The sequence below is a fragment of the Streptomyces sp. NPDC037288 genome, assembly GCF_055603265.1.
The window spans coordinates 1-92865 of sequence record NZ_JBVJVY010000034.1 but is presented as its reverse complement, the minus strand read 5'-3'; the positions used below and the strand labels follow the sequence as shown (position 1 = coordinate 92865).

Genomic DNA, 92865 nt, shown 5'->3' with positions numbered 1-92865 from the left:
CCCCCCCCCCCCCCCCCCCCCCCCCCCCCCCCCCCCCCCCCCCCCCCCCCCCCCCCCCCCCCCCCCCCCCCCCCCCCCCCCCCCCCCCCCCCCCAACCCCCCCCCCCCCCCCCCCCCCCCCCCCCCCCCCCCCCCCCCCCCCCCCCCCCCCCCCCCCCCCCCCCCCCCCCCCCCCCCCCCCGCGCGTTGACGCCACACCAGGACACCCCGCCCCCACGGCATCCGCACCTTCCCCACCCGCGAGCTCCCCGCCTGCGCACATCCCCGACCCCGCCGTTCCCCCGCACTGTGACGTGTGGCACCATGCTGGCCACCCCACCGGCACAGCCCTCACAGGAGACACTCCTAGTGCAGCAATCCGCCGTTCCGGAGCTCGCCCACACCCACACCCGGCCCATCCACTGGGTCGCCACCGCCACAGCCGTCGCCGGCGTCGTGGCCCTCTCCTCCGTCGTACAGCCCGGATCGGCCACGGCCGCCCAGTCCGCCAGCGGCACACACACCCGATCCGCCCCCGCCGCCGTCGCACCACCCAGCGCCACGGGCGTGGACTTCCCGCTGCAGTGCGGCCCCGTCAAGGCCGTAGTCGCCAAGAAGGCCACCGGAGACCTCGACGGCGACGGCAAACCGGAAACCGTCGCCGTCGTGCACTGCGACTCCGCGATGGGCACCCCACCCGACGGCGTCTACGTCCTCACCCGCTCCACCGACGACGGCACACCACGCATCGTCGCCACCCTCGTCGACCCCAGGGACCGGCTCACCGTCACCGACTTCTCCGTGCGCACACGGACAGTCGGCGCCACTCTCCTCGGTTACTCCTCCGACGCCGTCCCCAACTGCTGCCCCGACCTGAGGACCCCGGTCAAATGGCACTGGAACGGCAGCGCGTTCGTCCGCTCCACCCCCGCCGACGCCGACAGCGTCTGACGCCGGGCCCGACCCGGACTCACTCCGCGTCGGGCCCGTACACCTCGACCTTGTCCAGAACCCGGCGCACATGGATGCACTCGCCGGGACACTCCCTCGCCGAATCCACCACGTCCACCAGCAGTGGCAGCGGCACCGGCACCGTCGCCCCCGCGGCCTGCAGCAGCTCCTGGTCCGCGCCCTTCACATAGGCCAGCCCGTCGATGTCCAGCTCGAACACCTCAGGGGCGTACTGGGCGCAGATCCCGTCACCGGTACACAGATCCTGATCGATCCAGACCTCCAGCGCCTCCCCGCCCGGGGCCTCCTGCTGCACGGTCACCTCTCCTGCCGTCGATTCGCCGGCGGAACCGGCACCGCACGGGCCAGCCGGGTCCGCACCAGCGGCTGTTGAACACCCCCGACCCTACCTCCGCCCGCATTCCACCCACGCTCCACCGCCACGGGTTTCCCTCACCACCCCCTCGGGTACCAGCGCCCGACCAGAACAACGGCGTCCCCGCCCCGGCACCCGCCAATTCCAGCCGGGCCGACCGTGACACCGCCCGACCAAACCGTCGCTCTGCGTAACGATCGTACGAGCGCCCCGAGTGCTGCCCGCGAACAGGCCCACCAGCCCGACCGGACAACTCCAGCCAGTCCTGAAGGGTTTTGACCACGCAATGCCCGGAACAAGCTGCTTCCTCATCACGTTGAGTGGGTATCCCCTCCGTGCGAGGGAGAGCGCACCGGGTGACCGACGACACACCTTGACAGTCTTGGTGATCTAGGGGTTTCAATCGACACCCACCCAGGTAGGGTCTGGAAGCGTCCAGCTCCCCTTGGAGGAGGTGAGGACCGTGGCAGCCCACGACGACGACATGAACCGCGGCATCCGCCCGGGACGAGGGTCCGACGACCCGGCCGGGCAGATCGCCTACCTTGAGCAGGAGATCGCCGTCCTGCGACGCAAGCTCGCCGACTCTCCGCGACACACGAGGATTCTCGAAGAGCGGATCGTCGAGCTGCAGACCAACCTGGCCGGCGTGTCCGCCCAGAACGAACGGCTGGCCAACACCCTCCGCGAGGCCCGCGACCAGATCGTGGCCCTCAAGGAAGAGGTCGACCGGCTCGCCCAGCCGCCCGCCGGCTTCGGTGTCTTCCTGCAGGCCAACGAGGACGGCACCGCAGACATCTTCACCGGCGGCCGCAAGCTCCGCGTGAACGTCAGCCCGAGCGTCGATCTCGACGATCTCAGGCGCGGCCAGGAAGTCATGCTCAACGAGGCGCTCAACGTGGTCGAGGCCATGGAGTACGAGCGCGTCGGCGACATCGTCACCCTCAAGGAAATCCTCGAGGACGGCGAACGCGCCCTCGTACTGGGCCACACCGACGAGGAACGGGTGGTACGGCTCGCCGAGCCGCTGCTGGACGTCACCATCCGCCCCGGCGACGCCCTCCTGCTCGAACCCCGCTCCGGCTACGTCTACGAGGTCGTCCCCAAGAGCGAGGTCGAAGAACTCGTCCTCGAAGAAGTCCCCGACATCGGCTACGAACAGATCGGCGGCCTCGGCAACCAGATCGAAGCCATCCGCGACGCCGTCGAGCTGCCGTACCTCTACCCCGACCTCTTCAAGGAACACGAGCTGCGCCCGCCCAAGGGCGTCCTGCTCTACGGCCCCCCCGGCTGCGGAAAGACACTCATCGCCAAGGCCGTCGCGAACTCGCTGGCCAAAAAGGTCGCCGAGGTCACCGGCCAGGCCGCCGGCAAGAGCTTCTTCCTCAACATCAAGGGCCCCGAGCTGCTCAACAAGTACGTCGGCGAGACCGAGCGGCAGATCCGCCTCGTCTTCCAGCGAGCCCGTGAGAAGGCCAGCGAGGGTACCCCCGTCATCGTCTTCTTCGACGAGATGGAATCCCTCTTCCGCACCCGCGGCTCCGGCGTCAGCTCCGACGTGGAGAACACCATCGTCCCCCAGCTGCTCGCCGAGATCGACGGCGTGGAAGGCCTGCAGAACGTGGTCGTCATCGGCGCCTCCAACCGCGAGGACATGATCGACCCCGCCATCCTGCGCCCCGGCCGCCTCGACGTGAAGATCAAGATCGAGCGCCCCGACGCCGAAGCCGCCAAGGACATCTTCGGCAAGTACCTCACCGAACGCCTCCCGCTGCACGCCGACGACCTCGGCGAGCACGGCGGCGACAAGACCAGTACCGTCCAGAGCATGATCCAGACGGCGGTCGAGCAGATGTACGCCGAATCCGAGGAAAACCGCTTCCTGGAAGTCACCTACGCCAACGGCGACAAGGAAGTCCTCTACTTCAAGGACTTCAACTCCGGCGCCATGATCGAGAACATCGTCGGACGCGCCAAAAAGATGGCGATCAAGGACTTCCTCGAAAAGACCCAGAAGGGCCTCCGCGTCTCCCACCTCCTCCAGGCCTGCGTGGACGAGTTCAAGGAGAACGAAGACCTTCCCAACACCACCAACCCCGACGACTGGGCCCGCATCTCCGGAAAGAAGGGCGAACGGATCGTCTACATCCGCACCCTCATCACCGGAAAGCAGGGCGCGGACACCGGACGCTCCATCGACACGGTGGCGAACACCGGTCAGTACCTGTAGCAGCAGGGCGGCTGCGGGTGCCCTCACCGGGTACCCGCAGCCGACTGTTTTTCTGGCCACGACCGGAGCAGGCAATGACGCAAATGATCTCCCCACCAGCGCAAAGGCGTTCTAGGCTCGTTCCTACCGCCGAGTCGCGCAGTGCGGGGACGGGCACCGCACACGCACCGGAGCGCCAGCGGTACGTGAGCGGCGCCCAAGACCGAGGGTGCCGCCGGGCAAGGAGGGCCGCATGACCGTACGGCGAGTAATGGGCATCGAGACGGAGTACGGGATCTCCGTCCCCGGCCACCCCAACGCCAATGCCATGCTCACCTCATCCCAGATCGTCAACGCCTACGCGGCGGCGATGCACCGGGCCCGCCGGGCCCGCTGGGACTTCGAGGAGGAAAACCCGCTGCGAGACGCGCGAGGCTTCGACCTCGCCCGGGAGGCCGCCGACGCCAGCCAGCTCACCGACGAGGACATCGGCCTCGCCAACGTCATCCTCACCAACGGCGCACGGCTCTACGTCGACCACGCCCACCCGGAGTACAGCGCCCCGGAGGTCACCAATCCGCGCGACGCCGTCCTGTGGGACAAGGCCGGCGAACGCATCATGGCGGAGGCGGCGGAGCGGGCGGCCCAGCTCCCCGGTGCCCAGCCCATCCACCTCTACAAGAACAACACCGACAACAAGGGCGCCAGCTACGGCACACACGAGAACTACCTGATGAAGCGGGAAACCCCCTTCTCGGACATCGTGCGCCACCTCACCCCCTTCTTCGTCTCCCGCCAGGTCGTCACCGGTGCCGGCCGCGTCGGCATCGGCCAGGACGGCCACGAGCACGGCTTCCAGCTCAGCCAGCGCGCCGACTACTTCGAAGTCGAGGTCGGCCTCGAGACGACCCTGAAGCGCCCCATCATCAACACCCGGGACGAACCGCACGCCGACGCGGAGAAGTACCGCCGCCTCCACGTGATCATCGGCGACGCGAACCTCTCCGAGATCTCGACGTACCTGAAGCTCGGCACCACCGCCCTGGTCCTGTCCATGATCGAGGACGGCTTCATCGCGGTGGACCTGGCCGTGGACCAGCCCGTACGGACCCTGCACCAGGTCTCGCACGACCCGTCACTGAAGCGACTGATCACGCTGCGCAGCGGCCGGACGCTGACTGCCGTCCAGCTCCAGATGGAGTACTACGAGCTGTCACGCAAGTACGTCGAGGAGCGCTACGGCGCCGACGCCGACGAACAGACGAAGGACGTCCTCAGCCGCTGGGAGGACACCCTCACCCGGCTGGAAAACGACCCCATGAGCCTCGCCGGCGAACTCGACTGGGTCGCCAAACGCGAACTCATGGAGGGCTACCGCCGCCGCGACGGCCTCGACTGGGACGCCGCCCGCCTCCACCTCGTCGACCTCCAGTACGCCGACGTGCGCGCCGAGAAGGGCCTCTACAACCGCCTGGCGGCCCGCGGCCGCGTCAAGCGCCTCCTGGACGAGTCCGAGGTCGACAAGGCCCGTACGAAGCCGCCGGAGGACACCCGCGCCTACTTCCGCGGCCGCTGCCTGGAGCAGTACGCCGACGACGTGGCCGCGGCCAGCTGGGACTCGGTCATCTTCGACCTTCCCGGCCGGGACTCGCTGCAACGCGTGCCAACCCTGGAACCGCTACGCGGAACGCGAAATCACGTCAAGGAGCTGCTGGACCGCTGCCGCACGGCGGAAGACCTGGTCAGGGTCCTGTCAGGCGGCTGAGCGGGCCGGCGGGGTACTCGGCCCCGACCCGGGCGGAACAGGGTGGAAATCCCCCCGCCCGGGAATCATCGAGGTGGCCCCCGCACGTTGTGGAAACTGCGGGGCCGATGTCGGACCCGGCTTGTAGGGTCTGATCATCACCGATCGGCAGGCGAACTGAGCGGGGTGAGGGTTATGGCAACCAAGGACACCGGCGGCGGCCAGCAGAAGGCGACGCGGTCCACCGAGGAGGTCGAGGAGCAGGCGCAGGACGCGCAGGCTTCGGAGGACCTCAAGGAGCGGCACGAGAAGCTGAGCGACGACGTGGACTCCGTGCTGGACGAAATCGATGACGTACTCGAGGAGAACGCCGAGGATTTCGTGCGCTCATTCGTGCAGAAAGGCGGGGAGTAGGGGCGAGCTGGTCGCCTGACCTTCGAAATGAAGGGTGCGGGGGATTCGGGTGGTTGAGGAGCCGAACGCGAAGGAATGCAGGAAATGCGGGCGCGACCTGCCTCTTGCGGCCTTCGCGCGGGACGGGAATCGGCGTGATGGCCTCCAGGTGCACTGCCGGGAGTGCGTGGCGAAGTACAGCGCCGCGCACTCCCGGCGTCACCGGGAGGCCATCGGGAAGCCGGTCCGGGAGAAGGTGGATTTTCCGGTCGGACACAAGCTCTGTCGGAGCTGTGGCCAGGTGAAGCCGCACAGCGCATGGCATCGCAACGCGACCGCTTCCGATGGGCTGTCGACGCGATGCAGGGCGTGCCGGGCTGCGCTCGGACGAGAGGACCATCTGAGGCGCAAGTACGGCCTCACCAAAGCCGAACGCGACGAGTTGATCGCCTCCCAAGGGGGCGTCTGCTGTATATGCCTGTCGGCTCCGCCGGCACATGTGGATCACTGCCATGAGACGGGTAGTGTCCGTGGCGTACTGTGCTTCAGCTGCAACGCCGCACTGGGGCAGTTCAAGGATCAGCCCGAGGTCATAAGGCGGGCTGCTGCATACGTGGAAGGAAACGCGTGGAAGCCAACACTCGTAGCACCGGGCGTCTACCAGCTGCCTTCCTGACGCCAGGGTCCTCCTCCTTCATGGACTTCCTCTCCGAGCACCAGCCCGAGCTGCTGCCCGGCAACCGGCAGCTGCCGCCCACCCAGGGGGTGATCGAGGCGCCGCACGGGACGACCATCGTGGCCGTGACCTTCCCGGGGGGCGTGGTGCTCGCCGGTGACCGTCGGGCCACCATGGGCAACATCATCGCCCAGCGGGACATCGAGAAGGTGTTCCCGGCGGACGAGTACTCGGCCGTCGGTATCGCCGGCACCGCCGGTCTCGCCGTGGAGATGGTCAAGCTCTTCCAGCTGGAGCTGGAGCACTTCGAGAAGGTCGAGGGCGCGCAGCTGTCGCTGGAGGGCAAGGCGAACCGGCTGTCGACGATGATCCGGTCGAACCTGGGCATGGCCATGCAGGGCCTGGCGGTCGTGCCGCTCTTCGCCGGGTACGACCTGGACCGCGAGCGGGGGCGGATCTTCTCCTACGACGTCACGGGTGGCCGCAGCGAGGAGCACAACTTCGCGGCGACCGGCTCCGGCTCGATCTTCGCGCGTGGTGCGATGAAGAAGCTGTTCCGTGACGACCTGTCCGAGGAGCAGGCGACCACGCTGGTGGTGCAGGCTCTCTATGACGCGGCTGACGACGACTCGGCGACCGGTGGTCCCGATGTCGCCCGCCGGATCTACCCGATCATCACCGTGATCACCGAGGACGGCTTCCGCCGGCTCACCGAGGACGAGTCGTCCGAGCTGGCCCGCGCGGTGCTCCAGCGCCGCCTGGAGGAGCCCGACGGTCCCAAGGCCGCCCTGCTCTGAGCGCGGGCCCGGTTCTTATCAAGGTGATCCAGTGACCATGACAGAAAGGGACGGATAACCGGTGTCGACGCCGTTCTATGTCTCACCCCAGCAGGCCATGGCCGACCGGGCGGAGTACGCCCGCAAGGGCATCGCCCGTGGCCGCAGTCTGGTGGTCATGCAGTACGCCGACGGCATCGTGTTCGTCGGCGAGAACCCGTCCCGGGCGCTGCACAAGTTCAGCGAGATCTATGACCGGATCGGGTTTGCCGCCGCCGGCAAGTACAACGAGTACGAGAACCTGCGGATCGGTGGTGTGCGTTACGCCGACCTGCGCGGTTACACCTATGACCGTGATGACGTGACCGCCCGTGGTCTCGCCAACGTCTACGCCCAGACACTGGGCACGATCTTCTCCTCGGCGGCCGAGAAGCCGTATGAGGTGGAGCTGGTCGTCGCCGAGGTGGGGGAGACCCCTGAGGGTGACCAGATCTATCGGCTGCCGCACGACGGTTCCATCGTGGACGAGCACGGCTCGGTCGCGGTGGGCGGTAATGCCGAGCAGATCAGCAGCTTCCTGGACCAGCGTCACCGTGACGGGATGAGCCTCGCCGAGGCGCTGAAGCTGGCCGTGCAGGCCTTGTCCCGGGACACCAACGGCAGTGAGCGGGAGATTCCCGCGGAGCGCCTTGAGGTGGCGGTGCTGGACCGTGCGCGTCCGCAGAAGCGGAAGTTCAGGCGGATTGTGGGCCGTCAGCTGTCGCGTCTGCTGGCGGCGGAGGGGGCGGCCACCGAAGCGGAGAGTGCCGAGGAGGACAGCTCCGAGGAGGAGTGACGCCCTTCGCTTGCCTGTCGTGTGTGCCCCGGCCCTTGTCCTGGTCGGGGCACACGGCGTTCCGGCACGGCAGCGGGAGGCCTAGGCAGCGCGTGGCGGGGCCGTGGAGCCGCGGATGACGAGGTGGACCGGGATGTCCCCGCTCTCGGGTTCCCGGCCGTCCAGGACGGCCAGGAGGGCTCGCATGCCGCGTTCTCCGAACAGTTCGGCGTCGAGTCGTACCGTCGTCAGTTCGGGGTCGATGGCGGTGGCGAGGCCGAGGTCGTCGACGCCGGTGACGGAGATGTCGTCGGGGATGCGCAGGCCGAGGCGGCGCAGGGCCTTGTAGGCGCCGGCGGCGAGTTTGTCGTCGTCGCAGACGACGGCGGTGGGCCGGGGTCCGGGTGTGGTGAGTGCGGTCTCGGTGGCGGCGAGGGCTCCCTCGATGGAGATGGGGGCTCGGGCAGTACGTACCTCGGTGCCCGGTACGGCCGCCATGCGTGCCGCCAGCTCACGCGCGCGTACCTCGAAGGTCCAGGAGGGCACGTCGGCGGCGAGGTGGAGGATGCGGCGGTGGCCGAGGCCGAGGAGGTGTTCGGTGACCTGGCGGACGCCGTCGGTGATGTCGAGGTTGACGGTTGCGGCGCCGAGGCTGCCTGTGGGGTCGCTGTCGAGCATGACCAGGGGCAGTTGGTCGCCGCGGATGGCGGTGAGGGCGTCGGCGGCCATGGAGGAGGCGATGACGCCGTCGAGGGCGGCTTGTGAGGAGGCGAAGGGGTCGCGGGCGGGGCCGATGCCTTCGGGGGAGGGGTAGAGGACCACGCCGAAGCCGTTTTCGGCGGCGACTCGCGCCGCGCCGGTGTAGACGCCGGCGAAGAATTCCGTGGTGAGGGCGGGGACGACCAGCAGGACGGTGCGGGTGTGGCCGAGGCGGAGGTTGCGGGCGGCGAGGTTGGGGCGGTAGCCGAGGTCGCGTGCGGCTTCGCGGACGCGTTCGGCGGTGGTTTCGGAGACGCGGCCGCGCCATTTGTCGCCGAGTACGAGGGAGACGGCGGCTTGGGAGACACCGGCCGCCTGGGCGACGTCCCGGCTGGTCGGGCGCGTGCTGGTGCGTGCCACCGTGGGCCTGCCTCTTTCGTCTGGACGTGTGAACAGCGCACATGGTACGTATGGAAGAAGGGGTTATACGTAAAACGTAGGGGCGTCGCGGCGTCCTGTCGAGGCGCTGGAGGGCAGCACATGGCCACGGGATATCTGGAGATACTCCGGGCGAGGCACGCGCTGCGGCTGCTCACCGGCACGCTGGTGGGCCGGCTGCCCAACGCGACGGCGGCGATCGCCCTGGTGCTGTTCGTCCGGGCCGAGGGTGGCACCTACAGCCTGGCCGGTGCCCTCGCTGCGGTCTACGGGGTGGCGAACGCCGTGGGCCAGCCGGTGCTGGGACGGCTGGTCGACCTGCACGGCCAGCCGCGTGTCCAGTTGCCGGCGGCCGTCCTGGCGGCGCTCTCGATGACGCTCTTCGCGTTCTGCGGCACCGATCCGTTGCCGCTCGCCTATGCGGCGGTGGCGGCGGCCGGTCTGTTCACGCCGCCGCTGGAAGGGGGACTGCGGGCCCTGTGGCCGTCGGTGCTGCGCGGGGAGGAGCGGGTGCACACGGCGTACGCCATGGACGCGATCGCGCAGGAGATCATGTTCACGGTCGGGCCGCTGCTGGTGACGCTGTGCGCGTCGCTGTGGGACGAGCGCGCCGCTCTGCTGGTGCTGAATCTCCTGGGGGTGCTGGGTGCGCTGTCGGTGGTGGTTTCGCCGCCTTCGCGCGCGTGGCGGTCGGCTCCGCGCGAGGCGCACTGGCTGGGTGCTCTGCGCTCGCCGGGGCTGCTGGCGCTGCTCGGTGCGTTTCTGTTCGTCGGTATCGCGCTGGGGTCGATCACGGTGGCGTCGGTGTCGTACGCGGACGGTCATGGTGGTGACGCGGTGTACGGCTGGATGATGGCGGGGCTGGGTCTGGGGGCGCTGGCCGGTGGCACGGTGTACGGGGCGCGTCAGTGGACCGGAGTGCCGGAGCGGCGACTGCGGGTGCTGGTGGCGCTTCTGGCGGTGTGTTATCTGCCGTTGACGCTGACGCCGGGTGCGGTGGCGATGGTGCTGCTCACGGTGGTCTCCGGAGTGTTCCTGGCGCCGTGTATCGCCTGTGCGTTCATCATCGTGGACCGGCATGCGCCGAGCGGGACGGTCACCGAGGCTTTCTCGTGGCTTGTGACGACGTTCACGGTGGGTGCTTCGGTGGGGACGGGGGTGGCGGGGCCGGTCGTCCAGGCCGGTGGCACGGTGTGGGGTTTCGCGGTTCCGGGCGCGGCGGGGGCGGTGTCGTTGCTGGTGCTGCTCGCCACGCGGCGGGTCCTCGCAGCTCCCGCGCGGGGCGGGGTCGTTGCGTCTTCATCGGAAACTGATCCAAATCGTGCTGTCGAACCCCGTTTCAGCTCAGGGGATCGGGCGTAATGTTCAGTCATGGACCGCCGCATTTTCGGGCTGGAGAACGAGTACGGCGTCACGTGCACGTTCAGGGGACAGCGGCGTCTGTCTCCTGACGAGGTGGCGCGGTACCTCTTCCGCCGTGTCGTGTCATGGGGCCGCAGCAGTAATGTCTTTCTGCGAAACGGCGCCCGGCTGTATCTCGACGTGGGCTCACATCCGGAATACGCGACACCCGAATGTGACAACGTGATCGAACTGGTCACCCACGACAAGGCCGGCGAGCGCATTCTCGAAGGACTCCTGGTGGACGCGGAGCGACGCCTGCACGAGGAGGGAATCGCGGGCGACGTCTACCTGTTCAAGAACAACACGGACTCGGCGGGCAACTCCTACGGCTGCCACGAGAACTACCTGGTGGCCCGGCACGGGGAGTTCTCGCGGCTCGCGGACATCCTCATTCCGTTCCTGGTGACGCGGCAGCTGCTGTGCGGGGCGGGGAAGGTGCTGCAGACGCCGCGCGGTGCGGTGTACTGCGTCAGCCAGCGTGCGGAGCACATCTGGGAGGGTGTGTCGTCGGCGACGACCCGTTCGAGGCCCATCATCAACACCCGCGACGAGCCGCACGCGGACGCCGAGCGGTATCGCCGGCTGCACGTCATCGTCGGTGACTCGAACATGTCCGAGACGACGATGCTGCTGAAGGTCGGTGCCACCGATCTGGTGCTGCGCATGATCGAGGCGGGCACCGTGATGCGTGACCTGACCCTGGAGAACCCGATCCGGGCGATCCGTGAGGTCAGTCATGACATCACCGGCCGGCGCAAGGTGCGTCTGGCCAGCGGCCGGGAGGCCTCGGCGCTGGAGGTGCAGCGGGAGTACTTCGACAAGGCCGTGGACTTCTGCGACCGCCGCGGCATCCGGACCGGGACGGTCGCGCAGGTGCTGGAGCTGTGGGGCCGCACGCTGGACGCGATCGAGAGCGAGGAACTCGACCGGATCGCCACCGAGATCGACTGGGTGATGAAGTACAAGCTCATCGAGCGGTACCGGGCCAAGCACAACATGACGATGTCGCATCCGCGGGTCGCCCAGATAGACCTCGCCTACCACGACATCCATCGCCGTCGTGGTCTGTACTACCTGCTGGAGAAGAAGGGCCAAGCGGCTCGGGTCTGCAACGACTTGAAGATCTTCGAGGGCAAGTCGGTTCCGCCGCAGACGACTCGTGCGCGGCTGCGCGGTGACTTCATCCGGCGGGCACAGGAACAGCGCAGGGACTTCACGGTCGACTGGGTGCATCTGAAGCTCAACGACCAGGCGCAACGCACCGTGTTGTGCAAGGACCCGTTCCGTTCCGTGGACGACCGGGTGGAGAAGCTGATCGCCGGAATGTAGGGGGAAAGCGGAGGAGCCAAGCGATTCGGGTGCAATACCGGAACGCCACACGGGCGTCGTACGTTTCCCGTACGGCGCCCTTCTCTCGCCGTAGAGTTGCGCGCACGCCATCACAGGATCGACCGATTACGAGGCTCTTCCGTGCGCCGACGCTCTCTCCTTCTCGCTGCTGTACCCGCAGGACTGGTCACTGTTGCCGGTTGCGGTGACGGCAAGTCCGATTCCGGCAAGGCGAGTGCCTCGCCGGAGGTGTCCGCGCCGCCTCCGCCGAAGATCGTGGAGGGGCCGCTGCCGGCGATCACGGCGGGTACGAAGTTCGGCGAGAAGCCGACCGTGGCCAAGGGATCGGGTGAGCCGTCGAAGAACCTGGCGGTGAAGACGGTGATCGCGGGCAGTGGCCGTGCGGTCGCGGAGAACGACTTCGTCCGTGCGCACTACCTGGGACAGATCTGGGACACGGGCAAGGTCTTCGACAACTCCTACGACAAGAACCGTCCGCTGGTACTGCAGCTCGCCCAGGGCCAGGTCATCGACGGCTGGCGGTATGCGCTGGCGGGCAAGAAGGTCGGCAGCCGGGTCGAGATCGCGGTGCCGCCCACCTGGGGTTACGGCAAGTCGGGTGAGCCGCGGGCGGGTATCAAGGGGACGGACACGCTGGTGTTCGTCATCGACCTGATCGATTCCTTCAACGCGAAGAGCTCGGCCAAGGGCAAGCCGGTCGCGCAGACGGACGCCGCGCTGCCCAAGGTGGCCACCAACACGGACGGCCAGGTGCCCAAGGTGACCGTCCCGAAGACGGATCCGCCGAAGAAGCTGGTCTCGACGTACGTCCTGGAGGGAGACGGTCCCGAGCTGAAGGCGGACCAGGCGGTGCTGTGCCAGTTCCAGGGGCTCGTCTGGGACAGTGGCAAAACCTTCCAGCAGACATACGGCTCGGGCCAGCTCGCCCAGTTCGAGCTGGAGCGGCTGCAGCAGGCGGTCAAGGGCCTGGCCCAGGGGCTGACCGGCAAGAAGGTGGGCAGCCGGGTGCTGGTCGTGGTGCCACCGGAGCTGGGTTACGGCAACACTCCGCCGAGCGGTGGTGTCGTCAAGAAGGGCTCGACGCTGGTGTTCACGGTGGACATCCTCGCGGCGGTCTAGTGGGGGGTGTCCGTGGCGGGCGGCCGGGGTGCGGAGATGAAAGACTGTTCGCGTTTCGTGTCGTACACAAGCAGGAGCTTTTGACGTGAGCATCGAGAAGCCCGAGATCGACTTCCCGGGCGGCGAGCCCCCGGCGGACCTCGAGATCAAGGACATCTGGGAGGGCGACGGGCCGGTGGCGCAGGCGGGTCAGACCGTCACCGTCCACTATGTGGGTGTCGCCTTCAGCACGGGTGAGGAGTTCGACGCCAGCTGGAACCGGGGTACCCCGTTCCGCTTCCCGCTGGGCGGGGGTCGTGTCATCAAGGGCTGGGACCTGGGCGTGCAGGGTATGAAGGTCGGCGGCCGCCGTCAGCTGACCATCCCCGCCCACCTCGCCTACGGCAACCAGAGCCCGACCCCGCTGATCAAGCCGGGCGAGACCCTGATCTTCGTGGTGGACCTGCTCGGCGTCTGATGCCGGTCTGAGCCACGCCGGTCCACGCCCGGTCGACCGGCCGGGTGCGACCGGATCCGATCACCTGGGGCCCATGCCTGCTCGGGCATGGGCCCTCGGCTTTGCCACCGCACTGCGGAGCGGTACGGTCATCGCTCGGAAGCACCAGAGGAAAGGCGAAGGGCGTCGATGGCCATTGCCAAGGCCGAGCGGCTGATGAACCTCGCGCTGTGTCTGCTCGGCACCCGTCGGCCGCTCAGCAAGCGCGAGCTGCGCGAGTCCATCGAGGCCTACCTCGAAGCGGGCAGTGACGACTCCTTCAACCGCATGTTCGAGCGGGACAAGGACGACCTGCGCGAGCTGGGCCTGGTCATCGAGACGGTGGAGAACCTGGACGGCGAGGTCGGCTATCTCGCCCGCCGTGACAGCAACCGCCTGCCGCCGATCACCCTGGACGCCGAGGAGGCCGCGGCGCTCGGGCTGGCCGCGAAGGTGTGGCAGCAGGCCCGTCTCGCCGGCGCCGCCAGCGGTGCCCTGCAGAAGCTGCGCGCGGCAGGGCTCCCCGAGGGCGTCGACCCGTACGAGGCGCACGGCGCGCTGGAGCCCCGTATCCTGGTGCACGAGGCCGCCTTCGAGCCGCTGATGCTGGCCTGCCGGGACCGCCGTCCGGTCGTCTTCGACTACCGCAAGGCCTCCGCCGCCCACCCCGAGCCCCGGCATGTGGAGCCATGGGCGCTGGAGTGCTGGCGCGGGCACTGGTACCTGGCCGGTTTCGACCGGGACCGTGGTGCCGAGCGCGTCTTCAGGCTCTCCCGGATCACCGGCCGGGTGCGTGCGCGCGGTACGGGCTTCACCGTGCCCGTGCCCGACGTCGTCACCGTCCGGGAGACCGTCGCGAGCTGGGCGGGTGAGATCGCCGACGGTACGGCCCTGATCCGGCTGCGGTCCGGCGCCGGTTACCCCCTGCGGGCGAAGGCCACCGCGGTCCGGGAACTCGGTGACGGCTGGGACGAGTTGGAGATTCCGTACGGGCACGGCCTGGACGCCTGGCTGGTGGAGTTCGGGCCGGACGTGGTGGTCCTGGAGCCGGCCGAGCTACGCGCGGACGTGGTGGACCGGCTGCGTGCCGTGGCGAAGGGCTGAGGGGGAGCAGGACTGTGGCAGGCAAACCGGTCAGGCCCGTGAACGCCATCGACCAGACCCGGCGGATGCTCTCCCTGGTGACCTATCTGCGGGAGCGTCCCGGCGCCCGGATCGCGGACGTCGCGCGGGCCTTCGGTATCACCGAGGACGAGCTGGTCGCCGATCTCGATCTGCTGCCCATGTGCGGCACCAGCTTCCGCGGTGGCGATCTGCTGGACATCGACACCGACGGCGAGCGCATCTGGTGGCACAATCCGGCCGCGCTCGGCGAGGAGGCCGCCGAGCCGCTGCGGCTCGCCGCCGACGAGGCCACGGCCCTGCTGGTGGCCGCCCGCGCGGTGGCGACCCTGCCGGGCCTGCGCGAGGGCGACCGGCAGGCCCTGCTGCGGGCCACCGCCAAGGTGGAGACCGCCGCCGGTGAGGCCGCCGGCGCGAGCTCCCGGCTGTCGGTGACCTTCGAGTCCGAGGGCGGGGTCTTCGCCGACGTCGACCGGGCGATCTCCGAGCGGCGCCGGCTGTGGATCCGCTACTACTCCCCAGCCCGCGACGAGGTCACCGAGCGGGAGATCGACCCCATCCGCCTGGTCAGCGTCGGCCACACCTATGTGGAGGCCTGGTGCCGCCGCTCCGAGGCCCGGCGCACCTTCCGGCTGGACCGGGTCGCGGAGATCAGGATTCTGGACGAGCCGTCCGCGCCGCCCGAGATCGAGCTGCGGGACCTGTCCGAGGCCCTGGTGCAGCCGGCCGCCGAGGACCCGGAGGTCGTCGTCGAGGTCGGCCCGGGCGGTCGCTGGGTGGCCGAGTACTACCCGCACGACAGCGCCGATGAGCTTCCCGACGGCGGGCTGCGTATCACTCTGCGGACCCCCGATCCGGCCTCCCTGCGCCGACTGGCGCTGCGACTCGGCCGTGACGGCCGGATCGTCTCCCCGCCGGAGCTGGCCGAGAGCGCCCGGAGGGCGGCTGCGGAGGCACTGGCGGCGTACGACACGGCGCCGCGGTGAGGCAGGCCCGACGGGGCGCGGGGCGGTGTCGGCATGCGGCTCCGCCGCGCCGGGGGTCCCCCGGGTACGAGCGAAGGCGAGCACCTGGAGGAGGGACCGGCCACGCCGGCGCCGCGGGAGGGAACGGCGCATCGCTGGCCGGCGAGCGATCAGAAGAAGGAGCGAGGGCTGTGAGCGAGTCTCCGGTGTCCGGTGTGGGTGAGATGACGGTGGCGGCCGCCTTCGCCGGGATGAAGAGAGTGGCCCCGGTGGTGTTCAAGGCGGGCTGCCCGGACTGCCGGGGCCGCTTCGAGCTCGCCGCGAGCGCGCTGCGCCTCGCCATCGGCGCCACCAGCCGGACGACGTTCTACTCCTTCACCTGCCCCGAGTGCGGTGCCGCCGTCCGCAAGCCCGCCGGGGAACGCATCGTCGAGCTGCTCACCGGCGGCGGGGTCCGGACGCTGCGGCTGCACACCACCGTCTAGTCTCGACGTCATGTTCTGGCCGATGTTCGCGGTAACGCTGGGTTTCCTGGGTCTCGCCGTGCTGGGGGTGCTCGCCGTCCGGGTCTTCCTGGAGGCTCGGCGCCTCGGGCAGCAGGTCGCGGACTCCGCGCGCCGTATCAACAGGGCCGCGGAAGACCTGGAGCGGGCGGCCGTCAGTGCGGCCCATGCCGTCGATACGCTGTGATTGCGTTACGTCATGCGCTTTGGGTCACTTCGCCCTGTCACCTTGCCGGTCCGGCCAGGTACGCTGCTGGTCGCGGCCCGGAGAACGAGGCGCGGTCCGCGGAGCGGGAGTACGCACGGGGATTGTCCACCGTTCATCCCAGGGCGTTACGATCGCTGCCAGCACGATGGTCAGACACTTGTCCGACCCGTCGGACAAGCCCCGCCGCCCCGCCTCGGTGAGAAGGTGAAGATTTATGTTCCGCAACGGACTTGAGCCGTGGCACCTGCTGCTCCTCGTTCTGGTGATCCTGCTCGTGTTCGGCTCCAAGAAGCTTCCGGACATGGCGCGTTCCCTCGGCAAGTCCGCGCGCATCCTGAAGAGCGAGGCCAAGGCGATGAAGGACGACGGCAAGCAGACCGCCGGTACGGCCCAGTCCGCCGGTACCGCCCAGTCCGCTGAGGAGCCCGCTCCGGCTCAGCGCACCATCCAGGCCGCCCCCGGCGACGTGACCAGCTCCCGGCCGGTCAACGAGCCGACGGACACGACCCAGCGCTGACGCGAGGGCCGGGGGTATCCGGCCCGCTGCACGAGATGAGGATGTGGGTTGCTCAAGTCTGCCCGCAAGAAGGAGAGGGATCCCGAGGGGCGGATGCCGCTCGCGGATCACTTGCGTGAGCTGCGCAACCGGCTCGCGAAGGGTGTCCTGGCGATCCTGGTCGTCACGATCGTGGCCGCGTTCTTCTACAGGGACATCGTCAACTTCATCACCCAGCCGGTGCTCGACCAGATCGGCTGCCATCAGTCCTTCGGTGATCTGGCCAAGTCCAAGAACGTCCACTGCGCGCACATCACCGTCAGCGGCCTGCTGGCGCCGTTCACCCTGGCCCTGAAGGTCGCCCTGATGGCCGGTGTGGTGCTCGCGTCGCCGGTCTGGCTCTACCAGCTGTGGGCGTTCGTCGCGCCGGGCCTGCACCGTCACGAGAAGAAGTACGCGTACGCCTTCGTCGGTTTCGGTTTCCCGCTCTTCCTGGGCGGCGGCTACCTCGCGTTCCACGTGTTGCCCACCACGGCGCGGGTGATGATCGACCTCACGCCCTCCGGTGCCGAGAACCTGCTGCCGCTGGACGACCTGCTGGACCTGGTCACCCGCATGATCGTCGTCTTCGGCCTCGCCTTCGAGATGCCCCTGCTGCTGGTCATGCTCAACCTCACCGGGGTCCTGTCCGGGCGGCGCATGCTGGGCTGGTGGCGTGGCATGGTCGTCGGCATCACCGCCTTCTCCGCCGTGGCCACGCCCAGCCCCGACCCGATGACGATGCTGGCGCTGGCGGCGCCGATCTGGGGGCTCTACTTCATCGCCGTGGCCATCGCGCTGCTCAACGACCGGCGCCGGGCCCGCCGCGAGGCCGAGGGCCCCGGGGACGACGAGGCGTCCGAGCTGGACCTCACGCCCGAGGAGATCGGCGGCGTGGAGTCAGTGACCGCGAGCGCCGCTCCCGAGCTGCCCGGCCCGGACCGGGTCAACGGCTACGACGACGTGACCTGAGCCCGGCCCCGCACCGAGCCGCGCCCGATGCCCCCGCCCCGCAGGCGGGGGCATCGCTCTGTGCCGGTCCGTCCTGGTCGATGAGCCCACTTCCGGATAATGATCGTCCTGTTGTCAGTGGCGCCCGGTACGCTCGAAAGCACGATGACAGAGGACCTCTCACCGGCCGAGCGGTACGCGGCAGCCCGCAGGCGGGCAGCCGAGCAGGCCACCGCGCTCGCGTCCTTCCGCGAGATGTACGACTTCGGCCTCGACCCCTTCCAGATCGAGGCCTGCCAGGCACTCGACGCGGGCAAGGGTGTACTGGTGGCCGCCCCCACCGGCTCGGGCAAGACGATCGTGGGCGAGTTCGCCGTCCACCTCGCCCTCGAACAGGGCAGGAAGTGCTTCTACACGACACCCATCAAGGCGCTGTCGAACCAGAAGTACGCCGACCTGTGCCGTCGCTACGGCACGGACAAGGTCGGCCTTCTCACCGGCGACAACAGCGTGAACTCCGAGGCCCCGGTGGTCGTGATGACCACCGAGGTCCTGCGGAACATGCTCTATGCCGGCTCCCGGACCCTCCTCGGCCTCGGCTACGTCGTCATGGACGAGGTGCACTACCTCTCCGACCGCTTCCGCGGCGCCGTCTGGGAAGAGGTGATCATCCACCTGCCCGAGTCGGTGACCCTGGTGTCGCTGTCGGCGACCGTCTCCAACGCCGAGGAGTTCGGTGACTGGCTGGACACCGTCCGTGGCGACACCGAGGTGATCGTCTCCGAGCACCGGCCCGTGCCGCTGTTCCAGCACGTGCTCGCCGGGCGCAGGATGTACGACCTCTTCGAGGAGGGCGAGGGCCACAAGAAGGCCGTCAACCCCGACCTCGTCCGCCTGGCTCGCATGGAGGCGACGAGGCCGTCGTACCAGGACCGGCGGCGCGGCCGTGCGATGCGCGAGGCCGACCGGGAGCGGGAGCGCAGACAGCGCTCGCGGGTGTGGACGCCGGGCCGCCCCGAGGTCATCGAGCGGCTGGACGCCGAGGGTCTGCTTCCGGCCATCACCTTCATCTTCAGCCGCGCCGCCTGCGAGGCCGCCGTCCAGCAGTGCCTGTACGCGGGCCTGAGGCTCAACGACGAGGAGGCGCGGGAGCAGGTCCGCGCCCTGGTCGAGGAGCGCACGTCCCACATCGAGTCGGAGGACCTGCACGTCCTCGGCTACTACGAATGGCTGGAGGGCCTGGAGCGGGGTATCGCCGCCCATCACGCGGGCATGCTGCCGACCTTCAAGGAGGTCGTCGAGGAGCTGTTCGTCCGGGGCCTGGTCAAGGCGGTGTTCGCGACCGAGACCCTCGCCCTCGGCATCAACATGCCCGCCCGTTCGGTGGTGCTGGAGAAGCTCGTCAAGTGGAACGGCGAGCAGCACGCCGACATCACGCCGGGCGAGTACACCCAGCTGACGGGCCGTGCGGGCCGCCGGGGCATCGACATCGAGGGGCACGCGGTCGTGCTGTGGCAGCGCGGCATGAGCCCCGAGCACCTCGCCGGTCTCGCGGGCACGCGCACGTACCCGCTGCGCTCCAGCTTCAGGCCGTCGTACAACATGGCGGTCAATCTGGTCGAGCAGTTCGGCCGGCACCGCAGCCGCGAGCTGCTGGAAACCTCCTTCGCGCAGTTCCAGGCCGACAAGTCGGTCGTCGGGATCTCCCGCCAGGTGCAGCGCAACGAGGAGGGCCTGGCCGGCTACAAGGCCTCCATGACCTGCCACCTCGGCGACTTCGAGGAGTACGCGCGGCTGCGCCGCGAGCTGAAGGACCGGGAGACCGAGCTGGCCCGGCAGGGCGCCAACCAGCGGCGCGCCGAGGCCGCCAGCGCGCTCGAGCGCCTCAAGCCGGGCGACGTCATCCACGTCCCCACGGGCAAGTACGCCGGTCTGGCCCTGGTGCTGGACCCCGGTCTGCCCGCCGGCCGCTCCAACGGCCACCGCGGCTTCGACCACGACGACGGCCCGCGCCCGCTGGTGCTGACCGCCGAGCGGCAGGTCAAGCGGCTGGCCTCGATGGACTTCCCGGTGCCGGTCGAGCCGCTGGACCGGATGCGGATCCCGAAGTCCTTCAACCCGCGCTCGCCGCAGTCCCGCCGGGACCTGGCCTCCGCGCTGCGCACCAAGGCCGGGCACATCCCGTCGGAGCGGGCCCGCAAGAAGCGCTCGCAGGCCGCCGACGACCGCGAGATCGCCCGGCTGCGGACCGCGATCCGCGCCCATCCGTGCCATGGCTGCAACGACCGTGAGGACCATGCCCGGTGGGCCGAGCGCTACCACCGGCTGCTGCGCGACACCTCGCAGCTGGAGCGCCGTATCGAGGGCCGCACGAACACCATCGCGCGGACCTTCGACCGGATCGTGGCCCTGCTGACCGAGCTGGACTATCTGCGCGGCAACGAGGTCACCGAGCACGGCAAGCGGCTCGCCCGGCTGTACGGCGAACTCGACCTGCTGGCCAGTGAGTGCCTGCGCGAGGGCGTCTGGGAAGGGCTCAGCCCGGCGGAACTGGCCGCCTGTGTCTCGGCGTTGGTGTACGAGGCGCGGGTCGGCGACGACGCGATGGCGCCCAAGCTGCCCTCGGGCAAGGCGAAGGCGGCGCTCGGCGAGATGGTGCGGATCTGGGGCCGGCTGGACGCTCTGGAGGAGGATTTCCGGATCAGCCAGACCGAGGGCGTCGGGCAGCGGGAGCCGGATCTCGGCTTCGCCTGGGCCGCGTACATGTGGGCCTCGGGCAAGGGGCTCGACGAGGTGCTGCGCGAGGCGGAGATGCCTGCGGGGGACTTCGTGCGCTGGTGCAAGCAGGTGATCGACGTGCTGGGGCAGATTTCGGCGGCGGCCGTCTCCGAGGGGTCGACCGTGGCCAAGGCCGCGCGCAAGGCTGTTGATCAGCTGCTGCGCGGTGTGGTCGCCTACTCGTCGGTGGGGTGATCGGTCGCCCCGCGGGCGCGGGGTGCTGCGAAGGGGCTGCTTTCTGCGGCCCCTTCACTCATTACGGGGGGTTACTTTCGTACACCCATACGCCGTTACCGAACGCGTTCGAATGATAGCCCAGCGTGTAAATATTCCGAGCGTACTCCTGCCGACAGGGCGATTTCAGGTGCTTGCCGAATATGACACGGCGATGATCCGGTCGGACTAAGCTCGCCCGCGGCGCACCGAGTTGAGGCAATTCGTGCGCTTGTTCCCAATCGTGCGACAGATCCCCACAGTTCCATGAACCTTCCCCCCGAAAGCTCTCCCGACACCCAGCCGATCCGTCTCAGAAGGCATCCATGGTGAGTGTTCAGAAGCCTCCCGGCGGCCGCGAACGGCCCTATGCCCGCGTGCTGTTGCCCCCGGCCATAGTGATGGCCGCAGCGACCGGAGCCGCCGTCGCCCTGGCGCCGGCGTCGGCCCGCATCGCCGTCGGCGCGCTCGGGGCGCTGGCCCTGCTGCTGGTCCTCGCCACGGGTGCGGAGGCCGCCCGCCGCGGCCGCAGGCTCCGCGAGCAACAGGCCGAGTACGCCCGTCACACCGCGTATCTGGAGCACCGGCTCGCCGCCCACGACCAGCTGATCGCGCGCTTCGCCGGCGACGTCATCCCCTACGGCCTGCAGCGGCTGCGCGCCGGAGAACCGCTGCGGGACGTGCTGGTCAACGCCTACGACGTCGACCCCGAACTGCGCGGCCTGCCCGAGATGTACCGCGAGATGTTCCGCGTCGCGCTGCGCGGCGCCGACCACGAGATCTCGATGCGCGACGCCACCGAGCGCTCCTACGTGAGCATCGCCCGCCGTGTCCAGGCCATCGTCCACCAGCAGTCCAACGAACTGCGGGAGATGGAGGAGGACCACGGCCGCAACCCCGAGGTCTTCGACGACCTGCTGCGCATCGACCACGGCACCTCGCTGATCGGCCGCCTCGCCGACACCATCGCCGTCCTCGGCGGCGGCCGCCCCGGCCGCCAGTGGCCCCTGCCCGTCTCCCTCTACAGCACCCTGCGCGGCGCCATGTCGCGCATCCTGGAGTACCGCCGCATCCAGCTGAACTCCATCGTCAACATCAACATCAAGGGAACCGCCGTCGAGCCGGTCATCCACGCGGCCGCCGAACTCCTCGACAACGCCACCCGCTACTCGCCGCCCTCGACGAAGGTGCACGTCAACGCCACCGAGGTGCAGGCCGGCATCGCCATCGAGATCGAGGACGCGGGCGTCAGTCTCAGCGAGGAGTCCCGGGCCCGCATCGAGCAGATGATCGAGGACGCCAAGAACGGCGACGACGCCCACAACCTCGGCGAGAACCCGCGCCTCGGCCTCGCCGTCGTCGGCCGCCTCTGCAAGTTCTTCGACATGGAGGTCTCGCTGCGCGCCTCCGCCTACGGCGGCGTCCGTGCGATCCTCATCGTGCCGCGCGTCATGACCACCACCGAGCCCGGAGTCGGGGCCGCCCACGGCATCGGCGCCACCGGCGCCCCGGTGCCCGCGCTCGGAGCCGTCGAGGGCCCCAAGCGCCCCCCGAAGAGGCGTCGTCCCACCAGCCCCAAGATCCCCGCCGGGATCACCATGGAGGACGACGTACCCGAGGTCACGGAGTGGACGGCGGGCGGACTGCCGCAGCGCCGCAGCCGGATGAAGACCCCGCTGAGCCAGCGCTTCGCCGAGAAGGCGGAGGTCGAGCGGGCCGAGCGCGAGGGCAGGCACACCGTCTGGTCGCAGCCCAGGTCCGAACCGAAGCCCGAGCCCGAGATGGACGCCGAGCGCAAGAAGCTCATGGAGCGGCCGCTCGGCCAGGGGATCGAGGACTTCTGGAACGGCCTGCGCAAGGGCATGCCCGAGGGCGCCACCGGGCCCGAACTGACCGACTTCACGAGGCACCCGGAAAAGTACGTGCACCTGCTCAACGACTATGCGGACGAGCCCGTCGAGGGCACCACCGAGGCTGACGACGAGGGGGACCTCAAGTGATCCAGCAGCGAGGCAACATCGACTGGATGCTCAAGCAGCTCAACGACGGCGTTCCGGGCATCGAAATGATCGTGGTCCTCTCCGCGGACGGACTGCGCATCGCCCGTTACGGCGGCGATCCCGACGCCGCCGACCGGGTGGCCGCCGCCTGCGCGGGCGTGCAGAGCCTGGCCGGTGCCATCATCAAGGAGCTCCCCGGCGCCGGCGACATGCAGGTCGTCGTCTTCGAGATCGACGGCGGCTACTTCTACCTCATGAACGCCGGCGACAACGCCTATCTCGCCGTGCTCGCCGACGTGACCTGCGAGCCGGGCCGGATGAGCGGCATGATGCGCGACCTCGTCGTACGGATCGGCGCCCATCTCACCAGTCCGCCCCGGCGGAACGGGCAGACCGTATGACTCCTCCACGACGCAAACGGCGCGAGCCGAAGCCTCCGCCGCCCCCGCCGCCTCCCGCGCCGAAACCGGACGACGCGGAAGCCGAGCCCAAGAACCCCGAACGGCTGTACACCGTCGCGGGATCCGAGGACGGCGCACGCGCCGAACTCGACCTCGTGACCCTGATCGTGGCGCGCGAGGCCCCCCAGCCGGCCGCCTCACCGGAGCAGGCCGCGGTCCTGCGGCTCTGCGCCAACCCCCTGTCCGTGGCCGAGCTGTCGGCCTACCTGAACCTGCCGTTCAGCGCGATGACCGTCCTGATCACCGAGCTGATCACGGCCGAACTGGTGCAGGTACGCGCCCCGATCGTCCGTCAGGTCGTACCCGACCGTTCACTCCTCGAAGCGGTGATGCATGGACTTCAAAGGCTCTGACACCATCCCCGGACCGCGCACCGAGGATCATCTGCCGCACACGGCCCAGGCCGCGGTGAAGATCGTGATCGTGGGCGGCTTCGGTGTCGGCAAGACCACCATGGTCGGCTCCGTCAGCGACATCAGACCGCTGACCACCGAGGAGACCATGACCCAGGCCGGTATCGGCGTGGACGACAACTACGGGTCCGAATCCAAGACCGCCACCACCGTGGCGATGGACTTCGGCCGCATCAGCATCACCGACAAGCTGGTGCTCTACCTCTTCGGCACCCCCGGCCAGGAGCGCTTCTGGTTCCTGTGGAACGGTCTGTTCGAAGGCGCGCTCGGCGCGGTCGTCCTCGTCGACACCCGGCGTCTGGAGGTCAGCTTCGACGTCATGGGCCGGCTGGAGGAACGCGGCGTGCCCTTCGTCGTCGCCATCAACTCCTTCCCCGACGCGCCCCGTTACCCGATCGAGGAACTGCGCACCGCGCTCGACCTGACCCCGGATATCCCGATCGTCGAGTGCGACGTACGCCGCCGGTCCTCCAGCAAGGACGTCCTGCTGACCCTGACGCGCTTCCTGCACTCGATCGCCCTGACCGGCGCCCTCACCTGACTCGCAGCCGACTGCCCGCCCCCACACCCGTTTTCGTTCCGGAGCGACCCCGTGACGTCTGAATTCACCTCCCTGACCAACACAGACCCCACCGCCTTCCCGCCGCCGGGCTGCCCCGCGCACGGCCTCGGCCCCGGCGGGCTGCACCGGCTCTACGGCCCCGACGCGCAGGACCTGGGCGACCTCTACGAGCGGCTGCGGGAGCAGCACGGCTCCGTGGCGCCCGTGCTGCTCCACGACGACGTACCGATGTGGGTCGTCCTCGGGCACGCCGAGAACCTGCACATGGTCCGCAGCCCCTCCCTGTACACCCGCGACAGCCGGATCTGGAGTCCGCTGGCCGACGGCATGGTCAAGCCGGACCACCCGCTCATGCCGCACATCGCCTGGCAGCCGATCTGCTCGCACGCCGAGGGCGACGAGCACCAGCGGCTGCGCGCGGCGGTCACCGCGGCCATGGCCACCATCGACCACCGCAGCATGCGCCGCCACATCGGCCGCTACACCCAGGGCCTGGTCAACAGCTTCTGCGAACGCGGCCGGGCCGACCTGGTCTCCCAGTTCGCCGAGCACCTGCCGATGGCCGTCATGTGCGAGATCCTCGGCATGCCGGACGAGTACGACGACCGGATGGTGCAGGCCGCCCGGGACGCCCTGAAGGGCACCGAGACCGCCATCCAGAGCCACGCCTATGTCATGGACGCACTCAGCCGGCTCACCGCCCGGCGCCGCGCCCGGCCCGAGGACGACGTCACCAGTCACCTCGTCACCCACCCGGCCGGACTCAGCGACGACGAGGTCCGCGAACACCTGCGGCTCGTCCTCTTCGCGGCCTACGAGGCCACCGCGAACCTCCTCGCCAACGCGCTGCGCATGGTCCTCACCGAGCCGGGCTTCCGCGCCCAGCTCAGCGGCGGCCAGATGACCGTGCCGGAGGCGATCGAGCAGTCCCTGTGGGACGAACCGCCGTTCAGCACCGTCCTCGGCTACTACGCCAAGCAGGACACCGAGCTGGGCGGGCAGCGCATCCGCAAGGGCGACGGCCTGCTCTTCGCGCCCGCGCCGGGCAACCTCGACCCGCGAATCCGCCCGGACCTGTCCGCGAGCATGCAGGGCAACCGTTCCCACCTCGCCTTCGGCGGCGGCCCGCACGAGTGCCCCGGCCAGGACATCGGCCGCGCCATCGCCGACGTCGGCGTCGACGCGCTGCTGATGCGGCTGCCCGACATCCAGCTCGACTGCGCGGAGGAGGAGTTGCGCTGGCGTTCGTCCATCGCCTCCCGGCACCTGGTGTCCCTGCCCGTGCGCTTCGAGCCGAAGCCGCAGCAGGACGTCGACGGCCCGCCCCGGCCCCTGGCCATCCCGCAGCAGATCTCCACCCGCCAGACCGGTCCGGCGCGGCAGCGTTCGGCGATGCAGCCGCGCACCACCGCCCCCGGCCCCGCTGTGCCCGAGCCCTACCGTCCGGGACCCGAGCCGGCGGCCCGCCCGCGGGGCCTCTGGCGGCGGCTGCTGAACTGGTGGCGTGGGGAGTAGCGAAGGAAGTCCCGCGAGGGGCCGTCAGCCGTCTGCGGCTGCGTCGTGGCTGGTGGCGCAGTTCCCCGCGCCCTCGCCGGGCGCGGCCCACGCGGCGTCGGGCGACCAGGCGCGGAGCACACGCTCGCTGACGAACGAGTGCTCCGCTCCGGTGACCGGGTCGGTGAACTCCAGCCTCCGCGCGAGCAGTTGCAGCGGGCACCGGAAGTCACCGGCCGGTACCGGGGCGGTCACCTCCGGGTACAGCGGATCGCCGAGGATGGGCACGCCGAGCGCGTTCAGATGCACCCGCAGCTGATGGGTCTGCCCGGTCGCCGGGACGAGCCGGTACCGGGCGAGCCCGCCCCGGTACCCGGCGAGCTCCACATGTGTCTCGGCGTTCGTCTCGCCCTCGGCCTCCCGGGCCGCCGGCACGCCGCGCTCCTTGACGATCCGGCTGCGCACGGTCCGGGGCAGGATCAGCGAGGGGTCGTACGGGGCGACCGCCTCGTACTCCTTGTGGACCCGCCGGTCCCGGAACAGCGTCTGGTACGCGCCGCGCTCCTCGGGCCGCACGGTGAACAGCACCAGCCCCGCCGTGAGCCGGTCCAGCCGGTGCGCGGCGGTCAGCGTCGGTATGTCCAGCTCGCGGCGCAGCCGGGCCAGCGCGGTCTCGGCCACATGTGTGCCGCGCGGGGTCGTCGCGAGGAAGTGCGGCTTGTCGGCCACGACGATGTGGTCGTCCCGGTACACCACCTCCACCGGGAAGGGCACCGGTACCTCGGCGGGCAGCTCGCGGTGGAACCACACGAACATCCCCGGCCGGTACGGCGCGTCCGGCGCCACCGCCCGCCCGTCGGCGCCCACGACCCGCCCCGCGTCGAACATCGACTCGACCATCCCGGGCCCGGCCCCCGTCAGCCGCGCCACCAGATGCTCCCGCACGGTGGCCCACGTCCCGTCGTGCGGCAGCCGCACCCGCACCGGGTCGACACCGTCGATCTGGGGGAGCGGGGCGGGCGGGGGCGGGGTACGGCGTCTCATCGGGGTCAAGGGTACGAGGCGGAAAGCGGGTGCGCCGGCGGCCCGGTGGCCGTCAGGATGTGGATCATGCCCTTTCTCACCAGTCCGGTGCTGACCTCCGGAACCCTCGCCCGTATCCCGCAGCCCACCCTTCCGACCGGTGACGGCCTGCTCCTGCGGCCGTGGCGGGCCGGGGACGCGCCCGCCGTGTACACGGCCATGCAAGACCCGGTCATGCAGCAGTGGCACATCAGGGCCGCCGACTCCGTGGAGGAGGTCGCCGGCTGGATCGAGCAGTGGCGGACCTCCTGGGCGGCGGAGGGCAACGCCCCGTGGGCCGTCGTCGACGAGACGACGGACGAGCTGCTGGGACGGATGTCGCTTCGTCAGATCGTGCTCGAGGACGGTTGCGCCGAGATCGCGTACTGGACCGCGGCACACGCCCGCGGCCGGGGTGTGGCGGCCCGCGCGGCGACCGCGCTGTCCCGGTGGGCCTTGGACGAGATCGGCTTCCACCGCCTGGAACTCCTGCACGCCACCGCCAACCAGGCCTCCTGCCGTGTCGCCGTCAAGGCCGGTTTCGCCCCGGAGGGCACCAAGCGCAGCGCCCTGCTCCACCCCGACGGCTGGCACGACATGCACCTGCACGCACGCGTGCGCGGCGACTGAGCACCGGACGCGGCCGGTCGGTGTGAAGATGTAGCCCATGCCCGCCTACGATCTCGCGAACCGACTCGTCGTCGGTGTCGCCTCCAGTGCCCTGTTCGATCTGCGGGAGTCGGACGCGGTCTTCCGCGAGCAGGGCGAGGAGGCCTACCGGGCCTATCAGGAGGAGAACCGCGACACCACGCTGCGGCCGGGCGTCGCCTTCGCCTTCATCCGGCGGCTGCTGTCGCTGAACGACCTGGGCGAGCCGGGAGATCCGCTCGTCGAGGTCATCATCCTCTCCCGTAACGACCCGGACACCGGTCTGCGGGTCATGCGGTCGATCCAGACCCACGGGCTGGCGATCAGCCGGGCCGTCTTCATGCAGGGCCGGTCCCCGTACAAGTTCATGCCCGCGCTGAACATGTCCCTGTTCCTGTCGGCGAACGGCAACGACGTGCGGGAGGCCGTCGCCGCCGGACTGCCCGCGGGGCATGTGCTCGGAGCGGCGTACCCGGACGACCCCGCCGACCGGGAGCTGCGGATCGCGTTCGACTTCGACGGGGTGCTCGCCACTGACGCCGCCGAGCAGGTGTACCAGGCCGACGGACTGGAGGAGTTCCGCGCACACGAGGCCCGTAACGCGGCGACCCCGCACGACCCCGGGCCGCTGCGGGACTTCCTCGCCGGGGTGAACCGGATACAGCGCCGGGAGGAGGAGCGGCGCAAGAGCGACCCGGGCTACGCGGTCCGGGTCCACGTCTCCATCGTGACCGCGCGCAACGCCCCCGCGCACGAGCGCGCCGTCAACAGCCTCAAGCAGTGGGGCGTGCGGGTCAACGACGCCTTCTTCCTCGGCGGCATCGACAAGGGCTCGGTCATGAAGGTGCTGGATCCGCACATCTTCTTCGACGACCAGGTGACGCACCTGCGCAGCACGTCCCGGACCACGCCCAGCGTGCACATCCCGTTCGGCAAGATCAACGAGGTGCCGTCCTGAGCAGCGGTCAGGCCGCCGCCGCGCCGCTCTCCTGCTCGGCCTCGACGCGGGCGTTCCACTCCCGCTTGGCGGCCTGCCAGCCGTCCTCGTTGTGCCCCAGGCGCCAGTAGCCGGAGATCGACAGGTCCTCGCGCGGGACGCCCCGCTCGACCCGCAGCAGCCGGCGCAGCTCCTTCACGAAGCCCGCCTCACCGTGCACGAACGCGTGCACCCGGCCCTCGGGGAACTCCAGCGCGCGGACGGCCTGGAGCAGCGCCTCGCCGACCGGCCGGTCCCCCCGGTGCAGCCAGACGACCTCCACCTCGGAGTCGATCTTCTGTTCCTCGCCGGGGCCGGACACCTCCACGAAGGCGTGCGCGCGGGCGCCGGCGGGCAGCGCCTCCAGGGACCGTGCGATGGCGGGCAGGGCGCTCTCGTCACCGGCGAGCAGGTGCCAGTCGGCGGCCGGGTCGGGGGCGTAGGCGCCGCCGGGGCCCATGAAGCGCACGGGCTCACCCGGCCGCACCCGGGTGGCCCACGGGCCGGCCAGGCCCTCGTCGCCGTGGACGACGAAGTCCAGGGTCAGCTCCCGGTGTTCGGGATCCCAGGCGCGCACGGTGTAGGTCCGGGTCACCGGCCACTGCTCCCGCGGGAACTCGGCACGGATCCGCTCCAGGTCGAAGGGTTCCGGGTAGGTCACGCCGTCGGGGCCGAAGAGGAGCTTGACGTAGTGGTCGGTGCAGGTGTCCGCCGTGAAGTCGGCCAGGCCCTCGCCGCCGAGCACCACCCGCTGCATGTGCGGGGTCAGTCGCTCGGTGCGGATCACATGGGCGATGCGGGCCTTACGCGGCTTTCGTCCCGGACGCTCTGCCATCACGACCTCCTGCCAATGGGTTAGGTTTACCTAAGTTAGCATCTCCCGCGGAGTCAACACCTCCTCGATGGACGCGGGATGAGCGCACTTTGCCGGAATATTCCGCGCCGGGTCACTCGGCCAGCGTGGTCAACAGCCGCTGCAGCGAACCGCCGAGCCCCCAGCGCTTGGCCAGCTGCTGCAGCGCCGCCGCATCGCGCGGGGCGTGCGGCAGGGCCGTGTCGACGTCCGGCAGCGGGACGTCGTCGGCCACCCGCACCACCTTCGGCGCGACCGCGACATAGGGCCGGGCCTCGGTGAGCCGCTTGCGCTGCGACGGCGTGAGCCTCGCCCGCGGGTCGTCGACCGCCGCCATGATCCCGGCCAGGTCACCGAACTCGGCGAGCAGCTTGGCGGCCGTCTTCTCGCCGATCCCGGCCACGCCCGGCAGGCCGTCGCTCGGGTCGCCGCGCAGCAGCGCGAGGTCCGCGTACCCGCGCCCGTCCACGCCATACTTCGCGCGCAGCACCGCCTCGTCGGTCAGCTGCAGCGTGCCGACGCCCTTCAGCGGGTACAGCACCCGGATCCCGCGCGCGTCGTCCACCAGCTGGTACAGATCGCGGTCGCCGGTGACGATGTCCACCGGGCCCTCGGCGCGTGCCGTGAAGGAGCCGATCACGTCGTCCGCCTCGTACCCCGCGACGCCGACCCGCGCGATGCCGAGCGCGTCCAGCACGTCCTCGATGACCGGCACCTGCGGGGAGAGCGTGTCCGGCACCTCCTCCTCGTCCGGCGCGCCCTCGTGCTCCTCGGCGACCCGGTGCGCCTTGTAGGTGGGGATGAGGTCCACCCGCCACTGCGGCCGCCAGTCGGCGTCCGTGCAGGCCACCAGCCGCTCCGGCCGGTGGTCCCTGACCAGCCGGTCGATGAAGTCCAGCAGCCCGCGCACGGCGTTCACGGGCGTGCCGTCCGGGGCCTTCACGGAGTCCGGGACGCCGAAGTAGGCGCGGAAGTACAGCGAAGCGGTGTCGAGGAGCATGAGTCGTCCGGTCACGCTCGCATCATGCCGCACGGCACTGACAGCCACCCTCCGGCGCCGGAACGCGTTGCGTGGTGCGCATCGCCGTGAGTCCGGCCACGTGGGGGTTTGCCTCCGCTTGACCTGGGGAGGCGCGGCCTTTGTTCGGACCGCCGAGACGAGAGGTACGCGTGCAATCGAGGCTTGAGGCCGATCACCTGTTCAAGGTGTTCGGCAGACGACCGGACGACGCGGTGGAACGCCTGCAGCAGGGCGCCGACCGGAAGGAACTGCGCACCGACGGCACCACCGCCGCCGTGATCGACGCCTCGTTCCGCGTCGAGGCCGGTGAGATCTTCGTCGTCATGGGCCTGTCCGGCTCCGGCAAGTCCACCCTGCTGCGCATGCTCAACGGCCTGCTGGAGCCGACCGCGGGCACCGTCCGCTTCGACGGCCAGGACCTGACCGCGCTCACCTCCCGCGCACTGCGCGAGCTGCGCTCGAAGAAGATCAGCATGGTCTTCCAGCACTTCGCGCTGTTCCCGCACCGCAGCGTCCGCGACAACGCCGCCTACGGCCTGGAAGTGCAGGGCGTGCCCCGCGCCGAGCGCGAACGCCGCGCCGACGAGGCGCTCGCCCTGTGCGGCCTGGCCGGCTGGGAGAAGTCCTGGCCCGACGAGCTGTCCGGCGGCATGCAGCAGCGCGTCGGCCTCGCCCGCGCCCTCGCCACCGACGCCGACCTGCTCCTCATGGACGAGTCCTTCAGCGCCCTGGACCCGCTGATCCGCCGGGACATGCAGGACCAGCTGCTCGAACTGCAGAAGACCCTGAAGAAGACCATCGTCTTCATCACCCACGACCTCAACGAGGCCATGCGGCTCGGCGACCGCATCGCCGTGATGCGCGACGGCCGCATCGTGCAGACCGGCACCGCCGAGGACATCCTGCTGCGCCCCGCGAACGACTACGTCGCCTCCTTCGTCCAGGACGTCGACCGATCCCGCGTGCTGACGGCGGGCGCCCTCATGGACACCTCGGTCACGGCCGATGCCCCGCTGTGCGGCTGTGAGACCGCGACCCGTGAGACGCCGTTCGCGCAGCTGTGCGCGATCAGCGCCCGGCTGTCCCACCGCGTCTGTGTCGTGGACGAGGCCGACAGGGTCATCGGTGTCGTGCCGAGGCAGCGGCTGGTGGGCTTCCTCGGCGACGAGACGGCCGATCCCGTCCCCTGTGACAACCCGGACGGGAAGGTGATCAGCCGTGCCTAGGATCCACCTGGGCGACTGGGTCGACTCCGGCGTCAAATGGCTGCTCGACCACCTCTCCTGGTTCTTCGACGCCGTCAAGGCGGTCATGGAGGGCATGTACAACGGCATCGACGCCGTGCTCGGCGCGCCCCAGCCGCTGCTGATGGCCGGCATCCTCGCCGTCCTCGCCTGGTGGCTGCGCGGCCTCACCGCCGGTGTCCTCGCCTTCGCCGGGTTCGCGCTGGTCGACTCGCTCGCCCTGTGGGACGAGGCCATGTCCACGCTCTCCCTGGTCCTCGTGGCCACCGTCATCGCGCTGCTGATCGCCGTCCCGCTGGGCGTCTGGGCGGCCCGCTCCAAGGCGGTCAGCGCGACCGTACGGCCCGTCCTGGACCTGCTGCAGACCATGCCGTCGATGGTCCTGCTGATCCCGGCCATGCTGTTCTTCGGCCTCGGCACCGCCCCCGGTGTCGTCGCCACCCTGATCTTCGCGCTCGCCCCCGGCGTCCGCATGACCGAGCTGGGCATCCGCCAGGTCGACGCCGAACTGGTCGAGGCCGCCGAGGCGTTCGGCACCACCCCGCGCAACATCCTCTGGCGCGTCCAGCTGCCGCTCGCCCTGCCGACCATCATGGCCGGCGTCAACCAGGTGATCATGCTGGGCCTGTCGATGGTCGTCATCGCGGGCATGGTCGGCACCGGCGGCCTCGGCGGCGCCGTCAACGAGGCCATCGGCCAGCTCGACATCGGCTACGGCTTCGAGGCCGGCGTCGGCATCGTCGTGCTCGCCGTCTACCTCGACCGGATCACCGGCGCGCTTGGCACCCAGCTCTCCCCACTCGGCCGCAGGGCCGCCGCCAAGGAACGCACGCGCGCGTGGTCGTACCGCCCGCGCCCGGCCGTCGCGGTCGTCGGCGTGGTCGTGCTCGCCCTGGTCGCGGGCGGGATGAGTGTCTTCGGCCGCTCCGCCGGCAGCTCCGAGGCCTCCGGGCCGGACGTCGGCAAGGGCAGGGAGATCAAGATCGGTTACATCCCCTGGGACGAGGGCATCGCCTCCACCTTCCTCTGGAAGGAGATCCTGGAGGAACGCGGCTTCAAGGTCACCACCACCCAGTACACGGCCGGCCCCCTCTACACCGGGCTCGCCACCGGCCAGCTCGACTTCCAGACCGACTCCTGGCTGCCCACCACCCATGCCGAGTACTGGAAGAAGTACGGCAAGCAGCTCGACGACCTCGGCAAGTGGTACGGCCCCACCTCCCTGGAGCTGAGCGTCCCCTCCTATGTCAAGGACGTGAACTCCCTGGCGGACCTCGGGGACCACGCCTCCGAGTTCGGCGGGAAGATCGTCGGCATCGAGCCCAGCGCGGGCATGATGGGCCTGCTCAAGAGCAAGGTCCTCAAGGAGTACGGCCTTCAGGGCAGCTACGACGTGATCGACGGCTCCACGTCGGCCATGCTCTCCGAGCTGAGGCGCGCCTACACCAGGAAGCAGCCGGTCGTCGTCACCCTGTGGTCCCCGCACTGGGCCTACAGCGACTACGACCTGAAGAAGCTCAAGGACCCCCGGGGCGCCTGGGGCAAGGGCGACGGCGTGCACACCCTGGCCCGCACGGGCTTCGCCGACGACAATCCGCAGGTCGGCCGCTGGCTGAAGGACTTCTCCATGACCGAGAGGCAGCTCACCGGACTGGAGTCGCAGATCCAGAAGGCCGGCAAGGGCAAGGAGCAGGACGCCGTCCGCGACTGGCTCCGCGAGAACCCCGGCCTGGTCGACAAGTGGGCCCCGGTCGCCAAGAAGGACCCGCACGGTCAGGCGGCCGGGTGACCTGACCGGCCCGGACCGCCCCGGAGGGGCGGGCGCCGCCGTACGCCACAGAGCGTCCGGCGCGCCCGCCCCTCGTGGCGTCTGCGGGTACGACAAGAATCCGGCCAATCACTGTGCGTGATGATCGTTGGCCTGTGCGGAGCCGCTCGGCCCAGCTGGTCGGCATATTCACCCCGTCTGGGTACTCAGCCCCAAGGGATCCCGAGGCCCCGTCACCGTGGCGCGAACCGTGAGGGTGAGGGCTTCGCGGCACGTCGGGGATGTGACAGGGGCGTGAAACGGTTTGCCGAACATGCGTAGGGTGCAGAGAAGTCATCAGAGGGTCCGCCCCGACCCGGGCACCCGGACAGCGGCACGACGAGCGAGGGAGGGAGCCGGAGCGATGGGCGACCACAAAGAGCAGCCCGTGCGGGTGGGCGCGGCCGTCCGGCGGCGCCGCCGGGCCCTGGAACTGACCCTCGCCGTCGTGGCCGAGCGCACCGGTCTGTCGGTGCCGTTCCTCAGTCAGGTCGAGAACGACCGGGCCCGCCCCAGCCGCACGTCACTGGAGAAACTGGCCGACGCCCTGCGCACCACGGCCGTCGAACTCCTCGCCGCCGCGGACCCGGCGGCCAGCGTCGACGTCGTCCGTGCGGATCCGGCCGACCCGGACGACTTCGAGCCGCGCACCCGCTCCCTGGTGCGCGGCCACCACCAGTTGCACGCCTCCGAGTTCACCGGCGACCACGACGCCGGCCGCGAGTTCCAGCACCGCAACGACGAGCTGATGTACGTCGCCGACGGTGCGGTGGAGATAGAGGCCGAGGGGCGCGCGTACCGCCTCGGCCGCGGCGACACGTTGTACCTGACCGGTGGGGTACGGCACAGGTGGCGGGCGACGGTGCCGGATACGCGGGTCATCGTGGTGGCGGTGGCCGAACACATCGAGGCCGTTCAGGACAGATCTCGCTGAGAGTTCCGCGGGAGGCCGTGAGGGGCGTGACGGGTCGTCGGTCGTCTGCGGCGCCGTCGTGGCCGGCCGCGCCCACGCGGCGGCAGCCGCATGTCGGACACACCCCCGCGCCCCTTTGGGACGCTGCCCTCGCCGGAGTCGCACAGTGCGCATCGTCTCCCTGGTCCCGTCCCTCACCGAGGCCGTAGCGGTGACGCTTCCCAAGGCCCTCGTCGGTGTCACGGACTGGTGCACCCGTCCGGGGGGCCTGGACGTCACCCGGATCGGCGGGACCAAGAACCCCGAGCTCGACCGTGTCCTCGCCCTCGCCCCCGACCTGGTGATCGCCAACGAGGAGGAGAACCGCGCCCCCGACCTGGACGCCCTGCGCGCCGCGGGGTGCGACGTGCTGGTCACCGAGGTGCGGAGCGTGTCGCAGGCCTTCGCCGAGCTGGAACGGGTGCTCGTCGCGTGCGGCGCGCCGGGACGCCCGCGCTGGCTGGCGGAGGCCGAGGCGGCCTGGGCCTCCCCGCCGCGGCCTCCGGCCCGTGCCACCGCCGTCGTACCGGTCTGGCGACGGCCCTGGATGGTCCTCGGCCGGGACACCTTCGCCGGTGACGTCCTGGCCCGGCTCGGCGTCGACCACCTCTACGCCGGCCACCCCGGGCGCTACCCCCGGGTGCCGCTGGAGGAACTGCGCGCGGCGGCTCCGGACCTGGTGGTCCTGCCCGACGAGCCCTACCGCTTCACCGCCGACGACGGCCCGGAAGCCTTTCCCGGACTGCCCTGCGCCCTGGTCAGCGGGCGGCACCTGACCTGGTACGGCCCGTCCCTGGCCGAGGCGCCGCGGGTGCTGGCCGAGGCGCTGCGAGCAGCTCGCCCCTGAGCAGGCCGCGCACGGTGCCGGCGGCGGCCGCCGACCAGGCGACCGTGAGGGCGGCGTACAGCCCGACGGCCAGCCCGTCTTAGACCGCGAGACCGGTGCGCCGGGCGAGGACCGCGGCGCCGGTGACACACGTGCCCACCGGGAAGGTGAACGCCCACCAGGTCATCGCGAACCCCATGCCCTGCCGGCGGGCCCGCACCACGTGCGCGGTCGCCAGCGCCAGCCACAGCAGCGCGAACCCCATGACCGGCACCCCGTACAGGACGGCGAAGACGCCGAGGCCACGGTCGTACGGGGCCGGTACGACCCCGGGAGCCGCGTCCGCGATCCGGTCGACCGCGGTGGTGGACTGTCCGAGCGGGCCCAGGACCAGGAACAGGGTCGGGGTGAGCGCGAGCGGCAGCGGGCCGGAGGTGACCAGCCGGGCGAAGACCAGCGGCAGCATCAGCAGCGTCGCGAACAGGCTCAGCCCGAACAGCGCGAAGCAGGCCAGCAGCAGGGTCTCGCGGGGCCGGCCCGGTGGCAGATGCGGCACCAGCAGCGGGCCGAGCGCGGCCGACACCATCGGGGCGACCAGCGGCAACAGCCACACCGGCGTCGCCTGCGCGGGCTGGACGCGATGCCGTACCGCCATCAGGTAGGGCACGGTCACGGCAGCCGCGAGCCCCGTGGTGAACAGCGCGGTGTCCAGGGCGACGGCCGTGCCGGTGCCGAGCAGGTCCCGCCCGGCCGTCAGGGCGCCGCCGCCGACCGACAGCAGGGCCATGGACAGACAGCCGTAGAAGGGGGCCATGGCCGGGTCGAGGAGATCGGCACGGGCCTGGTCGCGGTGGCGGGCCCAGTGCAGGGCCCGGGCCGCCAGCAGGGCCACGAGCATGATCAGGGACAGCGCCCAGGCCCCCTCGAAGACATCGCGCAGCCCTTCTTCGTGTGCGGGCAGCGCGACCCCGGCCGAGCCGAGGATGGCGGTGCCCATGACGCAGGCGTACCAGTTGGGGCCGAGACGGCGGACCCGGGCGGCGCGGGGGACGGAGGTGACGGGCAGAGACTGGGCTACGGTGACCACACCTCTACGGTCGCCCCGCCGCCCGCCCCTGACCAGGAGGTTCCCGCCTATGGGGGCATAAGCTGGTCTTATGAGCGAGGTGCAGGGGCCCCGAGAGCGCACGGAATCACTGGCCCACCGGGTGCCGGACCTGGCCGCACTGGAACTGCTGCTGGCGGTGGCGCGGCTGGGCAGCCTCGGGGCGGCGGCGCGCGAGGTCGGCATCACCCAGCCCGCCGCCAGCAGCCGGATCCGTTCCATGGAGCGGCAGCTGGGCGTGGCCCTGGTCGACCGCTCGCCGCGCGGCTCCCGGCTCACGGACGCCGGGGCGCTGGTGACGGACTGGGCCCGTCGGGTCGTGGAGGCGGCGGCGGCCTTCGACGCCGGTGCGCGGGCGCTGCGCGACCGGCGGGACTCACGCCTCAGGGTCGCGGCGAGCATGACCATCGCCGAGTACCTGCTGCCCGGCTGGCTCCTCGCGCTGCACGCCCAGCGGCCCGACACGGCGGTGTCCCTCCTCGCCGGCAACTCGGCGAAGGTCGCGGAACTGCTGCTGTCCGGCGAGGCGGACCTCGGCTTCGTGGAGGGGCTGACGGTACCGACGGGCCTGGACTCCGCCGTCATCGCCCGCGACCGGCTGATCGTCGTCACCGCCCCCGGCCATCCGTGGGCCCGCCGCCGGCGCCCCCTGACGCCGCAGGAGCTGGCGGCCACCCCGCTGATCCTCCGTGAGCGCGGCTCCGGTACCCGCCAGGTCCTGGACGCGGCGCTCGGCGGCCTCGCCCGTCCCCTGATCGAGCTGTCCTCGACCACGGCGGTCAAGGCGTCGGCGGTCAGCGGGGCGGGCCCGTCGGTCCTCAGCGAGCTGGCGGTGGGGGAGGAGCTGTCCATGCGGCGCCTGGTCGGCATCCCGGTGGAAGGCGTCTCCCTGCGCCGCGAGTTGCGGGCGGTCTGGCCGACGGGGCACCGGCCGACGGGGCCCGCGCGGGAGTTGCTGTCGCTGACGCGGGGCTGACGGGTGCGGCCGGTCGGGGGCGGGCGGCGCCCCGCAGCCGACGGCACTGCAGCTCCCCAGGGGCGCGGGGAACCGCGCGACCAGCCGGCCATGGACCCGCACCGGGTGACCCGCAACCCTGCGGCGCCCATCCGCCCGACCCCCGCGGCGCCGGACCGAAAACCCTTGGCCAAGCCACGCAGCGACCCGGCACCATGCTGCGCATGACCGCCACCGCCCCGCCCGCCGCAGGCGTCCGCGCCCCCTGGGAAGACCTCCCCGCCGCCGTCCGCGACGCCGTAGGCGGGATACTCGGCGCGCCGGTCGTACGGTCGGAGACACAGCGCGGCGGTTTCTCGCCCGGCGTGGCCGCACGGGTGCGTACCGCGGCGGGCGGCACCGGCTTCGTCAAGGCGGTGAGCGCCGAGACCAATCCGCACAGCCCGCATCTGCACCGCCGCGAGGCACGCACCGCCGCCGCGCTCCCGGCCGCCGTACCCGCGCCCCGGCTGCTCGGGACGTACGACGACGGCACCTGGGTGGCGCTGGTCTTCGAGGAGGTGGCGGGGCGTCAGCCGCACGTGCCCTGGCGGCCGGAGGAGTTGCGCCGGGTGCTCGACGCCGTGACCGTGCTCGCCCGCACCGGCACGCCGTGTCCCCTCGACGTTCCGTCCGTCGCCGAGGACCTGGCCGAGGGCTTCAGCGGCTGGCGCAGGCTCCTGGACGGTGAGGCCGGTGACGTACGCGACCGGCTCGGTGCCTGGACCGCCGCTCATCTTCCCGGCCTCGCCGCGCTGGAAGCCCGCTGGGCCGAAGGCGCCTCGGGGGACACCCTGGCCCATTGCGATCTGCGCGCGGACAACGTGCTGCTCACGGACGAGGGGGGCGTCGTCATCGTGGACTGGCCGCACGCCCTGCGCGCCGCCCCCTGGTTCGACCTGCTCGTCCTGCTGCCGTGCGTGCGGGCCCAGGGCGGACCCGACCCCGAGGAGGTCTTCACCGCGCACCCGCTGGGCCGGGGCGCCGACCGGGACGCCGTGACCGCCGCGCTGGCCGCCCTCACGGGCTACTTCCTGCGCAGCTCCCTGAATCCGCCGCCCCCGGGCCTGCCCACCCTCCGCCCGTTCCAGCGTGCCCAGGGAGACGCGGCCCTGGAATGGCTCAGAAAGCGGCTGTGACCACGTCCCAGCCGAGAACTCGGGGGAGCGGCCGGCCACGACGGCGCCGCAGTCGGCATAGGGCCCCGACCAGCCGCAGCGCACCGCACCCGCCGACGGCCGCATGCCGTACGGCGCCGTTCCGCTCAGCCCGCGGCAGCGACCAGCGCGCGCATCACCCGCAGGTCCTCGCCCATCTCGGGATGCCACTGCACGCCGAGCACCCAGCCCCGGTCCGCCGGCAGCTCGACCGCCTCCACCGTGCCGTCCGCCGCGTAGGCAGAGGGCACCAGTCCGGTGCCGAGCCGGTCCACGGCCTGGTGGTGGTAGGTGGGCACGGTCGTCTCCTCAGGGACGATCCCGGCGTACAGGCTGCCCGGCACCGGCTTCACCGGGTGGCCGCCGAACACCCCGACCACCTCCGCGTGCCCGTCCAGGTGCTGCACCAGGGTTCCGCCGAGCGCCACGTTCAGCAGCTGCATGCCCCGGCAGACGCCCAGCAGCGGCGTCCCGGCGGCCAAGGCGGCCCCGATCAGGGCGAGTTCCCAGGTGTCGCGGGCCGGGGCGGGCGGGCCGGTGCGGGGGTCGCGCTCGGCGCCGTACCGGGACGGGTCCACGTCCGGGCCGCCCGCGATCACCAGCCCGTCGAGCCGGGCCACCGTCGCCGCCGCCCGCTCGGGCGCGTCCGGCGGCAGGAGTGCGGCCAGCCCGCCGGCCCGCTGCACCAGCCGGGGGTAGGCGGCGGGCAGCAGGGCCGCCTCCAGTTCCCACACGCCCCAGCGGGCGCCGTTCTCCAGATACGTGCTCACACCGATCAACGGCCGTCCGGTCACGCCGCCCTCCCAGTCATCCAAAGGTGTCCATTGATACCTTTGCAGAGCGGAGTCACGTCAGGAAGCCCCGCAGCAGCGCCGCCGTGCCCGCGCAGTGCTCGCGCATCATCTCCCGCGCGCCGTCCGCGTCCCCGTCCAGCACCGCCTCCACCAGCGCGGTGTGCTGGCGCTGCGAGTGCTCCAGGTTGCGCACCAGCAGCGGGATGCAGTCGAGCAGGTCGTTGACGGTGGCCCGGACCGCCGCGTACTGCGCCGTCAGGGAGGGGGAGCCGCACAGCTCGGCCAGCGTCAGGTGCAGCAGGGTGTCCGCCCGGCGGTAGTCGGCCAGCGGGGCCTCGTGCGTGCGGTCCAGTGCCTCGCGCAGCCGGTCCGCCTGCTCCTCCGCCAGTCCGTGCGTCGCGCACAGCCCGGCCGCCCCCACCTCCAGGACCTCGCGGAACCGCAGGACGTCCTCGATGTCGACCTCGGCGATCCGGCGCCGCAGCTCGTCCTCGCCGCCGGCGTCCGCGCGCGGCCGCACGAACGTGCCGCCATAGCGCCCGCGCCGCGCCTCCACCAGCCCCTGGTCCTGCAGCACCTTCAGCACCTCGCGCAGCGTCACCCGGCTGATCCCGAGCCGCTCCGCCAGCTCCCGCTCGGCCGGCAGCCGCTCCCCGCCCGGCACCAGACCGAGCCGCACGACCTGGAGGATCTGCTCCAGCGCCTCCTCGAAGCCGTTGCCCGCCCGCACCGGCCGCAGCACCGGAGCGAGCCGGTCACCCACCCCCTGAGTGTCGCTCTCCCAGGACATCCGGCCGTACCCCCTTCCCAAGCAATGGTTCTGAGCAATACCTTATGGCTCCCGGCCCGGCCGAAAAAGCGCGAAGGCGCCGAAGGAGGCTCTCCCGTGGCAGACCGCACACCCCCGCTCAGTGTCGAGGAACTGCACGCCCTCGTCGCGAGCGGTGAGATCGACACTGTCGTCCTGGCCTTCCCCGATATGCAAGGGCGCCTCCAGGGCAAGCGGTTCGCCGCCCGCTTCTTCCTCGACGAGGTCCTGCACCACGGCACCGAGGGCTGCAACTACCTCCTCGCCGTCGACACGGAGATGAACACCGTCGACGGCTACGCGATGTCCTCCTGGGACCGCGGCTACGGCGACTTCGCCATGCGCCCCGACCTCGCCACCCTGCGCCGCATCCCCTGGCACCCCGGCACCGCCCTGCTCGTGGCGGACCTCGCCTGGACCGACGGGTCCCCGGTGGTCGCCGCCCCGCGCCAGATCCTGCGCCGCCAGCTGGACCGCCTCGCCGAACTCGGCTACACCGCCCAGGTCGGCACCGAGCTCGAGTTCATCGTCTTCAAGGACAGCTACGAGGAGGCGTGGGACGCGGGCTACCGGGGGCTCACGCCCGCCAACCAGTACAACATCGACTACTCCATCCTCGGCACCGGCCGCATCGAGCCCCTGCTGCGCCGCCTGCGCAACGACATGGCGGGCGCCGGCCTCACCGTCGAGTCCGCCAAGGGCGAGTGCAACCCCGGCCAGCACGAGATCGCCTTCCGCTACGACGAGGCCCTCGTCACCTGCGACCAGCACGCGCTGTACAAGACCGGCGCCAAGGAGATCGCCGCCCAGGAAGGCGTCTCGATCACCTTCATGGCCAAGTACAACGAGCGCGAGGGCAACTCCTGCCACATCCACCTCTCACTCGCCGACGCCGACGGCGACAACGCCATGGCGGGGGGCGGCGAGGGCGGGATGTCCGAGGTCATGCGGCACTTCCTCGCCGGACAGCTCGCCGCCCTGCGCGACTTCTCGCTCCTGTACGCCCCGAACATCAACTCCTACAAGCGGTTCCAGCCGGGCTCCTTCGCCCCCACCGCCGTCGCCTGGGGCCACGACAACCGCACCTGCGCCCTGCGCGTGGTCGGCCACGGCCGCTCCCTGCGCTTCGAGAACCGCCTGCCCGGCGGTGACGTCAACCCCTACCTCGCCGTCGCGGGGCTGGTCGCGGCCGGCCTGTACGGCATCGAGCAGAAGCTCGAACTACCCGAACCCTGCGCGGGCAACGCCTACGCCGCCGGCCTCGAGCACGTCCCGACCACCCTCCGGGAGGCCGCGGAGCTCTGGGAGAACAGCCCCGTGGCCAAGGCCGCCTTCGGCGACGAGGTCGTGGCCCACTACCGCAACATGGCGCGCGTCGAACTGGACGCCTTCGACGCCGCGGTCACCGACTGGGAGCTGCGCCGCTCCTTCGAACGCCTGTGAAAGGTCACCACGTGTCCGACCCGCACGAGCTCGTCGTCCTCAACCCCGCCACGGAAGAGGTCCTCGCCACCGTCCCCGCCGCGACCGGGGAGGACGTGGACGCCGCCGTCGTACGGGCCGCCCGCGCCCAGACCGGATGGGCCGCCCTCGCCCCCGCCGACCGCGCCCGGCTGCTGCGCCGCTTCGCCGACACCGTCGACGCCCGCCTGGAGGAACTCGCCCAGCTGGAGGTCCGCGAGGCCGGCCACACCGTCGGCAATGCCCGCTGGGAGGCCGGCAACGCCCGTGACCTGCTGCTGTACGCGGCCGGCGGCGCCGAACGCCTCCTCGGCCGGCAGATCCCGGTTCCCGGCGGCTGGAACGTCACCTTCCAGGAACCCCTCGGCGTCGTCGGTGTGATCGCGCCCTGGAACTTCCCCATGCCGATCGCCGCCTGGGGCTCCTTCCCGGCGCTGGCGGCCGGGAACGCGGTCGTCCTCAAGCCCGCCGAGACCACCCCGCTCACCGCGCTCCGCCTCGCCGAACTCGCCCTCGAGGCGGGCCTGCCCGAGCACGTCTTCCAGGTGCTGCCCGGCTACGGCCACACCGCCGGACGCGCGCTCGTGGACCACCCGGACGTCGCCAAGATCGTCTTCACCGGTTCCACCCGCACCGGCCGCGAGGTCATGGAGCGCTGCGCCAGGCTCGTCAAGCCGGTCACCCTCGAACTCGGGGGCAAGAGCCCCAACATCGTCTTCGCCGACGCCGACCTCAGGACCGCCCTCGACCCGTTCTCCTTCCTGGACAACTCCGGCCAGGACTGCTGCGCCCGCACCCGCATCCTGGTCCAGCAGACGGTGCTGGAGGAGGCCCGCGAGTTCCTCGCCGACGCGCTCGCCGCAGTCGTCGTGGGTGACCCGGCCGACGAGAAGACCCAGATGGGCCCGCTGATCTCCGGTCATCAGCTGGACCGCGTACGGTCCTACGTCCCCGCGGGCGCCCCGGCCCTGCGCGGCAGCGCCCCCGACGGCCCCGGCTTCTGGTTCCCGCCGACGGTCCTGACGGGGGAGCGGCCGGACGGCCGGGCGGCCCGGGAGGAGATCTTCGGGCCCGTCGCCGTCCTCCTCCCCTTCACCGACGAGGAGGACGCGATCCGCCTCGCCAACGACACCCCCTACGGCCTCTCCGGCTCCCTCTGGACCCGGGACCTCGGCCGCGCCCTGCGCGTCTCCCAGGCCGTCCGCGCGGGCAACCTGTCCGTCAACTCCCACTCCAGCGTCCGCTACTGGACCCCGTTCGGCGGCTTCAAGCAGTCCGGCCTCGGCCGTGAACTAGGCCCCGACGCCCTGACCGCCTTCACCGAGACCAAGAACGTCTTCATCAGCAACGTCTCCCCCAGCACGGAGGGCTCCGCACAGTGACCGACAACAGTGTTTGCCGCCGCCTGGCCGGCCGTACCGCCGTCGTGACCGGTGCCGGCAGCGGCATCGGCCTCGCCACCGTCCGCCGGCTCGCCTCCGAAGGCGCCCACGTCGTCTGCGCGGACGTGGACGAGGCCCGCGGCAAGGCCGCTGCCGACGAGGTCGGCGGACTCTTCGTGAAGGTCGACGTCACCGACCCCGAGCAGGTCGAGGCGCTGTTCGAGACGGCGTACGACACCTACGGCAGCGTCGACGTCGCCTTCAACAACGCCGGGATCTCCCCGCCCGACGACGACTCCATCCTGGAGACCGGCCTGGAGGCCTGGAAGCGGGTCCAGGAGGTCAACCTCACCTCCGTCTACCTGTGCTGCAAGGCCGCCATCCCCTACATGCGCCGCCAGGGCAAGGGGTCCATCATCAACACCGCGTCCTTCGTGGCGCGGATGGGCGCGGCGACGTCACAGATCTCGTACACCGCCTCCAAGGGGGGCGTGCTGGCCATGTCCCGGGAGCTGGGTGTGCAGTTCGCGCGGGAGGGGATCCGGGTCAACGCCCTCTGCCCGGGCCCGGTCAACACCCCGCTCCTGCAGGAGCTGTTCGCCAAGGACCCCGAGCGGGCCGCCCGCAGGCTCGTCCACATCCCGGTCGGGCGGTTCGCCGAGGCCGAGGAGATCGCCGCCGCCGTCGCCTTCCTGGCCAGCGACGACTCCTCCTTCGTCAACGCCACCGACTTCCTGGTCGACGGCGGCATCGCGGGCGCGTACGTCACGCCCCAGTAGGACGCACCCCGTCAGAGGAAGGTGTGCCCCTCACCGCGGTAGGTGGGCACGGTCGCGGTGACCGTGTCCCCCTCGATCAGGTGCAGGGCGTCGAACCGCTCGCACAGCTCGCCCGCCTTGGCGTGCCGGAACCACACCCTGTCACCGATGAGGAGGTCGTCGGCGGGCGAGCCGAGCAGCGGGGTCTGCACCTCGCCCGGGCCTTCCTGCGGGTCGTACGCCAGCCCCTCCGGCAGATACGGCACCGGAAGCCGGTCGGGGCCGGCGGCGCCGGAGGCCGGATAGCCACCGCCGAGCACGGTGACGACCCCGACCCCCGGCCGCCGTACGACGGGCTGGGCGAACAGGGCCGCCGGACGGCCGGTGAACGAGGTGTAGTTGTCGAAGAGCCGCGGTACGTACAGCCCCGAACCGGCCGCTATCTCCGTCACCGCGTCCTCGGCGGCGGTGTGCTGCACACTGCCCGTGCCGCCGCCGTTGACGAACTCCAGGCCGGGGACGACGGACCGGACCGCGCGTACGACCGCCGCCCGCCGCTCGGCCAGCTCACGGCGCGCGGCGGCCTGCATCAGCCGGATCGCCCGGGACCTGAACGGCCGCCCGGCCACCGCGTCCCCGACACCGGCGACATGTCCCTCGTACGCCATGATTCCCACCAGCCGGAACCCCGGCCGCCGGGCCACCGAGCGTGCCAGGTCGGCGAGCTGGGCGGGGGAGCGCAGCGGAGAGCGCCGCGCCCCGACCCGGATGCGGCCGCCCAGCAGCTTCAGGGAGGTGTCCAACTCCAGGCAGACACGCACCACTTCACCTCCGCCGTCGCGGGCGGCGTCGATGAGGTCGAGGTGCGCCGGATCGTCCACCATCACGGTCACCGCACCGGCGAGCTTGGGATCGGCGGCCAGCTCCGCGAAGCCGGCCCGGTCGGCGGACGGATAGGCCAGCAGGACGTCGTCGAACCCGGAACGCGCGAGCCACAGCGACTCGGCCAGCGTGAACGACATGACGCCCTGGAAGCCGTCCCCGGCCAGGACGCGCTCCAGCAGGGCCCGGCAGCGCACGGACTTGCTGGCGACCCGGACCGGCTTGCCGGCGGCCCGGCGGACGAGATCGGCCGCGTTGGCGTCGAAGGCGTCCAGGTCCACGATCGCGTAAGGGGCGTCGAGATGGGCGGTGGCCCGGTCGTAACGGGCCCGGTCGGCGGCGCGCGCAGTCATGACGGAAGCCTGCCAGAAGGGATTACCGCAGGGTAGGGGGACGTTCCGGGCAGATGCCCCGGTGCCGCGGACTGGTTCTGATTCTGGCCCGGACAACCCGTAGAGTGACGCGCACGTACCGCGGAACGCGCCCGGCCGCTTCACCTGAACCGGGATGCCGATCCGGCCGTACGGGTATGCGTGCCCGGGATGGAGCTTCTGCACCGGGCGCGGCCGAGCAGCGCAGCGGCCCGCGTACGTGAGGACGGCCCGGGCACGAGGAAACGGGGGGGTGCATGAGCACGGAAGCGCGCCACGCTCCCATCCCGCCGCGCCCCTCCGCTCCACCGCGCCCTTCGACTCCCCCCGGCCGGCCGGTGGACACCGGCGCCGAGCCGCCCGCACAGGGCACACCCCAGCGCCCGCCGGCATCCGACCCGGCGCCGCCCCACCCGACTCCCGCCCGCATGCCCGACACGACATCCCCCGAGGACCCCGACGACGAGCCGTCGGTCTTCATCCCCCGCGCCTCCCGCCCGTCCGCCGCGGGTTCCCCGCGCACCGACCAGCCGTCCACCGGCGGCACCGCGCCTGGGGGCCGGGTCTCGGGTGCGGGTGCCGTGGGCGACGGCTTGTCCGGCGGCGGAGGCCTCGTGCGTGACGGCCTGCCCGTCACCGGGGGAGGTCCCACGCGTGACGGCCTGCCCGTCACCGGGGGAGGTCCCACGCGTGACGGCCGGACGTCTGCCGCAGGCGGCGCGCGTCACGGTTCGGCTGCCGGGCGGTCGGCGGGTGACGGCCCGCTCTCCGGCAGCGGTGCCGACGACCGGTCCTCCGCCGCAGGTACCGTGCGCGCCGGCCGGCCGGCCGGCGGTGGCTCCGGGCGTGACGATCTGCCGGCCGGCGGGCGGGCCGTGCGTGAGGGGCGACGGCTGTCGGGTGAGGTCTTCGGGAGTGGTGCCGGCGCGCGTGGCCGCCATCCCGTGGTGCCCGAGGTCGCCGAGACCGCGAGTCCGCCTCCGCCGCCCGCCTCGGCTCGGTTCCCCGACGCCCCGCCCCGCTCGCGGCGCGAGGTCCCCGGCTCGGCGTCCCGGCGGCCGGAAGCGCCGGCGGAGACCTCCTCGGAGACGACCGCCCGGCTCCGTCCGGTCACCGCCGCGGAGACCACGACCCGGCTCCGGCCGGTCACCGAGTCCCCCGCGCCCCGCACCACCGCCGCCGCGTCCGTGCCTGCCCCGCCGGAGCCCCGCGGCTCCGGCGGCTCGCCCGTGCCTGCCGGCCGCGGTGGTGAGCGCCGTACCGCCGCCGCATCCGTCCCGCGTGGCCCCGCGGCGTCCGCCGGGCGCGCGCACGCGGGCGCGTGGAGTCCCATGGCCCCCGCCCACTCCGTCGGACCGCGGGCGGCCACGGGCTCGGCCGGCCCCGACCCGGCGCTGGCCTGGAGCGCCGGTGCGACCGCGTGGCCCGTCGTGTCGTTCGCGGAGCCCGAGGTGTTCGGCGAGCGCATCCGGCACCGGGTGGGCTCCCGCACCCTCGCCGCTGCCGCCTGCCTCGTGCTCGGCCTCGGTCTCATCGGCGGTGCCGTGACCGGGAGTTGGCTCACCGGCGACGACGGGGACAACGCCTCCGGCGACCACTTCGCCACCGCCGGGACGCTCTGGCACAACGTGCCCGTGGACCAGCTCTTCCCGCAGACCGTCCAGGGCACGGGCGCCGGACCCGGCGGCGCCGACCGCACGTGGACCCGGATCGCCGTGGCCCCGGACGGCGGCTGCGCCCACGCCTTCGACCCGCTGCTGCGGAAGGTCCTCGCCCCCGTCGGCTGCCAGCGGCTGCTGCGCGCCACCTACACCGACGCCACCCAGAGCTACGTCACCACCGTCGGCCTGCTGTTCACCAAGGCCGACCCCGCCGCCATGTCCGCGCTGGCCCGCCGTTTCCGCACCGAGCGCCTGGACCGGCGTGCCGATCTGATGCCCCGCCCGTACCCGGCCGAGAACACCCCCGCGGCCGGCTTCGGCGACAGGCAGCGCGCCTCCTGGACCATCTCCGTCCTCACCGACGCCCCTGTCGTCGCCTACGCCGTCTCCGGCTGGGCCGACGGCCGCCGCGTCGACGCGCCCCAGCCCGCCGCCGACGCCGTCAGCGCCGGTGCGACCACCGCACCGGCCCAGGCCGGCCTCGGCAACGAGGCCCAGGGCCTGGCCGACCGCATCGGGCGGCGCCTGCGCCAGAGCATCGGCACGGCCACGGAGACACCCTCATGAGGCGATCGATATGCGGCCACCGCCGCGTGGACCCGACCGGGGCGGCGGTGAGCCTGCTGCTCGCCGGCGCCCTCGCCCTGCTGCCGGCCACCGCCGCCCACGCCGACGGCATCCGCGCCCAGCAGTGGGCCCTGTCGGCGCTGAACCTGGACGAGGCCTGGCGCACCACCAAGGGCCGCGGTGTCACCGTCGCCGTCCTGGACACCGGCGTCGAGGCCGACCACCCCGACCTCGCCGGCAACGTCCTGCCCGCCAAGGACATGATCGGCTTCGGAGCCAGGCAGGGCGACCGCGCCTGGGCCCGGCACGGCACGGCCATGGCCGGCATCATCGCCGGGCACGGTCACGGCCCGGGCGACGGCGCCGGTGTCATGGGCGTCGCTCCCGAGGCGAAGATCCTGCCCGTACGCGTGATCCTCGAGGACGGCGACCCCGCCCGCGCCAAGGCCCGTACCAGCCGCGGCAACGCCCTCGCCGACGGCATCCGCTGGGCCGCCGACCACGGCGCCGACGTCATCAACCTCTCCCTCGGCGACGACTCGAACTCCGCGCACCCCGAGCCGAGCGAGGACGAGGCCGTGCAGTACGCCCTGAAGAAGGGCGTGGTGGTCGTCGCCTCCGCGGGTAACGGCGGCGACAAGGGCGACCACGTCTCCTATCCGGCCGCCTACCCCGGTGTCATCGCCGCGACCGCCGTCGACCGCTTCGACACCCGCGCCTCTTTCTCGACCCGTCGCTGGTACGCGGCGGTCAGCGCGCCCGGCGTCAACGTGGTCATCGCCGATCCCGACCACAAGTACTACGAGGGCTGGGGCACCTCGGCCGCGTCCGCCTTCGTCTCCGGCGCCGCGGCCCTGATCAAGGCCGCCCACCCGGACCTGAGCCCGGCCCAGGTCAAGACGCTCCTGGAGGACACCGCCCGGGACGCGCCGGCCGGTGGCCGGGACGACTCCCGCGGCTTCGGCATGATCGACCCGGCGGCGGCGCTGCGGGCGGCCGGGCGTCTGAAGCCGCGGGGCCTGCGCGCGGCGTCGTACGGCGAGAGGTACTTCGGCGCCGGACCGGACGCCCCCAAGGCCGCCTCCTCGGCCTCCGACTGGGCGGGCCCGCTGGCCGGCGGCATCGGCGGCGTCCTCCTGGTGGCGGGCGTGGTGCTGTGGAGGGGCCGCAGGGCGACGGCCTGAGGGCGTCCGGCGCCGGCCGCTATCCGGCGATGTACTCGATCTCGGGGTAGCGCGGCGAAGCACCCCACAGCAGATGCCCGGCGTCCGGGCGCCCGCGCAGCTGCAGATCGAAGAAGGCCCGCACGGCCGCCCGTACGGCGGCCACCGCCCGGTCGGCGGGGATCGTGCCGATCTGCAGCGTCTTCCGCAGCGGCTCGGGCCCCTGCGGGGCGAGGGCCACGATGTCCGTGTACGAGTTGTGGTCGGCGTCCGCGAGCCGCAGACAGCGGTGCCAGTCCCTCAGGTGCTGCCAGAACGAGGGCCAGCTCGGGTCCTGGTTCAGCCCGTCGTGGATCGCCGTGTCCATCAACAGGAACGGCCGGTCGAGTCCGTGCTCGACCACCGGCCCGTACAGCGCGCCGTCCAGGTCGACGCCGGCCCGCACCCGGTCGTCCAGGTACATCACGGACGCCGATGCGGCGCCGCCCCGTGAGTGCCCGAAGGCGCCGACCCGCGCGAGGTCCAGCGTCCCGCGCAGCCCGCGCGGGAGCGGACGCCGTGCGGCGTCGGGGTTGCCGCCCCGGTCCAGCACGGTCAGCGCGTCGAGGACGAACCGCAGGTCGGCGGCGCGCACCGCGACCGCGGCCGTACGGGCCTCGTCGCTCGCGCCGTCGGGCTGAGTGACCACCACGCGGCCGTCCGGGAACTCGACCTCGCCCGAGTCGTGGGGATGGTCGACCGCGGCCACGACATAGCCCCAGGACGCCAGCTCCTCGATGAGCAGCGTGTTGAAGGTGCGGTCCGCCTGATAACCCGGCGAGTGGAGCAGCACCGGACGGCGGCCCGGCCGGACCGGTGCGCGGTCCGCGCTGTGGGTCTCCGGGAACGCGTAGCCGTCCACCGCACCCCCGAAGCGGGCCTTCAGCGCACGCTCGGCTCCCGCCGGCAGCCAGGGGCGCTTCGGGTGGCCGTGGGCGTCGACGGCCGGGTACGTCACGGTCACCATCACCTCGCGCGGCTGCCCCGACCAGGGATCGGTCCGCGACGGATCGACCAGGTGCAGGTCCACGGCGCCCACCGGGGCGGGGCCGGTCGGCCCGGCCAGCCGGAGGGGGATGAGACCGGCCGCCGCGGCCGGCGTGGACACCGACAGGGGAACGGCGGCTGTGGCGGCGGCCGCGAGGCCACCGGCTATGAGGGATCGGCGAGTTGGGCGTACGGGAGGCACGGAGCTCCTTCCGCGGCCGGACCGAGGCGCACAGCACAAAGTAAAGAGGACGCCATCGTCCGGCCCGCTCATCGTCAAGTTCCTTAAAGAGTAGATCACTTGACGCTCAAATCTCGATCATTTACCGGTTCACACCGATCACTTACCATCGAACGCCGACACCGCCGCCTGTGCCGCCTCCTCCACCAGCGCGATGCCCCGGGCCTGGCTCTTCGTGCCCTTCGACAGCACCGCGACCAGATGGCCGGTGCCGTCCACCGTCACCCGTCCGATGCTGTTCACGTCCCACAGTCCCGTCGTACTGCGCGCCAGCCAACCGTTCTTCAGCGCCCACGAGTTGCCCTCCGCGGCGGCCGACACCCCCCACTGCTGGTCCGCCTGGACCGACTTCATCAGCCTCTGCAGATACCTCCGGGAGGCCGCGCTCAGCCGGGACTCCTCGGTGAACACCTGCTGCAGCAGGCGGAGTTGGTCCGAAGCCGTGGTCTGCGTCAGCCCCCACAGCTCGCCCTCGCCGCCGGAGGTCGAGGTCAGCCCGAAGCGCTTGTTCACCGCGTCCAGGCCGTCCGCCCGCCCGATCGTGTGCCACAGCGCCGTCGCGGACGCGTTGTCGCTGTTCTCGATCATCTTCGCGGCGTACGCCTGCTCGGCCGCGGTCAGCCACCGGCCCGCGTCCTGCGCCCGGAGCAGCAGCGCGGCCAGGATGTCGACCTTGACGATGCTCGCCGTGTCGAAGGCCCCGTCCCCGTACGCGGCGCTCTCCCCGGAGTCCACCGCCAGCACCGCCGCCGACACGCGCGCGCCCGCCGGCACCCTCACCCCCGTCATCGCCTTGCCCAGCAGCGCGTCCCGGTTCACCGCCGGCTCCGTCACGGATGCCTCCCTTCCCGCCCCGGCCGAGGGGGAGACCGAGGGCGCCGCCGACGATACGGCCGCCGTACCCGCGTGCGCCCGCTCCTTCACACACGCCGTACCCCCGGCCGTGACCCCGGCCACGGCGGGCTCCGGGGGACTCCATGGCCGCGATGCTCGGGGCGCGGACCCTGCGCCGCGTGGGACGGGTGTGAGACGGGGATCAGAGAACCCTGAGATCTTGGTGAAGGCTCCCGTGCAGCGGGCCGGTGAGGGGCCTATAGGGTCGGTGACCGTGGCGAACAAGAACATTCCCGACCCCGGTTTCTCCGACGACGACGGCTCCGCCGACCCCCGGCTGAGCGCCGCGCTCGCCGCCTGGGCCGAGGACCGCAGCGCCCTCGGGGCCGTGCTCGAGGCGCTGAAGGACGCCCGCCTGCTCGTCCCCGTCGTCGCCGTACTCGGCGAGGTCGAGGAGGACGAGAACGGGCTGCGCCGCGAGAAGACCAGCGACATGGCCGTACCCACCCTGAAGGCCGGCCACCGCACCGCCCTGCCCGCCTTCACCTCCACCGACTCCCTCGCCCGCTGGGACCCCGAGGCCCGCCCGGTCGCCGTACCCCTGCACCAGGCGCTGCAGGCCGCCGCCCACGAGAAGGCCGACACGGTCGTGCTGGACCTCGCCGGACCGGTGCCGTTCGAGCTGACCGGCCCGGCGCTGCTCGCTCTCGCCGAGGGCCGCACCAGCACCGACCCGCTCGCCGACCCGGCCGTGATCGACGCCGTCCGTACGGCGGTGGCGGCGGAGCCCGCCGTGCTGCGCGCGCATCTGGGGGCCGGACGGGCCGACGGCACCCTCGCCCTCGTCCTCGACCCGGCCGCGGCGCCCGCCGAGGCCGCCCGTGCGGTCGCCGAGCGCCTCGCCGCCGACGAAACGCTGAGGGCCCGCCTGGTGCGCGGCCTCGACCTGGCACTGCTGCCGGCCGGGACCACGCCTCCGGGCGAGCCCCTCTATGTGAAGGAGTAGGTCAGCTGTAGACGGGCCCGGTGTACTTCTCGCCCGGTCCCTGGCCCGGCTCGTCCGGGACGACCGAAGCCTCGCGGAACGCCAGCTGCAGCGACTTCAGGCCGTCGCGCAGCGGGGCCGCGTGGAAGGAGCTGATCTCGGTCGCGCTCGCGTCCAGCAGGCCGGCGAGCGCGGTGATCAGCTTGCGGGCCTCGTCCAGGTCCTTGTACTTCTCGCCCTCCTCGCTCAGCCCGAGCTTCACGGCGGCGGCGCTCATCAGGTTGACGGCGACCGTCACGATCACCTCGACGGCGGGGACCTCGGCGATGTCCCGGGTCATCGCGTCGAAGTCGGGGTCCTCAGGAGGGGTCTCACTCATGCCCCACACCATAGGCGGTGCTCCGGCGAGGTCTCCGATTAGCCCTTCCCCGGCGGTCCTGCTAACCTTGTGTAACGACCGGCTGGACAGCCCTGCGAACAACAGAGCGTCCGGCCCACAAGTGGAGGCTCCGATCTCCCACCCGACCGTCCTTGGGGACGGCGGGTCACCCGGTCAGGCGGCCACCATCGTTCCGTACGGACGATGGAGTCGCCCGAACTGCGCCCCGCGGTCACCGCGGCGGTGCTCCGGTAGTCATTGGAGCCCCGCCTGTGATCGTCCGGGGCATTTTTTGTGCGTCGGCGCGGTTAGGTCTTACGAACAAAGACGTTACGCGGCTGTCCGCCAGACCGTCGCGTGGTGCTACCGAGGAGGATCCATCAGCGCCGAGCCCCGCATCAACGACCGGATTCGCGTTCCCGAGGTGCGACTTGTCGGTCCCAGTGGCGAGCAGGTGGGCATCGTCCCGCTCGCGAAGGCACTGGAGCTTGCGCAGGAGTACGACCTGGACCTGGTCGAGGTCGCGGCGAACGCCCGTCCGCCCGTGTGCAAGCTCATGGACTACGGGAAGTTCAAGTACGAGTCGGCCATGAAGGCCCGTGAGGCGCGCAAGAACCAGGCGCACACGGTCATCAAGGAGATGAAGCTCCGGCCGAAGATCGACCCGCACGACTATGACACCAAGAAGGGTCACGTCGTCCGGTTCCTCAAGCAGGGCGACAAGGTCAAGATCACGATCATGTTCCGTGGTCGCGAGCAGTCCCGGCCCGAACTGGGCTACCGACTGCTGCAGCGCCTCGCGGAGGACGTCCAGGACCTCGGTTTCGTCGAGTCGAACCCGAAGCAGGACGGCCGGAACATGATCATGGTCCTCGGTCCGCACAAGAAGAAGACCGAGGCGATGGCCGAGGCCCGTCAGGCGCAGGAGGCCCGCAAGGCCGAGGCGAAGGCGAACCCCGGTAAGTCGCAGAACGCCGCGGACCCGGACGCTGTGAACGCCGAGGCCTACGACGAGACCCCTGCCGAGGCTTCCGCCGAGGCGTGATCCCGGGGGACTCCCGTCCCCGAGGATGTAACCGATAGAACGACGCTCCACCGTGCCCGGTTTCGCGACCGGGCATCGGAGCGCCACCGACGAGGAGAGAACGGCGCTATGCCGAAGAACAAGTCGCACAGCGGTGCCAGCAAGCGCTTCAAGGTCACCGGCTCCGGCAAGGTGCTCCGCGAGCGCGCCGGCAAGCGCCACCTGCTCGAGAGGAAGTCGTCCCGCATCACGCGTCGCCTCACCGGCAACGCCGAGATGGCCCCGGGCGACGCCGCGAAGATCAAGAAGCTTCTCGGCAAGTGACGCGGCGGCGCTCTGAGCGCCGTGCGTCTGGACCGGGACCGAATCGATTCCGGGTCGTGTGAGTACCCCCACGACCCCGCTACAAGGAGTTAACAAGTGGCACGCGTCAAGCGGGCAGTCAACGCCCACAAGAAGCGCCGGGCGATCCTCGAGCAGGCCTCCGGCTACCGCGGTCAGCGTTCGCGCCTGTACCGCAAGGCCAAGGAGCAGGTCACCCACTCGCTGGTCTACAACTACAACGACCGCAAGAAGCGCAAGGGCGACTTCCGTCAGCTGTGGATCCAGCGCATCAACGCCGCTGCCCGCGCCAACGGCATCACCTACAACCGCTTCATCCAGGGTCTGAAGGCCGCGAACATCGAGGTCGACCGCAAGATCCTGGCCGAGCTGGCCGTGAACGACGCCAACGCGTTCGCCGCGCTCGTCGAGGTCGCGCAGAAGGCGCTGCCGTCGGACGTCAACGCGCCCAAGGCGGCGTGACGCTGCGCCGGCTTCCGGCCGACGCTCACTGAAGGACCCGCAGGCTGTATGGCTTGCGGGTCCTGCTGTTGGGGCGGCTGCGGCGTGCTGCGTCCGGCTGCGGGCCGGTGGGGGCCGGTCGCGCCCACCTGGCAGCGCCGCACAGGGAACACAGCCCCGCGCCCCTTCCGGGGCGCTGCCCCCCGGCGCCATGAAGAGAAGACTTTCTTGAAGGTGAAGAGGATGACGCCCGCCCCCGAGCTGATCTCCCCCCGGTCCGCCCGTGTCGCCGCCGCCCGTCGGCTCGCCAAGCGGAACTTCCGGGGCAAGGACCGGCTGTTTCTCGCGGAGGGGCCGCAGGCCGTCAGGGAGGCCGCCGGGCACAGGGGTGCGGACGGCACCCCCACCCTCGTCGAGCTGTTCGCCACGGTCGAGGCCGCGGAGCGGTATGCCGACATCATCGGGGAGGCCCGTAGCGCCGGCGCCCGGGTGCACCTCGCCTCCGAGGACGTCATCGCCGACATCTCCACCACCGTCACCCCGCAGGGCCTGGTCGGGCTCTGCCGGTTCCTGGACACGCCGTTCGAGGAGATCCTCGCCGCCCGGCCGAAGCTGGTCGCCGTGCTCGCGCACGTCCGCGACCCCGGGAACGCAGGGACCGTGCTGCGCTGCGCCGACGCCGCCGGAGCCGAGGCCGTGATCCTCACCGACGCCTCCGTCGACCTGTACAACCCCAAGGCCGTACGCGCCTCCGTCGGCTCCCACTTCCATCTGCCCGTCGCCGTGGGCGTCCCCGTCGAGCGGGCCGTGGAGGGGCTGAAGGGCGCCGGTGTACGGATCGTGGCCGCCGACGGCGCCGGAACCGACGATCTCGACGCCGAACTCGACAAGGGCACCATGGGCGGGCCCACCGCCTGGGTGTTCGGCAACGAGGCCTGGGGACTCCCGGAGGAGACCCGCGCCCTCGCCGACGCCGTCGTCCGCGTCCCCATCCACGGAAAGGCCGAGAGCCTGAACCTCGCCACGGCCGCCGCCGTATGCCTCTACGCGTCAGCCCGTGCACAGCGCGCCTCCGGAGGCTGCCGCTCCGTCACCGACAGCTAGTAGGGTGACCAGCTCGGGGCCCTGCGCCGTCTGAGAGGTGGGGTACGCGGATGAGTGTGGCCGGCACGAGCAGCGCGCCGGGGGGACGGGACGCACGGCGCACAGCCGTGCCCCGGCAGGGCGATCCCGCGGGCCTCGACCCCGACCAGCTGCCCGACGGCCTCGTCGTCGCCGACGAGCACGGCCGCGTGGTCTGCTTCAACGCCGCCGCCGCCCGCATCACCGCCGTACGCGCCGCCGACGTCCTCGGGCAGCCCCTGGAGAAGGCGCTGCCTCTGGAGGACCTGGAGGGGCGCCGCTGGTGGCAGCTCACCGATCCCTACGGGGGTCTGGCGATCCGTACCCGGCAGCCGGAGCGCAACCTGCTGCTGCCCGGCGTGCGGGAGGTGCTCGTCTCCGCCCGCTACGTGCGCGCCGAGCCCCTCGGCGCCGTGCGGCGCGTCGTCGTCTCGCTGCGCGACACCGAGGCCCGCCGCCGGACCGAGCGCAGCCACGCCGAGCTGATCGCGACGGTCGCCCATGAACTGCGTTCGCCCCTGACCTCCGTGAAGGGCTTCACCGCCACGCTGCTCGCCAAGTGGGAACGCTTCACCGACGCCCAGAAGCGGCTGATGCTGGAGACCGTCGACGCCGACGCCGACCGGGTGACCCGGCTCATCGCCGAGCTGCTCGACATCTCGCGGATCGACTCCGGGCGCCTGGAGGTGCGCCGGCAGCCCGTCGACATCGGGGCCGCCGTCTCCCGTCACATCCAGGCCTACGTCGCCGCCGGCCAGCCCGCCGGCCGCTTCCTGCTGCGCGTCGAACAGCCGCTGCCCGCCCTGTGGGCCGACCCCGACAAGGTCGACCAGGTGCTCAGCAACCTCATCGAAAATGCCGTGCGGCACGGCGAGGGAACCGTCACCATTGACGTCACGCCCTGCGCATCCCCGCGCGAGGGCGAGGAAACCGGCACGTCGGTCACGGTGAGCGACGAGGGTCCCGGCATCCCGGAGGAGTCCATGAACCGCGTCTTCACCCGCTTCTGGCGGGGCAGCAAACGCGGCGGCACGGGCCTCGGGCTGTACATCGTCAAGGGCATCGTCGAGGCCCACGGCGGCACCATCACGGTCGGCCGCGCCACCCGTGGCGGCGCCGAGTTCCGATTTACCTTGCCCGTGAGCGCCCCGGCGTACCTCGTCTGAGAACGCCTGAGCAGCCCGCGGGCGCATTCGTCTGCCTCCACCCCGTTAGACTCGGCCTTTGGCACCTTTGTGTCCTTCACACGGCCCTCGGCAAGCGCGGAGTCGGTGACGGGGACCATCCGCCAGCCAATCGGAAGCACGGGAAGAAATGTCGGCACCCAATAAGTCGTACGACCCAGTCGAGGTCGAGGCGTTGAAACCGGAAGAGATCGAGCGCATGCGGGACGAGGCGCTCGCCGCCTTCGCCGCCGCGGACTCCCTCGACGCGCTCCACGAGGCCAAGGTCGCCCACACCGGCCCCGCCTCCCAGCTGGCCCTCGCCAACCGCGAGATCGGCGCCCTGCCCCCGCATGCCAAGGCCGAGGCCGGCAAGCGCGTCGGCATGGCCCGCGGCGCCGTGAACAAGGCCCTCGCCGCCCGCCAGGCCGAGCTGGAGGCCGAGCGTGACGCCCGCGTGCTCGTGGAGGAGGACGTCGACGTCACGCTGCCGTACGACCGCGTACCGGCCGGCGCCCGCCACCCGCTGACCACGCTCTCGGACCGCATCGAGGACATCTTCGTGGCCATGGGCTACGAGGTCGCCGAGGGCCCGCAGGTCGAGGCGGAGTGGTTCAACTTCGACGCCCTGAACATCGGCCCGGACCACCCGGCCCGCGGCGAGGCCGACACCTTCTTCGTGCAGGGCCCGGACGGCGGTACCGAGTCCGGTGTCGTGCTGCGCACCCACACCTCGCCCGTGCAGATCCGCTCCCTGCTGAGCCGTGAGCTGCCGGTCTACGTGATCTGCCCCGGCGTCGTCTACCGCACCGACGAGCTGGACGCCACCCACACCCCGGTCTTCCGCCAGGTCGAGCTGCTCGCCGTGGACGAGGGCCTGACCATGGCCGACCTCAAGGGCACCCTGGACCACATGGTGCAGTCCCTGTTCGGCGAGGGCATGAAGACCCGGCTGCGGCCGAACTTCTTCCCCTTCACCGAGCCGAGCGCCGAGATGGACATGCTCTGCTACGTCTGCAAGGGCGAGTCCGTCGGCAACCCCGACCGTCCCTGCCGCACCTGCTCCAGCGAGGGCTGGATCGAGCTCGGCGGCTGCGGCATGGTCAACCCGCGGGTGCTCACCGCCTGCGGCGTCGACCCGGAGAAGTACAGCGGCTTCGCCTTCGGGTTCGGCATCGAGCGGATGCTGATGTTCCGCCACAACGTCGAGGACATGCGAGACATGGTCGAGGGTGACGTCCGGTTCACCCGGCCGTTCGGGATGGAGATCTGATGCGGGTCCCGCTTTCTTGGCTGCGGGAGTACGTCGACCTGCCGGCGACGGAATCCGGCCGCGACGTCCAGGAGAAGCTCGTCTCGGCCGGTCTGGAGGTCGAGACCGTCGAACAGCTCGGCGCCGACCTCAAGGGCCCGCTGGTCGTCGGCCGGGTGCTGACCATCGAGGAGCTGGAGGGCTTCAAGAAGCCGATCCGCTTCTGCACGGTCGACGTCGGCCAGGCCAACGGCACCGGTGAGCCCCAGGAGATCGTCTGCGGCGCCCGCAACTTCGCGGTCGGCGACAAGGTCGTGGTCGTCCTCCCCGGCGCCACGCTGCCCGGCGGCTTCTCCATCGCCGCCCGCAAGACCTACGGCAGGACGTCCCACGGCATGATCTGCTCCGGCGACGAGCTGGGCATGGGCGACGACGGCAGCCACGGCATCATCGTGCTGCCGCCGGAGACCGAGGTCGGCAAGGACGCCATCGAGCTGCTGGAGCTCGTCGACGAGGTCCTGGACATCGCCGTCACCGCCAACCGCGGCGACTGCCTGTCCATCCGCGGCGTCGCCCGCGAGACCGCCATCGCCTACGGCCTGCCGCTGCGCGACCCGGCCCTGATCGACGTACCGGCCCCGAACGCCTTCGGCTACCCGGTCCAGGTCTCCGAGCCGTTCGGCTGCGACCGCTTCACCGCCCGCACGGTCACCGGCCTGCGCCCCGAGGCCCGCTCCCCGATCTGGCTGCAGCGCCGGCTGCAGAAGGTCGGCATGCGCCCGATCTCGCTCGCCGTCGACGTCACCAACTACGTGATGATGGAGCTGGGCCAGCCGCTGCACGCCTACGACCGCACGCTGGTCCAGGGCACCATCGGCGTGCGCCGGGCCCGGGAGGGCGAGAAGCTCGTCACCCTCGACGGCGTCGAGCGCAAGCTGCACGCCGAGGACCTGGTCATCACCGACGACCGCGGCCCCATCGGCCTCGCCGGTGTCATGGGCGGCGCCAACACGGAGATCGCCGACCACGAGGTCACCGAGGACGGGGCGAACGGCACGACCGACGTGGTGATCGAGGCGGCCCACTTCGACGCCGTCTCGATCGCCCGTACGGCCCGCCGGCACAAGCTGCTGTCCGAGGCGTCCCGCCGCTTCGAGCGCGGCGTCGACCCGCAGGCCGCCGCGGCCGCCGCGCAGCGCACCGTGGACCTGCTGGTGCTGCTCGCGGGCGGCACGGCCGAGGCCGGTGTCACCGAGGTCATCGCGCCCTCGGCCCCGCACACCATCACCGTCCCGGCCGACCACCCGGACAAGGTGGCGGGTGTCGTCTACGGCCGTGAGACGGTCGTCCGCCGCCTCCAGGAGGTCGGCTGCGACGTGTACGGGCAGGACGAGCTGATCGTCACCGTCCCGTCCTGGCGGCCCGACCTCGCGGACCCGAACGACCTGGCCGAGGAGGTCATCCGCCTGGAGGGCTACGAGAACCTGCCCTCCACGCTGCCCAAGCTCCCCTCGGGCCGCGGTCTGACCCACCGCCAGCGGCTGCACCGCCGGGTCGGCCGCGCGCTGGCCGGAGCGGGCTACGTCGAGGCGCCGAACTACCCGTTCGTCAGTGAGCAGGTCTTCGACCAGCTCGGCCTGGAGTCCGACGACCCGGTCCGCCGCGTCGTCAAGCTGGTCAACCCGCTCAGCGACGAGGAGCCCGCCCTCCGCACGACGCTGCTGCCGGGTCTGCTGGGTGCCCTGCGGCGCAATGACGGCCGGGGCTCGCACGATCTGGCCCTGTTCGAGACCGGGCTGGTGTTCCACCCCGCTCAGGAGCAGCGTGTCGCCGGGCATCTGCCTGTCGACCGGCGTCCCACCGACGACGAGATCGCCGCGCTGAACGCCGCGCTGCCCGAGCAGCCGCGGCACGTGGCCGTCGTCCTCACGGGCGCTCGTGAGCAGGCCGGCTGGTGGGGCAAGGGCCGTCCGTCGGGCTGGGCCGACGCCGTCGAGGCGGGGCGCGCCGTCGCGCGGGAAGCCGGTGCCGAGCTGATCGTCCGCAAGGGCCGGTACGGTCCGTGGCACCCCGGCCGCTGTGCCGAGCTGGTGGCCGTCGCCGACGGCGCGGAGAAGGTCGTGGGCCACGCGGGCGAACTGCATCCGCGGGTCCTCAAGGCCCTGGGCCTGCCCGAGCGCACCTGCGCGATGGAGCTGAACCTGGACGCCCTGGAGGCGGTGGGCGACGGTGCCCCGCAGGCGCCGAGCATCTCCACGTTCCCGGTCGCCACGCAGGATGTCGCCCTCGTGGTCGACCTGCCCGTCCCGGCCGCGGAGGTCGAGGCGGCGCTGCGGGAAGGTGCGGGGGAACTTCTGGAGTCCATCCGGCTGTTCGACGTCTACGAGAACGCCGAGCAGCTGGGGGACGGGAGGAAGTCGCTGGCGTATGCGTTGCGCTTCCGGGCGGGTGACCGGACGCTGACCGTGGACGAGGCTTCGGCCGCGCGGGACGCTGCGGTTGCCCTTGCGGGCGAGCGGACCGGGGCGGTTCTGAGGGGCTAGTGCGCCCCAGGGTCGGGGAGCTGCTCTTGTTCGGCGGCCTCGGGTGATTCGTGGCTTGTCGCGCAGCTCCCCGCGCCCCTGGGTTGGCTGCCCTCCGCCAGCTGCATAAATGCAGGTTGGGTGGGGTGGCCTCACTCGTTCGGGTGGTCATCGGAGGTGATCCGGTCCACCCGGCGCCCTGCCGTGGACAGAATCGGACCGGCCTTTCGGGGTCGGTCCGTCTGCTCTGTCAGGGCCCACTTGGGGGACCAGAGGCATGAACCGCAGCAAGGCACGGGCGCCCACCGCGCGCGGCGTCGTACTGACCATGGCCTGGGGCGCCGTGGCGGTCGGCTACAAGTGGGGCTGCCCCATCGCCCGGCAGGACGGGTTCGGCGCGCGCGTCGTCACCAGCGCCGTGTTCCTCGCCGTCGGTGCCGGGCTGATATTCCATGTCCGCCGTGCGCTGCTGCGTGAGCTTCGGCAGGCCCGCCGGGTGGCCAGGGCCGCGCAGAGCGTCGTCCTGCGCCCGCTGCCGCCCCGCCTCGACGGGCTGGTCCTCGCCGCCGCCCAGCTGTCCGCGGAGCGCGGCGCGTGCGTCGGCGGCGACCTGTACGAGGCGATCGCCACCGAGCACGGGGTACGGGTGGTGATGGGGGACGTACGCGGGCACGGTCTGGCCGCCCTCGGCACCGTCGCCGCCGTCCTCGGCAGCTTCCGCGAGGCGGCGCACGACGAGCCCGAACTCGGCGGCGTCCTGCGCCGGCTGGAGCGCGCTCTCGCCCGGCACCTGCGCGAACGGGCCCGCGCCGAACACCCCGCACACGGCGGCCCGGACCCCGATCACCCGGTCGCCGAGGAGTTCGTGACCCTCCTCCTCCTGGAGATCGACCGGGAGGGCGGTCTGCGGGCGCTCAACTGCGGTCACCCCTGGCCGTATCTGCTGCGCGACGAGAGGGTCGAGCCGCTGACGCACGGCGACCCGCTTCCACCCCTGGGACCGTTCCCCCTGCCGGCGGCGCTGGACGCCCACTCCTGCGGACAACTGCTTCCCGGCGACTTCCTGGTTCTCTACACGGACGGTGTGGAGGACGCCCGGGACAGCCGGGGCCGGTTCTTCTCGCTGCCCAGGACACTGTGTGAAGCCGTACGGGACACCCCCGTCTCCCCCCAGACGATCCTGTGCACCCTCTTCACGGCACTCCTGCACCACACGGGCGGCAAACCCACGGACGACATAGCTCTGTTGGTCCTACGGAACGACCGGGGAAAGTCCGGCTGCGCCGGTCCAGGGGCGCGGGACAGTGCCACACGCGGCTCCGCCGCGCGGGCGCGACCAGCCACAACGCACCCACAGCCGACAACGCACCGTTAGCCCCCGGTCGCCCGGCCAAGCCACCGCTTTTTTCGAGGGGGAGCCGGCGGCTTGGCCGGATTCCCAGTCAACCGGCTGAACACGCTGAGCGACACCGCGTGTACAGCCCGGATGCGAGCACTCCGTTCACACCCCGTGTGAAGGCGGAGCCACTACGCTGACCCGCACCAGGCCACTCGGGGGGCATCCCATGCAGCCCAACACTCTGCTCGACGCGATCCTGGACGAGGCGGGGATCTCGCACGCCGGCCTCGCCGCCCACGTCAACCAGGCGGGCCGGAGACGGGGCCTCGTGCTCCGGTACGAACACACGGCCGTGGCACGCTGGTTGAAGGGGCAGCGGCCGCGCGGCCAGGTGCCGGACCTGATCTGCGAAGTGCTGGCCGCGCGTCTGCACCGGCCGGTGACCCTGGACGACATCGGCCTCGGGGTGCCGGGTGAGCCGAGCACACCGCACGCCGGTTCGCTCAGCGGGTTCGTCGAACGCGCCACCGCCCTGTGGCGTTCCGACGAACAGCAGCGCCCGCACGTGCTGGGCGCTCCCGCCGTCACCGGCACCCCGGCCGTCATGCCGGTGTGGGAGTGGGAGAACCCGCCCGAGGACGTCGATGTCTCGCGCGGCGGCCGGCACCGGGTCACCGCGGCCGACATCGAGATGCTGCGGGCCGCGCGGACGCACTACGAGCAGATGTACCGCAAGGCCGGCGGCATCGCGACCCGGACGCGGATCGTCGGCTTCCTGAACGCGGAGGCGGCGCCGCTGCTGCGCGGCAGCTACACCGACGCCACCGGGCGCCAACTGCACCGGGCCACGGGCGGGCTGGTGGCCATCGCGGGCATCTGCGCCTACGACTCCGACGCCCACGGTCTCGCGCAGCGCTACTTCCACCAGGCCCTCAGACTCGCAAAGGCGAGCGGCGACCGTGGACTTGGCGCCTATGTCATAGCGCTGCTGGTCAACCAGTCGCTGTTCATGCGGGAGTACCGGCAGGCGGTCGCCTTCGCCGAGGCCGCGCTGCGGGCCGCCGGCAAGCACATCACCCCGGCACTCGGCTCGGACCTGTACGCGATGCAGGCCAAGGCCTACGCCCACCTCGGCGACTCCGGCAGCGCCCTGTCCTGCATCCGGCGCGCGGAGCAGGCGGCCGAGCGGATCCGGCGCGGGTACGAACCCGACGAGACCGGCTATGTCCAGCCCGGCCTGGTCAACGTGCAGGTGGCCGAGGCGCTGCTGAGCCTCGGTGAGCTGGCCGCCGCCCGGGAGCACGCCGCGGCAGCGGTCGACAACCCCGCTCACGACCGGGGGCGGGTGCACCGGCTGGCCATGCTCAGCACCATCGAACTGCGCCAGGGCAACGCCGACAAGGCGGTGGCCACCGCCGTGCAGATGGCCGAGCAGGCCCGCGGGATGGAGTCCCAGCGGCTGCGCGACAGACTCCGCGCGGTACGCGAACACCTGGTGCGCTGTGGCTCGGCCGGGACCGCCGAGGCCGCCGAACTCATCGACGGGGCACTGCGCGTACCGCTGTAGGCCCACTGTAGGTGCACCGTCCCTGCTGCGATATTGCCACTTACTCGGCGGAAGGTGGCAGAACCGTGCAGTGGACGAAACAGAACGAACAAACTGTGTATGCGAACCGCTGGTTCAGCGTCAATCTCGCAGATGTCGAGCTGCCGGACGGCCGGCACCTCGACCACTTCCTGATCCGGCTGCGTCCGGTGGCCGTGGCCACGGTCGTCAACGACGCCAACGAGGTGCTGCTGCTGTGGCGGCACCGGTTCATCACCGACAGCTGGGGATGGGAACTGGCCGCGGGTGTCGTGGAGGACGGCGAGGACATCGCGAGCGCCGCTGCCAGAGAACTTGAGGAGGAGACCGGGTGGCGGCCGGGGCCCCTGCACCACCTGATGAGCGTGGAGCCGTCCAACGGCCTCACCGACGCACGGCACCACATCTACTGGTCCGACCGGGGCGAGTACCTCGGGCACCCCGTGGACGACTTCGAGTCGGACCGCCGGGAATGGGTCCCCCTCAAACTCGTCCCCGACCTGATCGCCCGTGGGGAGGTCCCGGCCGCCAACATGGCGGCCGCGTTACTCCTGCTGCACCACCTCAGGCTCGCCGAGGGCTAGCGGGCCAGCGCCTGCCAGACCGTCACGACGACCGCTCCGAGTGCCGTGAGCGCGGCGACCGAGGGCAAGGGCCAGCGTGCGTGTTCCAGGGAGACCATCCGGGAGTTCAGCTCGTCCACTTCCTTGGCGGTCTCCCTGGTGCGGTGACTGAGCAGCGCCAGCCCTCCCTCGACGCGGGCGTACGCGACGTCGAGGCGGCGACGTAACTCTGCGAGTTCCTCCTGGACCACGGAATGATCGGAATCTGTGGTCACGTCTTCATTCCTCTCTGTGGCCGAATGTGGTCCTCCACATCCGTTGCATGGGCATGAAGAGTCAACTCGCCTGGTGGGCGCGTGGGGAGCGTGTGCGAGGGGCATATGCGAGCCCGGCGCACACACGGTGTGTGAAACAGACGGGCCCGGCACGCAGTTCGATGCCGGGCCCCTAAGGCGTAGCTCTGTGTGATCAGCCGTAGGTGTAGAAGCCCGAGCCGGTCTTCCGTCCGAGCCGGCCCGCCTCGACCATGCGCTGCAGCAGCGGGGGAGCGGCGTACAGCGGCTCCTTGTACTCGGCGTACATCGAGTTGGCGATGGAGACGATCGTGTCCAGGCCGATCAGGTCGGACAGCTTCAGCGGGCCCATCGGGTGGGCGCAGCCCATCTCCATGCCGTTGTCGATGTCCTCACGGCTGGCGATGCCCGACTCGAACATCCGGATCGCGGAGAGCAGATACGGCACGAGCAGCGCGTTCACCACGAAGCCGGAGCGGTCCTGGGCGCGGATGGCGTGCTTGCCGAGCGCCTTCTCGGCGAAGACCTGGGCGCGGCTGAGGGTGCCCTCGGAGGTGGTGAGCGCCGGGATCAGCTCGACGAGCTGCTGCACCGGGGCCGGGTTGAAGAAGTGGATGCCGACGACGTGGTCGGGGCGGGACGTGGCGACCGCCAGCTTCACCAGCGGGATCGAGGAGGTGTTGGAGGCGAGGATCGCGTCCGGGCGGGTCACCACCTGGTCGAGCACCTGGAAGATCTCCGTCTTCACCTGCTCGTTCTCCACGACGGCCTCGATCACGAGGTCGCGGTCGGCGAACTCGCCGAGGTCCGTGGTGAAGCTGAGGCGCGCCTGGGTGGCGTCCCGCTCCTCCTCGGTGATCTTGCCGCGCTCGGCGGCCTTGGCCAGGGAGTTGAGCAGCCGGGTCCGGCCGATCTCCAAGGCCTCGCCGGTGGTTTCGGCGACCTTCACGTCCAGTCCCGCGCGGGCGCACACCTCGGCGATGCCCGCGCCCATCTGGCCGCAGCCCACGACTCCGACGCGCTCGATGTCGGTCACATCGTCCCCTTTGCTGCTTCTGTCGGCTCTCGGCAGACCTCCGGGTTCGGCGCCTGCTCCGATCGTGCACGTTACCGCCAAGTATCGATGATCGATCGCCCGGGTCGGGGCATCCTTGGCGCGGAACGATCCGTGACGGAGCGGATCCGTGGTGTACGGGGGTGTGCGGATGGGGCGGCTGGCACGGCGGGCCTTCACCCTGGCGATGCTGTCGCCGCTGGTCACGGCGCCGTTCGCGGTCGCGGGACCGCCTCGCCGGCCGCGCGCGACCACCGAGATGCGGGGCATGTGGATGGCGACGGTGTCCAACCGGGACTGGCCGTCCCGGCCCGGCCTCACCGCGGCCGCGCAGCGCAGGGAACTGATCGCCCACCTCGACAAGGCGGCCCGCGCCCGGCTCAACACGGTCGTCTTCCAGGTGCGGCCCACCGCCGACGCCCTGTGGCCGTCACCGTACGAGCCCTGGTCCGAGTACCTCACCGGAACCCAGGGCCGCGACCCCGGCTGGGACCCGCTCGGCACGGCCGTGCAGGAGGCGCACGCCCGGGGGCTGGAACTGCACGCCTGGTTCAATCCGTACCGGATCGCGAACCACGCCGACCCCGGCCGGCTCGCCGCCTGGCACCCGGCCCGCGAGCACCCCGACTGGGTGGTGCCGTACGGCGGGAAGCTGTACTACAACCCCGGCCTGCCGGAGATCCGCGCCTTCGTCCAGCAGGCGATGCTCGACGCCGTCGCCAGGTACCCGGTCGACGCCGTCCACTTCGACGACTACTTCTACCCGTACCCGGTCGCCGGGCAGACCTTCGACGACGATGACGCCTACGACCGCTACGGCGGCGACTTCTCCAGCCGGGCCGCCTGGCGGCGGGACAACGTCGACACGCTGGTGAAGGAGATGGCCGCCGGCATCCGAGGGGTCCGGCCCGGCACCCGGTTCGGGATCAGCCCCTTCGGGGTCTGGCGCAACGCCTCGACCGACCCGCGCGGCTCGGACACCCGGGCGGGTGTGCAGACGTACGACGACCTGCACGCGGACACCCGTACCTGGGTGCGCGAGCACTGGATCGACTACATCGTGCCGCAGCTGTACTGGAACATCGGCTTCGCCGCCGCCGACTACGCGAAGCTGGTCGACTGGTGGGCGTCGGTCGCACAGGGCACCGGGACACAGCTGTACCTCGGCGAGGCCCTGTACAAGGCGGGGGCCGCCGGGCAGCCCTCGGCCTGGCAGGACCCGGTCGAGCTGTCCCGGCACCTCACCCTCGCCGCTCGCCACCCGCAGGTGCGCGGGCACGTGTTCTTCGCCGCCAGGGACGTGGCGGCCGACCCGATCGGGGCGATGTCACGGGTGATCGCCGACCACTACGGGCGATCGGCGAAGCCGCCCCGTTGATCCATCGCCTGCTCGTCCCGGTGCTTGACCTGGCAGTCGGGTCCCGGGGACATGATCGCCTCGTGCCCGTCCTCGAACCGGACGCGGTACGGCGGGTTGCCCTCGGAACCGAGCACTTCGACTACTTCAGAGACCTGGTCGTGTTGGCCGACCACCCTGCCGTGCTGGACAAGACGGTCGCCCTTGGCTGCACGCATCTGCAGGTCCTCCTCATGATCATGACCGCTGGGTGACGGCGATGCACACGAGCACGGCGACGGCGGTCACCGGGGCGGCCGCCGTGAAGTGCTCGCCCAGCAGCAGCGCCGACCACACCAGTGTGAGCAGGGGCTGAGCCAACTGCAACTGGCTGGCCCGCGGGATGCCGATGGCCGCCATGCCCCGGTACCAGACGACCAGACCGAGGAACTGCGAGCCGAGCGCCACCCACAGCAGACCCGCGATCCCGTGCGCGGTCAGCTGCACGGGTTCGTACGACAGGGCCACCGCGGCGGCGGGCGCGCCCAGCGGCAGGCACAGCACCAGCGCCCAGCCGATCACCTGCCAGCCCGGCATGACGCGGGCCAGCCGGCCGCCCTCGGTGTAGCCGGCCGCGCACACCAGCAGGGCCGCGAACAGATAGCCGTCGGCGGCCGTGAGCGCGCCGCCGCTCTGCGTCACGGTGAAGGCGACCACGGCCGCGGCCCCCGCCAGCGCGGCCAGCCAGAACCGGCGCGAGGGCCGGCTGCCGGTGCGCAGGGCCGACAGCACGGCGGTGGTCAGCGGCAGCAGTCCCACCACGACGGCGGCGTGCGCGGTGGTGGAGGTCTGCAGGGCGAGCGTGGTCAGCATCGGGAAGCCGAGCACCACACCGGCCCCCACCACGGCGAGACCCGGCAGATGCCGGCGCTCGGGCAGCGGGACCCGGAGGGCGAGGAGACAGCCGCCCGCGACGAGTGCGGCGAGGACACTGCGCACGGCCACCAGCGACCAGGGGCCGAAGCCCTCCAGCCCCCAGGCGGTGGCCGGGAAGGTCAGGGAGAAGGAGGCGACGCCGAGGGCGGCGAGGCCGGTGCCGAGGCCCTGCCGCTCGCGGGGCGTGGTGACCGCTATCGAGCTCGGGGCGGTAGCGCTACTCTGTGTTCTCATGAACCAGCGTAGCAGCGTCAGTGAACTGGCAGAAGAGCTTCGTCGTGACATCAACCGCTACTCTCCAGGTGGAAAGCTCCCGTCGAGCCGGGTGCTCGTCGAGCGATTCCGCGTGAGTCCGGTGACCGTCTCGCGCGCCCTCGCCCGGCTGGCCGCCGAGGGGCTGGTCGTGACCCGGCCCGGAGCCGGTGCGTTCCGGGCCGGACCGCGCGCGGCGGAGACACCGGCCGGGGACACCTCCTGGCAGGAGGTCGCGCTGAGCGCGGACGGCGCCACCGAGCTCGTACCGCGCACGGTCGACGCCTCCGGGGTCACCGTGTCACTGGCCGCGCCGCCGCCCGGCGTGCTGGAGTTCAACGGCGGCTATCCGCATCCCTCCCTGCAGCCCGAGCGGGCCATGGCGGCGGCCCTGGCCCGGGCCGGGCGGCGGCCGGGCGCCTGGGGGAGGCCGCCGCTGGAGGGACTGCCGGAGCTGCGGGAGTGGTTCGCGCGCGGCATCGGCGGCGCCGTCACGGCCGCCGAGGTACTGATCGCGGCCGGTGGCCAGTCCGCCCTGGCCACCGCCCTGCGCGCGCTCGCCCAGCCCGGCGCCCCGGTCCTCGTCGAGTCGCCCACCTACCCCGGCATGCTGGCCCTCGCCCGTGCCGCCGGCCTGCGCCCCGTCCCGGTACCCGTCGACCCCGACGGCGTACGCCCCGACCTGCTCGCCGACGCCTTCCGGGCCAGCGGTGCCCGGGTGTTCGTCTGCCAGCCGCTGTTCCAGAACCCGACCGGTGCCGTCCTGGCCCCCGGCCGGCGCGCCGAGGTGCTGCGCATCGCCCGGGAGGCCGGCGCGTTCGTCATCGAGGACGACTTCGTCCGGCGTCTGGTGCACGCCGACGCGGGCCCGCTGCCCCGCCCGCTGGCCGCCGACGACCCGGACGGAGTGGTCGTGCACGTCGGCTCGCTGACCAAGGCGACCTCGCCCAGCTTCCGGGTGAGCGCACTGGCCGCGCGCGGCCCGGTGCTGGAACGGCTGCGGGCCATCCAGGTCGTGGACAGCTTCTTCGTCCCCCGGCCGCTGCAGGAGGCGGCCCTGGAACTGGTCGGCTCCCCGGCCTGGCCCCGGCACCTGCGCAACCTCTCTGCCGAGTTGAAGACCCGCCGCGACGCCATGACCGCCGCACTCGCGGCGCAGCTGCCCGAACTCGCCCTGCCGCACATCCCCTCCGGCGGCTACCACCTCTGGCTCCGCCTGCCCGACGGCACCGACGAATCGGCCTTCGCCGCGGCCGCCCTGCGCGTCGGCGTCGCCCTCACCCCCGGCCGCCCCTACTTCAGCGCCGAACCCCCCGCCGCCCACCTCCGGCTGAGCTTCGCGGCCGTCGCCGGGACCGGGGAGATCACCGATGGGGTACGGCGCCTGCGGACGGCCTGCGACGAGGTCTTCCAGGGCGCGGGCAGGGGGAATCCGGTCGACGCCCGCGCCCGTGGCCTGCGAGGATCCGGATCATGAGGGAGGGGCCCGGCCTCGCCGACGGCTACGAGTTCTCCGCCGAGACCGCACGCGCCGACGTCGACCGCGTCCACGGACGGCTGCCGGCCGACGCCTACTGGGCGATCGGCCGGACCCGCGAGAAGCACGAGCGGGCCATGGCGCCCTCGCTGGACTTCGGGGTGTACGACCGGGCCTCGGGGGAGCAGGGGGGTACGCGCGCGTGGTGACCGGCCGGGCGCTGTTCGCCTGGCTCGCCGACGTTACGTGGCCCCCTCGGGGCGCGGCCCGAGGGGGTCGGCGCCGCCTTCGTCGGCCGTCCAGGCGCGGCCACCTGAGGCCATACGGCCTGCGCCGCGTTCTGCTCGCCACGCAGGACGCCCAGGGGTGCACCAGAAGGTGGACTTCCGGCCGCTGGACCACCCCGGGCAGTGGATGGTCCACCCCTTCGAGCAGGGATCCGCACCTTCGCGTGGGCAGCCCGCTCGCGTGAGCGGCCGCACACCGGCCGTAACTGGCGGGCGACAGCCCTTGACCTGCACTCACTCTCGGCTCACCATCACCGCATGCCACTGAGGGTGACGTTCGTCGCCGCCGCGCGCAGCGCCCCGCTGCTCGCGGAGCGCTTCGAGGACGACCGGCCGCTGGACCAGGCCGGCTGGGACGAGGTCCAGCACGCCGCCGGGGACCTGCTGCCGCTGGCGGCGGCCGAGCTGCGCTACTGCTCGCCGACCCCGCGCAGCCGGGCCACCGGCGACGCACTCGGGTACGCCCCGCTGGTCCAACTGGCCCTGCGGGAGTGCGACATGGGCCGGTGGCGCGGGATGACCCTGGGCGAGGCGATGGCCCGGGAGCCGGAGGCGGTGGACAGCTGGCTCGCCGATCCGCGCGCCACCCCGCACGGCGGCGAGTCCCTGCTGTCCTTCATCTCCCGGGTGGGCGGCTGGCTGGACACCCGGCCGGCGGACGACGCCGGCCGGATCGTCGCCGTGGCCGAGCCCGCCGTGATCCGCGCGGCTCTGGTCTACGCCCTGAAGGCGCCGCCCGCGACCTACTGGAACATCGACGTGCGCCCGCTGTCCGCGTCCACCGTCACCGGCCGCGCGGGCCGCTGGAACCTGCGCCTGGACGGTGTCCGCACTCATTCCTCGCGCACATAGTCCGTGGTCAGCACCAGATCCTTCGCCGGACCGCCGACCCGCCACACGGTGCGCCAGTGAGCGGCGTCCTGGACGGTGAACTCACCCCGGTAGAAGTCGGCCGCGCACGGGTGGCCGGCGACACACCGCCCCGAGGTCAGGTCCAGCTGGTGGAAGGGCCGCCCGTCCGCGAACCGCACGTCGGCCGTGCCCGACGTGGGCCCCGGCAGGAACCGCAGCGTCCGGCTCGCCGGGCGCGCCACACCCTGCCAGGTGAAGGTGCCGGACTCCTCGTGCAGCAGGCCTCCGCCGGTCAGCGGGGTGAAGCGGGCGACCCCTTCGAAGCGGCCCTCGTCACCGCTCGCCAGATCCCGTACGTCCCGTTCGACGCGCCAGTGGCCGGCGAGGTGCGCCAGTACGTCGGCCACCGGCCAGAACTTGTCCATCACCGCGCCTGTCGTCGTCGCTCCTCGCGCAGTCGCCCGCGCCCCTTCGGGGCGAGCCTAAAGCGTGCCCGCGCTCCGCCGGTTGACGTTGACGTGCTCACATCACGACTACGGAGTGATCAGACAGAGGCAGCCGTCGCGTCCTCCTGCGCGGGCTGCTGGCCGAGCGGCAGCAGCCCGCGCTCGGCGAAGACCTTCTTCGCGGCGAAGGTGGCGTTCAGTGCCTTCGGTATGCCGCAGTACACGGCGGAGTGCAGCAGCGCCTCCGTGATCTGCTCCGGCGTGAGCCCCACGTTCAGTGCCGCGTTCACATGGACGTCCAGCTGGGCCTCGCAGCCGCCGAGCGCGGTGAGCATGCCCAGGGTGACCAGCTGGCGGTCGCGCGGGGCCAGTGCGGGCCGGTCGTAGATCTCCCCGAAGGCCCAGGCGACGACCTGGTGGCCCAGCTCGGGGTTGATGTCGGCGAGCGAGTCCACGACCCGCTGCCCGGCCTCGCCGTCGACGTTCTTCAGGACCTCCAGGCCGCGGGCGAAACGTTCGGCACGGGTGGTGCTCTCGCTCATGTCTGCTCGTCCGTCCCCGTCTGCCGCTCGTGCAGCAGCCGTTCATAGTGATCGATCTTGTCGTCCAGCGCGGCCGCGTTGCGCCTGAGCGCCCGGATGCGGCCGGCCAGTCCGGCGCGGTGCTCTCGGAGCATGGCCAGCCGGTCGGTGACCGTCGCGTCCCCCGCCGACCGCAGCCGCGCGAAGCGCTGCATGTCGGCGATCGACATGCCGGTCTCGCGCAGCCGCAGCAGGAACTCCAGCCAGGCCAGGTCGGCCGTGTCGTACCGCCGCTGGTTGCCGGTGGTCCGGCCGACCCGCTCGATCAGGCCGGCCTTCTCGTAGTAGCGCAGCGTGTCGTGCGACAGGCCCGTGCGTTCGGCCACCTGGGCGATGGTCAACGACGCCTCGTGGTCCTGCGGGAGGGGTGGTCCGCTGGTCATGGCAAGAACCCTAGAACCTGGAGTGCGCTCCAGGTCAAGCTCCTACTACCGGCTCGCCAACCGCGCCTAGTCGACGTCGAACTCGTCGACGGCGCCGGTGACTTCCACGGGGTCCAGGCCCCCGGCTGTGACCATCATCACCGCCGTCACCGCCCTGGCGGGTGTGCAAATGGTCATGCTGGGAGTGATCGGGGAGTACACCGGCCGCGTCTACCACGAGGTGAAGGGTCGTCCGCACTTCCTGGTGAAGGCGACCACCGTGGACCGGACGAAAGACCTCATTCCTTGAAGCGACAGATCCTCTCCTTCGCCATGGTCGGTGTGATCAACACCGCCGCTTATTACTGTCTCTACCTGATGTTTCTCATGTGGCTGCCCTATCTGGCCGCGCATGTTCTCGCTTTTGCGCTCAGCATGGTCGGATCCTTTTTCCTGAACGCGCGCTTCACCTACCGGACGCGGCCGACCTGGCGGAAGTTCCTGTTGTTCCCGCTGACCAATGTGACCAACTTCCTCATCACCACGGCCGGCGTGTATGTGATCGTCGACGTCCTGCACGCCGGCAGCCGTTTCGCCCCGCTGCTCGCCTCCGCGGCGGCGATCCCGGTCACCTTCGTCGTCTCGCGCTGGGTGATGCTCCCGAAGGCGGTCGCCTAGCCGGTGCCTGGTGGGTGCATAGTCGATTGCATAAAGCTGCAGCCCTACGTATAGTCATGCCATCACGAGGAGGATGGACATGGCGGTACGTGCGGCGGTGGCCGGAGCGAGCGGATACGCGGGCGGAGAGCTCCTGCGCCTGCTCCTCGCGCACCCCGAGGTCGAGATCGGTGCCCTGACCGGGAACTCCAACGCCGGCCAGCGGCTCGGCGCGCTCCAGCCGCATCTGCTGCCGCTGGCCGACCGCGTGCTCGCCCCGACCACGGCCGAGGTGCTCGCCGGGCACGATGTGGTCTTCCTCGCGCTGCCGCACGGACAGTCCGCCGCCGTCGCCGAGCAGCTCGGCCCGGACGTCCTCGTGGTCGACATGGGCGCCGACTTCCGGCTGAAGGACCCGGCCGACTGGGAGACCTTCTACGGTTCCGAGCACGCCGGCACCTGGCCCTACGGCCTTCCCGAACTTCCGGGTGCCCGCGCCGCGCTGGAGGGGTCCAAGCGCATCGCGGTGCCCGGTTGCTACCCCACCGCCGTCTCCCTGGCCCTGTTCCCGGCCTACGCCGCCGGACTCGCCGGACCCGAGGCGGTGATCGTCGCCGCGTCCGGCACCTCCGGCGCGGGCAAGGCGCCCAAGCCGCATCTGCTCGGCAGCGAGGTCATGGGCTCCATGTCGCCGTACGGCGTCGGCGGTGGCCACCGGCACACCCCCGAGATGATCCAGAACCTCAGCGGGGTGGCGGGGGAGCGGGTCGCGGTCTCCTTCACGCCGACCCTGGCACCGATGCCGCGCGGGATCCTCGCCACGTGCAGCGCGTCCGCAGCCGCGGGCGTCACGGCCGACTCCGTCCGGGCCGCGTACGAGAAGGCCTACGCCGACGAGCCCTTCGTCCATCTGCTCCCCGGGGGGCAGTGGCCCGCCACGGCGTCCGTCCACGGTTCCAACGCCGTTCAGGTGCAGGTCGCGTACGACGAGTCCGTGGGCCGCATCATCGCGATCAGCGCCATCGACAACCTGACCAAGGGCACCGCGGGCGGTGCCGTCCAGAGCATGAACATCGCCCTGGGTCTCGACGAGACCACCGGGCTTTCCACGATCGGAGTCGCACCGTGAGCGTCACGGCAGCCAAGGGATTCACGGCGGCGGGCATCGCCGCCGGGATCAAGGAGAACGGCAACCCCGACCTGGCCCTCGTGGTCAACAACGGGCCGCGCCGTGCCGCCGCGGGCGTCTTCACCTCCAACCGTGTGAAGGCCGCGCCGGTGCTGTGGTCCGAGCAGGTCCTGAAGAGCGGCCAGGTGTCGGCGGTCGTCCTCAACTCGGGCGGTGCCAACGCCTGTACGGGCCCCAAGGGCTTCCAGGACACCCACGCCACCGCCGAGAAGGCCGCCGAGGTGCTCGGCCGGGGCGCCGTCGAGGTCGCCGTCTGCTCCACCGGTCTCATCGGCGTCCTGCTCCCCATGGACAAGCTCCTGCCCGGTGTCGAGACGGCCGCCGCGCAGCTGTCCGAGCACGGCGGCGAGAAGGCCGCCATCGCCATCAAGACCACCGACACCGTCCACAAGACCTCGGTCGTCGGCAAGGACGGCTGGACCGTCGGCGGCATGGCCAAGGGTGCCGGCATGCTCGCCCCCGGCCTCGCCACCATGCTGGTCGTCCTCACCACCGACGCGGACCTCGACAACGGGACGCTGGACAGCGCCCTGCGCGCCGCCACCAAGGTGACCTTCGACCGGGTCGACTCCGACGGCTGCATGTCCACCAACGACACCGTGCTGCTCCTCTCCTCCGGCGCCTCCGGCATCACCCCCGAGTACGCCGAGTTCGCCGACGCCGTACGGCAGGTCTGCGACGACCTCGGCCGGCAGCTCATCGGCGACGCCGAGGGCGCCAGCAAGGACATCAAGGTCGAGGTGATCAACGCGGCCAGCGAGGCGGACGCCGTCGAAGTGGGCCGATCCATCGCCCGCAACAACCTCCTCAAGTGCGCGATCCACGGCGAGGACCCCAACTGGGGCCGCGTGCTCTCCGCGATCGGCACCACGAGCGCCGCCTTCGAACCGGACCAGCTCAACGTCGCCATCAACGGCGTGTGGGTGTGCAAGAACGGCAGCGTCGGCGAGGACCGCGAGCTGGTGGACATGCGCTACCGCGAGGTGCACATCGTCGCCGACCTGGCCGCCGGCACCGAGACCGCGACCATCTGGACCAACGACCTCACCGCCGACTACGTCCACGAGAACAGCGCCTACTCCTCATGACCACGAAGCGGAAACACACGGCCCTGCCCAAGGCCCAGATCCTCATCGAGGCCCTCCCCTGGCTGACCCGGCACCACGGCAAGGTCGTCGTCATCAAGTTCGGCGGCAACGCCATGGTGAACGAGGAGCTGAAGGCCGCCTTCGCCCAGGACGTCGTCTTCCTGCGGCACGCCGGCCTCAAGCCGGTCGTCGTCCACGGCGGCGGCCCGCAGATCAGCGCCGCCCTCGACAGGCACGGCATCGTCAGCGAGTTCAAGGCCGGCCTGCGCGTCACCACCGAGGACGCCATGGACGTCGTACGGATGGTGCTCGCCGGGCAGGTGCAGCGCGAACTCGTCGGCCTGCTCAACCAGCACGGGCCCCTCGCCGTCGGCCTGACCGGTGAGGACGCGCACACCATCACCGCCACCAAGCACCAGCCCGAGATCGACGGCGAACTGGTCGACATCGGCCGGGTCGGCGAGATCACCGCGATCGACACGGGCGCCATCGAGGCACTGCTCGCCGACGGCCGCATCCCGGTCGTCTCCTCCATCGCCCGCAGTCAGGACGACGGACATGTCTACAACGTCAATGCTGATACGGCGGCTGCGGCACTCGCTGCGGCACTGGGCGCCGAAACCCTCATGGTCCTCACCGACGTCGAGGGCCTCTACGAGGACTGGCCGGACTCCGACGAGGTGATCAGCCGCCTCACCGCTTCCCAACTGGAGAAACTCCTGCCGGACCTGAGCTCCGGCATGGTGCCGAAGATGGAGGGCTGCCTGCACGCCGTGCGCAACGGCGTCAACACCGCCCGCGTCATCGACGGCCGGGTCCAGCACTCGATCCTGCTGGAGATCTTCACCGACGAAGGCATCGGCACGATGGTCGTGCCGGACGAGGCCGAGGGGGAACCGTCATGAGCAACCAGGAGCTGACCGAGCGCTGGCAGGGCGCGCTCATGAACAACTACGGCACCCCGCGCCTGCCCCTCGTGCGCGGGGAGGGCGTGAAGGTGTGGGACGCCGAGGGCCGGGAGTACCACGACTTCGTCGGGGGCATCGCCACCAACGCCCTCGGCCACGCGCACCCGGCGATCGTCGAGGCCGTCAGCAAGCAGATCGGGCAGCTCGGCCACATCTCCAACTTCTTCATGGCCGAGCCCACCGTCGCCCTCGCCGAGCGGCTGCTGCAGCTCTTCGGCCGGGAGGGCCGGGTCTTCTTCTGCAACTCCGGCGCCGAGGCGAACGAGGCCGCCTTCAAGATCGGCCGGCTCACCGGGCGCACCCACATGGTCGCCACCACCGGCGGCTTCCACGGCCGTACGATGGGCGCCCTCGCGCTCACCGGCCAGCCCGCCAAGCAGGACCCCTTCCGGCCGCTGCCCGGCGACGTCACCCACGTGCCCTACGGCGACGCCCAGGCGCTCGCCGCCGCGGTCACCGAGGAGACGGCGCTGGTCGTCATCGAGCCGATCCAGGGCGAGAACGGGGTCGTCGTGCCGCCGGCCGGCTATCTGAAGGCCGCCCGTGCCATCACCGCCGCCACCGGCGCCCTGCTGGTCCTGGACGAGGTGCAGACCGGCGTCGGCCGTACCGGCACCTGGTTCGAGTACCAGGCCCACGAGGGCGTGCTGCCCGATGTCGTCACTCTCGCCAAGCAGCTCGGCGGCGGACTCCCGCTCGGCGCCACCGTGGCCTTCGGCCGGGCCGCCGAACTGCTCCACCCCGGCCACCACGGCACCACGTTCGGCGGCAACCCGGTCGCCTGCGCCGCCGGACTCGCCGTCCTCGACACCATCGCGAACGAAGGACTGCTGGAGAACGTCAAGCGGCAGAGCGAGAAGCTGCGCGAGGGAATCGAGGGACTGGGCAACCCGTTGATCGATTATGTGCGGGGTGCCGGGCTGCTCCTGGGTATCGTGCTCACCGGGCCGCGCGCGCAGCAGGTGCAGCAGGCGGCCCAGGAGGCCGGGTTCCTGGTGAACGCGCCCGCCCCCGACGTCGTACGGCTCATGCCGCCGCTGAACATCTCCGACGCCGAGGTGGGTGCCTTCCTCCAGGCACTGCCCGCAGTCCTCGACGCAGCGAACCCAGTGGATGGGGACGGACGATCCGGAGAATAGGACGACGATGAGGCCAGCGCAGGACCACGAGCAGGCGGCGGGTGCCGGACCCGCAGTGCCGCAGACCCGCACCGCGCGGCACCGCCGGATCGTGGACATCCTCAACCGGCAGCCGGTGCGCTCACAGAGCCAGCTGGCCAAGCTGCTCGCCGACGACGGGCTGAGCGTCACCCAGGCGACGCTCTCCCGCGACCTCGACGAGCTGAACGCGGTGAAGATCCGCAACACCGACGGCGAGCTGATCTACGCGGTGCCGAGCGAGGGCGGTTTCCGCACGCCGCGCGCGCCGCTCGGGGGGTCGGCGAAGGAGGAGCGGATGCGGCGCCTGTCCCAGGAGCTGCTGATCTCCGCGGAGGCCTCCGCCAACCTCGTGGTCCTGCGCACCCCGCCGGGTGCGGCCCAGTTCCTGGCCTCGGCCATCGACCAGGCGGAGCTGCAGGACATCCTGGGCACGATCGCCGGCGACGACACGCTGCTGCTGATCAGCCGGGACCCCACCGGAGGGCAGGCCCTGGCGGACCATCTGCTGCGGCTGGCGCAGAACGGTCACTGATCCCGCATGCGTCGGCCCGCCGGTCGGCGCAGAATGGAAACGTGATCTTCCGCGGCGGGCGGGCGGGTGGGCGGGCAATCCCGTGGCGGCCCTCGACCGTATACAGAGGTGTGTCGGGATTCCGGTTCCCCGTGAGCCGCCTCCCGGACGAGGCTCTGCTGTCCGGGCTGGCCACCGGTGATCCGGAACTCGCGGACACGTTCGTACGGAGGTTCCAGCACCGGGTCTTCGGAGTCGCCATGGCGGTCACCCGTGATCAGCAACTCGCTGAGGACGTCGCCCAGTTGACGTTCGAGCGGGCCTGGCGGCATGCCCAGATCTACGACTCGCGCCGCGGCTCGGTCGCCACCTGGCTGACGACCATCGCGCACAACCTGGCCGTCGACGCCGTCCGCGCACAGCGGACCGAGCCGATGGCGTCCGAGGACCTCGACGCCCTCCTCGACGTCGTCACCGAGACCCCCGAGCGGTGGGCCCTGGCCGACGAGGCCTCCTCCCGGCTGCGGGCCGCCCTGGCGCAGCTGCCCCGGGAGCAGGCCCGGGCTCTGGTGATGGCGGGTATCTACGGGCTGACGGCCCAGCAGATCGCCGAGCGGGAGGGGATCCCGCTGGGCACCGCCAAGACGCGGGTCAGGGCCGCGATGGCGAAACTGCGCACCACCCTCGCGTCTCCGCAGCGAGGCGACCATGTCCAGTGACCCGACCTGCGTCAAGCTGCGGGAGATCGGCGCCGAGCTCGCGCTGAGCGTGCTGTGCGGCAGCGAGCGGGCCGAGGCGGTCGCCCATCTGGACAGGTGCGCGGACTGCCGGGAGTACGTCCGGCAGCTGACCCTGGTCGGCGACCGGCTGATCGGCCTGCTGCCGGACAGCGACCCGCCCCCCGGTTTCGAGGCCCGGGTGGCGCGCAGGCTGGCCCAGCAGGCGACGGCGCAGGAGGGGCGCGGACCCGCGCGCGCGTTCGGCCGTACACCCCGGAGTTTCCGTGGCCGGGCCCGCCGGGCCAGGCTGCGGCTCGCGGCGGTCGCCACCACGCTGGCGCTCGCCGTCGGGTTCGCCGGCTGGGCGGCCGGCACCGCCGTCCAGGAGGTCACGGCGACCGCGCCCGCCACCGAGTCCGAACCCGTCCTGGTCGGCGACATGGTCTCGACCGGTGACAGCGGCCAGCCCGTCGGCGAGGTCTACGCCCACGCCGGCACCCCTTCCTGGCTCTTCGTGTCCGTCGATCTCTCCGGCACCGGCGGCCCCTACACCGGCACCGTCAACTGCCTCCTCGAGCACACCGACGGCACCCTGTTCCGCGTCGGGGACTTCCCGGTCCGCGGCGGACGCGGCGACTGGGGCGTCGGCGCTCCCGGCAACCTGTCGGCCGTCTCCGGCGCCCGCCTGACCTCCCCCGACGGCACCGTCCTGGCCACGGCCCACCTGCAGAAGGGCAAGGTGGTGACCCCCGAGGTGTGACACGGGCCGTTCGGCTCAGCGGCGCTGCGGCCCGGGCAGGGCCGCCTCCAGGGCCGCGGTGAGTTCGGCGACCGTGGGCCGGGACGCCGGGTCGGGCCGCAGGCAGGCGTCGACGGCGGCGGCGAGGGCGGGCGGCAGCCGCCGCCGGGAGGCGATCGGCGGAGCGGCCCCCTCCGTCTGCGGATACCGGTGGTCCTGGCCGCCGGTGACGCCGTCGTCCGTCTCTGCCCTGCCCCCGGACGCCTCTGCCCTGCCCCCGGGGCCGGTCTCGCCGTGGTCGAACGGCACCTGACCGCACGCGACCTCGAACAGCGTGACGCCGATGCCCCACACGTCGGCGGCGGCCGTGAGCGGACCACCGCGGGCCTGCTCCGGAGCCAGATAGCAGCAGGTACCCACGCCGGCCGGCGCCGGTCCGGGCGGCCGTGCGACGCTCAGGTCCAGCACCTTGGCATGACCGCGCTCCACCACCACGTTGGCCGGCTTGAGGTCCAGGTGCAGCAGGCCCCTGCCGTGCAGATAGTGGATCGCGGAACACAGCTGCACCCCCAGCAGCGCCACGTCCGCCGCGCCCGGCCGGCGCCGCAACCGGTGCACGAGGTGGGACAGCGTCTCACCGGTCAGTGTCTCCAGGACGACGAGCGGCTCCGGCGACGCGAAGACGTCGTAGCCCCGGACCAGATGGGGGTGGCTGAACTCCCGCAGCCACCGGCCCTCCCGCAGCAGCCGCTCGCCGAGCTGCGTCTCACCCCGCCGGTCCGGCCGCACGGCCTTGAGCACACAGCGGCAGGCACGCTCCGTGCTCCAGGCGTCGTAGACGTCCTGCCAGCCGGTGCGCGCCAGCTGCGCCAGGATCTCGTATCCCGGCGCCGGCCTGGTGCCCGGTGCGAGGGGCCCGGGGCCGCTCATGACGGCACCGCTCCCGCACTGAGCCGGTGCAGCCGGGCGTACGTCCCCTCGACGCGGAGCAGATCGGCATGGGCGCCGTGCTCCACGACCCGGCCGTGGTCGAGCACCACGATCCGCGTGGCGTCGCGGACGGTCAGCAGGTTGTGGGAGATGACGACGGTGGTCCGCCCGGCCATGAGCCGGCGCAGCGGGTCCATGATCCGCCGGCCGGACCGCGCGTCGAGCCCCGTGGTCGGCTCGTCCAGCAGCAGCACGGGCGCGTCCCTGATCATCGCGCGGGCGATCGCGAGGCGCTGGCACTGCCCGCCGGACAGCGTCCGGCCGCGCTGGCCGACCAGCGTGCCGTAGCCCTCCGGGAGCCGCTCGATGAACTCGTGGGCGTCGGCGGCACGCGCCGCCGCGACGATGTCCGCCTCGCTCGCGCCGGGCCGGCCGTAGGCGATGTTCTCCCGCACGGTGCCGTGGAAGACGAGCGTCTCCTGGAGCACCACCGCGACGTTCTCCCGTACGGCGGCCGGGCTCAGCTCCCGCAGATCGACTCCGTCGAGCAGGACCGCGCCCCGGTCGGGGTCGTAGAAGCGCAACTGGAGCTTGGCGACCGTGGACTTGCCGGCTCCGCTCGCCCCCACCAGCGCCAGGGTCTCGCCGGGCGCCACCTGGAAGGAGGCGTCCGCCAGTGCCCACGAGGAGGTGCCGGGATAGCGGAACCAGACGCCGTCGAAGCACACGTCGCCCCGCGCCCGGCCGATCCGACGGGCGGCCGGCGGCTCGGTCACCTGCGGTTGCTGGTCCAGCAACTCGATGATCCGTTCTGCCGCGGCGGAGGCGGAGTAGAAGCTGGTGCCGAGCCCGGACAGGCCGTGTACGGGGCCGTAGAGCTTGCCGATCAGCGCCAGGAAGACCAGCAGTCCGCCCAGCGTGAGCTGCCCCTGGGCCAGCTTCCAGGTGCCGAGCCCCATCACCGCGAGCCCGCCGGTCACCTCGATGATCTCGACGATGGGTCCGTAGACGGCCCGGATCCGTGCCGAGGCCATCGCCGCCCGGAACCTGCCCGCGCTCTCCCGGTCGAACCGGCGCGCCTCCCAGCCCTGCCGGTTGTACGCCTGCACCAGGGCGACGTTGCCGAGCGCCTCCTCGGCGACCGCGCTGAGCGAGCCGCTGCGGCGCCTGCGCTCCCGCGACGCCGTCCTGACCAGCCGTGAGAAGTGCCGGGCGGCGAGCCAGAACAGCGGTACGACGGCGAGGGCGAGCAGGGTCAGGTCCCACCCCAGGTAGAACAGCAGACCCAGATAGACGCCCAGACAGATGACGTAGTACAGGGCGTCCGCCACCCCCGAGAGCAGGAACGTCTCGACCGCGTCGACGTCCCCCGTCACACGCGACAGCACGTCCCCGAGCCGCCGGCGCTCGAAGAAGCCGAGCGACAGGCCCTGGACGTGCCGGAACACCGCCGAGCGCAGCGAGAGCAGGAAGCGCTCGCCGACCCAGGTGGACGTCACGTCGTCGGCGAACCCCAGCACCCCGGAGCAGAGGATGAGCCCCAGATAGGCGGGCGCGATCCACTCCAGCGGCCGCAGGTCGCGGGGGACGAGCACACCGTCCACGACGGACTTGAACAGCCAGATCTCCGCGGCGTCGACGGCCGGGCCGAACAGGCTGAACAGGAGCAGGGGCACGAGCCATCGGCGGCCCCCGCGCGTGTACGGCCAGAACCGCCGGAACACCTCACGCGGCGAGACGGTGGGCGCTGCCGCGACGACGGCGTCGGAGCCCTCGCCCACCGCCAGCAAACGCCGCAGCAGATGCGCCATGGGATGCGTTCCTCGGGGATCGGCGAAGCGGACCGGGCCCTTGGGGCTCCGGTCCGCTCAGCCCCGGTGCGCGATCAGTAACCGCCGTGCCCGTGGCCGTTGCCGTGGTTGTGGCCGTTGCCGTGGTTGTGGTTGTGGCCGTGATCGTGGTTGTGGCCGTGATCGTGGTCGTGACGGTGTCCGTGCCCGGAAGAGTCGTGCCGCGACGTGTCGTCGTCGTGGCCGCCGCGCTTGGCGGGCATGAGACTGCTGAAGATAGCCATTGCGTTCCTCCCGAAAAATTGCTGCACATGGGATACGTGTCAGGGAGGAAGTGGGATGGCTGATTTCGGGAAAAAGTATATTTTTCAACCCAGTCGTGCGGCCAGCCCCCCGGTGCACCGCACCTCGTCCCCGGCCGTGATCAGCAGGGCCTCCACATCGGGCAGCGACTCCAGCCACCCCAGGCCCGCCCGCGACCCCATCGCGAACGCCGCCGTCGCCCAGCAGTCCACCCAGGTCAGCCGCGGACCCACCACCGTCACCGACACCAGGTCCGTGACCGCAGGCCGGCCCGTGCGCGGGTCCACGATGTGCGCGCCCCGCTCGGCCGTGCCGGACGTCGCCACCGACAGTTCGTCCGCTCCCGCAGTCGAGATCACCGCGGCCAGCCCGCCCGGGCGCAACGGGTCCGCCACGCCCACACGCCACGGCCGCTGCGGCTCCGGCGAGCCCAGCATCTGCACGTCCCCGCCCCCGTTCACGCTGACCCCGTGTACCCCGGCCACCTGTGCCAGCAGCCGCGCGGCCCGCTCCGCCGCCCAGCCCTTGACGATCCCGGTGGGATCCGGCACGCCCCGGTACCGGGGGCTGAACCAGCCCTGGCTCGCGCGTTCCGCCTCGGCGGCGAGGTCCAGCACCTCGGCCACCTCCGGCGCACACTCCGCCACGGTCAGCTCACCCCGGGCCAGCCGCGAGATGTCGCTGTCCTCCCGGTAGGTGCTGAAGACCGCGTCCGCCCGGCGCAGTCCGGCCACCGCTTCGGCCAGCGCCTCGCGTACCGCACGCGGTTCCCCGCCGCGGACGTCGAAGGAGAAGACGGTCCCCATGACCTCCTCCGCATGACGCACCGCGGCGGGAGTCCCGGCCGGCTCGGCCACCGTGTCAGCCACCGGCCTGGTCCAGCGCGGACTGCAGCGACTGTTGGTAGCCGGTGCTGGTGTAGGTGGCGCCGGAGACGGCGTCGATGTGCGCGTTCCCGGCCGCGACGGCCTCCTGGTTGAGCTTGGGTACGGCCATGGCGGTCTTCTGGTCGCTGAGTCCGCCCTTGGGCGCCTGTACCGCCTCGGCCCTGGTGACCTTGCCGCCGGCGACGGTGACGCGCACCTGGACGGGACCGTACTGGGTCTGCGCGACCTTCCCGGTGACGGTGCGCGCCTGCGCGGCCCCCGGGGACCCGGCGTTCGACGCGGGCGCCGACTTCACCTTGTCCAGCGCGGACTGCAGCGACTTCTTGTATCCCGTGCTCGTGTACGTCGCCCCCGACACCGAGTCGATCCGCGCGCTCTGTGCCGCGACGGCCTCCTGGTTGAGCTTAGGTACGGCCATGGCGGTCTTCTGGTCGCTGAGTCCGCCCTTGGGCGCCTGTACCGCCTCGGCCCTGGTGACCTTGCCGCCGGCGACGGTCAGCCGTACCTGCACGGTCCCGTACTGCGTCTGCGCCGCGTCGCCGGTCACCGTGCCGGAGCCGGTGGAGGCCTGCGCGCCGCCCTCGGTGCCGCCCTGCGGTGACTGCTGCGCCCCCGCGCCCGGTGACGGCGCCGCGCCCACCGCCGACGCCGAGGCCGGGTCGGACGCCGGCTTCAGCGCCAGCAGCAGTACGACACCGGACACGGTGGCGGCCGTGGCCAGGACGACCCGCCGGATCGGGTGGCTCTTCCTCATCGCTTCGCAGCTCCTGCTCACATCTCGAACGACTCGTGGTGGATGCGGCGGGCGGGGACCCCCGCGCCGCGCAGCGCCTCGTACACCGACTGCGCGAACCCGGCCGGGCCGCACATGAACACGTCGTGGTGGTCGATGTCCGGGATCTTCCGCTGGAGGTTCTCCGCGGAGATGTCCGGGCGCTCGCCCTCCGGGCTGTTCACCGCGTACATCAGCCGGGCGCCCCGCTCGTCGGCGATCTTCGCCAGCTCGTCCCACAGCGCCAGGTCCTGGGTGCTGTTGGCCCGGTAGAGCAGGGTGATGTCACCGGCCGCGCCCGGCAGTGTCTCGAACAGCGCCCGCATCGGCGTGATACCGACCCCGCCCGCGACCAGCAGCACCTTGCCCCGGCTGCGGCGCTGCGCGGTCATCGCGCCGTACGGGCCCTCCGCCCACACCCGGGTGCCGGGCGTCAGCTCGCGCAGCCGGGCGCTGTGGTCGCCGATCGCCTTCACCGTGATCCGCAGCATGTCCGGGCGAGGGGCCGCCGACAGCGAGTACGGGTGCGAGCTGAAGCGCATCCCGGGGGCCAGGAAGCGCCAGCGGAAGAACTGCCCCGCCTCCGCGCCCATCCGGTGCAGCCTCCGCCCGCCGATCAGCACCGACACGATGCCCGGCGTCTCCTCGATGACCGCCTCGACCCGCATCCGGTGCTTGAGGTTCAGCCGGATCGGGGTGAGGATTCTGTACCACAGCACCAGCGCGGTGACGGTGCCGTACAGCCCGTACCAGAAGGTCTTGGCGGCGGGCTCGACCGCGAAGTCGTTGCCGGTGGTGATCTGGTGCCAGAACGTCAGGAACACCGCCGCGTACGTCAGCAGGTGGACGTGGTACCAGGTGTCGTACGGCATCCGGCGGCGGACCACGCCGATCGACGACAGCCCGATGAGGACGAACAGACCGGTGCCGATGGCCGCCTTGCCCATGTCCGGCAGCTGGTTGATGGAGTCGATGGTCTGCTGCACGATGTCGCCGAGCGACTTGCCCGCCTGCAGCGCGTAGCCCCACATGGTGAGGAACACGTGCGCCACGATCAGGCAGAGCGTGTATCGGCCGCTCATCGCGTGCCAGCGGGCCACCCGGTCGGAGCCGACCCGCCGTTCCAGTGCCGGCACGCGTGCCATCTGCAGCACGACCAGCGCCATCAGATAGCCGGCCAACAGGCCGGTGATCCGGCCCGCGTTGAGGATCCTGCTGTTGTCGTCGGCAACGGACGGTGTGTTGTGCCACCAGAGCCACAGCACGGCCGCCGCGCCCGCCCAGACGGCGAGCAGCAGCGGGACGGCCGGGGAGCGGCGCGGGCGGATGCGGCGCATCGTCTGTCGGCGGGCGGCACGTCCGCCTGCGAGGGTGGTGGTCACGGTTCCTCCGTGGGGACTTGGCCCTTGGCCCAGAGATACGTGCCGCATGCGCTGGGTGTTCAGAGGCCCCGCCTCACAGTCCCGCCGAGTCCAGCGCGGACTGGAGGGACCGCCGGTAGCCGGTGCTGGTGTACGTGGCGCCCGACACCATGTCGATGTCCGCGCTCTGCGCGGCCAGCGCCTCACGCCGCAGCTGCGGGAGCGCGTAGCTGTTGATCTCCTGGTCGCGGGGGTTGTCCTGCGGGTACCGCACGGCCGTCACGTCCGTGAGCCTGCCGCCCTTGATCGTCGCCCGCACCTGGACCGGTCCCCAGCGGGTCTGGACGGTGTTCCCGGTGACGGTCCTGGTCGCTGTGCCGGCATCCGCTGAGACAGGGGCCTTGGTGCTCGCCGTCACCACCGTGGGACTCGTGTGCGGTTTCAGTGACAGCAGGAGCACCATCCCGGAGACGGTCGCGGCACTCGCCAGCACGATCCGGCGCAAAGGACGGTTCTTCTTGAGTGCGTGCACGTCGGATGCCTCACAGTTCGAACGACTCGTGGTGGATACGGCGGTCCGGGACCCCGGCCGCGCGCAGCGCCTCGTACACGTCCCGGGCGAAGCCGTGCGGACCGCAGACGTAGACGTCGTGGGCGGCCAGGCCCGGGAAGGTCGCGCGCAGCGACTCCGCCGTGATGTGCGGGCGTTCGCCCTGCGGGCCGTTCAGCGCGTACAGCACCTGTCCGCCGCGCCAGCGGGCGAGCGCCTCCAGTTCGCCGCCGAGCGCCAGGTCCTCGACCCCGCGCGCCCGGTAGAGCAGGGTGACCTCGCCGGGCAGCGTCTCGAACAGCGCACGCAGCGGGGTGACGCCGACGCCGGCCGCGATCAGCAGGGAGCGGTGGCCGGCCGCGCGGTCGGCGGTCATCGCGCCGTACGGGCCCTCCGCCCACACCCGGGTGCCGGGCCGCAGCAGGGCGACGGCCGCGCTGTGGTCGCCGAGCGCCTTGACGGTGATGCGCAGGCGATCCGGGCGCGGCGGAGCCGACAGCGAGTACGGCGTCGACGTCCAGGCCAGGCCCTCGCCGAGGAACCGCCAGCGGAAGAACTGCCCCGGCCGCGCGCCGAGTTCGTCGAGATGCCGCCCGCGTACGACGACCGAGTACACACCCGGTGCCTCCTTGTGCACCGAGTCCACACACAGCTGATGGCGCCGGTTGAGCCGGACCGGGACGAGGATCCGGAACCACAGCACCAGGGCCGCGACCCCCAGGTACAGCGCGTACCAGAGTGCGGTCGCGGCCGGCTTGCCGTTGAACTCGTCCCCCAGCGTCAGCTGGTGGAAGAAGGCGAGGAAGACGGCCGCGTACGTCAGCAGATGGACGTAGTACCAGAGCTCGTGACTGACACGGCGGCGCACCGCCCGGGCCGAGGTGACGCCGACCGCGAAGAGGATCACCGTGCCGGCGGTGGCCTTGAGCATGTCCGGGTAGTCCAGGACGACGGTCACCGTCTCGTGCCACAGCGAGGCCCGGTCCTGGGCCGCGTACCCGGCGAGGATCAGCACGATGTGCGCGACGAGCAGGCAGACCGTGTACCGGCCGGCCATCGCGTGCCAGCGCGCCACCCGGTCCGAACCGATCCGCGTCTCCAGCAGCGGCACCCGGGCCATCAGGCCGACGAGCACCGCGCAGGCGTACCCGCACAGCAGCCCGGCGATCCGCCCGGCGCCGGTCAGCCAGCCGGCCGTGCCGACCACCGACCCGGTGTCCGCCCACCAGAGCGCGGCCACGGCCGCCGCCCCGGCCCACAGCACGGCCAGCACGGGCCCCGCGGGGGAGTGCCGTGCGGTCACGGGCACGGGCGGGGCCGCCTGCCGCGCATCCACGGTGGTCATCGGTCGCTGTCCCTTCGGCCGTCGTACCGGGCTGGTCCGGCGTACCGGGCCACTGTGCGGGGCGAAGCTCTGAGCCACCTCTGAGCGAGCCTGTGACCAGGGGCTTCGAGAGCGGACTCAGAGGGTTTCCGCAGGCCGCGTCCCGCGGACGGCCGCCCGCACTCAGAGAGAACTCAGAGGGCGGGCGGTTCGTCCCACCCGTCCGTCTGGGTGATGCTGGTAAGCGCGATGAACACCACCCGTTCCGGCCGCCCGGCCCTCACCCGACCCGACGGCACCCCACTGCGCGTCCTCGTCGTCGACGACGACCCCGACCTCGCCGAGGTGCTCACCGGCGCCCTGCGCTACGAGGGCTGGGAGGTGCGCGCGGCCGGCGACGGCGCCTCGGCCCTGACCGCCGCGCGCGAGCTGCTGCCCGACGCCGTCGTCCTGGACGTGATGCTCCCCGACACCGACGGCTTCGCCGTGCTGCGCCGCCTGCACGAGGTGAAGCCGGACGTCTGTGTCCTCTTCCTCACGGCACGGGACGCGGTCGAGGACCGCATCGCCGGCATCACCGCGGGCGGCGACGACTACGTCACCAAGCCCTTCAGCCTGGAGGAGGTCGTCGCCCGGCTGCGCGGTCTGCTGCGCCGGGCGGGCATGGCCCGGCAGCAGGAAGAGGGGCCGCGGCTGATCGTGGGCGACCTGGTGATGGACGAGGAGGCCCGCGAGGTCACCCGGGCCGGCGAACTGGTCGAACTCTCACCCACGGAGTTCGAACTCCTCCGCTTCCTCATGCGCAACCCGCGCCGTGTGCTGAGCAAGGCGCAGATACTCGACCGGGTGTGGTCGTACGACTTCGGCGGCCGCGCCCATGTCGTGGAGCTGTACATCTCCTACCTGCGCAAGAAGGTCGACGCGGGCCGCGAGCCCATGATCCACACGGTGCGCGGAGCGGGCTACGTCCTGAAGCCGGTGACCAAGTGAGGCCCGTACGGCGCCTGCGCCTGCCCCGCCTGCGCACCCTGCGCGCCCGGCTGACCTTCGGCCTGGTGGTGCTGCTGGCGGTGAGCTGCGCGGCCGTGGGCCTGGCGGCGGTCGTCGAGCTGAACGGCTTCCTCACCCAGCGCCTGGACGAGCAGCTCGCCCAGGTCGGCACCCGGTTCCCGGAGAGTCTGGAACACAACGGCAGACTGCCGGACGACCACGACGGGGACGAGCACGGCGACACCCGCCGGATGGCGACCGGCACCTTCGGCGCGCGCCTGCTGAACGGCACGGTCACCAACAAGGGCCTCATCCGGGGCGGCGACCCGTCCGCCGACCTGGGCGTCGGCCTGACGGCACAGGACAGCGCGCGCCTGGCCCGGGTACCGGTCGACGGCCGGCCCCACACCGTCGAGCTCTCCGCCCTGGACGACTACCGGGTCGTCGCCTCCGCCGGCCGGGACGGGGACGTGCTGATCGTCGGCCTGCCGCTGGAGCCGGTCCAGGCCACGGTGCACCGCCTGGAACTGGTCGCCGGGGTCGTCTTCGGCCTCGCGCTCGTGGTGACCGGCGTGGCCGGCGCCCTCTGGGTCCGCTGGTCCCTGCGCCCGCTCAGCCGGGTCGCCGCCACCGCCACCCGGGTCAGTGAGCTTCCGCTGGCCAGCGGCGAGGTGGCGCTGCCGGCGCGGGCTCCGGACACCGATCCGGACAGCGAGGTCGGCCGGGTCGCCGGGGCCTTCAACCGCATGCTCGGCCATGTCGAGGACGCGCTGACCAAGCGGCACGCGAGCGAGGAGCGGCTGCGCCGCTTCGCCGCCGACGCCAGCCACGAGCTGCGTACCCCGGTCGCCTCGGTCCGCGGGCACGCGGAACTGGCCCTCCTCCATCCGGGCCCGGTACCACCGGAGGTGACCCGCGCCCTGCGGCGCATCACGGCCGAGTCCGCCCGCATGGGCGAGATGGTCGACGACCTGCTCCTGCTGGCCCGCCTCGACGCGGGCCGCCCGCTGGAGCGCGGCCCGGTGGATCTGACCCACCTCGTGCTGGACGCGGTCACGGACGCCCGCGCCACCGGCCCCGACCACCGCTGGACCCTGGACCTCCCGGAGGAACCGGTGACGGTGCCGGGAGACGCCCACCGACTCCACCAGGTGTTGGCCAACCTGTTGGCCAACGCGCGTTTGCACACGCCCGTGGGCACCAAGGTCACGGTCACCCTGGAGACCGCCACCGACTCGGCCCTCCTCTCCGTCCACGACGACGGCCCCGGCGTCCCCGAGGGCATCCAGCCCGACGTCTTCGAACGCTTCACCCGAGCGGAACACCGCCGCCGAGCCGACGCCCCCGGCGGCGGTGCCGGCCTGGGTCTGTCGATCGTGACGGCGGTGGCGGAGGCGCACGGGGGCAGCGTGGACCTGGAGAGCGAACCGGGCTCCACGACGTTCAGGGTGCGCTTGCCGACCTGAGGAGGGGCGCGGGGCTGTGCCGACACGCGGCTGCGCCGCGCGGGCGCACGGCGGAGTCAGTACTGGGTGAGAGCCGTGATCCCGTCGACGGTCCCGATGGCCATGTGCGCCCGCTTCCCAGGCTCCACCCACCGCAGAATCCGCTCCATGGCGTCCGCCGGTACCGACACACAACCAGCCGTGGCCCCCAGCCCGTTGACATGCAGGAAGATGCCGGCGCCGCGCCCCCGCACCGGCTGGGCGTAGTTGAACCCGATGACGAGCCCGTACGCGTACTGCGTCGTATAGGAGATCAGGTGCTCCGACTCGGACGCCCGGCAGTCGCCCGGCAGCGGGTCCACCCACCGGTTGTACGACGCCGAGTCATTGTCCTGGCACCACCACGAACTCTCCTTCACCGGCCGGTACTCGACGCTCGTCCCGCTCGGCGCCGCCTTGATCCCGAAGCCGAACGGAAGGTCGTACAGCCCGGTCGGCGTGGTGTCCGTGCCCTGTACCCGCGAGCCGCCGTCGACGAGCCCGTTCGCTCCGAACCGCGCCGGTGCCGTACCGGTCTGCACCCACTGCCCGTCCTTCAGGTCCCACCAGGTGAGCGTGCCCGAGGTGGAGCCGGCACTGTCCGCCTGCGCGGTGATCAGCTGGCTGCCGCCGCCGGTGTCCGTCATCCGTGCGGGCAGCGGCTCGGACCCCGTACCCGGGGCGGAGCCGAGCAGGGCGAGCGAGGACGCGGACACGAGGGCCAGCACGACACCGGGGCGCATGGCTCAGACGGTAGATGGCGGAAGCGGCAACGGCAGCCCGGGTAGTCCGTCCAGGCTCGTCGCGACATGCTCCTTCTTCTCGAAGTACGCGCCCAGCGAGGCGTCGTCCTCCCGTGCGAAACGCTTCCCGTGCAGGTCGCGGTCGCTCTCGTACGCCATGTAGGGGACGGCGTACCCGCAGGTGTCCCGGACCAGGTCCGCGTGTACGACGATGATCGCGCGCAGTCCGTGCCGGGTCGGGTCGATGTCGGGGAAGCGGGCGAGCAGCTGCTTGAAGCGCGGGTCGTCCCGGAAGACGGGTTCGCCCCGGCCGTGCACGCGCACGATGTTCGGCGGGCCCTGGAAGGCGCACCACATCAGGGTGATCCGGCCGTTCTCCCTGAGGTGCGCGACGGTCTCCGCGTTGGACCCGGCGAAGTCCAGGTAGGCCACGGTCAGTTCGTCGATGACGGCGAAGGACCCCTTGAGGCCTTTGGGGGAGAGGTTGACCGTGCCGTCGCCGGACAGGGGGGCGGTCGCGGTGAAGAAGAGGGGTTGCTCCTCGATGAAGGTCCGGAGCCTGCCGTCGATGCGCTCATAGGTCTTTCCCATGTCTAACGATTATCGACGCAACCCCTTCGCTTGTCTGAGGAATTCATGGAGAGGCCCGCCACCGCGATCACCGCGCCGGAGAACGCCACGGCGGCAGCGCCCGCCGGCGATCGCCACGCGAGAATTGACGAATCATGCAGACCTCTGCATACTCATGCATGACAGTAAGTGCAGTGTGAGGAGAAACCCGTGACCGAGCGCGTCGTACTCGCCTATTCGGGCGGTCTGGACACCTCCGTCGCCATCGGCTGGATCGCCGAGGAGACGGGCGCCGAGGTCATCGCCGTCGCGGTGGACGTCGGCCAGGGCGGCGAGGACCTGGACGTCATCCGCAAGCGCGCCCTCGCCTGCGGTGCGGTCGAGGCCGAGGTCGCCGACGCCAAGGACGAGTTCGCCGACGAGTACTGCCTCCCGGCGATCAAGGCCAACGCCCTCTACATGGACCGCTACCCGCTGGTCTCCGCCCTCTCCCGGCCCGCGATCGTCAAGCACCTGGTCGCCGCCGCGAAGAAGCACGGCGCCACGACCGTCGCCCACGGCTGCACCGGCAAGGGCAACGACCAGGTCCGTTTCGAGGCCGGCATCGTCGCCCTCGCCCCCGGCCTGAAGTGCATCGCCCCGGTCCGCGACTACGCGATGACCAGGGACAAGGCGATCGCCTTCGGCGAGGCCAAGCAGCTCCCGATCGCCACCACCAAGAAGTCCCCGTACTCCATCGACCAGAACGTCTTCGGACGCGCGGTCGAGACGGGCTTCCTGGAGGACATCTGGAACGCCCCGATCGAGGACATCTACGAGTACACGGCCGACCCGGCGACGCCCCGCGAACCCGACGAGGTGGTCATCACCTTCGAGGCGGGCGTCCCGGTCGCCGTCGACGGCAGGCCGGTCACCGCCCTGCAGGCCGTCCAGCAGCTCAACGAGCGCGCCGGCGCCCAGGGCATCGGCCGGATCGACATGGTCGAGGACCGCCTCGTCGGCATCAAGTCCCGCGAGGTGTACGAGGCCCCGGGCGCGATCGCCCTGATCACCGCCCACCAGGAGCTGGAGAACGTCACCGTCGAGCGCGAACTCGCCCGCTACAAGCGGCAGGTCGAGCAGCGCTGGGGCGAACTGGTCTACGACGGCCAGTGGTTCTCCCCCCTCAAGCGCGCCCTCGACGGCTTCATCGACGAGGCCAGCCGGCATGTCTCCGGCGACATCCGGATGACCCTGCACGGCGGTCGCGCGGTCGTCACCGGCCGCCGCTCCGAGTCGTCCCTGTACGACTTCGACCTCGCCACCTACGACACCGGCGACACCTTCGACCAGGCCGCCGCCAAGGGCTTCATCGACATCTACAGCCTGTCGTCGAAGATCGCCGCCAGGCGGGACCTCGCGTGAGTACGGTGCGCACTGTCCGCACATCCACCACTCTCTCTAGGAGCAGCGCAAGTGAGCAGCAACAGCGGTGACGTACGGCTCTGGGGCGCCCGTTTCGCCGACGGTCCCGCCGAGGCCCTGGCGAAGCTGTCCGCCTCCGTCCACTTCGACTGGCGGCTCGCGCCGTACGACATCGCCGGCTCGCGTGCCCACGCGCGCGTGCTGCACAGGGCGGGGCTGCTCACCGAGGACGAGCTGACCCGGATGATCGCCGGGCTCGACCGGCTCCAGGCGGACGTCGCGTCCGGCGCCTTCGTGGGCACCATCGCCGACGAGGACGTGCACACCGCCCTGGAGCGCGGCCTGCTGGAGCGCCTCGGCCCGGACCTCGGCGGCAAGCTCCGCGCCGGCCGGTCGAGGAACGACCAGGTGGCGACCCTCTTCCGGATGTACCTCAGGGATCACGCCCGTACGATCGGCGGCCTGATCGCCGACCTCCAGGACGCGCTGATCGGCCTCGCCGAGGCCCACCCGGACGTCGCGATGCCCGGCCGCACGCACCTGCAGCACGCCCAGCCGGTCCTCTTCGCCCACCACGTCCTCGCCCACGTCCAGTCCCTGTCGCGGGACGCTGAGCGGCTGCGCCAGTGGGACGACCGTACGGCGGTCTCCCCGTACGGCTCCGGCGCCCTCGCCGGCTCCTCCCTGGGCCTGGACCCGGAGGCGGTCGCCCGGGACCTCGGTTTCGAACGCGGCAGCGTCGGCAACTCCATCGACGGCACGGCCTCCCGTGACTTCGTCGCCGAGTTCGTCTTCATCACCGCGATGATCGGCGTCAACCTCTCCCGGATCGCCGAGGAGATCATCATCTGGAACACGAAGGAGTTCTCCTTCGTGACCCTGCACGACGCGTTCTCCACGGGCTCGTCGATCATGCCGCAGAAGAAGAACCCGGACATCGCCGAGCTGGCGCGCGGCAAGTCCGGCCGCCTGATCGGCAACCTGACGGGGCTGATGGCGACCCTGAAGGCCCTGCCGCTCGCCTACAACCGCGACCTCCAGGAGGACAAGGAGCCGGTCTTCGACTCCTGCGACCAGCTGGAGGTGCTGCTCCCCGCCTTCACCGGCATGATCGCCACCCTCACCGTCCACCGTGAGCGCATGGAGGAGCTGGCCCCGGCCGGCTTCTCGCTCGCGACCGACATCGCCGAGTGGCTGGTCAAGCAGGGTGTGCCGTTCCGCGTGGCGCACGAGGTCGCCGGCGAGTGCGTGAAGGTCGCCGAGGCCGAGGGCAAGGAACTGGACGACCTCACGGACGAACAGTTCGCGAAGATCTCCGCCCACCTCACTCCGGAGGTGCGGACCGTCCTGAACGTCCCGGGTGCCCTGGCCTCCCGCGACGGCCGGGGCGGCACGGCCCCGAGCGCGGTCGCCGTCCAGCTGGCCGAGGTGAAGGCGGACGTGGCGGCCCAGCACGAGTGGGCCACGGCCAAGCAGGCCTGAGAGGGCATTTGATCTAGGCGAATTGCCCTTTCTGTTCTAGTAAGTCCCTCGCCAGGTTGGTGTCGTCTCGTCCGTTATGCGCTTGGTGAGGTTGTCGATCGAGGCGATATGGATCATGGCCTCGGAGCTGGTGGGAAGGGTCTCGTAATCGCGAGAAAGGCGCCGGTGCAACATAAGCCAGCCCAGGCTTCGCTCGACTACCCAGCGCTTTTTGACAACGTGAAAGCCGCGGACTCTGGGGTTTCTGTTGACAACTTCAACGTCGATTCCGAGACGTGCACCGTGCTCGATGACGGCGTTCTTGAAGCCGGTGTCGACCCAGCTCTTGGCAAGGGTTGGATACGTCTTCTTGGCTTGGTCAAGAAGACGTATTCCGACGGCGTTCTCGGACAGGCTCGCGGCGGTGACGGTCACGGCGAGGATGAGTCCGATCGTGTCGGTGAGGATGCC

The 92865-nt window shown here is 71.6% G+C and carries 92 protein-coding genes and 2 pseudogenes; 64 read left to right on the top strand and 30 right to left on the bottom strand.

The genetic code is table 11. The features are described 5' to 3' along the window. Positions 1-348 precede the first annotated feature (348 nt). Positions 349-930, top strand: a complete 582-nt coding sequence (locus tag ACZ7GZ_RS30970; protein ID WP_471029192.1) for a hypothetical protein — start codon at positions 349-351, stop codon at positions 928-930. Positions 931-949: 19 nt separating this feature from the next. On the opposite strand, the gene ACZ7GZ_RS30965 is transcribed toward ACZ7GZ_RS30970, so the two are convergent. Beyond that, on the bottom strand, positions 950-1252 hold the full coding sequence (locus ACZ7GZ_RS30965) for a ferredoxin (RefSeq protein ID WP_471029189.1): 303 nt from the start codon (positions 1250-1252) through the stop codon (positions 950-952). Positions 1253-1769: 517 nt separating this feature from the next. On the opposite strand from ACZ7GZ_RS30965, the gene arc reads away from it, so the two are divergent. The 6 genes from arc (at position 1770) to prcA (ending at position 7939) form a co-directional block, all read left to right on the top strand. Next, positions 1770-3536 carry a proteasome ATPase gene (gene arc / locus ACZ7GZ_RS30960; RefSeq protein WP_471029188.1) on the top strand — a complete coding sequence of 589 codons (1767 nt, stop codon included), beginning with the start codon at positions 1770-1772 and terminating at the stop codon, positions 3534-3536. A 232-nt stretch (positions 3537-3768) separates the two neighbouring features. Continuing rightward, positions 3769-5280, top strand: coding sequence for a depupylase/deamidase Dop (gene dop, locus ACZ7GZ_RS30955; protein WP_471029185.1), 1512 nt, complete (start codon positions 3769-3771; stop codon positions 5278-5280). Between the two features lie 174 nt (positions 5281-5454). Then, entirely contained in the window at positions 5455-5673 is a 219-nt protein-coding gene (locus ACZ7GZ_RS30950; RefSeq protein ID WP_020939002.1) for a ubiquitin-like protein Pup, read from the top strand. A gap of 49 nt (positions 5674-5722) precedes the next feature. Further along, positions 5723-6328: an endonuclease VII domain-containing protein gene (locus ACZ7GZ_RS30945; protein WP_471029183.1), complete on the top strand. Its 606-nt coding sequence runs from the start codon at positions 5723-5725 to the stop codon at positions 6326-6328. Further along, a complete protein-coding gene (gene prcB / locus ACZ7GZ_RS30940; RefSeq protein ID WP_471029182.1) occupies positions 6280-7125 on the top strand; it encodes a proteasome subunit beta in 846 nt (281 codons plus the stop codon). Before ACZ7GZ_RS30945 ends, prcB begins: the two co-directional genes overlap by 49 nt. A 61-nt stretch (positions 7126-7186) precedes the next feature. Continuing rightward, positions 7187-7939, top strand: coding sequence for a proteasome subunit alpha (gene prcA / locus ACZ7GZ_RS30935; RefSeq protein WP_471029181.1), 753 nt, complete (start codon positions 7187-7189; stop codon positions 7937-7939). 81 nt (positions 7940-8020) lie between these two features. On the opposite strand, the gene ACZ7GZ_RS30930 is transcribed toward prcA, so the two are convergent. Next, on the bottom strand, positions 8021-9037 hold the full coding sequence (locus tag ACZ7GZ_RS30930) for a LacI family DNA-binding transcriptional regulator (RefSeq protein ID WP_471029180.1): 1017 nt from the start codon (positions 9035-9037) through the stop codon (positions 8021-8023). Between the two features lie 120 nt (positions 9038-9157). Here ACZ7GZ_RS30930 and ACZ7GZ_RS30925 point away from each other — a divergent pair, with 120 nt between their 5' ends. From ACZ7GZ_RS30925 to ACZ7GZ_RS30850, 16 genes are all read left to right on the top strand, one after another. Continuing rightward, positions 9158-10417, top strand: coding sequence for an MFS transporter (locus ACZ7GZ_RS30925; RefSeq protein ID WP_471029177.1), 1260 nt, complete (start codon positions 9158-9160; stop codon positions 10415-10417). A gap of 9 nt (positions 10418-10426) precedes the next feature. Beyond that, a complete protein-coding gene (gene pafA / locus ACZ7GZ_RS30920; protein ID WP_023551939.1) occupies positions 10427-11788 on the top strand; it encodes a Pup--protein ligase in 1362 nt (453 codons plus the stop codon). Between the two features lie 141 nt (positions 11789-11929). Further along, positions 11930-12928 carry an FKBP-type peptidyl-prolyl cis-trans isomerase gene (locus ACZ7GZ_RS30915; RefSeq protein WP_471029176.1) on the top strand — a complete coding sequence of 333 codons (999 nt, stop codon included), beginning with the start codon at positions 11930-11932 and terminating at the stop codon, positions 12926-12928. A gap of 85 nt (positions 12929-13013) precedes the next feature. Then, the gene (locus ACZ7GZ_RS30910; RefSeq protein WP_471029175.1) at positions 13014-13385 is read left to right on the top strand and encodes an FKBP-type peptidyl-prolyl cis-trans isomerase; all 372 of its coding nucleotides are present in this window, start codon (positions 13014-13016) and stop codon (positions 13383-13385) included. Between the two features lie 168 nt (positions 13386-13553). Next, positions 13554-14507, top strand: a complete 954-nt coding sequence (locus tag ACZ7GZ_RS30905; RefSeq protein WP_471029174.1) for a helix-turn-helix transcriptional regulator — start codon at positions 13554-13556, stop codon at positions 14505-14507. A 14-nt stretch (positions 14508-14521) separates the two neighbouring features. Then, positions 14522-15511, top strand: coding sequence for a helix-turn-helix transcriptional regulator (locus ACZ7GZ_RS30900; RefSeq protein ID WP_471029173.1), 990 nt, complete (start codon positions 14522-14524; stop codon positions 15509-15511). Positions 15512-15714: 203 nt separating this feature from the next. After that, on the top strand, positions 15715-15975 hold the full coding sequence (locus tag ACZ7GZ_RS30895; RefSeq protein ID WP_471029196.1) for a hypothetical protein: 261 nt from the start codon (positions 15715-15717) through the stop codon (positions 15973-15975). Positions 15976-15985: 10 nt separating this feature from the next. Beyond that, complete coding sequence (locus ACZ7GZ_RS30890) at positions 15986-16180, top strand: hypothetical protein (RefSeq protein WP_471029171.1); 195 nt, start codon at positions 15986-15988, stop codon at positions 16178-16180. Between the two features lie 235 nt (positions 16181-16415). Then, the gene (tatA, locus tag ACZ7GZ_RS30885) at positions 16416-16718 is read left to right on the top strand and encodes a Sec-independent protein translocase subunit TatA (RefSeq protein ID WP_471029169.1); all 303 of its coding nucleotides are present in this window, start codon (positions 16416-16418) and stop codon (positions 16716-16718) included. A gap of 48 nt (positions 16719-16766) precedes the next feature. Beyond that, entirely contained in the window at positions 16767-17708 is a 942-nt protein-coding gene (gene tatC, locus ACZ7GZ_RS30880) for a twin-arginine translocase subunit TatC (protein ID WP_471029167.1), read from the top strand. Positions 17709-17807: 99 nt separating this feature from the next. Further along, positions 17808-20660: a DEAD/DEAH box helicase gene (locus ACZ7GZ_RS30875; protein ID WP_471029166.1), complete on the top strand. Its 2853-nt coding sequence runs from the start codon at positions 17808-17810 to the stop codon at positions 20658-20660. Between the two features lie 344 nt (positions 20661-21004). Next, entirely contained in the window at positions 21005-22678 is a 1674-nt protein-coding gene (locus tag ACZ7GZ_RS30870; RefSeq protein WP_471029164.1) for a sensor histidine kinase, read from the top strand. Then, the gene (locus tag ACZ7GZ_RS30865) at positions 22675-23079 is read left to right on the top strand and encodes a roadblock/LC7 domain-containing protein (RefSeq protein ID WP_351242683.1); all 405 of its coding nucleotides are present in this window, start codon (positions 22675-22677) and stop codon (positions 23077-23079) included. The genes ACZ7GZ_RS30870 and ACZ7GZ_RS30865 overlap by 4 nt, the downstream gene beginning before the upstream one ends. Next, positions 23076-23492 carry a DUF742 domain-containing protein gene (locus ACZ7GZ_RS30860; RefSeq protein ID WP_471029162.1) on the top strand — a complete coding sequence of 139 codons (417 nt, stop codon included), beginning with the start codon at positions 23076-23078 and terminating at the stop codon, positions 23490-23492. Before ACZ7GZ_RS30865 ends, ACZ7GZ_RS30860 begins: the two co-directional genes overlap by 4 nt. Then, entirely contained in the window at positions 23473-24093 is a 621-nt protein-coding gene (locus ACZ7GZ_RS30855; RefSeq protein ID WP_471029161.1) for a GTP-binding protein, read from the top strand. The genes ACZ7GZ_RS30860 and ACZ7GZ_RS30855 overlap by 20 nt, the downstream gene beginning before the upstream one ends. A gap of 51 nt (positions 24094-24144) precedes the next feature. Further along, positions 24145-25629, top strand: a complete 1485-nt coding sequence (locus ACZ7GZ_RS30850) for a cytochrome P450 (RefSeq protein ID WP_471029159.1) — start codon at positions 24145-24147, stop codon at positions 25627-25629. Between the two features lie 24 nt (positions 25630-25653). On the opposite strand, the gene ACZ7GZ_RS30845 is transcribed toward ACZ7GZ_RS30850, so the two are convergent. After that, positions 25654-26652 (bottom strand): pseudouridine synthase, encoded by a 999-nt coding sequence (locus ACZ7GZ_RS30845; RefSeq protein ID WP_471029156.1) that lies wholly within the window; start codon positions 26650-26652, stop codon positions 25654-25656. Positions 26653-26718: 66 nt separating this feature from the next. Between ACZ7GZ_RS30845 and ACZ7GZ_RS30840 the strand changes: the two genes are divergently transcribed. Together ACZ7GZ_RS30840 and ACZ7GZ_RS30835 are read left to right on the top strand one after the other, a co-directional pair. Next, positions 26719-27300, top strand: a complete 582-nt coding sequence (locus ACZ7GZ_RS30840) for a GNAT family N-acetyltransferase (RefSeq protein ID WP_471029155.1) — start codon at positions 26719-26721, stop codon at positions 27298-27300. A gap of 37 nt (positions 27301-27337) precedes the next feature. After that, a complete protein-coding gene (locus tag ACZ7GZ_RS30835) occupies positions 27338-28276 on the top strand; it encodes a 5'-nucleotidase (protein ID WP_471029152.1) in 939 nt (312 codons plus the stop codon). Between the two features lie 7 nt (positions 28277-28283). Here the strand turns inward: ACZ7GZ_RS30835 and ACZ7GZ_RS30830 are convergent, their stop codons facing one another. Together ACZ7GZ_RS30830 and ACZ7GZ_RS30825 are read right to left on the bottom strand one after the other, a co-directional pair. Beyond that, the gene (locus ACZ7GZ_RS30830) at positions 28284-29129 is read right to left on the bottom strand and encodes a siderophore-interacting protein (RefSeq protein WP_471029151.1); all 846 of its coding nucleotides are present in this window, start codon (positions 29127-29129) and stop codon (positions 28284-28286) included. Between the two features lie 112 nt (positions 29130-29241). Then, positions 29242-30162 carry a 5'-3' exonuclease gene (locus tag ACZ7GZ_RS30825; protein ID WP_471029150.1) on the bottom strand — a complete coding sequence of 307 codons (921 nt, stop codon included), beginning with the start codon at positions 30160-30162 and terminating at the stop codon, positions 29242-29244. A gap of 155 nt (positions 30163-30317) precedes the next feature. On the opposite strand from ACZ7GZ_RS30825, the gene ACZ7GZ_RS30820 reads away from it, so the two are divergent. The 4 genes from ACZ7GZ_RS30820 (at position 30318) to ACZ7GZ_RS30805 (ending at position 35018) form a co-directional block, all read left to right on the top strand. Beyond that, positions 30318-31394: a quaternary amine ABC transporter ATP-binding protein gene (locus tag ACZ7GZ_RS30820; RefSeq protein ID WP_471029147.1), complete on the top strand. Its 1077-nt coding sequence runs from the start codon at positions 30318-30320 to the stop codon at positions 31392-31394. Then, positions 31387-33201 carry an ABC transporter permease/substrate binding protein gene (locus tag ACZ7GZ_RS30815; protein ID WP_471029146.1) on the top strand — a complete coding sequence of 605 codons (1815 nt, stop codon included), beginning with the start codon at positions 31387-31389 and terminating at the stop codon, positions 33199-33201. The genes ACZ7GZ_RS30820 and ACZ7GZ_RS30815 overlap by 8 nt, the downstream gene beginning before the upstream one ends. A gap of 382 nt (positions 33202-33583) precedes the next feature. Then, positions 33584-34153, top strand: a complete 570-nt coding sequence (locus tag ACZ7GZ_RS30810) for a helix-turn-helix domain-containing protein (RefSeq protein ID WP_450799892.1) — start codon at positions 33584-33586, stop codon at positions 34151-34153. A 145-nt stretch (positions 34154-34298) separates the two neighbouring features. Further along, positions 34299-35018 carry a helical backbone metal receptor gene (locus ACZ7GZ_RS30805; protein WP_471029144.1) on the top strand — a complete coding sequence of 240 codons (720 nt, stop codon included), beginning with the start codon at positions 34299-34301 and terminating at the stop codon, positions 35016-35018. Here ACZ7GZ_RS30805 and ACZ7GZ_RS30800 read toward each other — a convergent pair. Next, a pseudogene (locus ACZ7GZ_RS30800) lies at positions 34930-36084 on the bottom strand (TDT family transporter). The gene ACZ7GZ_RS30805 and the pseudogene ACZ7GZ_RS30800 overlap by 89 nt on opposite strands. A gap of 70 nt (positions 36085-36154) precedes the next feature. On the opposite strand from ACZ7GZ_RS30800, the gene ACZ7GZ_RS30795 reads away from it, so the two are divergent. Next, positions 36155-37078 (top strand): LysR family transcriptional regulator, encoded by a 924-nt coding sequence (locus ACZ7GZ_RS30795; protein ID WP_471029141.1) that lies wholly within the window; start codon positions 36155-36157, stop codon positions 37076-37078. 203 nt (positions 37079-37281) lie between these two features. Continuing rightward, positions 37282-38235, top strand: coding sequence for a phosphotransferase (locus ACZ7GZ_RS30790; RefSeq protein WP_471029139.1), 954 nt, complete (start codon positions 37282-37284; stop codon positions 38233-38235). A gap of 125 nt (positions 38236-38360) precedes the next feature. Here ACZ7GZ_RS30790 and ACZ7GZ_RS30785 read toward each other — a convergent pair whose 3' ends face one another. Together ACZ7GZ_RS30785 and ACZ7GZ_RS30780 are read right to left on the bottom strand one after the other, a co-directional pair. Next, positions 38361-39047: a gamma-glutamyl-gamma-aminobutyrate hydrolase family protein gene (locus tag ACZ7GZ_RS30785; RefSeq protein ID WP_471029138.1), complete on the bottom strand. Its 687-nt coding sequence runs from the start codon at positions 39045-39047 to the stop codon at positions 38361-38363. 52 nt (positions 39048-39099) lie between these two features. Further along, entirely contained in the window at positions 39100-39837 is a 738-nt protein-coding gene (locus tag ACZ7GZ_RS30780; RefSeq protein WP_471029136.1) for a FadR/GntR family transcriptional regulator, read from the bottom strand. A gap of 96 nt (positions 39838-39933) precedes the next feature. Between ACZ7GZ_RS30780 and ACZ7GZ_RS30775 the strand changes: the two genes are divergently transcribed. Genes ACZ7GZ_RS30775 through ACZ7GZ_RS30765 form a run of 3 tightly spaced genes read left to right on the top strand, consistent with a single transcriptional unit; the run spans position 39934 to position 43477 of the window. After that, a complete protein-coding gene (locus ACZ7GZ_RS30775) occupies positions 39934-41298 on the top strand; it encodes a glutamine synthetase family protein (RefSeq protein WP_471029135.1) in 1365 nt (454 codons plus the stop codon). A gap of 11 nt (positions 41299-41309) precedes the next feature. Beyond that, positions 41310-42698, top strand: a complete 1389-nt coding sequence (locus ACZ7GZ_RS30770; RefSeq protein WP_471029134.1) for an aldehyde dehydrogenase family protein — start codon at positions 41310-41312, stop codon at positions 42696-42698. Continuing rightward, on the top strand, positions 42695-43477 hold the full coding sequence (locus ACZ7GZ_RS30765) for a 3-oxoacyl-ACP reductase (protein WP_471029133.1): 783 nt from the start codon (positions 42695-42697) through the stop codon (positions 43475-43477). Before ACZ7GZ_RS30770 ends, ACZ7GZ_RS30765 begins: the two co-directional genes overlap by 4 nt. An 11-nt stretch (positions 43478-43488) precedes the next feature. Here the strand turns inward: ACZ7GZ_RS30765 and ACZ7GZ_RS30760 are convergent, their stop codons facing one another. Then, the gene (locus ACZ7GZ_RS30760) at positions 43489-44691 is read right to left on the bottom strand and encodes an amino acid deaminase/aldolase (RefSeq protein ID WP_471029132.1); all 1203 of its coding nucleotides are present in this window, start codon (positions 44689-44691) and stop codon (positions 43489-43491) included. 446 nt (positions 44692-45137) lie between these two features. On the opposite strand from ACZ7GZ_RS30760, the gene ACZ7GZ_RS30755 reads away from it, so the two are divergent. Both ACZ7GZ_RS30755 and mycP read left to right on the top strand, forming a co-directional pair. Then, complete coding sequence (locus ACZ7GZ_RS30755; protein WP_471029131.1) at positions 45138-46937, top strand: hypothetical protein; 1800 nt, start codon at positions 45138-45140, stop codon at positions 46935-46937. Beyond that, positions 46934-48121, top strand: coding sequence for a type VII secretion-associated serine protease mycosin (gene mycP, locus ACZ7GZ_RS30750; RefSeq protein ID WP_471029128.1), 1188 nt, complete (start codon positions 46934-46936; stop codon positions 48119-48121). The genes ACZ7GZ_RS30755 and mycP overlap by 4 nt, the downstream gene beginning before the upstream one ends. 19 nt (positions 48122-48140) lie before the next feature. Here mycP and ACZ7GZ_RS30745 read toward each other — a convergent pair whose 3' ends face one another. Both ACZ7GZ_RS30745 and ACZ7GZ_RS30740 read right to left on the bottom strand, forming a co-directional pair. After that, positions 48141-49328, bottom strand: a complete 1188-nt coding sequence (locus tag ACZ7GZ_RS30745; protein ID WP_471029127.1) for an alpha/beta hydrolase family protein — start codon at positions 49326-49328, stop codon at positions 48141-48143. A 138-nt stretch (positions 49329-49466) separates the two neighbouring features. Then, positions 49467-50324 (bottom strand): serine hydrolase, encoded by an 858-nt coding sequence (locus ACZ7GZ_RS30740; protein ID WP_471029126.1) that lies wholly within the window; start codon positions 50322-50324, stop codon positions 49467-49469. Positions 50325-50475: 151 nt separating this feature from the next. Between ACZ7GZ_RS30740 and ACZ7GZ_RS30735 the strand changes: the two genes are divergently transcribed. Further along, complete coding sequence (locus ACZ7GZ_RS30735; protein ID WP_471029124.1) at positions 50476-51207, top strand: SseB family protein; 732 nt, start codon at positions 50476-50478, stop codon at positions 51205-51207. A 1-nt stretch (position 51208) separates the two neighbouring features. On the opposite strand, the gene ACZ7GZ_RS30730 is transcribed toward ACZ7GZ_RS30735, so the two are convergent. Continuing rightward, positions 51209-51565, bottom strand: coding sequence for a DUF1844 domain-containing protein (locus ACZ7GZ_RS30730; protein ID WP_471029123.1), 357 nt, complete (start codon positions 51563-51565; stop codon positions 51209-51211). A gap of 379 nt (positions 51566-51944) precedes the next feature. Here ACZ7GZ_RS30730 and infC point away from each other — a divergent pair, with 379 nt between their 5' ends. The 10 genes from infC to ACZ7GZ_RS30680 all read left to right on the top strand — a co-directional run bounded on the left by infC (position 51945) and on the right by ACZ7GZ_RS30680 (position 62939). After that, positions 51945-52610, top strand: a complete 666-nt coding sequence (gene infC, locus ACZ7GZ_RS30725; protein ID WP_471029195.1) for a translation initiation factor IF-3 — start codon at positions 51945-51947, stop codon at positions 52608-52610. 108 nt (positions 52611-52718) lie between these two features. After that, the gene (rpmI, locus tag ACZ7GZ_RS30720) at positions 52719-52913 is read left to right on the top strand and encodes a 50S ribosomal protein L35 (protein ID WP_360097938.1); all 195 of its coding nucleotides are present in this window, start codon (positions 52719-52721) and stop codon (positions 52911-52913) included. Between the two features lie 96 nt (positions 52914-53009). Next, on the top strand, positions 53010-53393 hold the full coding sequence (rplT, locus tag ACZ7GZ_RS30715; RefSeq protein WP_016642495.1) for a 50S ribosomal protein L20: 384 nt from the start codon (positions 53010-53012) through the stop codon (positions 53391-53393). A 222-nt stretch (positions 53394-53615) separates the two neighbouring features. Next, the gene (locus tag ACZ7GZ_RS30710; RefSeq protein ID WP_471029121.1) at positions 53616-54476 is read left to right on the top strand and encodes a TrmH family RNA methyltransferase; all 861 of its coding nucleotides are present in this window, start codon (positions 53616-53618) and stop codon (positions 54474-54476) included. Between the two features lie 50 nt (positions 54477-54526). Continuing rightward, positions 54527-55660, top strand: a complete 1134-nt coding sequence (locus ACZ7GZ_RS30705) for a sensor histidine kinase (RefSeq protein ID WP_471029120.1) — start codon at positions 54527-54529, stop codon at positions 55658-55660. A 148-nt stretch (positions 55661-55808) separates the two neighbouring features. After that, on the top strand, positions 55809-56930 hold the full coding sequence (gene pheS / locus ACZ7GZ_RS30700; protein WP_471029119.1) for a phenylalanine--tRNA ligase subunit alpha: 1122 nt from the start codon (positions 55809-55811) through the stop codon (positions 56928-56930). Continuing rightward, entirely contained in the window at positions 56930-59452 is a 2523-nt protein-coding gene (pheT, locus tag ACZ7GZ_RS30695; RefSeq protein ID WP_471029118.1) for a phenylalanine--tRNA ligase subunit beta, read from the top strand. Before pheS ends, pheT begins: the two co-directional genes overlap by 1 nt. A 256-nt stretch (positions 59453-59708) precedes the next feature. Continuing rightward, positions 59709-60806, top strand: a complete 1098-nt coding sequence (locus ACZ7GZ_RS30690; protein WP_471029117.1) for a PP2C family protein-serine/threonine phosphatase — start codon at positions 59709-59711, stop codon at positions 60804-60806. Positions 60807-60996: 190 nt separating this feature from the next. Next, the gene (locus ACZ7GZ_RS30685) at positions 60997-62337 is read left to right on the top strand and encodes a transcriptional regulator (RefSeq protein WP_471029116.1); all 1341 of its coding nucleotides are present in this window, start codon (positions 60997-60999) and stop codon (positions 62335-62337) included. Positions 62338-62402: 65 nt separating this feature from the next. Continuing rightward, positions 62403-62939 (top strand): NUDIX hydrolase, encoded by a 537-nt coding sequence (locus ACZ7GZ_RS30680; RefSeq protein WP_363215977.1) that lies wholly within the window; start codon positions 62403-62405, stop codon positions 62937-62939. Here ACZ7GZ_RS30680 and ACZ7GZ_RS30675 read toward each other — a convergent pair. Then, positions 62936-63193, bottom strand: a complete 258-nt coding sequence (locus ACZ7GZ_RS30675; protein ID WP_471029114.1) for a hypothetical protein — start codon at positions 63191-63193, stop codon at positions 62936-62938. The two genes, ACZ7GZ_RS30680 and ACZ7GZ_RS30675, sit on opposite strands and share 4 nt — an antisense overlap. A 193-nt stretch (positions 63194-63386) precedes the next feature. Next, positions 63387-64247, bottom strand: a complete 861-nt coding sequence (locus ACZ7GZ_RS30670; RefSeq protein WP_471029113.1) for a 3-hydroxybutyryl-CoA dehydrogenase — start codon at positions 64245-64247, stop codon at positions 63387-63389. A 169-nt stretch (positions 64248-64416) separates the two neighbouring features. On the opposite strand from ACZ7GZ_RS30670, the gene ACZ7GZ_RS30665 reads away from it, so the two are divergent. Beyond that, positions 64417-65643 (top strand): glycoside hydrolase family 10-like protein, encoded by a 1227-nt coding sequence (locus ACZ7GZ_RS30665; RefSeq protein WP_471029194.1) that lies wholly within the window; start codon positions 64417-64419, stop codon positions 65641-65643. On the opposite strand, the gene ACZ7GZ_RS30660 is transcribed toward ACZ7GZ_RS30665, so the two are convergent. Together ACZ7GZ_RS30660 and ACZ7GZ_RS30655 are read right to left on the bottom strand one after the other, a co-directional pair. Next, positions 65613-65840, bottom strand: coding sequence for a DUF1918 domain-containing protein (locus ACZ7GZ_RS30660; protein ID WP_471029111.1), 228 nt, complete (start codon positions 65838-65840; stop codon positions 65613-65615). The two genes, ACZ7GZ_RS30665 and ACZ7GZ_RS30660, sit on opposite strands and share 31 nt — an antisense overlap. Before the next feature lie 19 nt (positions 65841-65859). Then, positions 65860-66771 carry a DMT family transporter gene (locus ACZ7GZ_RS30655; RefSeq protein WP_471029110.1) on the bottom strand — a complete coding sequence of 304 codons (912 nt, stop codon included), beginning with the start codon at positions 66769-66771 and terminating at the stop codon, positions 65860-65862. Between ACZ7GZ_RS30655 and ACZ7GZ_RS30650 the strand changes: the two genes are divergently transcribed. From ACZ7GZ_RS30650 to ACZ7GZ_RS30640, 3 genes are all read left to right on the top strand, one after another. Beyond that, a complete protein-coding gene (locus ACZ7GZ_RS30650) occupies positions 66770-68266 on the top strand; it encodes an aminotransferase-like domain-containing protein (protein WP_471029107.1) in 1497 nt (498 codons plus the stop codon). The two genes, ACZ7GZ_RS30655 and ACZ7GZ_RS30650, sit on opposite strands and share 2 nt — an antisense overlap. Further along, positions 68263-68475 carry a hypothetical protein gene (locus ACZ7GZ_RS30645; protein ID WP_471029106.1) on the top strand — a complete coding sequence of 71 codons (213 nt, stop codon included), beginning with the start codon at positions 68263-68265 and terminating at the stop codon, positions 68473-68475. The genes ACZ7GZ_RS30650 and ACZ7GZ_RS30645 overlap by 4 nt, the downstream gene beginning before the upstream one ends. 336 nt (positions 68476-68811) lie before the next feature. Next, on the top strand, positions 68812-69405 hold the full coding sequence (locus ACZ7GZ_RS30640; RefSeq protein WP_471029104.1) for a histidine phosphatase family protein: 594 nt from the start codon (positions 68812-68814) through the stop codon (positions 69403-69405). On the opposite strand, the gene ACZ7GZ_RS30635 is transcribed toward ACZ7GZ_RS30640, so the two are convergent. The 3 genes from ACZ7GZ_RS30635 to ACZ7GZ_RS30625 all read right to left on the bottom strand — a co-directional run bounded on the left by ACZ7GZ_RS30635 (position 69387) and on the right by ACZ7GZ_RS30625 (position 70815). Continuing rightward, positions 69387-69830 (bottom strand): DUF6314 family protein, encoded by a 444-nt coding sequence (locus ACZ7GZ_RS30635; RefSeq protein ID WP_471029102.1) that lies wholly within the window; start codon positions 69828-69830, stop codon positions 69387-69389. The two genes, ACZ7GZ_RS30640 and ACZ7GZ_RS30635, sit on opposite strands and share 19 nt — an antisense overlap. 119 nt (positions 69831-69949) lie before the next feature. After that, positions 69950-70393 carry a carboxymuconolactone decarboxylase family protein gene (locus ACZ7GZ_RS30630; RefSeq protein ID WP_471029100.1) on the bottom strand — a complete coding sequence of 148 codons (444 nt, stop codon included), beginning with the start codon at positions 70391-70393 and terminating at the stop codon, positions 69950-69952. Beyond that, a complete protein-coding gene (locus ACZ7GZ_RS30625) occupies positions 70390-70815 on the bottom strand; it encodes a MerR family transcriptional regulator (protein ID WP_471029099.1) in 426 nt (141 codons plus the stop codon). The genes ACZ7GZ_RS30630 and ACZ7GZ_RS30625 overlap by 4 nt, the downstream gene beginning before the upstream one ends. 108 nt (positions 70816-70923) lie before the next feature. On the opposite strand from ACZ7GZ_RS30625, the pseudogene ACZ7GZ_RS30620 reads away from it, so the two are divergent. The 9 genes and pseudogenes from ACZ7GZ_RS30620 to ACZ7GZ_RS30580 all read left to right on the top strand — a co-directional run. After that, positions 70924-71104: pseudogene (locus ACZ7GZ_RS30620) on the top strand (glycosyltransferase); the annotation flags it as partial. Positions 71105-71127: 23 nt separating this feature from the next. Continuing rightward, the gene (locus ACZ7GZ_RS30615; protein ID WP_471029193.1) at positions 71128-71472 is read left to right on the top strand and encodes a GtrA family protein; all 345 of its coding nucleotides are present in this window, start codon (positions 71128-71130) and stop codon (positions 71470-71472) included. Between the two features lie 79 nt (positions 71473-71551). Then, positions 71552-72580 (top strand): N-acetyl-gamma-glutamyl-phosphate reductase, encoded by a 1029-nt coding sequence (gene argC / locus ACZ7GZ_RS30610; RefSeq protein WP_471029097.1) that lies wholly within the window; start codon positions 71552-71554, stop codon positions 72578-72580. Then, positions 72577-73728, top strand: a complete 1152-nt coding sequence (gene argJ, locus ACZ7GZ_RS30605; protein ID WP_471029095.1) for a bifunctional glutamate N-acetyltransferase/amino-acid acetyltransferase ArgJ — start codon at positions 72577-72579, stop codon at positions 73726-73728. The genes argC and argJ overlap by 4 nt, the downstream gene beginning before the upstream one ends. Further along, on the top strand, positions 73725-74633 hold the full coding sequence (gene argB, locus ACZ7GZ_RS30600) for an acetylglutamate kinase (RefSeq protein ID WP_471029093.1): 909 nt from the start codon (positions 73725-73727) through the stop codon (positions 74631-74633). Before argJ ends, argB begins: the two co-directional genes overlap by 4 nt. Beyond that, complete coding sequence (locus ACZ7GZ_RS30595) at positions 74630-75835, top strand: acetylornithine transaminase (protein WP_471029091.1); 1206 nt, start codon at positions 74630-74632, stop codon at positions 75833-75835. Before argB ends, ACZ7GZ_RS30595 begins: the two co-directional genes overlap by 4 nt. A 7-nt stretch (positions 75836-75842) precedes the next feature. After that, complete coding sequence (locus ACZ7GZ_RS30590; protein ID WP_471029089.1) at positions 75843-76388, top strand: arginine repressor; 546 nt, start codon at positions 75843-75845, stop codon at positions 76386-76388. 110 nt (positions 76389-76498) lie between these two features. Beyond that, a complete protein-coding gene (locus tag ACZ7GZ_RS30585; RefSeq protein ID WP_471029088.1) occupies positions 76499-77086 on the top strand; it encodes an RNA polymerase sigma factor in 588 nt (195 codons plus the stop codon). Then, the gene (locus tag ACZ7GZ_RS30580) at positions 77076-77846 is read left to right on the top strand and encodes a hypothetical protein (protein ID WP_471029086.1); all 771 of its coding nucleotides are present in this window, start codon (positions 77076-77078) and stop codon (positions 77844-77846) included. Before ACZ7GZ_RS30585 ends, ACZ7GZ_RS30580 begins: the two co-directional genes overlap by 11 nt. A 15-nt stretch (positions 77847-77861) precedes the next feature. Here the strand turns inward: ACZ7GZ_RS30580 and ACZ7GZ_RS30575 are convergent, their stop codons facing one another. The 8 genes from ACZ7GZ_RS30575 to ACZ7GZ_RS30540 all read right to left on the bottom strand — a co-directional run bounded on the left by ACZ7GZ_RS30575 (position 77862) and on the right by ACZ7GZ_RS30540 (position 85763). Then, on the bottom strand, positions 77862-78755 hold the full coding sequence (locus ACZ7GZ_RS30575) for a serine/threonine-protein kinase (RefSeq protein ID WP_471029085.1): 894 nt from the start codon (positions 78753-78755) through the stop codon (positions 77862-77864). Beyond that, positions 78752-80566, bottom strand: a complete 1815-nt coding sequence (locus ACZ7GZ_RS30570) for an ABC transporter ATP-binding protein (protein ID WP_471029082.1) — start codon at positions 80564-80566, stop codon at positions 78752-78754. Before ACZ7GZ_RS30570 ends, ACZ7GZ_RS30575 begins: the two co-directional genes overlap by 4 nt. Before the next feature lie 74 nt (positions 80567-80640). After that, positions 80641-80829: a hypothetical protein gene (locus tag ACZ7GZ_RS30565; RefSeq protein WP_471029081.1), complete on the bottom strand. Its 189-nt coding sequence runs from the start codon at positions 80827-80829 to the stop codon at positions 80641-80643. A gap of 84 nt (positions 80830-80913) precedes the next feature. Then, complete coding sequence (locus ACZ7GZ_RS30560) at positions 80914-81717, bottom strand: FAD:protein FMN transferase (RefSeq protein WP_471029080.1); 804 nt, start codon at positions 81715-81717, stop codon at positions 80914-80916. Continuing rightward, positions 81710-82489, bottom strand: a complete 780-nt coding sequence (locus tag ACZ7GZ_RS30555) for an FMN-binding protein (protein ID WP_471029078.1) — start codon at positions 82487-82489, stop codon at positions 81710-81712. The genes ACZ7GZ_RS30560 and ACZ7GZ_RS30555 overlap by 8 nt, the downstream gene beginning before the upstream one ends. A gap of 17 nt (positions 82490-82506) precedes the next feature. Then, the gene (locus tag ACZ7GZ_RS30550) at positions 82507-83889 is read right to left on the bottom strand and encodes a ferredoxin reductase family protein (protein WP_471029077.1); all 1383 of its coding nucleotides are present in this window, start codon (positions 83887-83889) and stop codon (positions 82507-82509) included. Positions 83890-83962: 73 nt separating this feature from the next. Beyond that, a complete protein-coding gene (locus tag ACZ7GZ_RS30545) occupies positions 83963-84400 on the bottom strand; it encodes an FMN-binding protein (RefSeq protein ID WP_471029075.1) in 438 nt (145 codons plus the stop codon). A gap of 10 nt (positions 84401-84410) precedes the next feature. Then, positions 84411-85763, bottom strand: coding sequence for a ferredoxin reductase family protein (locus tag ACZ7GZ_RS30540; RefSeq protein ID WP_471029073.1), 1353 nt, complete (start codon positions 85761-85763; stop codon positions 84411-84413). A 228-nt stretch (positions 85764-85991) separates the two neighbouring features. Here ACZ7GZ_RS30540 and ACZ7GZ_RS30535 point away from each other — a divergent pair, with 228 nt between their 5' ends. After that, positions 85992-86732, top strand: coding sequence for a response regulator transcription factor (locus ACZ7GZ_RS30535; RefSeq protein ID WP_471029071.1), 741 nt, complete (start codon positions 85992-85994; stop codon positions 86730-86732). Beyond that, complete coding sequence (locus ACZ7GZ_RS30530) at positions 86729-88198, top strand: sensor histidine kinase (RefSeq protein WP_471029070.1); 1470 nt, start codon at positions 86729-86731, stop codon at positions 88196-88198. Before ACZ7GZ_RS30535 ends, ACZ7GZ_RS30530 begins: the two co-directional genes overlap by 4 nt. A 56-nt stretch (positions 88199-88254) precedes the next feature. Here the strand turns inward: ACZ7GZ_RS30530 and ACZ7GZ_RS30525 are convergent, their stop codons facing one another. Both ACZ7GZ_RS30525 and ACZ7GZ_RS30520 read right to left on the bottom strand, forming a co-directional pair. Beyond that, positions 88255-88959 carry a L,D-transpeptidase family protein gene (locus tag ACZ7GZ_RS30525; protein WP_471029068.1) on the bottom strand — a complete coding sequence of 235 codons (705 nt, stop codon included), beginning with the start codon at positions 88957-88959 and terminating at the stop codon, positions 88255-88257. Positions 88960-88962: 3 nt separating this feature from the next. Next, positions 88963-89550 (bottom strand): pyridoxamine 5'-phosphate oxidase family protein, encoded by a 588-nt coding sequence (locus ACZ7GZ_RS30520; RefSeq protein WP_471029067.1) that lies wholly within the window; start codon positions 89548-89550, stop codon positions 88963-88965. Positions 89551-89739: 189 nt separating this feature from the next. Between ACZ7GZ_RS30520 and ACZ7GZ_RS30515 the strand changes: the two genes are divergently transcribed. Both ACZ7GZ_RS30515 and argH read left to right on the top strand, forming a co-directional pair. Next, the gene (locus ACZ7GZ_RS30515) at positions 89740-90933 is read left to right on the top strand and encodes an argininosuccinate synthase (RefSeq protein ID WP_471029066.1); all 1194 of its coding nucleotides are present in this window, start codon (positions 89740-89742) and stop codon (positions 90931-90933) included. A gap of 51 nt (positions 90934-90984) precedes the next feature. Continuing rightward, positions 90985-92415, top strand: coding sequence for an argininosuccinate lyase (argH, locus tag ACZ7GZ_RS30510; protein ID WP_471029064.1), 1431 nt, complete (start codon positions 90985-90987; stop codon positions 92413-92415). Positions 92416-92451: 36 nt separating this feature from the next. On the opposite strand, the gene ACZ7GZ_RS30505 is transcribed toward argH, so the two are convergent. Then, the coding region (locus tag ACZ7GZ_RS30505; RefSeq protein WP_471029063.1) for a transposase at positions 92452-92865 on the bottom strand (414 nt) is incomplete at its 5' end.

Coding starts and splice junctions, on each gene's coding strand:
- dop (WP_471029185.1), top strand. CDS start 3,769: ATGACCGTACGGCGAGTAATGGGCATCGAGACGGAGTACGGGATCTCC.
- ACZ7GZ_RS30950 (WP_020939002.1), top strand. CDS start 5,455: ATGGCAACCAAGGACACCGGCGGCGGCCAGCAGAAGGCGACGCGGTCC.
- ACZ7GZ_RS30925 (WP_471029177.1), top strand. CDS start 9,158: ATGGCCACGGGATATCTGGAGATACTCCGGGCGAGGCACGCGCTGCGG.
- pafA (WP_023551939.1), top strand. CDS start 10,427: ATGGACCGCCGCATTTTCGGGCTGGAGAACGAGTACGGCGTCACGTGC.
- ACZ7GZ_RS30905 (WP_471029174.1), top strand. CDS start 13,554: ATGGCCATTGCCAAGGCCGAGCGGCTGATGAACCTCGCGCTGTGTCTG.
- ACZ7GZ_RS30895 (WP_471029196.1), top strand. CDS start 15,715: ATGACGGTGGCGGCCGCCTTCGCCGGGATGAAGAGAGTGGCCCCGGTG.
- ACZ7GZ_RS30890 (WP_471029171.1), top strand. CDS start 15,986: ATGTTCTGGCCGATGTTCGCGGTAACGCTGGGTTTCCTGGGTCTCGCC.
- tatA (WP_471029169.1), top strand. CDS start 16,416: ATGTTCCGCAACGGACTTGAGCCGTGGCACCTGCTGCTCCTCGTTCTG.
- ACZ7GZ_RS30875 (WP_471029166.1), top strand. CDS start 17,808: ATGATCGTCCTGTTGTCAGTGGCGCCCGGTACGCTCGAAAGCACGATG.
- ACZ7GZ_RS30870 (WP_471029164.1), top strand. CDS start 21,005: ATGGTGAGTGTTCAGAAGCCTCCCGGCGGCCGCGAACGGCCCTATGCC.
- ACZ7GZ_RS30860 (WP_471029162.1), top strand. CDS start 23,076: ATGACTCCTCCACGACGCAAACGGCGCGAGCCGAAGCCTCCGCCGCCC.
- ACZ7GZ_RS30855 (WP_471029161.1), top strand. CDS start 23,473: ATGGACTTCAAAGGCTCTGACACCATCCCCGGACCGCGCACCGAGGAT.
- ACZ7GZ_RS30845 (WP_471029156.1), bottom strand. CDS start 26,652: ATGAGACGCCGTACCCCGCCCCCGCCCGCCCCGCTCCCCCAGATCGAC.
- ACZ7GZ_RS30840 (WP_471029155.1), top strand. CDS start 26,719: ATGCCCTTTCTCACCAGTCCGGTGCTGACCTCCGGAACCCTCGCCCGT.
- ACZ7GZ_RS30835 (WP_471029152.1), top strand. CDS start 27,338: ATGCCCGCCTACGATCTCGCGAACCGACTCGTCGTCGGTGTCGCCTCC.
- ACZ7GZ_RS30830 (WP_471029151.1), bottom strand. CDS start 29,129: ATGGCAGAGCGTCCGGGACGAAAGCCGCGTAAGGCCCGCATCGCCCAT.
- ACZ7GZ_RS30810 (WP_450799892.1), top strand. CDS start 33,584: ATGGGCGACCACAAAGAGCAGCCCGTGCGGGTGGGCGCGGCCGTCCGG.
- ACZ7GZ_RS30795 (WP_471029141.1), top strand. CDS start 36,155: ATGAGCGAGGTGCAGGGGCCCCGAGAGCGCACGGAATCACTGGCCCAC.
- ACZ7GZ_RS30790 (WP_471029139.1), top strand. CDS start 37,282: ATGACCGCCACCGCCCCGCCCGCCGCAGGCGTCCGCGCCCCCTGGGAA.
- ACZ7GZ_RS30780 (WP_471029136.1), bottom strand. CDS start 39,837: ATGTCCTGGGAGAGCGACACTCAGGGGGTGGGTGACCGGCTCGCTCCG.
- ACZ7GZ_RS30760 (WP_471029132.1), bottom strand. CDS start 44,691: ATGACTGCGCGCGCCGCCGACCGGGCCCGTTACGACCGGGCCACCGCC.
- ACZ7GZ_RS30755 (WP_471029131.1), top strand. CDS start 45,138: ATGCCCGACACGACATCCCCCGAGGACCCCGACGACGAGCCGTCGGTC.
- mycP (WP_471029128.1), top strand. CDS start 46,934: ATGAGGCGATCGATATGCGGCCACCGCCGCGTGGACCCGACCGGGGCG.
- ACZ7GZ_RS30730 (WP_471029123.1), bottom strand. CDS start 51,565: ATGAGTGAGACCCCTCCTGAGGACCCCGACTTCGACGCGATGACCCGG.
- rpmI (WP_360097938.1), top strand. CDS start 52,719: ATGCCGAAGAACAAGTCGCACAGCGGTGCCAGCAAGCGCTTCAAGGTC.
- ACZ7GZ_RS30710 (WP_471029121.1), top strand. CDS start 53,616: ATGACGCCCGCCCCCGAGCTGATCTCCCCCCGGTCCGCCCGTGTCGCC.
- ACZ7GZ_RS30705 (WP_471029120.1), top strand. CDS start 54,527: ATGAGTGTGGCCGGCACGAGCAGCGCGCCGGGGGGACGGGACGCACGG.
- pheS (WP_471029119.1), top strand. CDS start 55,809: ATGTCGGCACCCAATAAGTCGTACGACCCAGTCGAGGTCGAGGCGTTG.
- pheT (WP_471029118.1), top strand. CDS start 56,930: ATGCGGGTCCCGCTTTCTTGGCTGCGGGAGTACGTCGACCTGCCGGCG.
- ACZ7GZ_RS30690 (WP_471029117.1), top strand. CDS start 59,709: ATGAACCGCAGCAAGGCACGGGCGCCCACCGCGCGCGGCGTCGTACTG.
- ACZ7GZ_RS30685 (WP_471029116.1), top strand. CDS start 60,997: ATGCAGCCCAACACTCTGCTCGACGCGATCCTGGACGAGGCGGGGATC.
- ACZ7GZ_RS30665 (WP_471029194.1), top strand. CDS start 64,417: ATGGGGCGGCTGGCACGGCGGGCCTTCACCCTGGCGATGCTGTCGCCG.
- ACZ7GZ_RS30660 (WP_471029111.1), bottom strand. CDS start 65,840: ATGCGTGCAGCCAAGGGCGACCGTCTTGTCCAGCACGGCAGGGTGGTC.
- ACZ7GZ_RS30650 (WP_471029107.1), top strand. CDS start 66,770: ATGAACCAGCGTAGCAGCGTCAGTGAACTGGCAGAAGAGCTTCGTCGT.
- ACZ7GZ_RS30655 (WP_471029110.1), bottom strand. CDS start 66,771: ATGAGAACACAGAGTAGCGCTACCGCCCCGAGCTCGATAGCGGTCACC.
- ACZ7GZ_RS30645 (WP_471029106.1), top strand. CDS start 68,263: ATGAGGGAGGGGCCCGGCCTCGCCGACGGCTACGAGTTCTCCGCCGAG.
- ACZ7GZ_RS30640 (WP_471029104.1), top strand. CDS start 68,812: ATGCCACTGAGGGTGACGTTCGTCGCCGCCGCGCGCAGCGCCCCGCTG.
- ACZ7GZ_RS30635 (WP_471029102.1), bottom strand. CDS start 69,830: ATGGACAAGTTCTGGCCGGTGGCCGACGTACTGGCGCACCTCGCCGGC.
- ACZ7GZ_RS30630 (WP_471029100.1), bottom strand. CDS start 70,393: ATGAGCGAGAGCACCACCCGTGCCGAACGTTTCGCCCGCGGCCTGGAG.
- ACZ7GZ_RS30625 (WP_471029099.1), bottom strand. CDS start 70,815: ATGACCAGCGGACCACCCCTCCCGCAGGACCACGAGGCGTCGTTGACC.
- ACZ7GZ_RS30615 (WP_471029193.1), top strand. CDS start 71,128: ATGGTCGGTGTGATCAACACCGCCGCTTATTACTGTCTCTACCTGATG.
- argC (WP_471029097.1), top strand. CDS start 71,552: ATGGCGGTACGTGCGGCGGTGGCCGGAGCGAGCGGATACGCGGGCGGA.
- argB (WP_471029093.1), top strand. CDS start 73,725: ATGACCACGAAGCGGAAACACACGGCCCTGCCCAAGGCCCAGATCCTC.
- ACZ7GZ_RS30595 (WP_471029091.1), top strand. CDS start 74,630: ATGAGCAACCAGGAGCTGACCGAGCGCTGGCAGGGCGCGCTCATGAAC.
- ACZ7GZ_RS30590 (WP_471029089.1), top strand. CDS start 75,843: ATGAGGCCAGCGCAGGACCACGAGCAGGCGGCGGGTGCCGGACCCGCA.
- ACZ7GZ_RS30580 (WP_471029086.1), top strand. CDS start 77,076: ATGTCCAGTGACCCGACCTGCGTCAAGCTGCGGGAGATCGGCGCCGAG.
- ACZ7GZ_RS30575 (WP_471029085.1), bottom strand. CDS start 78,755: ATGAGCGGCCCCGGGCCCCTCGCACCGGGCACCAGGCCGGCGCCGGGA.
- ACZ7GZ_RS30570 (WP_471029082.1), bottom strand. CDS start 80,566: ATGGCGCATCTGCTGCGGCGTTTGCTGGCGGTGGGCGAGGGCTCCGAC.
- ACZ7GZ_RS30565 (WP_471029081.1), bottom strand. CDS start 80,829: ATGGCTATCTTCAGCAGTCTCATGCCCGCCAAGCGCGGCGGCCACGAC.
- ACZ7GZ_RS30555 (WP_471029078.1), bottom strand. CDS start 82,489: ATGAGGAAGAGCCACCCGATCCGGCGGGTCGTCCTGGCCACGGCCGCC.
- ACZ7GZ_RS30540 (WP_471029073.1), bottom strand. CDS start 85,763: ATGACCACCGTGGATGCGCGGCAGGCGGCCCCGCCCGTGCCCGTGACC.
- ACZ7GZ_RS30535 (WP_471029071.1), top strand. CDS start 85,992: ATGAACACCACCCGTTCCGGCCGCCCGGCCCTCACCCGACCCGACGGC.
- ACZ7GZ_RS30525 (WP_471029068.1), bottom strand. CDS start 88,959: ATGCGCCCCGGTGTCGTGCTGGCCCTCGTGTCCGCGTCCTCGCTCGCC.
- ACZ7GZ_RS30520 (WP_471029067.1), bottom strand. CDS start 89,550: ATGGGAAAGACCTATGAGCGCATCGACGGCAGGCTCCGGACCTTCATC.